Genomic DNA, 115,343 nt, shown 5'->3' on the forward strand with positions numbered 1-115,343 from the left:
GTAACCTGCACGTGGGCAAAGTCGTCGTGACCCTCGGCGCGAGGAGCCGCCTCGGCGTCAGAATTCTTCGAAACAATCGTAGTTGCGCTGTCTCACGATCTTTCCGTCCTCGAAGGAAAAGGCGATCGCGCTGTGGGCGACCATCTCATTGCCTGCTGCAAGCGTCCCGACCGGGACGGCCAGCGTGCCGCGCCAGTTCACTTCGACGATGAGATAACTCCCGCGCTCTGCATATTCGAGCACTTCGTAGGACTGATTTGAAAGGAGCGTCCTGCTCTTTTCCAGATCGGCCGCCATTTGTGCGACCCCGCGCCGATCACCTTTCGCCTTGAGACGATTGGGCAGTTCGATCTGGACCGCATGGGGCGCATAGCACCCGATAACCGCATCCGTGTTTCCCTGCTCGATGTGTTCCAGATAAGCTTTGGCTAGCGTGATGAGCGACTCGGCCATTGTTCCCTCCTGCTTGCTCCTTGACGACTGGAATTGTATTCTAGTTCTAAGTAGAACGTTGTTCTAGTGAGGTCAAATGAAAAACCGGCGAGAGCAGATCCTGGATGCGGCGCTGGAGGTTTTTCTCGAAAAGGGGTTTGACGGCGCCACCCTTGCGGCCATCCGGCAAAGGAGCGGCGCATCGACAGGCAGCATCTACCATTTCTTTTCAGGCAAGGCCGATATTGCCGCGGCCCTGCTCAGTCACGCCACAACCGGCTGGGCCGCACAATCGGGGTCCCAGGCCGATCCATCGGATGCGGAGGGTTCGATCACATCCTCCGTGCACGGCTTTCTGCATTGGGGCGCCGCCAACCCAAAACAATTTGCCTTTATGGACGAGTTGCTGACGCGCTCGGGCACCTCTCCCGATTTCGAAGCTGTGGGTGAAATGCTTGCCGCGGGCCGGGCACGCGCCGGCGAGCTTTATCAATCGTGGGTTCAGATGGGGTCGGTTCGTGATCTGAACTGGGACGTGGCTTACGCGCTTATCATGGGCCCTGCTTACGCTCTCCTGCGTTCAGCCACCAAGGGCAAGCAAGTGTCGGATCTGGAAATCGACGTCGTGGTGCGTGCTGCCTGGACCGCAGTTCGCGCGGCAAGCTGACATCGGCTGCAAGCTCTCCGCCGCCTTTGCCAATAACCACACAAGACTGGTTTGCCTAGAAACCGCCCTGGGTGGGTGACGGCTCCTCTACCGTTTCCAGGCCGGCGGCGCGCCATTGCGGCAGGCCGTCTTCCAGCCGGCGGGCATGAAATCCGGCCTCGCGGAGTGTGGCAACTGCCTCGAAGGCATAGACGCAATATGGGCCGCGGCAATAGGCAATGATCTCATGATCCTTGCCCAATTCATCGATCCGCTGCTCGAGCTCGGCCAGCGGAATATTGGCCGCTCCCGGAATATGTCCCGCCGCATATTCGTCGGCCGGGCGAACGTCCAGCACCGTTACCAGTCCTGACCGCGCGCGCTCGAGCAGATCCTTGCGCGACACCGGCTCCATTCCGTCGCGCTTGTCGAAATAGCCCCGAACGATACGATCCATTTCCGCAACGTGCTGTTCGGTCACCACTCTGAGGGCCGAGATCAGCGCGATCACGTCGTCCCCGGCCAGTGAATAGAGGATGAACTTACCGTCCCGCCTTGCGCTCACGAGCCCGGCGCGCTTGAGTGTCTGCAAATGCTGGGACGTGGTGGCGATGGTCAGTCCGGTGCGCTCGGCTACCGCCTCCACGCTGCGCTCGCCCTGGGCCAGCAATTCGATGATTTCGATCCGGGCCGGATGCCCAAGGGTCTTGGCTGTCCGGGCGAATTGTTCGAATACGGCGCGCTTGGGCGAGGTGCTTGACATGGTTGAGCATTTGTCATTAGTACATTCAACAGAACTATTGAATGAATGGCTTTGGCCGTTTTGTCAAGGAAAGGCTCACCGATGATCGTCCGTCAGTTCCTGCATACCGACCCGGTCGGTGCCTCCTATCTTCTGGGCTGCGGTGGAAAGGCGTCGGGCGCCGTCATTGACCCGATCGGGCCCATCGAGCCTTATCTCGAGGCTGCCGACCAGACCGGCATGAAGATCCTTTACGTCATCGACACCCATGTTCATGCCGACCATATTTCCACCGGGCGTGAACTGGCCGAGGCTTCGGGCGGCCAATATGTGCTGCATGAAAGCGCCGATGTGACGTTCGATTATCACGGTGTCGCCGAGGGCGATGTGCTTGAGCTTGGCAATGTCACGCTCACGGTGATGCACACGCCGGGTCACACGCCCGAGCACATTTCCCTGCTGGTCACCGATCGGACGCGCAGCAATGAGCCCTGGTTCGTGGTGACCGGCCATACGCTGATGGTGGGCGATCTTGGCCGGACCGAACTGGCGACCAGCGCCGAGGATGGCGCGCGCAATCTCTTTGCCAGCGCCCAGCGGCTCAAATCCCTTCCCGATCACCTCGAAGTCCTGCCCGGCGCGTTTTCCGGCTCGGTGTGCGGGCGCAAACTCTCGGGAAAACCGTCCTCGACCATCGGGTTCGAGCGTCGTTTCAACACGGCCTTCGCCATAGAGAACGAAGCCGAATTCATTGCCGCGATGGTCGCCGACATCCCGCCGCCTCCGCCCGGCGCGGCGCAAACCCGCGCGCTCAATGCCGGACGCCGCCAAGCTCAATGACAGCCATACCGCACCAGTTCGGCATTGCCGAAAACCGCAGCCAGTTTGTCCACCAACTCGTCCAGGTGCTCCTGGTCGGTTTCGCCATCGGGATGACGCGAACGGTCGTTCCGGCGCTGGCCGAAAGCGAGTTCGGGCTGGAGCGCGGCTCTTTCGTGCTTTTGTCGGCCTTCGTCATCGCCTTTGGAGTGGTCAAGGGCGTACTCAACTTCGTGGCGGGCCGGCTCTCGGAGCGCATCGGGCGCAAGAAGGTTCTGGTGCTTGGCTGGCTGATTGCGCTCCCCATCCCGGTGATGATCGCCCTGGCGCCCAATTGGAACTGGATCGTCGCGGCAACGGTGCTGCTCGGGGTCAATCAGGGGCTCTGCTGGTCCATGGCGCAAACCTCCAAGCTCGATCTCACCCGCCCCAACCAGCGAGGGGTCGTTATCGGACTCAATGAGTTTTCCGGCTATGTCGGTGTCGGGCTGGCCGGCATCATCACCGGCTATGCGGCAACCCTTATGGGGCCGCGTGAGGGCCTGCTGAGCTTTGGCTTGATCGTTATCGGGCTGGGGCTTGTCCTTTCTGCGTTCTTTGTGCGCGACACGCTCCCCTGGGCGCATGCCGAAGCCAAATCCGCTGCTGCGACCGCGCCGCTCTCCACCTGGGAGGTCTTTGCCCTGATGTCGTGGCGCGATCGCCGGCTGGCCGCGATTTCGCAGGCGGGGCTGGTCGAAAAATTCGTCGACGCGCTGGTCTGGGTCATTTACCCGGTCTTTTTGTTCGCGCGTGGCCTGAGCCTGCCGGAAATCGGCTGGGTGGTGGGCATGTACGGCATGGTCTGGGGCGGCTCGCAACTTTTGACCGGCCCTCTCTCGGACAAGATCGGCCGCCACTGGCCCAATGTTTCGGGCATGTGGATCTGCGGCGCTGGCGTGGCCATGATGGTCCTCGGAGAAGGAATTGCCTGGTGGTCGTTTTCAGCGGCGGTCTCGGGCCTGGGGATGGCGTTGCTCTACCCCAATCTTTCAGCAGCGGTGGCCGATATCGCCGCGCCCGCCTGGCGCGGGTCGGCCATTGGCATTTACCGTTTCTGGCGCGATCTCGGCTATGCCATCGGCGCGCTTGGTTTTGCCCTTGCCGCCAATCTTGCCGGGCAGATCGAGGCGGCCTTCTGGTTTGTGGCCATTGCCATGCTGATTTCGGGCCTTGTGCTGCTCGTCTGGGGTGAAGAAACCCGCCCGCATTGAAAGCTGCGTTCGCGTGGCCAAAGCTGCGCCGCTCGGGGGCGGTCTCTGGCGCTATTGCGCAGGATTTGTCTGTCGGTGGCATGGCAGTCTGGGTATGGTTTTGACCCAGACAGAGGACTGCTATGGCCAAGGACCAGACACAGGCGAGTTATCTCGATCGATTGAACCGGGTCGATGATTATGTGTTTGCCCATCTCGAGGACGAGATTTCATTTGATCGGCTGGCCGAGATCGCGTGCCTTTCGCCTTACCACTGGAGCCGGATCTATTCGGCGATGCGGGGGGAGACAATCGTTGCGACGGTGCGGCGACTCAGGCTGCAACGCGCCGCCGACCGGCTGGCCAATTCGGGCGCCGATATCGGCGAGATCGCCAGCCGCGCAGGTTATGGTTCGACCGAAACGTTCGGGCGGGCGTTCAAGGATGCGTTCGGGATGAGCCCGGCGGCCTATCGGCAAGCGGGATCGCATGCGGCGTTCGCGCGGGCCAATGAAGCGGCGAACGCCGAGGGATTTGCCGTGGAGCTGGTTGCGCTCGCCGAGCGACGCTGCGCCGGGATCGACCACAACGGCAGCTACATGGAAATCGACCACGCCATGGGGCGGCTGTTTTCCGAACTTGCCGGCAGCCAGGCGCTTCCCGCAAGCCCGCAGATGATCGGGGTGTTTTTCGACGATCCCGATCTGGGCCCGGAAAGCGAGCTGCGCTCGCGCGCCTGCCTGCCGATTGGTGAGATGGTGGCTATCGACGCGCCGATGGTGGAAACCACGTTGCGCGGCGGGCTTTACGCGCGGCTCAATTATACCGGCCCCTATGCCGACATGCGCGGGGCGTATCGCTGGCTGTTGGGCACCTGGTTGCCCAAATCGGGATATGAGCCCGATGACGCGCCGATCTTTGAAGCCTATCTCAACGATCCGCGCGCGGTGCCGCAAAACCAGTTGCGGACCGATATCCATCTGCCGCTTAAGGATATGGGGTGAGCGCGCCGCCCGTGCCGCCCGATGTGGCGCAGGCGCTGTCGCGGCATCCTGCGCGGGTTCAGGAACAATTGCGCGACATCCGCCAGATGATTTTTGCGACCGCATCGGCAATTGAGGGCGTTGGGCCGCTGACCGAAACGCTGAAATGGGGTGAGCCGGCCTATCTGACCGAAAAGACCCGCTCGGGCACCACGATCCGGCTGGGTGTATCGAAACTGGCGCCCGACAGGGGCGCGGTGTTTTTCAATTGCCGGACAAACCTTGTTGGAAATTTCAGGGCGAATTTCGCTGATAGCTTCAGCTTTGAAGGCAATCGGGCGCTTATTGTTCCGGCTTCGGGCCGACTGGAGGAGACGCCGCTTGCGTTGTGCCTGCGGGCGGCGCTGACATATCATCGGCGCGGCAACGCTTAAAACGAAGGGATCGATTGTGGAGATCATCAGGGCAGGCGCGACAGCGTCGGGGAAAGGGCCGGCGGACTGGTTCACCGGCACGGTGCGGATCGACCCGCTGTTCAACCGGTTCGATCCCGAGCGGGTTCAGGGGGCGGCGGTGACGTTCGAGCCCGGCGCGCGGACGGCATGGCATACCCATCCGCTCGGTCAGACGCTTATCGTGACCTCGGGCTTCGGGCGGGCGCAACGTTGGGACGGCCCGATCGAGGAGATCGGGCCCGGTGACGTCGTCTGGTTTGCACCCGGTGAAAAGCATTGGCACGGGGCCGAGCCGGAGACGGCGATGACGCACATCGCCGTGCAGGAGGTTCAGGACGGCAGGGCAGTCGACTGGTTGGAGAAGGTTTCCGACGAGGAGTATGGGGCGTAAGCGCGGCAAGGGTTCATCGCCCGTTTGCGTGGGCCCTGGTGAACCCGGTGCTCAAGAGAGAACCGCCGGGTCTGCCGGTTACTGGATCCCGGCTCAAGGCCGGGATGACATTGGTGGGATATGGGTGATTTTGTGAGGCTTTAGGCGCCGAGACGTTCTCTGAGCCACGCCGCCCCATCGTCGAGCGCCCGCGCGGCGAGGGATGAGACCGAGACCGCTTCGAGAAACGCGTGGACCGAGCCGGGGTAGAGGCCGCCCGAGACCGGGACATTGGCCGCCTCGAAGGCCGATTTGAGGGCCAGGTTTTCGTCTCGGAGGATGTCGAGGTCGGCGATGGTCATGAAGGTCGGGGGCAAGCCCTTCAGGTCCGCGAGGATGGGGCTGACGAAGGGGTCGGTGCGCTGGGCGGGCTCGCGGATATAGTTGGACCAGAGGGTTTCCATTTCCGCGGTGCCGAGAAGATAGTGGCCATCGGCGAAACGCCGGTGGCTTTCGCTTTCCATGCGCGCATCGAAGGCTCCGTAATTGAGCACAACGCCGGAAAGCGCATCGCCATAGTCGCTTTCGCGCAGGGTGAGCGCTGTGGCAAGGGCGAGATTGGCGCCCGCCGAATCCCCGCCGATGGCCAGACGGGCCGGGTCGATGCCCCATTCCTCGCCGCGATTGGCCAGAAGGCGCACCAGATCGGCCAGAAGGGTGAGCTGGTTGGGGAATTTGGTCTCCGGGGCAAGCGGGTATTCCACCCCGATCACCGTGATGCCGGCGCGGGAAGCGTATTCGCGCATCAGCCGGTCATGGGTATCAAGACTGAAAAAGGTCCAGCCGCCGCCATGCAGATAGATCAGTGCCGGAAGCGGGCCGGGGCGAGGGGTGTGGATGCGGGTGCGCAGTTGACCGATAACCCTGTTGACCGAGCGGTAAAGGGCTGGGCCACCCTTTGCCCAGGGCGCGCGCACCGCTTCGGCGAACTGGCGCCGGGTTTCGATATCGAGGGTTTGAAAGGCAGGAAATTGCCCATAGGCGGCGGTTACGCCATCGACAAAGGCGATCAGCTCAGGGTCGAGCCCTTCGGCAAGCCGGGGGTCGGAATTGGGACCGTTTTGCATTAAATCATACTATAATAAGGCTAAGAAAAGATCCTTCTATAGTGGCGGGACCTTAAATCGGAATTGTGGGAATCGTTTCAATTGTATGTGCATGTCGGGCCGGCTCGAGAGTTACCGCGGCTGACCGGCCTCGCGCAGGGATCGATCCGTCAGGACCATGAGGCGGAACGGGGTGTTTTCGGGCAGCAGGGCGTGGGTGGCCAGGAGCACGGTGCGCCCGGCCAGCGCGTTGGGGAAATCCGCAAGGAGGGCCAGTTCGGTTTCCCGGTCGAGCCCGGCTGTGGGCTCGTCCAGAAGAACGATCGGGGCCGGAGAGAGCAGGGTGCGGGCGAGGCACAGGCGTCTTGCCTGCCCGGCCGACAGGGTCGTGCCGGTTTCGCCCAATATCGTATCGAGGCCGTGGGGCAGGGCGCGGATTGTGGTTTCGAGCCGGGCATTTTTCAGCGCGGCGTAAAGTTCGGCATCGGTGGCGTCGGGTTTGGCAATCAGGAGGTTGTTGCGCACCGTATCGAGAAAAACGGGGCTCTCCTGGCTGAGCAGGGCGATATGGGCGTGCAGATCGGTCTGGGCGATGTCGCGGATATCGGTGCCATCGATGCGGATGGCGCCCGATTGGGGATCGTAAAGGCGCAGCAGGAGGTGGAGCAGGCTCGACTTTCCCGCGCCGCTGGGGCCGAAGATGGCGATGTGTTCGCCCGGAGCGAGTGTGAGCGAGACCTCGGATAGGACCGGCTCGGCGTTGGGGTAGGCGAACGCCACGGTTTCAAATGTGATGGCGCCGGTTGTCGGGCAGGGCACCGGGCGGGCCAGGTCGCGTATGGCGATCGGAGCGGTGGCGATCTGGTGCAGGCGCTCGGCGGAGGCCAGCGCAGCGCCGAGCTTGCCGATGGAGCGCACGATGACGGCGGTCGCTTCGAAACTGCCCAGCGCGGCAAAGACCAGACCGGCAAGGACGGGGCCTTCAAGGGCGCCCGATTGCACGGCACTCAATCCGACAAAGACAATGGCGAGCAGCGCGAGGCCGGTGACGGCCTGCACGGCCGCCGCGGCAATCGTTGTGGCCAGGCCCTGACGGTTGCGCAGGTGGGCGAGGGTTTTGCTGGCCGCGTCGAAACGGGCGGCGACAAAGCCGGTCTGGCCGAAAACGACGAGATCGTCATGGCCTGCGATGGCGTCGAGCACATGGGCGCGCAAGGTGGCGGCGGCTTGGACGGCATCGCGGCCCAGCGTCCTGGTCGTGCGGGCGAGAACGGCGGGAATGACGAGAATGCTCGTGGCGATGGCGCCCAGATAGATCCACGCGGCGTCGGGCAAAAGGACGAACAGCACCGCCGAGACCGCGCCGCCGAGCACCAGCGCGGCAAGGAACGGGCCGATGGCGAGCAGGAAGACGGTATCGAGTGCGTCGATATCGGCGGTCATGCGGGTGACGAGATCGCCGTGGCGCAAGGAGCGATCGGCCAGTGGCAGGCGCGGGAACAGCGCGCCAAACAGCCAGCGGCGCAGATCGGACAGCAGGGTAAGGGTGGCGTTGTGGCCGACCAGTTTTTCAAAATAGCGGGCCAGGATGCGGATAAAGGAAAAGCCGCGCACCATGGCCGAGGGGGCGAAAAGATTGAACGAGACGCCGAGCGCGGTCAGCGCGGTGGCGGTCAAAAACCATCCCGAAACGCCGAGCAGAGCGGTGCCGGCGGCCAGCGTTACGAGCGAAAGCAACAGCGCGAGGGCAAGCCTTCCGGCGTGCGGCCTGAACAGAGGCGCGAAAAACAAGAGCGACTTCATGCGCGGTCCTCCCGCCTGCTCGCGGACGGTTTGGCGCGATGCGGCGTCGCCAGCAGCTTGCCGCCGGCCATGCGCAGCACGGAATCGGCGCGGGCGGCGACGGTCGCGGAGTGGGTGAGAATAATCAGGGTGCGGCCTGCGGCGAAGGCGAAGACCTGATCGAGCACTTGGGCTTCGGTTTCGGGGTCGAGATGGGCGGTGGGCTCATCGAGGATGATGAGCGCCGGATCGGTCAGAAACAGCCGGGCCAGCCCGATGCGCTGGATCTGGCCGCCCGAGAGCCCGTATCCGCCTTCGCCAACCAGAGTGTCGAGGCCGTCGGGGAGCGCAGTCGCGAACGCGGTCACCAGCGCGCGGTCGGCAGCGGATGCGATGGCGGCGCGGTTGGCCAGGGGATCGGCAAAGCCGATGTTTTCGGCGATGGTGCCGGTGAAGATGCGGGGCTTTTGGGCGATGAAAGCGAGGGCGCCGCGCAGATCGGGTTCGGACCAGTCAGCGACCGGGCGGCCATCCAGACCGATCGCGCCATCGAACGGGATCAGTCTGGTTATGGCGCGGGCGAGGGTGGATTTGCCGATGCCGCTCGGGCCCATGATGGCGAGGGTCTTGCTCGGGGGCAGATCGAGGTCGAGGGCGTTAAGGATGGGGGTGCCCAAAGCGGTCTGGACGGTGAGGCCGTTGATGGTGAGACCGGCAGCGGGTTTGCCTGCCGCAGCGGGCGGCGCGAGGTCGGCGCTTTGCAGAGCATCGGGGGCGGCGACGAGGCTTCCGATTTCGGCCAGAGCCGAGCGGGCGGTGGCGCGGTCGTGATAGTGGGCGGCCAGTTGGCGCAGCGGGGCATAGACTTCCGGCGCCATGATGAGGGCGAGCAACCCCGCGCTGAGGGTCAGGCCGGGGTTGATGCCGAGGAACCCCAGATAGGTCAGGCCGACATAAAGCGCGACGCCGGCGACACCGAGGGCGGCGAAAAATTCGAGGATAGCCGAGGACAGAAAGGCGATGCGCAGCACGGCGTTGGTGCGGCGGCGCAAGGCTTCGCTGGCGGCGTGAACGTCGTTTATGGCGTCGGCCTCGCGTCCGAAGAGCTTGAGGGTCAGCAAGCCGCGCAGCCGGTCGGCGAAATGGGCCGAAAGGCGCGAGAGCGCATTGGCCTGCCGGTCGGTGGCCGCCTGGGCGCCCCAGCCGGCCAGCGCCATGAACACCGGGATCAGCGGCGCGGTGAACAGAAACAACAGCGCCACGACCCAATCGATGGGGAACAGAACGACCGCAAAGGCGACGGGCAGGATGGCTGCGGCGATCATGGCGGGAAGGTAGCGGGCAAAGAAATTTTCCAGCCCGTCGACCTGATCGATCAAGGCCGCGGCAACGGCGCCAGAGGCGGGCTTCAGACCCAGCGCGTGGCGTTGGGCGAGAAGGTGGGAGAACAGGCGATCGCGCAAGGACTTCTTGATGGCTTGGGCGCCGATGGTGCCGGCCTGCTCCCCGATCATGCCCAGAACGGCGCGGGCAAGGATGATGACGGCCATTGCACCGATGAGCCCCATCACGGCGGCAAGCGATTCGCCATCCTCGATGGTGCGGCCCAGCGTTTGCGCCAAAAGCCACGCATAGACCACAAGCAGCACACCCGAGACGAGCGGGGTAACGATGGCGAGGGTGAGCGCATGCCCGCCCAGCGTCCGCAAACCCATGAGGTTGCTCGCGCCTTTTGCCGGTGCAATCGTATCAGTTGGTGAGGCCATTTTGCGTACCATACGCGAAAGTAAGGGCGTGGGGATGCGTTATCCCGCCGCGCGGCGCCTTGATCCAGGTCAATGTGGCCAAACGGTGCTAAAGTGTAGGCGTTAGGCAGTCGCCATCCGCCAGTTCCGGCGCTCGATCTGCGGATGGCACGTAACGATTTAGGGGCATACCTATGATCGACGAAGTCGTCGTAAACCTGTCGCGATTGCAATTTGCTGCGACCGCTCTCTATCACTTCCTGTTCGTGCCGCTGACGCTGGGGCTTTCTTTCATGATGGCGATCATGGAGAGCACCTATGTGATGACGGGGCGCGAGATCTGGCGAAAGATGACCCTGTTCTGGGGCACGCTGTTCGGCATCAACTTCGCCATGGGCGTTGCGACCGGCATCGTCATGGAATTCCAGTTCGGGATGAACTGGTCCTATTACAGCCATTACGTGGGCGACGTGTTCGGCGCGCCTCTGGCCATTGAAGGGCTGATGGCGTTTTTCCTCGAAGCCACGTTTATCGGGCTGTTCTTTTTCGGCTGGGACCGGCTTTCCAAGGTCGGCCATCTGGTCGTCACCTGGCTCGTGGCGCTGGGAGCCAATTTCTCGGCCCTGTGGATCCTGATCGCCAATGGCTGGATGCAGTATCCGGTGGGCGCGACATTCAATCCCGACACCATGCGCATGGAAGTGACCGACTTCATGGCGGTGCTGTTCAACCCGGTGGCGCAGGCCAAATTCGTGCACACGGTTTCGGCCGGGTATGTAACGGGCGCGGTGTTCGTGTTCGGCATCAGCGCGCTGTTCCTGCTCAAGGGCAAGCATGTCGAACTGGCCAGGCGCTCGATGGTGGTGGCAGCCAGTTTCGGCCTGGCTTCGGCATTGTCGGTGGTCGTTCTGGGCGACGAGAGCGGGTATGTGGCGACCGAGCATCAGAAGATGAAGATCGCGGCGATGGAGGCGATGTATCACACAGAGCCCGCCCCCGCCGGGCTGAGCCTTGTGGCGTTTCCCATCGGCAATGGCGAGGTGTTCGAGATCAAGATCCCCTGGGTTCTAGGCCTGATCACGACGCGCAGCTTCGATACGGAACTTCCCGGCATCGACGAGCTTGTCGAGCACGCGGAAACGCGGATCGAAAACGGGCTTTTGGCCTATGAGGCCGTCGCGGCCCTTGAGGAGAACCGGCAGGATGAAGATGCCCGCGCGGTGATCTCGGAAACCTGGCCCGATCTGGGCTATGCGCTGCTCCTCAAGCGCTATCGGGTCGATATCGAGAACGCCACGCCCGAGGAAATCTCAATGGCGGCGGCCGATACGGTGCCGGCGGTGTGGCCCCTGTTCTGGACTTTCCGGCTGATGGTGGGCATCGGGTTCTTCTTTATCGCGTTCTTTGCCCTTTCCTTCTGGAAGGCGTCACGCGGCACGCTGGAGACCCATCGCTGGTTCTTGTGGGGCGCCGTGGCGGCCATGCCACTGCCCTGGCTTGCGGCGGAGGCGGGCTGGATCATCGCCGAGTTCGGGCGACAGCCCTGGGCCATCGAGGGGGTTCTGCCGACCTTTTATGCGGCCTCGGGGCTGACCGTGCTCGACCTTTCGCTCAGCCTGACCTTCTATGTCACGGTCTATACGATCCTGGCGATCATCATGGTGATCCTGATGGTCAAGGCGATCCAGGCCGGGCCCAAGGATTATGTGGCGCTCCTCAATGGCGAGCCTGACGCCATGGAAACGCCCGCGCCCAAATCGGACATTCCGCAATCGCCTGAAGGCTATGGCGATGACGAGCCAAGCGGCAAGCCCGCCCCGGCTGAATAAGGAGAGCGAAAAATGGATTTCATTCCAATTGATTATGAAACGCTGCGCCTTATCTGGTGGGCGCTGCTGGGCGTGCTTCTGATCGGCTTTGCCATCATGGGCGGCATGGATCTGGGCATGGGGGCGCTGTTGCCCTTTGTGGCCCGGACCGACGACGAGCGGCGCGTAATGCTCAACCTGCAGGGCCCGACCTGGGAGGGCAATCAGGTGTGGCTGGTGCTTGGCGGCGGCGCGATCTTTGCGGCCTTTCCGCCGCTTTATGCGGTGAGCTTTTCAGGCTTTTACCTGGCGATGATCGTGATCCTGTTTGCCCTGATCCTGCGGCCCGTGGGCTTCAAATATCGCGGCAAGGTCACCGATCCGCGCTGGCGCAGTGCCTGGGATTGTGCCTTGTTCATCGGCGGTTTCGTGCCGGCGCTGATCCTGGGCGTTGCCGTGGGCAATGCGCTGTTAGGCGCGCCCTTCGATCTCGATAACACTTTGCGGCCCTCCTATCTGGGCAATTTCTTCGGGCTTTTGACACCCTTCGCGCTGTTGTGCGGGCTGGTGAGCCTTTCCATGCTGGTGGTGATGGGCGCGAGCGTGCTCGCGGCACGCACCGAGGGGGCGCTTGCAGAGCGGGCCGCGCAATATGGCCAATGGGCGGCGCTGGCGGCCATGGGGCTGTTCGCTCTCGCCGGGCTGTGGATCGCCTTCGGGATCGAGGGTTATGTCATCACCAGCGCGGTGGTGACCGATCAGGCGTCGAACCCGCTGGCCAAGACCGTGGCGCGCGAAGTTGGCGGCTGGATGGCCAATTATGGACATTATCCCTGGATGATGGTTGCGCCGGCCCTGGGCTTTCTGGGCATGGCGGGGGCGGCTGCCGGCATCAAGACGTATCCGGGTGCCATGACAATCATATCGGCGGGGCTGGGCGTGTTCGGGATCGTGGCAACGGCGGGGCTTTCGATGTTCCCGTTCCTTCTGCCGTCCTCGCACAACCCGGTGGCGAGCCTGACTGTGTGGGACGCGACATCGAGCCATCTGACGCTGTTCATCATGCTGATCGCCACGCTGATCTTCATGCCGATCATCCTTGCCTACACAAGCTGGGTGTACAAGGTGATGAGCGGCCCGGTGACCAACACCAGCCTTGGCAAAAACCCCAACGCCTACTGAGAGGAACGATCTATGTGGTATTTTTCGTGGATTTTGGGTGTCGGGCTGGCCTGCGCCTTCGCCATTCTCAACGCCATGTGGTTCGAGATGCGCGAGGATCGGCGGGAAGTGCGGGACAAGTCCTGAGCGCCTCGGGGGTGTGGACGCGCTGACTGGACCCCGGGAATAAATCCTGGGGTGACAGTTGCGGTGGGACGATGAGCTGACAAAAAAACGCGCCAGTCGTGGCGCCCCTACCGCGCCATGGGAACCGGTGTCATCCGGTCTTTTGCGCCCAGAATGTGGGCGCGCATCATGGTTTCGGCTCTCGCGCCATCGGCGCGCAGCAGGGCGGTGACGATCGTTTCGTGTTCCTCATAGGATCGGGCCAGCTGGGCGGGATAGGCGAACAGGTCGGTTCTAAACGGGGCAAGGCGCGAGCGTGACAGGGCGGCCATTTCGCTCAGTTGCGGGTTACGGGCTGCCGTTTGCACGCGGGCGTGAAACAGGGTGTCGTAAGCCCCATAGGCATCGGTGCGGCCCAGGCGCACCATTTCGGCGGCGGCCAGATGCTCGGCTTCAAGGGCGTGGCGTTCGGGGCCCGACATGCGCTCGGCGGCCAGGCGGGCACACACCGCTTCGAGTTCGGCCATCACCTCGATGAGGTTGATCATATGTTCGGGGCTCAACTGTGCCACAACGGCGCCCTTGTTGGGGCGCCGGGACACCAGACCCATGGCGGCAAGCTGGCTCAGCGCCTCGCGCACCGGGGTCCGCGAGACGAAAAACCGGTTGGCGAGGGTCAATTCGTCGAGTTTTTCGCCGGGGCGGAACTGGCCGGCAACTATGGCATCGGCCAGTTGCCCGACAATGTCATCGACTGTATCGCCCTTGCGCGGCAGACCTTGTTGCACCAGTCCGGTCCCATCGAATTTATGGCGATGGGACTATGAATAGAAATGGCTGCCAAGTGAAGAGGCAATATTTCAGTCTGCATAATATCTAGGCAAATTTCTTGCGCGCCAGATGGGTCGAGGGCGGTGGCGGGACGTCGCCGGGAGTCTTGCCGTCGCCAACCGGGGCGGCCAGGGCGGTGACGATGGGGATCACGCCGGCCCAGATGGGCAGGTCGTGGTCTTCGGGGTCGTCGGCGGGCGGGGCCTGGCGGATCTTGGCCGAAGCTGCTTCGATCTCGAGCGCGATGACGCCGGTCGCCTTGCGCTCCTTGTCATGCATGGGGCGCACTTCGCCCCAGCGCAGGGGCAGGAGGTGCTCGGTGATGAGCTTGAGGGCCTGTTCGGCCTCCCCGGGATCTGTGACCAGCCGCGTGATGCCGTGGACGGTGGCTGCCCGGTAATTCATCGAGTGGTGAAAGCCTGAACGCGCCGCAACGATGCCTTCAAGCAGGGTGACGGTCATGGAAATCGGGTCGCCATCCTTGTGCATGGCGACGATGCGGGCTTTGGATGCGCCGTGCAGATAGATGGTCTGGCCCCAGCGGGCATAGGCCATGGGCACCACCATGGGGCGGCCATCGGCGATGAAGCCTACATGGCCGACGAGCCCGCAATCGAGAATATCGTTGATGGTGTCCTCATCATAGCGCGCGCGGCGGGGCTGGCGGGCGCGGGCGTAGGGCGGCAGGGCGTGCTCGTTCATGGTGGTGCCTTCGGAACTCAACGTTTCGGCTTTGCGGTGAGACCGGTTATCTGCGATAGACTGGTTCTGCGTAAGGTCCACTTTGGTTTGATTTGAGGGTTCCAGATGCTTGAGGGATTGATCGTGCTGGAGCGCTCGGGCGCGCCGCTGCCCGAACAGATCTACCGTGCCGTCGGCGAGGCGGCACGGTCGGGCCGGCTCAAGGCCGGATCGGTGTTGCCCAGTTCGCGGCAATTGGCGGCGGGCTTGGGGATTTCGCGCAATTCGGTCAATGCGGCCTATGAGTTGCTGCGGGCCGACGGAGTGATCGCGGTGCGGGCCGGTGCCGCGCCGCAGGTGGTGGCGCGGGCCGAGCTGGAGGCAGCAGAACTCGATGGGGCTGGGGCACATGTGAGGCTGTCGCAGCGCGGGGAGGCGCTGGCGCGCGATCTGCGCAATTGGCGGGGCGGGCGGCACGCGGGGCAACTCGAACCCGGCGCACCCGACGAGGCGCTGTTTCCCGCCGATCTGTGGGCGCGAACCCTGAGGCGGGTGGCGCGGCAGAAATTCGGGGAGGCGGCGATCTATGGCGATGTCGAGGGATTGCCCAGGCTCAAATCGGCGCTGGCCGAACATCTGGCGCGGCATCGGGGGGTGAGCGCCACGGCGAGCCAGGTCATCGTCGTGCCGTCGATCCAGGCGGGATTGTCGCTGGCGGCGCAGTGTCTTGCCGATCCAGGCGAGGTCGGAGTTGTGGAATCGCCGGGCTATTTCGGAGCGCGGACGGCGTTTGCCGGGGCGGGGCTGGTGACAAAGGCGCTGGAGGTGGATGAGCAGGGCGCCGATCCGGCGGCGCTGGCCGGCAGCGGGGCGCGGCTGGTCTATGTCACGCCCTCGCACCACTATCCCACCGGCGCGCGGATGAATTTGCAGCGGCGCATGGATCTGCTCGAAGCGGTGCGGCGCGAAGGGGCGGTGGTGCTGGAGGACGATTACGACAGTGAATTTTTATGGCAGGGGCGGGCGATTGCCGCCCTGCAGGGGATCAGCCGTGGCGGGGAGGTGATCTATTTGGGCACCACCGCCAAGAGCCTGCTGCCGGGGTTGCGGCTGGCCTATATGGTGGTGCCCGACACGTTGGCGGGGCCTCTGAGACAGGCGCAGCGCAATATGGGCCTGCGGGTCAATATCCACGCGCAGGCCGCTTATGCCGAATTGATCGAAAGCGGGGCGCTGGTCACGCATTTGAAACGGATCGCGCGGCTATATGAGGCGCGCGGGCGGCTGCTGGTCGAGACCTTGCGTAAAAGGCTCGGCGGGGCCATCGATATCGCCATGCCAATGGGCGGGCTGCAGACCGTTATGGGGTTTGCCGACCGGGTCGATGATACCAAAGTCGCCGTCCGGCTGGCCGAGGAAGGCTTTGAAACGCCAGCGCTTTCGAGTTATTGCGCTGGGAACACGCGCAAGGGCCTCGTGGTCGGGTTTGCCGATGCGACCGACAAACGGGTGGCCCGGTTTGCGGGACTTCTCGAAGGGCTCCTTGTTTGACATAAAGATATCTTTATGTCTTTGTATCACCTCGCAGGATCACCCTGCCAGAAACGGATTTTGTCATGTGCAACGCTCCCGGATGTACCCACGGCCACACCCATGCTCCCGCTGACGGGCGCATGGGCGGCATGGGCGAGGGCGGCGTAGCGGTTGAGGCGCTCAAGCCCGGTTCGGCGCCGGTGCGCACGGCCAAAGAGGGCGAGGAGATTCTTGCGGCGCTGACGGCGGCGGCGCGCGAGCGTATCCTCATTCTCGACGGTGCAATGGGCACGATGATCCAGCTCGAAAAGTTCTCGGAGGAAAATTTCCGGGGTGAGCGGTTCGCCGATTGGCCAAAGCCCTTGCAGGGCAATAACGATCTTCTGGTCATCACCGAACCGAAAATCATCGAGGATATTCACTTCGCCTATGCCATGGCGGGGGCGGATCTTTTAGAAACCAACACGTTTTCAGGCACCACCATCGCCCAGGCCGATTACGGCATGGAGGCGCTGGCCTATGAGATCAACGTGGCGGGGGCGCAGGCGGCAAAGCGCGCCGCGATCCGCGCCGAGGCCGAGGACGGCAAGCGCCGGTTCGTGGCTGGTGCCGTCGGGCCAACCAACCGCACGGCGTCGATTTCGCCCGACGTCAACAATCCGGGCTATCGCGCCACCAGTTTCGATCAGTTGCGCATCGCCTATGGCGAGCAGATCGAGGGACTGATCGATGGCGGGTCAGACCTGATCCTGATCGAGACGATCTTCGATACGCTCAACGCCAAGGCGGCGGTGTTTGCGGCCGAAGAGGTGTTCGAGCGCAAGGGCATTCGCCTGCCGGTGATGATTTCGGGCACGATCACCGACCTTTCCGGCCGCACGCTGTCGGGGCAGACCCCGACAGCGTTCTGGTATTCGCTACGCCACGCCAAGCCGTTCACCATCGGGCTCAACTGCGCGCTGGGCGCCAACGCCATGCGCGCCCATCTGGAGGAAATCTCCGATATCGCGGATACCTTGGTCTGCGCCTATCCCAATGCGGGCCTGCCCAATGAATTCGGCGAATATGACGAGAGCCCGCAATTCATGGCCGAGCAGATCGAAGGGTTTGCGCGGGATGGGTTTTTGAACATCGTGGGCGGGTGTTGCGGGTCGACGCCCGAACATATCGCGGCGATTGCGCAGGCGGTTTCGAAGTACCCGCCGCGCGCGGTCCCCCAGATCGAGCCGCGCCTGCGGCTGTCGGGGCTCGAACCGTTTACGCTTACCGATGACATTCCATTCGTCAATGTGGGCGAGCGCACCAACGTCACCGGCTCGGCGCGGTTCAAAAAACTCATCACCGCCGGCGATTACGCGACCGCGCTCGATGTCGCGCGCGACCAGGTGGAAAACGGCGCGCAGATCATCGACATCAACATGGACGAAGGGTTGATCGACAGTCAGCAGGTGATGGTCGAATACCTCAACCTCGTCGCGTCCGAGCCCGATATCGCGCGGGTGCCGGTGATGATCGATTCCTCGAAATGGGAGGTGATCGAGGCGGGGCTGAAATGCGTTCAGGGCAAAGCCATCGTCAATTCCATTTCCATGAAGGAAGGCGAGGACAAGTTTCGCGAACAGGCGCGGCTGTGCCGGCTGTATGGCGCCGCGGTGGTCGTCATGGCGTTCGACGAGGACGGGCAGGCCGATACCAAAGAGCGCAAGGTGGAAATCTGCACTCGCGCCTATCGCATCCTTGTCGACGAGGTTGGGTTTCCGCCCGAAGACATCATTTTCGATCCCAATATCTTCGCTGTCGCCACCGGCATCGAGGAGCACGACAATTACGGGGTCGACTTCATCGAGGCGACAAAGGAAATCACCGAAACGCTGCCCCATGTGCACATTTCGGGTGGTGTTTCGAACCTCTCGTTCTCGTTCCGCGGCAATGAGCCGGTGCGCGAGGCCATGCACGCTGTATTCCTCTACCGCGCCATCAAGGCGGGCATGGATATGGGCATCGTCAATGCCGGCCAGCTTGCTGTCTATGAATCGATCGATCCCGAATTGCGCGAGGCGTGCGAGGACGTGGTTCTCAACCGGCGGTCCGATTCCACCGAGCGCATGCTCGATCTTGCCGAACGCTACAAGGGGCAGGGCGGCAAGGAAGCGAAAGCCAAGGATCTAAGCTGGCGCGAAAAGCCGGTCGGGGAGCGGATTTCGCACGCGCTGGTCAACGGCATCACCGACTATATCGAGGCCGATACCGAGGAAGCGCGCCAGAGTTTCGCGCGCCCGCTGCATGTGATCGAAGGGCCGTTGATGGACGGCATGAACATTGTTGGCGAGCTGTTCGGTGCGGGCAAGATGTTCCTGCCGCAGGTGGTCAAATCGGCGCGCGTCATGAAACAGGCGGTGGCCTATCTCCTCCCGTTCATGGAAGCGGAAGCAGACGGCCAGCGCCAGAGCGCGGGCAAGATCCTGATGGCGACGGTCAAGGGCGACGTGCACGATATCGGCAAGAACATCGTGGGCGTGGTTCTGGCCTGCAACAATTACGAGATCATCGATCTTGGCGTCATGGTGCCGACCCAGAAGATCCTCGATACCGCTCGTGAGCAGAATGTGGACGTGATCGGGCTATCGGGCCTCATCACCCCCTCGCTCGACGAGATGGTGCATGTGGCGGCCGAAATGGAACGCGAAGGCTTTGACATTCCGCTGATGATCGGCGGGGCGACGACGTCGCGCGTGCATACGGCGGTCAAGATCAACCCGCGCTACAATCGCGGCTCGACCATCTATGTGAAGGACGCTTCGCTGGCGGTGAACGTGGTCTCCAAGCTGCTCTCGAAAGAGGCGGCCAATGATTACGTCAAGACAATCCGCCAGGAATACGAGACGGTTGCCGAAAAGCACCGCAAGGGCGAGGCGGACAAGAAGCGCATTTCGCTCGCTGCGGCGCGGGACAATTCGTTCAAGCCCGACTGGTCGAACTACACGCCAAAGGCGCCGTCGTTTCTGGGCACAAAGACCTTCCAGGATTGGGATCTGGGCGAACTGGCCAACTATATAGACTGGACGCCGTTCTTTCAGGCCTGGGAATTCAAGGGCGCTTACCCGAAAATTCTTGACGACCCGCGGCAGGGCGAAGCGGCGCAGCAGCTTTTTGCCGACGCGAAAGTCATGCTTGAGCGCATCATCGATGAAAACTGGTTCACGCCCAAAGCCGTTGTCGGATTCTGGCCGGCCAACCGGGTCGGGGACGATGTGCAGCTTTTCACCGATGAAAGCCGGTCGCGTGAGTTGGCGAAATTCTTCACCCTGCGCCAGCAGCTCGGCAAATCGGGCGACAAGGCCAATCTGGCACTGGCCGATTTCATGGCCGAGGCGGGGACGCCCGATTATGTCGGCGGGTTCTGCGTCACCGCCGGGTTCGAGGAAATCGCCATCGCCGATAAGTTCGACGAAGAGAACGACAATTATTCCTCGATCCTCGTCAAGGCGCTGGCCGACCGGTTCGCCGAAGCCTTTGCCGAGCGGCTGCACGAAATGGTGCGGACCGAGCTTTGGGGCTATGCCGATGAAAACTATGCGCCTGAAGAGCTGATCGGCGAGCCCTATCAGGGCATCCGTCCGGCGCCGGGCTATCCGGCCCAGCCCGACCACACCGAAAAGACCACGCTGTTTGAATTGCTTAACGTGGAAAACGAAATCGGGGTCAAGCTCACCGAAAGCTATGCCATGTGGCCGGGCTCGTCGGTGTCGGGGCTCTATTTCGCCCATCCCGAAAGCTATTATTTCGGCGTTGCCAAGGTCGAGCGCGATCAGGTCGAGGACTATGCGAAGCGCAAGGGCATGGCGATCGAGGATGTGGAACGCTGGCTGGGGCCGGTGCTCAATTATATTCCGGGAAGCGAGAAGGCGGCGGGGTAACCTGCCGTCTCGACATCGGGCCTCCAACGTCTTATGAACCCGGTTAAATCCTAGCCTTGGGGGCCCATCCGCTCATGCCCAATTTCATCCTCACTTTGTCCTGTGCCGACAAGCCCGGGATCGTCTCTGGCGTGACGAGCGAATTGTTCTCTTTGGGCGCAAATATCGCCGAGTCCAACCAGTTCTGGGACAGGGATACCGACAAGTTCTTCATGCGCATCGGATTTACAGCGCCCGGTGGCGTGGACAAGGATGCCGTGGAACGGGCGCTCAAACCGGTGATCGAGCGGTTCGAGATGAAGACCGCCGTGATCGATGAAGCGCGGGTGCCGCGAATCGTCATCCTGGTCTCCAAATTCGACCACGCCATGCTGCATCTGCTCTACCAGATCAAGGTGGGCGCGCTGCGGGCAGAGGTCGCTGCGATCATCTCCAACCATGAAGATGCGCGCTCGATCGCACAGGCTGAAGGCGTTCCGTTCTATCATCTGCCCGTCGCCAAAGGACAGAAGGCGGAGCAGGAGGCCGAGGTGCTCAAAATCATCAAGGCGGCGGATGCCGATCTTGTGGTTCTGGCGCGGTATATGCAGATCCTGTCCGACCAGCTTTCAACGCGGCTTTTCGGCAAGGTCATCAATATCCACCACTCGTTCCTGCCCTCGTTCAAGGGCGCCAAGCCCTATCATCAGGCCCATGAGCGCGGCGTGAAGATCATCGGCGCGACGGCCCATTACGTAACCCCGGATCTGGACGAAGGCCCGATCATCGAACAGGAAACAGCGCGGGTGACGCACGCGATGAGCCCTGAGGATCTGATCGCGGTGGGCCGCGATATCGAGAGCCGGGTTCTGGGCCGGGCGGTCAAGAGCCATCTTGAAAACCGCGTCATGCTCAACGGGCACAAGACAGTCGTTTTCGCTTAAAGGAGTTCGCCATGACCGCACGGATTATCGATGGCAAGGCGGTTGCCGCTTCGGCAATCGAGCGGGTCAAGGCAGGTGCGGCGGCGTTTACGGCGGCCAACGGGATGCCGCCGGGGCTGGCGGTCGTGCTGGTGGGCGAGGATGCGGCGAGCCAGGTCTATGTGGCGTCCAAGGGCCGGATGGCCAAGGAATGCGGGTTTTATTCGGTCCAGCATACGCTTGCGGCAGACACCACGCAGGATGATCTTCTGGCGCTGATCGGCACGCTCAATGCCGATCCGGCCATCCACGGCATTCTGGTGCAATTGCCGTTGCCCGGCCATCTGGACGAACGCACGACCATCGGCGCGCTCGACCCGGCCAAGGACGTGGATGGGCTCCACGATGTTTCCATCGGCCGGCTGGCATCGGGGCAGGTGGACAAGACGCTGGTGCCGTGTACGCCCAAAGGCTGCATGGAGCTGCTCGATACTGTCTATCCCGACGGGATTTCGGGGCTGACGGCCGTTGTCGTCGGCCGATCCAACCTTGTGGGACGTCCGGTGGCAGCGCTGCTCCAGCACGCCAATGCCACGGCCACCATCGCCCATTCGCGGACCCGCGATCTGCCCGGTCTGTGCCGGGGTGCCGATATCGTTGTGGCGGCGATCGGGAGGCCCCAATTCATCAAGGGCGACTGGATCAAACAGGGGGCCACGGTGATCGATGTGGGCATCAACCGCATCGCCGCTCCCGAAAAGGGCGAGGGCAAGACACGGCTGGTCGGCGACGTCGATTTTGCCGCCGCGTCCGAGCGCGCCGGGGCGATCACGCCGGTGCCGGGCGGGGTGGGGCCGATGACGATTGCCATGCTGATGGCCAATACGCTCAAGGCCGCCGAGCAGAGCGTTTCCTGACCTTCTGGCCGGTTGATCTGGATCAATTAAACCAAGCGAAAACAGGCGCATAACACTTCCATCACTCTTATTGATGGAGGCTGAAATGTCCTTTGAAACCGCCCTCGTTGTCGCTGCCGTCGTCGTCGCTTTCGGCGTGTTCGGGCTGGCGCTGGGCTATGTCAACTGGATTGCCGGCGCCCGCGCCATCACCAGTGAGGAAGAGCTTGCAGCGCGCGCAAAGTAGCGCGCTGCGGGGTCTCCCGATCCGCTGTACGTCGGGAGATCAGGGGCGGCGCATCAGGGGAAAAATGCAGCCGCCCATTTGCCCATGAAGGTGCGATCCGCTCGCCGCGCCGCAGCGCTTTTTCTGCAGCGCCGAAGCGGGCCCTTCATGGGTTTTTTCTTCAGCCCAGCCGCGCCTTCGGCATCAGCGTCTGGATGGCCATGAAGCGGGCGAAATCCTTGGCAGCGCGCGGGCTCCATGCGGTTTCGGCTATGGCCGAGAGGCGCGGATAGGTCAGATGATCGAACAGGGCCCGATTGGCGAGGTTCTCGCTCCACAGGCATGATTGGATGCCGATCAGCTTGTCCTGCACCTCGGCCGGCCAATCATGAGCCGGATCGAAGGCGTAGCAGGTTTCGACCGAGACCGTGCCCGCCCAGCTGGCGCCCGGCTCCCACCACTCGGTCGATTGGGCCATGTCGAAATAGGCGTGTTCGGCGGGAGCCAGCACCACGTCATAGCCGGCCAGCGCCAGATCGCGGCCGCTCTCCGATTTCTTCCAGGCGACCAGATAGGAGCGGTCGGGATCGACCCCGCCGCCCAATGCAGCTTCTTCCCAGGCGCCGGTATCCTTGCCGTATTTTTTCAGCAGGGATTGTATCTGCTTGAGGAAATGGGACTGAAGCTCGAAGGTGCCCTGCCAGCCATTGGGCCCCTGCAGGGATCTGGCCTGGGGCGATCCGGCCCAGGCTTCGTCGGCCACCTCGTCGCCGCCGATATGGATCCATTTGGCCGGAAACAATTCGACCAGCGTCTTTATGACCGCTTCGAGGAATTTATAGGTCTCGTCCAAAGCGGGGTTGAGCGCGTTGTTGGGGAAATACTGCACCGAGCGGTAGATGCCAGTCTCGTCGGGATCGACGAGTTGGGGCAGGGCCTTGAGCACGCAATAGCAGTGACCGGGGATATCGATTTCGGGGATGGTCTGGATACCCAGGCTCAGCCCGTGATCGACCATGGCCGTCACATCAGCGGCGCGATAGACCAGCCCGTGCCGTTCAAACGGCGAGCCGAGCAGGGGCGGCAGGATTTCGCCGGGGCCGCGCCATGCGGCCTTTTCGGCAAGTTCGGGATAGTCGGGCACATCGAGCCGCCAACCCTCATCGTCGTTGAGGTGGATATGGAAGCGGTTGAGCTTGTTCCAGGCCATGGTGTCGAGGAAAGCGATGATCTCTTCGGTTGTGTACACCTGACGCGCCACATCGAGATGGCTGCCGCGCCAGTCAAAGCGCGGGGCGTCCGATATGGTGCCCGATGTCGGGAAGGTGAAATCTTCGGGGTGTTTTTGCGCGCCGCGCAGCATCTGGGCCAGGGTTATGAAGCCGTGCTGGAAACCATCGGCATCGCCGGCTCTGAGAGTCACGGTTTCTCCGAAGACGATCTCGTAGGCGCCTTGGTCGAGCCGTGCTCCGGCCAGGCACCGGACCGGCAGTCCGTCGCCGAACAGGGTTTCGCCGGGAAACAGGCGGCGGGCCAGATCGGCTGTGACTTCGTATGAATTATAGGCGAGCTCGGGTCCCTCGCCGAAACCGATCATGGCTGGCACCGAATTGCCGGTGACCTCCACGGCGGCCGGGAAGGGGATGACGCTGATCGCCGTTTCGCCCTCAGGCAAGGGCCGGCGGGCCGGGTGGACGATGGTGGGTGAACCGGGCTCTCCCTTCAGCGTCATCGGGGCGATTTCGGGCAGCACCATGGTGCCATCGGCCAGCGTCACGGCGGCGGATTTGGGGCCGTAGGTGTAGTGGCGCAGGGTGTGGGAAATCTGTTTTGCCACGATCTCCCAGCGTCCGCCGGGTTCGAGAACGAAGCCGTCCTCGGGCGCGAGCAGGTGGTAATTGGACAACTGCTCGAGCAACCGCGCGCCGCCGATGGGACTGTCGGGCTTGATGCGGAACAGCGAGGTAACGCCGAGGGCAAAGCCTTCGACCTGCTCTTGTCCGGTGTTGACCAGGGTGATCTTGAGCTGGCCGGGGGTCGCGATTTCCGGGTTCCAGTCCGCTTCGAGGCGGAACGAGGGCGTGGGCATGGTGGCAGCCTTTGTAACAATTCTGAGGTTTTGGGGGCGGTCGGGTCAGGCGTTCTGGGTGCCTGCCGGTTCGGTTTCTCCCCGAGGCCTGGGGAGAATGTGCTCGCGCACCAGGTCGCGCAGGGTCTGGGCGAGAGTGCGCAGGTTTTCGTATTGGGCGGCGAGTTCGGCGTTCTGGCCGATCTGGGCTTCGACGTCGGTCAGGACGAACTCGGCGGTCTGGATCACGTCACGCCAGCGCGGGTTGGCGGGCAGGGTTTCGATCAGCAGATATTTGTCCAGGGTTCGCGCCTGCAGCGAGGAGCGATCGAGATTGACGCGCCAGACGCCGCTCTTTTCGGCGAAATCGATCTTGGAGCCGCCCTTGGCGCGGCGCCACAGGGCGATCGATTGGGTCATGACGGCCACTATGGTGTCGCGATAGACCTCCTTGCCCGGCAGTGGCGCGGTGTCGGGAGCAGCTGGGCTGGAGGGCGTTGCCTGCTGTTCGATCAGCACCGGCCCGACGGTATCGAGCACGCCCTGCACCGAGCGGACCAGATGGTCGGTCTGCTGGCGCGTTTCGGCCGTATCGGGGGTGATGACCAGCGCAAAGCCGCCGCCCGCATCGGCCTCTATCTCGAAGGCATTGAGCAGGACGGGATTTCCCGAGCGGCCCATGGGCACATCGTCGAGCGCCACGCGGCCCTCATCGGCAATGGTGCGGGTCATGGCGTCGACCATTGTGGGGGTCAAAAGATCGCTCAGCAGCGTCTTGCCGGGGTCGATGACACGGCCGGCAAGCACGGCGGCAGCCTGGTTGGCGTAGGTGATGCGGCCGGTTTCACTGACCCCGAGCAGACCCGCTTCGAGCGTATCGAGCAATCTCGCCATGCGCTGCTGGGAGAGCCGCAGGGCGTCCTCGACCTGCACGCGGCGCTCGATTTCCGATTTCAGTTCGATGTTTTCACGCGCCGTGCCGCGAGCCCGTCCAGCTTCGAGGAGCGTTGCGATGCGGGCGAGAAGCTCGTCCTTGACGAAGGGTTTGACCACGTAATCGTTGGCGCCGTGCTCGAACCCGGCGATCACGTCGCGGGTGCGCGAGCGGGCGGTGACCATAATGATGGGCAGATCGAGCAGGCCATAGCGGTCGCGCAGGCGTTTGGCGACCTCGAGCCCGCCCATCTGCGGCATCATCACGTCGAGCACAACGAGATCGGGCTTGTGGTTTTCTATCGAGGCCAGGGCGTCCATGCCGTTTTCGGCGGCGCGCACGATATAGCCTTGAGGAGCCAGAACGTTGCGCAGCACCTGAATGTTGATCGGCTCGTCATCGACAACGAGGATCACCGGTGCCTCATCGGAATTGGCGGCGTTCATTTCGGCGGTGTCGGCCAAAAGCATGCCCATGGTCTCCCGCAGGCCCTCGCTGCGCTCGCCATAGGTGAGGATTTCCGCTTCGGTGGCTTCGGTTTCCGCGACCGGGACTTCCAGGACGAAGCGCGAGCCCTTGCCCAGATCGGACTGTGCGGCCAGCTTGCCGTGCATGGCGCTGGCCAGTTGGCGGGCGATGGTTAGGCCCAATCCCGCGCCGCCGGGCTTGGCGATCATTTCGGGGCTTTCGCCGCGTTCGAGCGGCTGGAAGATGCGCTCGAGACTGTCGGGTGCGATGCCGACGCCGGTGTCGGTGACAGCCACGGCAACGGTGTCTCCGGCCCGCCATGCGGTGATCGAGATCGACCCCTGGTCGGTGTATTTGATGGCGTTGCCGAGGAGATTGTAGAGCACCTGCTCGAAGCGCACCGGGTCGGCCATCACATAGGGAATGGTTTCGGGGATATCGACGTCGAGCGTCACCGGTTCGCCGCGCAGCAGCGGTTCGGCAAGCTGCATGACGTTGCGGATCGAGGTCGCCACATGGACCGGGTGGATGTCGAGGCGCATGCGGCCCTGCCGGATGCGGTAGATGTCGATGAGATCATCGACCAGCCGCGAGAGGCGCCGGGCCGAAAAGCTGATGAGGTCGAGCTGGCTGCGCTGGGGCGGGGTCAATTCGCCCACGGCGCCGGCCGAGAGCGTTTCGGAAATGCCGATAATGCCGTTCAGTGGGGTGCGCAATTCGTGGCTCGTGTTGGCGACGAACGTGTCTTTGAGCCTGTCGGCCTCTTCGAGCGCGGCGTTTTTTTCCTCGATCAGTTTGACGTGGCGTTCGAGCTCGACGTTCTTTTGCCCGATAAGGGACAGCTGGGCGCGGATGGCATCGCGCATGCGCTTGAAGCTTTCGGCGAGCCGGCCCAATTCGGTCGGCCGTTCCACGCTGGGCATTGTCCGTTCCAGATCGCCCGCGGCGATCGATTCGGCCACTTCGGTCAGTTTTTGCAGGGGCGCGGTCATGGTGCGCGAGACCAGGTACGCCACCCAGAACAGGATAGGCAGGGCGATGGCGGCGATCATCAGGACAAAGCGCGTCAGCGCTTCGGAATTGGCAAAGGCCGTGCTGGTCGGCACTTCGGCAACCAGAGACCATCGGGCGTCGCCGAAATTGACCGGTCCCCATGCGGCCAGCGCGCGTCCGCCCGAAAGGCCCTCTCCGACCAGAGCGGTGGACAATGCGGGCAGGTCGGGTTCGGGCACGGGTACGATTTCCCCGATGGGCAGGTCATAACCGGCGGGTGCGGAAACCAGCCGCCCATTGCCGGCAATCATGTAGAAATTGCCGGTTTCCTCTTCCTGGGACTGAACGATGGACCCGACGCCGCTGGCGGGCAGGCGGAAGATCGCAACGCCGCGCGGGCGTTGATAGAACTCGACCCGCACGGCGACATAGGCGCCGAACGCTCCGGTTTCCGGGTCGAGGGCAAAATCTGAGATGCGGATGGGATCGGTTCCGGCAAGGGTGGCGGCGGCCAGTTGTCCCAGCGTGCTGTCGGCCAGTTCGCCATCGAGATCGCCGCCCAGATAGGCGTCCTTTTCGACCGAATAGACGACGCGCCCATCGGTGTTGACCAGATAGAGATTGTCGAATTCGGCCGAGCGGATGAAGCTCGAATATTCCTCGTGGAAGCGCTGGTGGGCGTTGGCGTATTCGAGGGCGTTGGAGACCATCGCGTCGGTGTCGGGTGAAAATTCGCCATCGCTCGCCGGAGCCTGGCCATTGATGCCGAAGATGGCCTGGAGCACATCACGGGCCGTTTGCGGATCGGGGTCGATCTGGCGGAAGGCGTAGGAAAAGCCGTAGAAATCGCCGATGGAATAGCGGACGGCGTTCGATTTGGTCAGCGAATCGGCCTGCCGGAAAGCGAAGGTCAGATACTGGTCGAGCTCGGAGCGTTTGGCGTCGCGCACGAAGGCGAGGCGGGCAAAGGTTTCATCCTCGACATTGGCGTTGAGGATGGAAAAGAACACGGTCGCCGTCAAAACCAGCGGAATGGTGGTGATGGCGATCAGAATCGCGAACAGGCGGCCGCGGAAGCCCTTCGGTGCCAGCCCAAACGCGCCCATCCTCGCTTCTCCCCTTCCCGGCCGAGCCCCTCGCTACGGCCTTTGACATCGTCTATTCATATGGGGATGGTACAATACATAAAGCCGGTCACACCCCTTAACGTCGATTTTGACGGTTTTGCCGGTTTTGGGTGCGCAATTGACGGAAAAGCACCCGTGACAGAACCCTGCCTTGCCAGCCCACAATGGTCCCCACGCTTTTCGGCGTATCCCGGCGCATGTGCCGTCGGGGAGGGAACATCTGTCAGCCGCGACGAAGGGGTCGCGGTGCAACTGGAGGGAGTTCAACACTCATGACTGCCAATTTCTTCAAGGGCGCGCTGCTGGCCAGCGTTCTGGTCCTGCCGGCCGGGTTGGCCCAGGCGCAGGACGACGACCGAGCCATTCTCACCATCGTACCCCAGCAGCTGACCGCCTGGGTCGAGAACTACAATCCGTTCAATACCACGACCGTTCTGCCCACCGTCATCGACTTCATGTATGAGCCGCTGGTGATCTTTAACGCCCTGCAGGGCGGCACGCCGGAATACCGGCTGGCGGAATCGTATGAATATTCCGACGATCTTCTGACCCTTACCTTCACCCTGCGCGAAGGGCTGACCTGGTCGGACGGCATGCCGCTCACGGCCAACGATGTGGCGTTCACATTCGATCTGATGGCCGAATATCCGGCGCTCGATGCCCGCGCGGTGTGGCCCAAGCTCGACAGCGTCACCGCCGTCGACGACCGCACCGTTGAAATCCGAATGAAAGAGGTCGATGCGGGGCTGATCTACCAGCTTGTGCAGGTCTATACGGTACCCGAACATATCTGGGCCGAGGTGGGCGATCCGGTGACCTATTCGAACAACACCACCGTGGGTTCGGGGCCGCTGACCGAAATCGAGCGTTTCACGCCGCAGGAATATATCCAGTGCGCCAACCCCAATTACTGGGACGCGGAAAGTCTGCATGTCGATTGTGTCCGCCTGCCCCAGCTGGCCAACAACGATCAGGTGCTGACGGCCGCGGCCAATGGGGAGCTCGACTGGTTCGGTTCGTTCCTGCCCGATATCGAGCGCACCTATGTGGGCACCGATCCGGACAATCACGGCTACTGGTTCCCGGCCGGCTCGCCGGTGTTTTTCTCGCTCAACATGGAAACGAGCGAGCCGGGGCTCGATGAAGCGTTCAACGACGTCGCGTTCCGCCGCGCCTTCTCGATGGCCATGGATCGTCAGGCGATGGTCGATATTGCCGGTTATGGCTATCCGACGGTCAATGATTATCCCTCGGGTCTTGGCCGGGCGTATCACTCCTGGAACAACCCCGAAGTCGAGGCCGAATATGGGCAATATACCCAGTTCGATATCGAAGGCGCCCGTGCGCTGCTCGATGAGGCCGGGTATTCAGACGTCGATGGCGACGGGTTCATCGACAGCCCGAGCGGCGAGCCGATCGCGTTCTCGATCATCGTGCCGAACGGTTGGACCGACTGGGTCAATACCGTGCAGTTGGCTGTCGAGGGCCTGAACGAGTTGGGCATCAACGCTTCGATGCAGACCCCGGAAAGCCCGGCCTGGACCGATCAATTGATCGCCGGCGACTATCAGGCGGCCATCAACTCGGTGACCACTGGTGTGACCCCGCACTACTTCATGGACCAGTCTCTGCATTCGCGGCACATCGGCCAGAGCCGCTTCCAGTCGTCGCGCTACACCAACCCCGAGCTCGATGCGGCGCTCGATGCGTTCAACGGAACGACGGATGAAGCCGAGCAGACCGAGATCATGAACGAGATCCAGATGCTGATCGCTGCGGATATGCCGCTCATCAACGTCTTCAACAACCCGCTCTGGTACGAGTACAACACCGCGCGGTTTACCGGGTTCTTCAACGCCGACAACCCCGTTGCGCGCCCGGTGGTCTATTCGGGTGTTCCCGAGCGCCTGTTGCATCTTCTGGCCCTGCGGCCGGTCGAAGACTGATCCTCCGACCTGGGTGCCTGTGGCATCCGCTGCACTGGACCCCGGGAATAAATCCCGGGGTGACAGGCTGGAGGGTGACCCCGGCCTTTTCCTCACAATCACCCTGTCATTCCGGGACTTGTTCCCGGAATCCAGCAGCGGCTTTTCCGCGAGCGCTGCTTCGGCAAGGAGCACTACCAATGGCTTTTATCCTGCGCCGTCTGGGCTTTTACATCGCTGCGTTTTTCGTCGCGGCGACGATCAATTTCATGCTGCCGCGACTGATGCCGGGCAACCCGATCGACATCATGTTCGCCCAGGCGCAACTGACAATTCCGCCCGAAGCGCGGGCTGCGCTGATCGAAACCTTCGGGTTTGCGACAGGCCCGCTGCACGAGCAGTATTTCTCCTATCTCAAATCGGTTTTTACCGGCGATCTTGGCTATTCGATCCGGTTTTTCCCCCAGACCGTCAATGAACGGCTCGGCTACGCGCTGCCCTGGACGTTGCTTCTGGCCGGGTGCGCGACGGTTCTCGCCTTTGCCTTTGGCACGCTGATGGGGATTTTTGCCGCCTGGAAGCGCGGCGGAGCGTTCGATGCCGTCATCACGCCCGCTTCGCTGGCGCTGCAGGCCATTCCGCCGGTGGTGATCGCCATTGTCGCGCTGTTTGTCTTCGGTGTGGCGCTGCGCTGGCTGCCGACCGGCTATGCCTTCGATCCAAGTCTCGATCCGGGCTTTACCTGGAGCTATATCAGCTCGGTCTTCGTCCACGCGCTCATGCCGGTCATCTCCCTGATGATCGTTTTTGTGGGCGGGTATCTGGTCACCATGCGCAACAACATGATCGGGCAACTGGGCGAGGACCATGTGATCATGGGACTGGCCAAGGGGCTTTCGGAACGCCGGGTGAAGTTCAATTACGCCGCCCGCAACGCGCTTCTGCCCTCGGTCACCTCGCTGGGGCTGACGCTGGGGGCGATCCTTGGCGGGTCGCTGGTTACCGAAGTGGTGTTCAATTATCCCGGGCTCGGCCAGACGCTCTATATCGGCATCGTCACCCGTGATTATCCGCTGATCCAGGGCCAGTTGCTCATCATGACGCTGGCGATCCTGACCGCAAACCTCATTGTCGATCTGGCCTATGTGCTGCTCGACCCGCGGCTTCGGAGGGCCTGAGACGATGGTTGAAACCCTCAAAGTCTTTCTGCGCAACCGCAAGGCGGCGTTCGGGCTGATTATCGTTCTGGCCTATGTGGCTGTCGCCGTTTTCGGGCCGATGATCCTTGGCGCCGACCCCATGGCGCGGGTGGGACGTCCGCACATGTCGCCCGATGGCGAGGCGTTGATGGGCACGACGCGGATGGGCCGCGATGTCTTTGCGCAACTGATCTACGGAACACGCACCTCGCTGGCCGTCGGGTTTTTCGCCGGGTTGTTGGTGGTGGTCATCGGCACCGTTTTGGGCATCGCCGCTGGCTATTTCGGCGGGCTGATCGACGAGATCATCAATTTCTGCACCAATGTGGTGCTGGTCATTCCCCAGCTTCCCCTGCTTCTGGTCATTGCTGCTTTCGTTGGCCAGACCTCGCCCTTCGTCATCGCCATCATCATTGGGGTCACCTCATGGGCGTGGGGGGCGCGGGTGACACGCGCGCAGACCATGACGTTGCGCCAGCGCGAATATATCCAGGCGTCCGAATTGATCGGCGAGCCCGCCCACCGGATGATCTTTGTGGAGTTGCTGCCCAACCTGCTCTCGATCATCGGGTTCAATTTCATCGGTTCGGTGACCTACACGATCATCACTCAGGCGACGCTCGAATTTTTAGGCCTGGGCAATCCCATGTCGGTTTCGTGGGGCACCATGCTCTATCACGCGCAGAATTCCTCGGCGATCACCGTGGGGGCGTGGTGGGAAGTGCTGGCGCCGGCTGTCGCCGTGGCCGGTATCGGCATCGGACTATCGCTCCTCAATTTCGGGGTCGATGAAATCTCCAACCCGCGCCTGCGCACGCTCGGCACCATAGCGGCGGCGGCAAAGGCGCAGGAAAAGCTCGACCGCCAGCGCGCGGCCGGCAAGCTGGAGGCAGCACAATGAGCGCCCTGGTTTCGGTTCGCGGATTGCAGGTCGATTATCTCACCGGCAAGGGTCTGTTCACTGCCGTAAAGGGTGTCGATTTCGACATCGGGCAGGGCGAGGTGATGGGGCTGGCCGGAGAGTCGGGGTGCGGGAAATCGACGATCGCGTTTTCGCTCATGCGCCTGCACCGCCCGCCCGCCATCATCTCCAGGGGCACCATCATGATCGATGGCACCGATGTGCTGGCCATGCCGGCGGCAAAACTGGAAAAATGGCGCTGGTCGTCGGTGTCCATGGTGTTTCAAAGCGCCATGAATTCGCTCAACCCGGTGCTGACCCTGTTCGAGCAATTCCGCGACATGCTGGCGCGGCACACCAGGCTTTCCAAGCCGGAGATCCGGGCGCGGGCCGAGGAGCTTGTGGCTCTCGTCGGCATCCCGGCCGCACGGCTCGACGATTATCCGCACCAGCTTTCAGGCGGCATGCGCCAACGGGTCGTTCTGGCCATGGCGCTGGCGCTCAATCCCAAGCTGATCGTGATGGACGAGCCCACCACGGCGCTCGATGTGGTGGTGCAGCGCGAAATCCTCCAGGAAATCATGGCGCTCAAGGCCAAGTTCGGGTTTTCGATCCTGTTCATCACCCATGATCTGGCGCTGATGAGCCAGTTTGCCGACCGGATCGCGGTGATGCTGGAGGGCGAGATCGTCGAACATGCTTCGACCGCCAGTATCGTTTCCGATCCGCAGCATCATTACACACGCAAACTCTGGGATGCGATGCCAAAGATCGCTGTGAGGGAGGCAAGCTGATGACTGACACACCGCTTCTCGAAATCGACAACGCCTCGAAGGTCTTTCATCTCAAGCCCATGTTCGGGGCCGGGAAAGAGGTGGTGGCGATGCGCAATGTTTCGCTGTCGATCCACAAGGGCAGGGCGCTGGCCGTAGTCGGGGAATCGGGCTCGGGAAAATCGACCATCGGGCGGGCCGTCACCCGGTTGTTTGAACTCTCGGAAGGCGAAGTGCGGTTCAAGGGCCGCAACATTGCCGACATCAAGGGACGTGCCGAAGAGCTTGCCTATTCCCAGGCCGTGCAGATGGTGTTTCAGGACCCGTTTGCGGCGCTTAATCCGGCCCATACCATTCGCCATCACCTCGAACGCCCGCTCAAACTGCACAAAAAACTCAGCGGCAGCGGGCTGGCCGATGCGGTGGGTGGCGTATTGGCCGATGTGGAACTCGATCCCTCCGTGACGCTGGAAAAATATCCGCACGAATTGTCTGGCGGCCAGCGCCAGCGGGTCAATCTGGCGCGGGCACTGGCGGTCGGGGCCGAACTGATCGTGGCGGACGAACCCACTTCGATGCTCGACGTGTCGATCCGCAAATCGGTGCTGGGCTTGATGCAGCGCATGAAGGCCGAGCGCGGCATCACGTTTCTTTATATCACCCACGATATCGCGACCGCCCATTATCTGGCCGAGGACACCGCCGTGATGTTCGGCGGTCAGGTGGTCGAATGGGGGCCGTCGGAAAGCGTTATTTCCAATCCCCAGCACGCCTATACCAAAGTGCTGCTTTCGGCGGTGCCCGATCCCAATGTCCGGTTCGTTGCCGATGCGGATGGGGGCAAGGCGTTTGCCGAGAACATAGAAAAGGTGCGGGCGCTGGCCCGCCGGGCGGCGGGCTTGCCCGTCGAGGTCGAGCCGGGGCATTTTGTCCGTCATCGCTTTGAGGATATGGACGCCGCCTGATGGATCTTCTCGTTCGCCTTTACGATCTTCCTCGCTACGACTATGCGCGCGTGGCGGGGCAGGGCACCACCCTGCGCCGGGCGCTCCCTCCCGAGCGCGGGCTGGTTGCCGATTGGGTCGAGGCCCATTTCTCCCGCCATTGGCGCAGCGAAGTGGAGGTGGGGTTTTCCCATCAGCCCATCGATGTGTGGGTGGCCACCGATACGACAGGGCTATTGGGCTTCGCCTGCGGCGATGTCACGGCGCGGGGTTTTTTCGGGCCGACCGGAGTGCTCGAATCCGCGCGCGGACGCGGCATTGGTGAGGCGCTGCTGTTCCGAACCCTCGAGGATCTGCGCGACAGGGGTTTCGCCTATGCGGTGATCGGGGATCCGGGGCCGGTGGCGTTTTACAAAAAGAAGCTCGACGCCATCGAAATCCCCCATTCCAAACCGGGTATCTACAAGGACATGCTGAAATAAATGGACCTTTACGCGCTTAACCCCTTTTCGGGTGACCCCGATCGCCGCGCCATCTGGGAAATGCTGGTGGCGCGCGACATCGAGGCGTTTCTGGCCTGCGACTGGTCGATGGTCGAACCTGATTTCGCGGCCGACCGCTTCATGGGAATCGACGGCAAGGCTTCAGCCAATCCCGACGACTGGCGGATCAGCTTTCCGACGCTGGAGGCCTATCGCGACTCATGGCTGGCCGGTGCCCGCGATTTCGCACCCCGCGCCGAGATCGCAACGGCACGGGCTGGGGTATTCGGCGCGACACAGCTCACCGACATCGAAATCACCGGAGACCGCGCGCTGGCGCACAAGAAGTTCAACGGCAGGGTCGAAATGAAGGACGGCTCATTCGATGTCCTTGATTGGCAGTCGGTCTATACGCTGGCGCGGATCGGGGGCATTTGGAAGCTGACGGGGTTCATCGGCTATCTGCCTTATCAGATGGGACAAACCGGCGACTGACTCACCGTTCAGGCGGCGTCCAATCGCTTTCCACCGACTTGCGCCGGCTCAGCCGCAGCGCCAGCCCCACGATCACGCCCACACCGATAGCCACTGTGAGATCGACCACCACCGTCAGAACGAGGGTGAGCACAAGCAGCGCCTTGTCGCTGGTTCGCCCTTTTCCATATTCGGCCCATTTGTGGGGCTCGCTCATGTTCCAGGCGGTAACGATCAGCAAGGCAGCAAGCGCGGGCATGACGAGGTAGCCGGCCAGTGGGGCGGCAATGAGCATCACCAGCAGGATCACCGCCGCATGAACGATCCCAGCGACCGGCGTCTTGCCGCCGGCCCTCACATTGGTCGCGGTGCGGGCGATGGCACCGGTGGCGGGCAGACCGCCGAACAGGGCTGAACCGATATTGGCCGCTCCTTGCGCCAGAAGCTCTGCGTTGGGCCGGTGATGGCCTTCGATCATGCGGTCGGCGACCATGGCCGAGAGCAGCGATTCCACTCCGGCGAGAAACGCGATGACAAGGGCCGAGGGAAACAGGTCCACCATGCGCGCGAGACTGAGGTCGGGCAGTTGCGGCCAGGGAAGATGGTTGGGCAAGGCGCCGAAACGCGATTGAAGCGTATCGACCGGCAATCCGGCAAGCACCACCAGAACCGACCCGATGCCAACGGCCACGATCAATCCGGGAAAGCGTGGCGCCACGCGGCGCAGCACGATGATCAGCACCAGAGTTACAACGGCGATGCCGAAGGCGGCGAGGTTGAAACTTCCCCGCGCTTCCCAAAGCACCGGAATTTTTTCGAGGAATTCAGCCGGCACATGGGCGACCGACAGCCCGAGAAAATCGGGAAGCTGGCTGGTGGCGATCACCACGGCAATGCCGATGGTGAACCCGTTTACCACCGCTTCGGGGATGTAGGCGATCAGCCGCCCGGCCCGGAAATATCCCGCCACCAGCAGGATCACCCCGGCCATCAGCGTGGCCAGCACCAGCCCGTCATAGCCGTGCTCAGCGATAACTCCGAAAACGACGATAATGAAGGCACCCGTCGGTCCCCCGATCTGCACGCGGCTGCCGCCGAGCAGGGAAATCAGAAATCCTGCAACAATGGCGGTAATCAACCCCTTGGCCGGATCGGCACCCGACGCTATGGCGATGGCAAGGCTCAAGGGAAGCGCCACCATCGCAACGGTGGCCCCGGCGATCAGATCGGCCAGAAACAGCAACGAGGTGTAAGAACGAAGGGTGGTCAGGATTTTCGGCGAGCGCATGGCAACCGACTAGCATAGCCGATGGGGGAATTCAGCAGATTTCGTCAGGCGCCAGCGTCCGCCCAGCGCAAGTTTGCACCAAGGTGTATCGCAAAGGGAACAAATTCCGTTCACGATTATTTCTTGTCGCAGGGGTGGTCATCCCGGTGTCAGCCTGTAGGCTATAGACTGGAAATCATGACCTGAGCCAGACCGGGAGAAAATCCGTGAAACTGCTTTCCATCATTGCTGGCGCGGCTGTCGCCGCCGCGCTGACCACGACTGCCTACGGACAGGTGGTTGTTTCGTCCAAGATCGACACCGAGGGCGGTGTGCTCGGCAACATCATCTTGCAGATGCTGCAGGCCAACGACATCGAGACCGAGAATCGCATTCAGCTGGGCGCGACGCCCATCGTGCGCGAGGCGATTGCCGCGGGACAGATCGACATCTACCCGGAATACACGGGCAATGGCGCGTTCTTTTTCGGGCTTACGGACGAGGACGTCTGGAACGATGCGCAGGCCGGCTTCGAGCGGGTTGCCGAGATGGACCTGCAAGAAAACGATGTGGTGTGGCTGACGCCTTCGCCGGCCAACAACACATGGGCCATTGCCGTGCGCTCGGATGTCGCCGAGGAAAACGGGCTGGCGACCATGTCCGACTTCGGCGCCTATATCGCTGATGGCGGTGAAATCGTGCTGGCCGCCTCGAGCGAGTTCGTGACCTCGCCGGCTGCCTTGCCGGCCTTTCAGGAGGCTTACGGGTTCGAGTTGAGTTCGGACCAGTTGATCCAGCTATCGGGTGGCGATACGGCAGCAACGATTTCGGCTGCGGCCAACCAGACCTCGGGTGCCAATGCGGCGATGGTCTACGGCACCGACGGCGGAATCGCACCCTCGGGGCTCGTTGTGATGGAGGACGATATGGGCGTGCAGCCGGTCTATGCGCCCGCGCCGATCATCCGCCAGGATGTGCTGGAAGAGTATCCGCAGATCGAGGACATCCTTGCACCGGTGTTTGAGGGTCTGACGCTCGAAGTGCTGCAGGATCTCAACGGCCGCGTGCAGGTGGGAGGCGAGCCCGCCGAAGCGGTCGCTGAATCCTACCTGACCGAAAACGGCTTCCTCTAGAAAAGGAAAGGGCCGCGCCTGACCTCGCGCGGCCCAAGCCATCTTGACGGCGCTCGCCCGGGCCGGGACCCATTCATTGCGTATCGACAAGCTCGGAGTGGTGGTTGCCGCTCTGGGGCTTTTTGCGCTCGTCTTTCAGTCTTTCCTGGTCTTTCGTGCCAACCGGATCGTTCCCGGCGAGGCTGTTCCTGCCTGGGATGCGCTGGGTGCGGGCGGCGTTGTGCTTTATGGCGGGCTCGGTGTTGCGCTGTTGATCCTCCTGCTCAAGACCTCGCTTGCCGTTCGGCTGGGGGTTTCCAGTCTTGCGCTTGTCGCTCTGGCCGTTGCGGTGGGCATCGGGTCCTCCGCGCTGATCCCCGAAGGTGACACCTATGCCCGCGTGTCACCCGGTTCGGGTGTGTGGATCATGGTGTTTGCCTTTGCGCTGGCCGCAACCGACGCGCTGGCGCGGCTGCGGCTGGGGCCGTTCACGCGGGTGGGGCTTCTGATTGCCGTGGCGGTGGTGCTGTGGGGCATTCTTGCTTCGGGGCTGTGGGACGATCTGGCGGTTATGCGGGAGTATCAGGGGCGGCAATCGGCGTTCTTTGCCCAATTGCAGGTGCATCTGTTTCTCGCCTTCGGAGCAGTGGCGGTGGCGGTGCTGGTCGGGGTGCCGGTGGGGATCTTGTGCTACCGTATCCCCAGGGTTAGGGCCGGCATTCTGGGCAGTCTCAATATCGTCCAGACCGTCCCCTCGATTGCGCTGTTCGGGCTTCTGATCGCGCCGATGGCGTGGGTGGGGGCCAATGTGCCGGGCGCGCGCGAGCTGGGGATCGGCGGGATCGGCTACGCGCCGGCCTTTCTGGCGCTGTTTGCCTATTCGCTGCTGCCCATTGTTTCCAACACCGTTGTCGGGCTCGATGGGGTGCCGCGCGATGCGAACGAAGCGGCGCGTGGCATGGGCATGACCAATGGCCAGCGCATGAGAGGCGTTCTGTTGCCGCTGGCTTTCCCGGTGATCCTCACCGGCATCCGCATCATTTTGGTCCAGAACATCGGTCTGGCGGTCATTGCCGGGCTGATCGGGGGCGGGGGGCTTGGCACCTTCGTGTTCCAGGGCATTTCGCAAACCGCCATGCCGCTCGTTTTGCTCGGGGCGATCCCCGCCGTCGCCATGGCGTTCGCGGCGGCCATCGTGCTCGACGCCGGGGTGGAATTGAGCCAGGGCCGCCAGAGGGCAAGACCATGATCGAAATCGACCATCTCACCAAGACCTATGACGGGCGCGCCGTGGTCGATGATGTGACGCTCACCGTGCCCAGCCGGGAGATCGTTGCCATCGTGGGCACGTCGGGCTCGGGCAAGACGACGCTGTTGCGCATGATCAACCGTCTGGTCGAACCGAGCGCCGGCACCATCCGCATCGACGGGCAGGATACTCACGATTTGCCTCCTTACGAATTGCGGCGCCAGATCGGCTACGCCATTCAGGGGCACGGGCTGTTTCCCCATCGCGACGTGGCGCACAATATCGGCACCGTCCCGCGCCTTCTGGGATGGGACAAGCACAAGATTTCCGCGCGGGTGGACGAACTTTTGGAGATGTTCCAGCTCGAGCCCGATCAATACCGCTCGCGCATGCCACACGAGCTTTCCGGTGGTCAGAAGCAGCGGGTCGGCGTGGCGCGGGCGCTGGCGGCGGGGCCGCTGGTTTTGCTCATGGACGAACCGTTCGGCGCGCTCGATCCGATCATCCGCGCCAAGGCGCAGGCCGATCTGGTGGAAATCCAGCAGCGGCTGGGGACAACCGTCGTTCTTGTCACCCATGACATGGACGAAGCGATAAGGCTGGGCGACCGCATTGCGGTGATGAGCGAGGGCAAGGTTTTGCAATACGCTTCGCCCGAGGAGATCATCGCCAATCCGGTGGACGATTTCGTCGAGGCGATGCTGGGATCGGGGGACAAGGCGTTCCGGCTTTTGACCCTCGATCACGTCTCCTCTGTGGTCGAACCGGGCGAGGCCGAGGGCCAGCCGGTCGACACAAACCTCTCTCTGCGCGACGCCTATTCGGAAATGCTGTGGTCGCAGCGCCCGGTGCTGCCGGTGACCAAAGATGGCGTTCCAGTCGGGATCGTCACCCGAGCGGCGCTGGAAAAACGGGCAGCGCGGCCGCAATGAGGATCGGGGTCGTCATTAGGCTGGTGGTTCTGGCGCTGCTCATCGCGTTTATCGTGACGCCGCAGAGCTTTGCGCCGCTGTTCGCGCCGCTGGTGCGCGAGGGAACGCCGCCGATCTACACCCAGACGACCATTCTTTCCCTCACGCTGAGCCATCTGGCCATCGTAGGGTTCGCCACGGTGCTGGCGACGCTTTTCGCCGTTGGCCTGGCCATTCTGGTCACCCGCCCGTTCGGGGAGGAATTCCTGCCCCTTTCGCGCGCCATCGCCAATATTGGACAGACATTTCCGCCGGTCGCGGTGCTGGCGCTGGCGGTGCCCATGTTGGGGTTCGGCACAGGGCCGACGCTGGTGGCCCTGTTTCTGTACGGGCTGCTGCCGATTTTCGAGAACGCGCTGACCGGGCTGACCTCGCTGGCCCCTTCGGTGCGCGAGGCGGCGCGCGGCACCGGCATGACCGGCTGGCAGAGGCTCTCGGGGGTAGAATTGCCGCTGGCTCTCCCGGTGATCCTTGCGGGCATCAGGCTTTCGGCGGTCATTTCACTCTCGACCGCCACCATCGGCTCGACCGTTGCGGCGCGCACCCTGGGCGAAGTCATCATCGCCGGTCTGGTCTCTGGCAACACGGCGTTTGTGTTGCAGGGCGGGCTGATCGTTGGGGCTTTGGCAGTCTTGATCTATGACGGGTTTGTGGGGCTGGAAAAGTTCATGGCCCGGCGCATGGGGAATGTTTAGGCCACTTCCAAAACGTCGACGGCCTGGGTCGTTTCCTGCCCGCCCGCCGAGCGCAGCATGCCCACGATTGGGGTGACGTCGGAATAATCGCGCCCATAGCCGATGACGATGTGGTCCTGGCCGGCAAAGATCGCGTTGGTGGGATCGAACTCCACCCAGCCGGTTTCCCGTCCGCACCAGACCTTCACCCAGGCGTGCATGGCGTCGGCGCCTTCGAGCCGCTCTTCGCCCTCGGGCGGGATGGTGCGCAGGAACCCCGAGACATAGCCGGCCGGAACGCCCAGCCCGCGCAGGCCGGCAATCATGATGTGCGCGAAATCCTGGCAGACCCCGCGCCTGAGCTCAAAAGCCTCATCGACGGGGGTATCGACCAGCGTCGCTTCGCCGTCATAGGCGAAATCGGCATGGATGCGCAGGCAGAGATCATGGGCCATCTCGCGCACCGAAATCCCTTGCCTGACGCTCGATTTCGCATAGGCGGTGATCGCCGGATCGATGGCGATACGCGGGCTGGGGCTCAGGAAATGATGGGGAGAGAGCGGGCTCATGTCCCAATTGCCGGTGATTTCCTTTTGCAACGCGTCCAGCGTTGGAGTGAAGTCGATGCCGGGATCGCCGCGCAGCACCTCGACACGGGCGGCAATGGCGATTTCGAGGGTGTCATGGGCGCTGCGATAGGCGAGCGACCCAACACGCGTGCCGAAGAAATCGGTGAACTCGGAGCGCTCGGCCGGTTGAGGATCGACGGTCAGGCTTGCTGCCACCACCCGCTGGATGCCCGGCAGATTGGCCGGAAACACCCGCACAAGATGCCGCCCGCCCGAAACCGGGGCGTCATAGGCATAATCGAGCTTGAGCCGGATGTCGTAAAGCATGGTCAGGGCGCCATCGGGGGCAAGTCGGAGCGCGTGGATCGCACCCTCCACTCTCTCACCCCGGCCTTGAGGCGGGATCCGGTTCGCTCGGGCCCCGCAAACGATCCGCGGGCGCTGCCGTTTACTGGATCCCGGCTCAAGGCCAGGATGACGGCTGGGGAGGAGGGTGCGCCAATGCGAAACATCAGAAATACATCTCCGAGATCAGGTTGGAGATGTTGGCCAGCCCGTTGCCGACTCCGATCAGCATGTCGGGGTTCACGTCGGCGGCGTCGATGACGGCCAGTTCGGTCTGGAGTTTGAGCGCGGCCTTGGCGGCGGCGGAAAGCTGGCCGTCGACATGGCCGCCGGGCAGCTCCTTGAGCTGTTCGAGCAGTTCGGTCAATTGGAACATCACCGAACGCGGATTGAGCGGATCGGAGATCAGCAGTTCGACGGCGCCCAGATTGCCGTAGCCATAGCCGTAGCGGCGGCGGTGGGTCATTACGCTGTCGCCGATTTCGAGCAGCATTTCAGTGGCCCCGTCCGGCGCGTCGGGGGCGCACAGCCACGTGGCGATCTCGGCGATCTGGATGCCGCGTTCGAGCCGGCGGCCGATTTCAAGAAAGCGCCAGCCGGCAAAGCGGTACATGTTTTCATGCACGAGGCCGGAAAAGCCGGCCAGCTTGCGCAGCAGCACGGTCATGGCGCGGGTGGCGTCGTCGCCGGGTTTTATGGTGCGCCCGAACCGCTTGGCGGTTTTTTGCAGGTCGGTCAGCGCCAGCCAGCCATCGGGCGAAAAGCGGTCGCGGATCTGGCTGGCCGAGCGCACCGCGCCATCAATGATGGCCAGAAGCCCGACTGGAACCGCTTCGGTCGCGTCGATGCCGAGCGGTTCGAGATAATCGCGGGTTGCGAGCAGGAGCGGGTTATCTTCGCGGCCCAGTTCGGCAAGGCGCAGATGGTAGGCGCGCAGGATGCGCACGCTCGCCTCGCAACGCTCGGCATAGCGCCCCAGCCAGATCAGATTGTCCCCGGCCCGCGAGGGCAGATTGCCCGAGGGATTTCGTTCGATCGGGGTGTTGGATTTGGCAAGCAGGGTCACCTGCTCGACTTCGCTTTCGCTCACCACCCACACATCGGCGGCCTGTCCGCCGCGCTGCATGGCGATGGCTGCCGTGTCGAGCGCATAGCCGACGCGGGCAAAGCCGCCAGGCATGATCGACCAGCCCTCTGCCGTGCGGGCCGCATAGACGCGCAGCGTTATGGGACGCGGCTCGAGCGCGCCGCCGACATAGACGGGAGCCGTGGAGAGCTTGACCGCCTCCTGCGCCGCAAAGGCTTTGGGGTCGGCCTCGATCTTTGCCAGAAGCTCTTTGCGCGCATCGGGGTCGAGGTCGGCAATGGCCGCGGTGCCGCCGTCATCGTCGATGGACAGCAGAGTGGAGAGCGCCGGGCCGACCAGAAGGGAATCGAAATTGTCGCGCACATAGGCGCGGGCTGCCTCGCCGCCACACCACCATGTGGCGATGTTGGGCAGGGCAAGATCGGAGCCGAGGCGCGATCTGGCGATGGCCGGCAGGAAGGCGCCGAGCGCACGGGTTTCCAGAATGCCGGCCCCAAGGGAATTGACAAAGCCCACCGAGCCGCGCCGCACCGCTTCGGCAAGGCCGGGCGTTCCGATCTGGCTGTCCTGGCGCAATTCGAGCGGGTCGGTGAAATCGCCATCGAGCCGCCGCCAGAGAACGGAAATCGGTTTGAGCCCGGAGACGGTGCGCACCATGACCTGGCCATCGACGACCACAAGGTCTTCGCCCTGCACCAGCAGGAACCCCAGATAGCGCGCGATATAGGCGTGCTCGAAATAGGTTTCGTTGAGAGGGCCGGGGGTGAGGATCGCCACGCGGCCCGCGCCCTCGCCGCCCATGTCGGTCAGCGAATTGCGGAAATCGCGGAAAAAGCCGGCCAGCCGGTGGACGTTGAGATCGGCATAGATGTCAGCCAGCGCGCGGGTAGTTGCCACGCGGTTTTCCAGTGCGAACCCCGCCCCCGAAGGCGCTTGCGTTCGATCGCCCAGCACCCACCAGCGCCCATCGGGGCCGCGGCCCAACTCGAAGGCGCAGAAATGGAGGTGATGGCCGCTCGTGGGCGCGATGCCGACTATGGGGCGCAAGAATTCGGGGTTGCCGGCGATCAGTTCGGGCGGCAACAGGCCCTCGCGGACCAGGGTGTTGTTGCCATAGATGTCGGCAATCACCGTTTCGAGCAGGTCGGCGCGCTGGGCGAGCCCGGCTTCGATGCCGCGCCATTCGTCCTCGGCGATCAGCAGCGGGATATGGGCCAGCGGCCAGTCGCGCTCGCCCTGTTCGAGCCCGTCATACATGCGGTAGAAGACGCCCGCGTCGCGCAGATACTGGTCGGCGTGCTGGAAGCGGCTGGTCAGTTCCTCGGCGCCCAGCGCGTCCAGCGCCGACATGAATTTGAGCCAGCCGGGTTTGACCGTGCCGTCGGGCGCGACCATTTCGTCGGGCACGCCCGAGATCGGGCGGTAGGCGCCGATCAGTTCAGGCATCTTTTGTGCCCTGGCGCGCTTGGGAGAAAGGTCCATCTAAAGCCACTGGTGAGGTCGCCTCAGGTCCAGCGTCAGAGGAAACTCGGGCGTGGGCGCTTCGGCCGGCAAATCGTAAGAACCGGCACTATGTCCATTGGGTATGAATCGCGCAAGCCGTCTTGCTTCGGCCTCGTTGGCATTCACAGGAAAGGTCTCATAGTTCCGACCCGCCGGATGGGCCACGTGGTAGATGCACCCGCCCACGGCGCGACCGGTCCAAGTATCATAGATGTCGAACACCAGGGGCGTGTTGACCGGGAGTTCGGGATGGAGGCCCGAGGCGGGTTGCCAGGCCTTGTAGCGCACCCCCGCCACCGAAACGCCTGACAGATCGGTCTTTGTCAACGGAACCGGCCGGCGGTTGCAGGCCACCGTGTAGCGTTCGGGCTCGGGACCGGTCAGCTTGACCTGCAGCCGCTCGAGCGAGGAATCCACATAGCGTACAGTGCCGCCGATGGCGCCGGTTTCGCCCATCACGTGCCAGGGTTCGAGCGCCTGGCGGATTTCGAGCGTGTGGCCCGCAGCCATCACTTCGCCGCAGAAGGGGAAGCGGAATTCGAGCTGGGCTTCAAACCATTCGGGTTTGAAATCATAGCCGTGCTGGCGCAGGTCATCGAGCACGTCGAGAAAATCGGCCCAGACGTAATGGGGCAGCATGAATCGGTCGTGCAGCCGCGTGCCCCAGCGGACCAGCTTGCCCTTGATGGGGTCTTTCCAGAACCGCACGATCAGCGCGCGGACCAGTAATTGCTGGGCAAGGCTCATCCTAGCATTGGGTGGCATCTCGAAGCCGCGGAATTCGACAAGGCCCAGCCGTCCGGTCGGCCCGTCGGGGGAATAGAGCTTGTCGATGCAGATTTCCGAGCGGTGCGTGTTGCCGGTCACATCGACCAGAAGATTGCGGAACAGCCGGTCCACCAGCCAGGGCCGGGGCGCATCGCCCTCGCCGGGGGCGGGCACTTGGGCCATGGCGATTTCGAGTTCGTAAAGGCTGTCGTGCCGTGCCTCATCAAAGCGCGGAGCCTGGGAGGTGGGGCCGATGAAAAGGCCGGAAAACAGATAGGACAGGGAAGGGTGGCGCTGCCAGTGCAGGATCAGCGATTTGAGCAGGTCGGGGCGGCGCAGGAAGGGGCTGTCATTGGGCGTCGCGCCGCCGACAACCACGTGATTGCCGCCGCCGGTGCCCGTGTGCTTGCCGTCGATCATGAACTTGTCGGCGCCCAGCCGGGCGAGCCGCGCTTCTTCATAGACCGCCTCGGTGATCGAGACGCATTCGTCCCAATTGGCGGCCGGGTGGACATTGACCTCGATGACGCCGGGATCGGGTGCCACGCGGATCACATTGAGGCGCGGGTCATGCGGCGGCGCGTAGCCCTCGATGTGGACCGCAAGCCCGAGTTTTTCCGCGGCCGTTTCGGCGGCGGCGATCAGTTCGAGATAGTCCTCGAGCTTTTCGGTGGGCGGCATGAAGACGGTCAGGCGGCCATCGCGCGGTTCGACCGAGAGCGCGGTGCGTACCTTGCCTTCGATATGGGTGATTTCCTGTTCGACCCGGGTCTGGGCAATGGTGTCGTCAGCGACCAGGCTCGCAACCGGCAGTTCGTCGCGCGGCGGCAGATCCTTGCGCGGGATCGTGGGGTCTTCGGGAACGATATGAGGGTAATCGCTCTCGGGAATATGGGGCAGCGTGCCGAGCGGCAGGCGATAGCCGACGGGTGAATCCCCGGCCACCAGAAACAGCTTGCCGCGCCGCGTCTTCCACACTTCGGTCAGCCAGCGCGAGGGCTGGGCCGGCGCGTTCCATTTCTGGACCGGCAGCACGAAGCCGGTCGGTTCGGTCAGTCCGCGCTCGAAGACCCGGGTCATGCGCATGCGCTCTTCGGGGTCTTTGAGTTTGGGATTTGTCGGATCGACGTTCTCGGGAAGATTGCCTTCCTTTAAGATCCAGTCGGCGGGGTCTTCAAAAGCTGGCTGGATGGTCGAGCCGTCAAGGCCCAGTGCGATGGCAAATTCGATGAGATAGGCTTTGGCCTGATCGGGGCTCGGGGTCTTGTCCGATGTCTCGTGGGCGATCAGATCGGGATTTTTCCAGACCGGCTCGCCGTCCTTGCGCCAATAGAGCGAGAAGGTCCAGCGCGGCAAGGTCTCGCCCGGATACCATTTGCCCTGACCGTAATGGAGGAACCCGCCGGGCGCGAAGCGCTGCTGGAGGCGGCGGATCAGGATGTCGGCTTTTTCGCGCTTTGTGGGCCCCACGGCGTCGGCGTTCCACTCGCCGGATTCGAAGTCGTCGATGGAAACGAAGGTCGGTTCGCCCCCCATCGTCAAGCGAACGTCATTGCTTGCCAGATCCTGATCGATCTTGCGGCCCAGGGAGCTCAGATCCATCCAGGACTGGTCCGAAAATGGCTTGGTGATGCGCGGATGCTCGGCCACACGGGTGACCTTCATGTCGAAGTCGAATTCGACATTGGCAAAGCTTGCCATCCCCGAAATCGGGGCGGCATTGGCATAATGGGGGGTTGCGGCGAGCGGGATATGGCTCTCCCCGGTCAGCAAGCCCGAGGTCGGATCGAGCCCCACCCAGCCGGCGCCGGGCAGATACACCTCGCACCAGGCATGGAGGTCGGTGAAGTCGTTTTCGGTGCCGGAGGGACCGTCGAGGGCCTTCAAATCAGGCTTTAGCTGAATGAGGTAGCCAGAAACAAACCGCGCCGCAAAGCCCAGATGTCTCAAGGTGTTGACCAGCAGCCAGCCGGTGTCACGGCAGCTCCCCTTCGCCTTTTCCAGCGTTTCTTCGGGCGTCTGCACGCCCGGTTCGAGCCGAACGATATAGCCGATTTCACGCTGCAGCCGGGCGTTGAGTTCGACCACGAAATCGACCGTGTTCTTGGGCGTCGGGTCGATTGACGCCAGCAGATCCTTGAACAGCGGGCCAAAGCTTGGGTCGGGCTTTCTGTAGATCTCAAGATCGGGCGCTATCGCTTCGGGATAGGTAAACGGCCAGGTATCGGCCTCGGGCTCCACGAAAAAGTCGAACGGGTTGTAAACCGTCATGTCGGCGATCAGATCGACTTCGATCTTGAGCTCGGTCACCGGCTCGGGAAAGACATAGCGCGCCTGGAAGTTGCCGTAGGGGTCCTGCTGGATATTCACGAAATGGTTGGACGGGCCGACCTTGAGCGAATGGCTGAGCACCTTGGTGCGCGAATGGGGGGCGGGCTGGAGCCGGATGATCTGCGGGCCGAGGGTGACGGGTCGGTCGTATTTGTAATGCGTGAGGTGATAGATCGCGGCCTTGATCGCCATAGGCAGACTCCTGATTGTTCCCACGCTCGCGCAGCAACGATAGCGGTAAAGCGGACGCTTCCGCAATCGCGCTTTACCGGCAATGCGTTAGTCGTCATGGTCGGGGGAGACGCACAAGGAGGGCTCCATGCTGCTGCACACGGTTTTCGTCATTGCGCTGGCCGCTGAATCGATGTCCGCCGCATTGGCGGCGGGGCGGCGCAACATGGACTGGTTCGGGGTGTGCGTTCTGGGGTGCGTGACGGCGCTGGGCGGGGGCACGGCGCGGGATCTGCTGCTTGGCCACTACCCTCTGTTGTGGGTCGATCAGCCCGCCTATCTGATGGTCACCACGGCGGCGGCGCTGTTCACCATCGCGGTGGCGCGGATCATGGAACGGCTCAAGCTGATCTTTTTGCTGCTCGACGCCGTGGGGCTCGTGGTGTTCACTATTTCGGGCTGCATGGTGGCCATGGAAATGGGCCAGCCGGTGCTGATCGTCATCGTGGCGGGGATGATTACCGGGTGCGTGGGCGGTGTGCTGCGCGACGTGTTGTGCAACGACGTGCCGCTGCTGTTTTCCGGTGAACTCTACGCGACGGTGTCCGCCATTACCGCCTGCGTGTTCTTTTTCGGCATACAGGCCGGATTGCCCGTTGAGGTGACGACGATAACGGCCATGGCGGTGGGCTTTGCCCTGCGGACCCTGGCCATCGTTTTCAAGATCGAAATGCCGCGCTTCGTTTACGTGCCGGTACGCGATCAGTCCTCCAAGAGGTAGCCCTGTCGGCTGGCCAGTGGCTCGGTGCCGACGATCTTGGCGATCGAATTGCCCGGCACGACGAATTTGGCGACGTTGCGCGATATGACCCGGCCCGAGGTGCCGGCAAGGACCGGTGTGCGCTCGGTGAAGGCGCCGGGGCCGTCAAGGGCGATGAGATCGGCGATGGGCTGGCCTTTTTCGACGTGATCGCCCAATTCCACGCGGTAGGCGAGAAGCCCGGCCTTATCGACACGCAGCATTTCGGTGGCGGTCAAGGGCGTCGGCGCGGGGGCCGGTTCGATCTCGGGCGGTGTGCCGGACGCAAAGCCCTTGGCCTGAAAAAAGGCGTAGAGCCGGGCAGCGTCATCCTTGCCGATGTGGTCGAACACATCGGGCTGGCCGCGATATTCGAGCGTTGCGGCACGAGCGGAAAAGGGAATGGGCTTATCAGGGTACGCCTGGCGCAGCCGCGTCCAGAGCGAGGGCCAGACTTCATCGAACGAGCCGCCACCCGAATCTTCGGCGGTCAGTTGAGCAACCGAGCCCATATGGTCGGCCAATGCGCCCAGTTCGGCCATGGAATCGGGGGTGACAAACAGATGGACCAGCGCCTCGTTGTCGCAATGGAGATCGAGGACATAATCGGCGTCATAGGCTTCGGTCATCACCAGATGCCGCAGCTTCTGCATGGCCGTGGTCGGGCGCTGGGCATCGAGCCAGTCGCGCACGGCCTGGCGGATTATCGCGACATTGGCAGCGGCGTCATTGGTGAGTTTCGATGCGATTTCGGTATCCACGGCGGCAAAGAGGTCGGGCCAGCGGCGGTTGAAATTGGTGCCCGAGCGGAAATCATAACGGCCCACATGATCTTCGAACACACGCTGGCCCATGCCGAACGGGTTGACCATGGGGAAGATGGTGAAGCGGGCGCTGAGTTCACCCTTTTCGTCGGCGGATTTGAGCAGCGGCAGCAGGTGGTGCAGCGCCATGATGCCGGGCTGTTCGTCGGCATGGAGTGCGGCCTGCATGTAGATTTTGGTCGCCGCGTCGGCGGGACCGACCTTGAACAGCGTCAATTGGGTCGTCGTGCCGGGAGCATCGGCGTCGATGGTGTGGGTGATGCGGTCAAAGGCCATAAGGAACTACCGGATATATTTGGGGCCGAAACGCAGGCGCGGGCGGGATGTCGTGCGCTCTTTGGGCATGTGGCGCATCATGCGTTCATAAACGCGCCCGAAGACAAAGAAAATCACCATGGTGATGGCAAGAAACCACAGCGCTGCGATGGAAAAGTGAAGGAAGGCGTTGAAGTCGCGCTCGAACAGGTTCTGCGCGGTGTTGAGGATGTCGCGCTGGGCGTTGATGACTGGCAGGGTGAAATAGACCAGCGCCGTAGAGTGGAACAGGAACACCACTTCATTGGTATAGGCGGGCCAGGCAACGCGAATTGTGTTGGGCCAGGTGACGGTTCGGAACACCTGAAAGGGTGTCATTCCGAAGGCGCGGGCTGCCTCCAGCTCTCCTTTCGGGACTGTGCGCAGGGCGCCGTAGAGGATCTCGGCACTGTAGGCGGCGGTGTTCATCACCAGGGCCAGCGGGCCGATGAACAACGGATTCATCATCAGCCAGGCGATGCCCCAAGGGCGCCACCAGACGGGGTTGAGCGCCAGCATGATGGAATAGAACATGAAGAACTGGATAAACAGCGGCGAGCCGCGGAAGGCATAGATATAGGCCGAGCACAAGCGCCGGATGATGGCATTTTTCGAGTTCTTGCCGAGCGCGAGCAGTACGGCAAAGACAAAGCCTATCGGTAGCGAGGCGGCCGCGAAATAGATGTTGAACAGCGCCGGCTGGGCGTAAAGCGGGATCTCGGCGAAGATCTTGTGGATCAATTCCATCGCCTAGCCCTCCACCGGCATGCCGCGCCGCGCCCAGATGGTGAGCCTGGAAAAGCCCTTTTCCGAAAGCAGCGTGACGAGGATGTAGAAGACAAACAGCGCAATGAAATAGGCCCAGCGCCAGTCGCCATGCACAAGACCGGCCTGGGGCAGGAAGTTGGGTGAACCCAATTGGCCCGCCCACCAGACGATATCGGCGATCTGGAGCAGGGAGAGCAGCGACGTGGCCTTGATGAGCAGCAGCCAGACATTGGAAAGGCCGGGCAGGGCATAGACCCACATCTGGCGGATATGGATGCGCGTTAACACCTGAAAATCGCTCATGCCGTAGGCGCGGGCGGCTTCGAGCTGGCCCTGCGGAACGGCGCGCATGGCGCCGTGGATGACGTTGGCGGTGAACGCGCCGAAAATGATGCCCAGCGATACGCAGGCAAGGATCAGATATTCATAGGTCGAGAGCAGCCAGTTGGCCTCGCGGCAGGGCGGCCAGTTCGCCTGGTTGGCTGCGATGGAATCGGGCGTGCAGACCTGCATCGACCACACCCACTCGACCCCTTGCTCGAAGGCCAGCGGGAAGAACAGAAAGAACAGTACATCGGGAACACCGCGCACCATGCTGACATAGACGGTGCCTATGGCCCTGAGCGGCGCAAAGCGTGAGGCCTTTGCGGCGGCGCCCAGCAGGCCGAACACAAGCGCAAGGCAGCCGCCGAAGATGGCTGCCATGATGGTGAAGCGGAAACTGGCGTACCAGTTGAGATGCTTGCCGTTTGTCAGATAGCTGAGCCAGAAGGCGATATCTTCGCCCACCAGATCGAAAAGCCAGAAGGCGTCAGCGTCCACGCGCGTGCCCCTTGCGTGAGATGCCCGGCGAATGTCCCAGTCGGACGCCCGCCGGGCACAGGTTTGCGATTATTCCGTGTAGAACGGACCCGCGCCGTCGAACCATTCGGCGATCAGCGCATCGACGGTGCCATCGGCCTTGAGCGCCGTGAGGGCTTCGTCAAGCGTTGCGAGCAGCTCGGTATCTTCCTTGCGCACACCACCGCCGACGCCGCCGCCGATCATGACATCGGGGCCGAACATTTCCAGCGCGCCGCCGGAATTGGCGACGACCGGATCGAGCGAGGAGCCGTCAGCGAGGACCACATCGACATTGCCGGCGGCCAGATCGGCGATCGACTGATCGAAGGTGGCAAACGAGACGATGGTGTTATCGGCGGCAAAGTTTTCCTCGGCATAGGCTGCCTGGATGGTGTTGCCCTGAACGCCGATGCGCAGACCCGAGGGGCTTTCGATATCGATGCCCGCACCGGTTGCGGCGATGTAGTTGGAGGGATCGGGCGGGAAATAGTCCTGGGTGAAATTGATGGTCTCAAGCCGCTCGTCGGTAATCGACATGCCGGCCATGATGACATCATAGTTGCCCGCGACGAGGTTGGGGATGATGGGGTCCCATTCGCTCTGCACGAATTCGCAGGTCATGCCCGTGTGTTCGCAGATGGCGTTGCCCAGGTCGATTTCAAATCCGGCCAGCTCGCCGGCGTCGTTGACGAAATTCCAGGGCGCGTATGCACCCTCGGTGCCAATCCGCAGGGTTTCCTGGGCGTTGGCGGCTGTTGAAAGTGCTGCCAGAGCGGCAGCCGCGAGTATCACCTTTTTCATATGTCGAGTTCCCTTTGTTGGTTGGTGAGGCGACCGGGTCCCTTTTTGCATGATGGTTGCCGCCCCGGTCAGGCGTGACCCGCGGCGCTCAGGAACTGGCGCAGCCGGTCGGATTTGGTGGCGCCGAAGACTTCATCGACTGTGCCCTGTTCCTCGATCTTGCCCAGATGGAGGAAGACGACCTTGTCGGAGACTTCGCGCGCAAATTTCATGTCGTGGGTGACAAGGATCATGGTGCGGCCTTCATCGGCCAGCATCTTTATGACGCCCAGCACCTCGACTTCGAGTTCCGGATCGAGCGCCGAAGTGGGCTCGTCGAACAACATGAGTGTGGGATTGATGCAGAGCGCGCGCGCAATGGCGGCACGCTGCTGCTGGCCGCCCGACAGCTGGGCGGGAAAGGCTTCGGCCTTGGCCGCGATGCCCACCTTGTCGAGCAGGGCAAGCGCCTGTTCGCGCACTTCTTCCCTGTTACGCTTTTGAACGAGGAGCGGTGCTTCCATGACGTTTTCGAGGATCGTCATGTGCGACCAGAGATTGAATGACTGGAACACCATGCCGAGCTTGGAGCGGATACGGCGCAATTGAGATGCGTCGGTGGGGTGACGGTCGGGACCTTCGGCCGAAAGCGACACGTGCTCGCCATCGATGGTCACGTCTCCCCGGTTGGGGATTTCGAGCATGTTGATGCAGCGCAAAAGGGTGGACTTTCCCGAACCTGACGACCCGATGAGCGAGACCACGTCGCCGCCCATGGCACCAAGCGAAACGCCCTTGAGAACTTCAAGACTGCCAAAGGACTTGTGGAGGTCCGTGATCTCCAGAATTTGCGTCATTCGGTACGGGTTTACCCCTTGTTGGTTTTGCCGAGCCCGCTGCAGTTCCCCATTACCCCGATGGGGGCCGCCCACACAAACAGGAAACCAGAAAGCGCCGCGATACAAAAGCGAAAACGACAATCTCGTGTCGCTTTTTCGACCAAACGGTAAAAACTACGCGCGGGGCGATAACCGTTTGAATACCAGTCCGCCAAGTTGATTTCCGCTGTCAACTTGGCCGGTGCTAAGGTCCGGCGGGACGCAAACGAGATTCGCCGGCACCATGGGTTTCGACTACAATTCGCTTCTGATGGCCTCAGGCGCAGCGGGGATTGCGCTTTGTTTCACGCTGATGAGTTCGTGGCTGCGCGAGCGTGGGTCGACATTCCTTCTCACCTGGGCGCTGTGTATCGCCATCATCATCGCAGCGATCGTCGCCTTTTCGGTTTTCCACAGCACCGTCAACGTGCTGCATTCCATGCTTGCCGGCGTGTTGCTCACCACAGCCTTTGCGATCAGTTACGGTGGATTTACCCAGTTCAGCACCGGACGGTTTGCAAGTGGACCGGTTGTTGTTCTGGCCGTCGTCAGCGCCGCACCGATCATTGTGAGCGGCGCTTTTGGATTTGACGGGCTGAGCTTTGTTTTCATCAACGCGATGAGCGCGTTGCTCCTGGGGTTCTGCGGCTATCAGTACTGGACGGCACGGGCGGAATCTCCCGGTCCGATCACGGCTATTGCCGCATTGCACTGGATGCTGACACTTTCCTATGTGTTTTGCGTGATCGTCGTCGCCGCGGAAACGCCGCTCTATCTCGATGGCCGAGTGCCCGACAACTGGGCCGAAGCCCTTAATCTGATGGTTTCAGTGATCGCGCTTACCGGGATCGGCGGGCTGTTCGTCACGGTGCATCAGGAGCGCATCAGCCGCAGGCATCGCGATGCATCATTGATCGATCCCCTGACCGGGTTGAACAACCGACGGGCGCTTTTCGAGAGATTTCCCGATGGTCTTGTGCCGCAGGGGGCCGGACTGATCGTTTTCGACCTCGACGATTTCAAGGGGCTCAACGACCGGCATGGCCATGCGTTCGGCGATACAGTGTTGCGCAGTTTCGCGCGCATGGTGGAGGAAAACTGCCGCGCGGAGGATATGGCCGTGCGGCTGGGCGGCGAGGAATTCGTTCTGGTGCTGCCGCAAAGCTCGGCCACCCATGCACTGGCACTGGCCGAACGCATCCGCAGCATAATGGGCCGGATGATCCATACCATGGACAACCAGCCGGTGATCTGTACGGTCAGCGCCGGCGTTGCGATGGCCGAAAAGCCCGGGCTGAGCCTCGATACGCTGATCCGCAAGGCGGACAATGCGCTCTATCTCTCAAAGCGCTCGGGGCGCAACCGCGTGTCGCAAACGGCTTCTTCAGCGGCTTGATGACCCTATCGCGCCGGGCCTGTTTCGACCGGCGCATCGTCGCGTCCGCCCCATTCGGTCCATGAGCCGTCATACAGCGCGACCTTTTCGGCGCCGATGGTGTCGAGCGCCAGGGCCAGAACCGCGGCGGTCACGCCCGATCCGCATGAGGTGATGACCGGCCTTGCCGGATCGATACCGGCGGCGCGGATGGCTTTTTCCAGTTCAGCGTCCGGCTTGAGCGCGCCATCGGCAATGAGCGCGTCAAAGGGCAGGTTACGGCTCTGCGGGATATGGCCCGATCTGAGCCCGGCGCGCGGCTCGGGCGTGTCGCCTGTAAAGCGGGCCGCGCCGCGGGCGTCGAGAATCTGGTGGCCCGCCTGGCTGGCGGCCAGAACCTCATCGAAGCCGGCGACGGCACCGCTGTCGAATTTCGCATCGAATGCTGCCGGCGGCGCGACCGAATCGCCGGTTTCGAGCGGGCGATTTTCGGCTCGCCATCTCGGCCCGCCGCCCGCGAGAATTTTGACCTCGCGCGCGCCCATGACCGTGAAGGTCCACCAGGCGCGCGGGGCCGAAAAAAGCCCCGCTTCGTCGTAAACGACAAGGACTTTGTCCGAAGCGATGCCCAGCGCGCCGGCCATTGCGGAAAAGGTCTCGGCATCCGGCAGCATGTGGGGCAGGCCCGATGAGAGGTCGGCGTTTTTGTCGAGATCGAAAAAGACTGCGCCGGGGATGTGACCGGCGAGATATTCAGCGTGCGCGTTACGCCCGGAATTGGGCATGTGCCAGGAGGCATCGATCACCTGGACATCGGGATCATCGAGATGGTCGGCCAACCATTGTGTGGTGACGAAACGGGACATGGATTTCTCCTTAGGGCAGGCGCGCGATGCGGTCTGTCAGAAGCGCGTAGAACGCATCGGAATCGCCTGAACGGATGAACGTCGCGTTGCGCGGGCGGTCGGTGACGTGCCAGTAATCGGCGACCGTCATGCCGCGTGTCAAAGGGCTGGCGCATTCGATTTCGACATTGCACAGCCGGCCCTTGAAAATCTCGGGTGCGATCATGTAGGCGGTGACGCAGGGATCGTGGAGTGGGGCGCCGGGCCAGCCGTATTTTTCAAGATCGAAGCGCTCGGAAAAGCCCAGCATTGCAGCAACCGCCTCGCCCGAGCGGTTGCTGATGGCCCGGAACGCTTCGACGCGCTCGGGGGTGCCGATCATCTGATGGGTGACATCGAGCGGCATCATGGTGATTGGTGCGCCGCATTTGAGCACGGTCTGGGCGGCTTCGGGATCGACATAGATATTGAATTCAGCGGCCGGGGTGATGTTGCCGACCTCGAAATAGGCACCACCCATCAGGACGATTTCCTGGATGCGGGCGGCGATGTCGGGGGCTTTGACCAACGCCATGGCGAGATTGGTCAGCGGGCCGAGCGCACAAAGCGTGACCGTTTTTTCCGGCTCGCGCCGAATCGTGTCGATGATGAAATCGACGCCGTGCTTGGCCTCGAGGCGCAGTTTGGGCTCGGGCAGGTCGGGGCCGTCCAGCCCGGTCTGACCGTGGACGTGCTCGGCGGTAACCAACTCGCGCATGAGGGGGCGGGCGCATCCGGCATAGACCGGAACATCGCGGCGTCCGGAGAGTTCAACCACCTTGAGGGCGTTCTTGGCGTTCTGGGCAAGACCCACATTGCCGGCCACGGCCACGATGCCGAGCGTTTCGATCTCCTCGGGGCTGGCCAATGCCAAAAGGATGGCGACGGCGTCGTCCTGGCCGGGGTCGGTGTCGATGATGATCTTGCGTGCCAAGGTGAGCCTCCAGGTCGTGTCGTTTGCGGCGCGATCCTAGTCATGGCGCGGGAAAAGGGAAGGGGCGTGGTGCGGCGTTAAAACATGAAATGTACAGTCAGCTTTTCTTGACATAGTTTAGAATTGTTATAATCTTTGACGGCAGCGCATGAAGCGATATTGTGCGTTCTGTTCTAGATTCTCCGGCGCTTTGGCGCTTTCAATGACAGGGCATGCCCCATGAGACTGACCCGCCAGACAAGCTATGCCGTTCGGACGCTGATGTATTGCGCCATCAACGCGCCCGATCTTTCGCGCGTGGCCGATATCGCCAAGGCTTACGGGATTTCGGAGTTGTTCCTGTTCAAGCTGATCAAGCCGCTTGTGGAAAACGACATTCTGGAGACGGTGCGGGGCCGTCATGGCGGCGTCCGCCTTGCGCGTCCCGCAGCGGAAATCACCCTGCTCGACGTCATTTCGCTGACCGAAGAAAATTTTGCGCTGGCGGAATGTTTCGAAGGCGGAGAAACCAGTTGTCCGCTGGTCGGCGGATGCGAGCTCAATGTCGCCCTGCACGAAGCGCTCGAGGCGTTCTTTGCGGTTTTGCGCTCCTACACGATCGCCGATCTCACCGACAAGCGCCGTGCCATGCGCTCGCGTCTGGGTATCGAGATGCTGGGCCTGGAGCTGAACTAGCCTTCCCCAACGGATTCTGATTCTCGGCGAAAAATTTCGCAGGGCTTAAAATATGATCTTTACAGTCATGTTTTGATGGGATAGACACGGTCCTGCAGGAGTGAGGCCTGCCCCTTGACCCTGTATACGGAGCGCCAAAGCCGTGTACAGGGTCTTTTTCGTCTCAGCGCGGGCGTGGTTGCCGATCGCGGCTCAGCGTTTGTTCTGCGGCGTCAGGCCGTGCAGGAACAACTGGTCGAGGAAACGCGCGGCATCCTCGAATCGCCCCTCGCCGCCGCGTTCACGGCCGAGGACGGCCTTCACCTGAATGTCGAAATCGGCGTAATGCTGGGTGGTGGCCCAGATCGAGAAGATCAGGTGATAAGGGTCCGCCTTGGCGATCTTGCCCTCGGCCATCCAGCCCTTGATGATCTTGACCTTTTCGTCGACCAGGTCTTTGAGATCGGTGTGCAGGATCTCGTAAAAACCCGGCGCGCCGCGCAGCATTTCATTGGCGAACAGACGGCTTTCACGGGGAAAATCGCGGCTCATCTCCAGCTTGCGGCGGATATAGGACTGGATCTCGGGCAGAGGGTCGCCGTCGGGGTCCATTTCCCGCAAGGGCTCGAGCCAGGTATCGAGAATACGCGCCAGAAGCGGGGCATGGATATCTTCCTTGGATTTGAAATAATAGAGCAGATTGGGCTTGCTCATCCCTGCCGCTTCGGCGATCTGGTCGATGGTCGAGCCGCGGAAACCGAACTGGGAAAAGACGTCGAGCGCGGCTTCCAGGATGACTTCCTGCTTTTCGCGCTGGATCCGGGTTGCCGGTCTCGGCGTCTCTGCTTCGGTGGTCATTTTCGGCTGCTGCCTCCCATAAAGAATCCCGGAGCCGGAATCCTGAACCGGTTCGGGGCCGTTTCCGTGACCCGGAGCGGGCATGAGAATTATACCCCTTGAACCTTGCATTGAGAGTGCTAGAATTTTTCCAATCGGTCAAAAAAATTCTGACCGAAATCAACAACCGGCCGCCCGAAACAATCGGGAAACGCCGGAGAGGGAATATTCATGTCGCAGGGCGCTCCGTCCATCCCCAATGATCTCAATGCTTTCTGGATGCCATTCACGGCCAACCGGCAGTTCAAGAAGAGCCCACGCATGTTCGTGGGCGCCAAGGACATGCACTATAGAACCGCTGATGGGCGGGACGTGCTCGATGGCACCGCGGGTCTGTGGTGCGTCAATGCCGGTCACTGTCGACCGCTGATCACCGAAGCTATCGCCAATCAGGCAGCCGAACTCGATTACGCTCCGGCCTTCCAGATGGGCCATCCCAAGGCGTTCGAGCTTGCCAACAGGCTGGTCGATCTGGCGCCCGACGGGCTCGACCACGTGCTGTTCACCAATTCGGGGTCCGAATCGGTGGAAACGGCGCTCAAGGTGGCGCTGGCTTACCAGAAGACCATCGGTCAGGGCTCACGCACCCGGCTGATCGGGCGGGAGCGCGGCTATCACGGGGTCAATTTCGGCGGCATTTCGGTGGGCGGGATCGTCGCCAACCGCAAGATGTTCGGAACGCTTCTGACCGGCGTCGATCATCTGCCGCACACCCATTTACCGGCAAAGAACGCCTTTTCGCGCGGTGAGCCGCAGCATGGGGTGGAACTGGCCGAGGAACTGGAGCGCATCGTCACGCTCCACGATGCTTCGACGATCGCCGCGGTGATCGTTGAGCCGGTGGCGGGGTCTACGGGGGTTCTGATCCCGCCACCGGGTTATCTCAAGCGCCTGCGCGAAATCTGCGACAAGCACGGCATATTGCTGATCTTCGATGAGGTCATCACCGGATATGGCCGGCTCGGAACGCCATTCGGCGCCGATTACTTCGGGGTGACGCCCGACATCATGGTCACCGCCAAGGGGCTGACCAATGGCGTTATTCCCATGGGCGCGGTGTTCACGTCGTCGAAAATCCACGACGCATTCATGACCGGGCCCGAACACCTGATCGAATTTTTCCACGGCTATACCTATTCGGGCAATCCGATCGCCTCGGCGGCGGGGCTGGCGACGCTGGAGACCTACAAGCAGGAAGGCTTGCTGACCAGGGGCGCCGAACTTGGACCCTATTTCGAGGATGCGCTCCATTCGCTCAAGGGCGCGCCGCATGTGATCGACGTGCGCAATATCGGGCTGGTGGGGGCAATCGAACTCGAGCCCATTGCCGGCGAGCCGACAAAACGCGCGTTCTCAGCTTTCGTGAAGGCCTTCGAAAAAGGCGTTCTGATCCGCACGACGGGCGATATCATCGCGCTTTCGCCCCCGCTGATCGTGGAAAAACAACAGATCGACCAAATCGTCGACACCATTCGCACGGTCCTCGGGGAGGTGGATTGAGTCATGCAGATCATCGAAAACGCCATAGGCGGCAAGCTGGTCGTTTCGGCATCGAGCCGCAAATCGGCAGTCTATAACCCGGCGACCGGCGAGCAGATTGCGCAGTTGCCGCTTTCGACAAATGCCGAGATCGACGCCGCTGTGGCCTCGGCAAAGGCCGCGCAGCCGGCCTGGGGCGCCACGCCGCCGCTCAAGCGGGCGCGGGTGATGTTTCGGTTCAAGGAACTGCTCGACAAACACGCCGCCGATCTGGCCCGGGAAATCTCGCGCGAACACGGCAAGACCCATGACGACGCTTTGGGCGAAGTGCAGCGCGGCATTGAGTGCGTGGAATATGCCTGTGGCATCCCCGAGCTCTTGAAAGGCACGTTCACCCGCAATGTCGGCCCGGCCATCGATGCCTATGCTGATCGCCAGCCGCTGGGCGTTGTGGCGGGAATCACCCCGTTCAACTTTCCGGCCATGGTGCCGATGTGGATGTATCCTTCGGCCATCGCGTGCGGCAACACCTTCATACTCAAGCCCTCCGAGCGCGATCCGTCGGCGCCGATGCTGGCCTGGAATTTGTTCATGGAGGCCGGGCTGCCCGAGGGCGTGCTCAATATCGTCCATGGCGACAAGGAAGCCGTCGATCACATTTTGGACCATCCCGATATCAAGGCGGTGAGCTTTGTCGGCTCCACGCCAATCGCCGAATATGTCTATCAACGTGGCACCAAAGCCGGGAAGCGCGTGCAGGCGCTGGGCGGCGCGAAAAACCACATGGTGATCCTCCCCGACGCGGATCTGGACCAGGCAGCCGATGCTCTGATGGGTGCCGGGTACGGATCCGCTGGGGAGCGCTGCATGGCGATTTCGGTGGCCGTGCCGGTGGGCGAAAAAACAGCCGATGCGCTGATCGAAAGGCTCAAGCCGCGCGTTGAAAGCCTCAAGATCGGCCCGGCGACCGACAAGGACGCCGAGATGGGTCCGCTGGTGACCGCGATGCATCGCGACAAGGTGGTGGGCTATATCGACAAGGGGGTCGCCGAAGGCGCCGAGCTTGTGGTCGATGGACGCGGGTTCAAGCTGCAGGGCTATGAGGATGGATATTATGTCGGCGGTACGCTGTTTGATCGCGTGAAGCCGGAAATGACCATCTACAAGGAGGAGATTTTCGGTCCCGTCCTTTCGGTGGTCCGCGCGCCCGATTATGCTGACGCAGTCAAGATGATCAACGAGCACGAATACGGAAACGGCGTTGCGATCTTCACCCGCGACGGCGATGCGGCGCGCGACTTTGCCGACCGGATCGAGGTTGGTATGGTGGGGGTCAACGTCCCCATTCCGGTGCCTGTGGCCTATCATTCGTTCGGGGGCTGGAAGCGGTCCCTGTTCGGGGATCATTCGATCTACGGGCCGGAGGGCGTGCATTTTTATACGCGGCTCAAAACCGTTACCACGCGCTGGCCTGCCGGCATCAAGTCGGGCGCACAATTTACATTTCCAACCCTCTGATCATTTCAAAAGAAGGGAGCAAAGAGCATGGCGACACTCGGAGACAATCTAAAGGTCAACGGCGACAGGCTCTGGGATTCCCTTATGGAGATGGCCAAGATCGGGCCGGGCGTGGCTGGTGGCAACAACCGCCAGACGCTGACCGATGCCGACAAGGAGGGGCGCGAACTGTTCAAGCGCTGGTGCGATGAGGCCGGGCTTGAAATGGGCGTCGACAAGATGGGCACCATGTTTGCGCGCCGCGAGGGCACCGACCCCGACGCGTTGCCGGTTTATGTGGGGTCTCACCTCGATACCCAGCCGACCGGCGGGAAATATGACGGCGTGCTCGGCGTGCTGGGCGGGCTGGAATTGATCCGAACGCTCAACGATCTCGACATCAAGACAAAGCATCCTATCGTCGTGACCAACTGGACCAATGAGGAGGGCACCCGCTTTGCGCCCGCCATGCTGGCCTCGGGCGTTTTCGCAGGGGTGCATGAGCTCGATTGGGCCTATGACCGGGTCGATGCCAAGGGGCTCAAATTCGGCGATGAACTCAAGCGCATTGGCTGGGTCGGTGACGAAGAGGTCGGTACGCGAAAGATGAAGGCGTTTTTCGAGCTTCATATCGAGCAGGGCCCGATCCTTGAAGCCGAAGGCAAGGATATCGGCGTTGTCACCCACGTGCAGGGCTTGTGGTGGCTGCAGGTGACACTGACCGGCAAGGACGCGCACACCGGCTCGACCCCGATGCCGATGCGCAGGAACGCCGGACTCGGTATGGCGCGGATGACCGAGCTGGTCCACCAGATCGCCATGAGCCATCAGCCCGAAGCGGTGGGCGCCATCGGTCATTGCGATGTCTATCCCAATTCGCGCAACGTCATTCCCGGCAAGGTGGTGTTCACCATCGATTTCCGCTCGCCGCGCCAGGACGTGCTGGATGCGATGAAGGCGCGGTTCGAGACCGAGGCGCCGAAAATCGCCGAGGAGTTGGGGCTGGGCATGGAAATCGAGGTGGCGGGCCATTTCGATCCCGTAACGTTCGATGAAGGCTGCGTCACAGCAGTCCGCAACGCTGCCGAACGGCTCGGCTATTCGCACCGCGACATCGTCTCGGGCGCCGGCCACGATGCGTGCTGGATCAACAAGATCTATCCGACCGCCATGGTCATGTGCCCGTGCGTGGATGGCCTGAGCCACAACGAAGCCGAGGACATTTCAAAGGAATGGGCGACGGCCGGCGCCGACGTGCTGCTGCATGCGGTGGTTGAGACGGCGGAGATTGTCGGCTAGCTCAAAAAGAACAGGGTCCAGCACGCGCACGGCAAATGCGCGCCAGTGGGCGATCAGACAAGGGGAAACATCATGAGCACAGTCATCAAGAACGGCACCATCGTCACCGCCGATCTGACCTACAAGGCCGATATCAGGATCGAGGGCGAGACCATCGTCGAGATCGGGCCGGACCTTTCCGGTGATAGTGTGCTCGATGCCTCGGGATGCTATGTGATGCCGGGCGGAATCGATCCGCATGTGCATCTGGAAATGCCCTTCATGGGCACCTATTCCTCCGACGATTTCGAATCCGGCACCCGCGCCGCGCTGGCGGGCGGGACGACAATGGTTGTCGATTTCTGCCTGCCGAGCCCCGGCCAGAGCCTGCTCGAAGCGCTTTCGATGTGGGACAACAAATCGGGCCGCGCCCATTGCGATTATTCCTATCACATGGCGATCACCTGGTGGAGCGAGCAGGTGTTTGATGAAATGGAGACGGTGGTCAAAGAGAAGGGCATCAACACCTTCAAGCACTTCATGGCGTACAAGGGTGCGCTGATGGTGCAGGATGATGAGATGTATGCCTCGTTCCAGCGCTGTGCCGAGCTTGGGGCGATGCCGCTGGTGCATGCCGAAAACGGCGATGTGGTTGCCGATTTGTCGGCAAAGCTCCTGGCAGCAGGCAATAACGGGCCCGAAGGCCATGCCTATTCACGCCCGCCCCAGGTCGAGGGCGAAGCCACCAATCGGGCGATCATGATTGCCGATATGGCCGGGGTGCCGCTCTATGTGGTCCATACGAGCTGCGAGGAAAGCCACGAGGCGATCCGCAGGGCACGTCAGCAGGGCAAGCGGGTTTATGGCGAGCCGCTGATCCAGCATCTGACCCTCGATGAGTCAGAATATTTCGACAAGGACTGGGACCATGCCGCCCGGCGCGTCATGAGCCCGCCTTTCCGCAACAAGACGCACCAGGATTCGCTGTGGGCCGGGCTGCAGTCGGGCTCGCTGCAGGTGGTCGCGACCGATCATTGCGCCTTTACCACCGAGCAGAAGCGCACGGGTGTCGGTGATTTCACCAAGATCCCCAACGGCACGGGCGGGCTTGAAGACCGCATGCCGATGCTGTGGACCTATGGTGTGTCGACGGGACGACTGACCATGAACGAATTCGTCGCCGTTACCTCGACCAATATCGCCAAGATCCTCAACGTCTATCCCAAAAAGGGCGCCATTCTTGTCGGTGCGGATGCCGATATCGTTGTCTGGGACCCCGAAAAGGAAAAGACCATTTCCGCCAAATCCCAGCAATCGTCCATCGACTACAACGTATTCGAGGGCAAGCACGTCAAGGGCCTGCCGCGCTATACGCTGACGCGAGGCCGGGTGGCTGTCGAGGACGGGGCGATACAGCCGAAAGAGGGGCACGGCCAGTTTGTGCCGCGCGATCCCTTCCAGGCTGTGAACAAAGCGCTTTCGAAGTGGAAAGAGCTCACCGCACCGCGCAAGGTGGAGCGGAGCGGCATACCGGCATCTGGTGTCTGATACCAAACGGCAAATTTGGAATCGGGTGCAAATTCAAGGGGAATAGAGGGTTTGGCGAACGGGGCAAGCGTGGTCGAAGCCAAAGGGCTCGGGCTGACATTTGAAACTGCGGACGGGCCGGTACACGCGCTTTCGGACGTTAATCTGGCGATTTCCAAAGGCGAATTCGTTTCGTTCATCGGTCCATCGGGGTGCGGGAAAACCACGTTTCTGCGGGTGATCGCCGATCTCGAACAGCCGACATCGGGCACGATCACCGTCAACGGGCACAGCCCCGAACAGGCGCGCAAGGATCGGTCGTACGGATATGTGTTCCAGGCCGCCGCGCTTTATCCGTGGCGGACCATCGAGCGCAATGTGGGCCTGCCACTCGAGATCATGGGCTATTCGAAGGCCGAGCGGCAAAAGCGCATCGCGCGGACGCTGGAGATGGTCAATCTTTCAGGGTTCGAGCAGAAATTTCCCTGGCAGCTTTCGGGCGGCATGCAGCAGCGCGCCTCGATTGCCCGCGCGCTGGCCTTCGATGCTGATCTGCTCTTGATGGACGAACCGTTCGGGGCGCTCGACGAGATCGTGCGCGATCATCTCAATGAGCAGCTGCTCGAACTTTGGGCCAAGACCGACAAGACGATCTGTTTTGTCACCCACTCGATCCCCGAAGCGGTTTATCTTTCGACCAAGATCGTGGTGATGAGCCCGCGTCCAGGCCGGGTGACCGACATTATCGAAAGCACACTCCCCAAAGAGCGTCCGCTCGATATCCGCGAGACGCCGGAATTCCTCGAAATTGCCGCCCGGGTCCGTGAGGGACTGCGGGCCGGGCATTCCTATGAGGAATAGTAAATGAAGCGGCTGGCTGAGGGGAGTTTCGTTCCGGTCCTGGTGGTGGTGCTCGCCATCATCGCCATCTGGTATGGCGGCACGATTGTTCTCAACACGCCCTGGCAGCAGAGCGTTTATGCGCGGGCCGATCTTGTCGATGTGCCGCTCACCCAGTTTCTGGCTGACGTTTTCGCCCAGCAGCGCCCTGTGTTGCCGGCGCCCCATCAGGTGGCCGTCGAATTTTACAATTCGGTGTTCAACGCCAATCCTTCCACCCCGCGCAGCCTGATCTTTCACGCCTGGATCACCCTTTCGGCAACGGGGCTGGGGTTCATCTTCGGCACGTTGCTGGGGATCGGGCTGGCGGTGCTGATCGTTCACAACCGGGCGATGGACCGCTCGCTGATGCCGTGGATCATTGCCAGCCAGACCATCCCCATTCTGGCGATTGCGCCGATGGTGGTGGTGGTGCTCAATTCGGTGGGGCTGACCGGGCTGATCCCCAAGGCGCTGATTTCAACCTATCTTTCGTTCTTTCCGGTGGTGGTGGGCATGGTCAAGGGTTTCCGCAGCCCCGAGGCCATCCATCTCGATCTGATGCGCACCTATAATGCCTCGGGCAATCAGGTGTTCTGGAAGCTGCGCTGGCCGGCGGCCATTCCCTATCTCTTCACATCGATGAAGGTGGGTGTTGCCGCTTCGCTGGTCGGGGCCATCGTCGGCGAATTGCCGACAGGGGCTGCGGGCGGGCTCGGTTCGCGCCTGCTGGCCGGGTCGTATTACGGGCAGACGACGCAGATCTGGGCGGCGCTTTTGATGGCTGCGGCGCTTTCGGCGGCGCTGATCTTTGCGATTGGCGCCATCCAGTCGCTCACCTCGAAAATGATGGGAGCGCCCGCATGAACGGCTGGATTGTAACGGCGCTGGCGGTCTGGCTGGCCGGGTGGGGGATCAACGAATTTCTGGTGCGGATCGGAACGCGCGACCGCGTTGCGGCGAGCGCCATCAACATTGCCGTTCCGGTGATCTTCGGCGTCGTCCTGCTCGTGGTCTGGGAGGGGCTGGTGCGGGGCTTGAACGTTCCCGCCGTGCTGCTGCCGCCACCATCGGTGATCTGGGAGCGGCTTTTGGCCTCGATCCCCAACCCCATCTGGCCGGACTTTCAGCAGACATTCTTGAAATCGGTCCTTGTCGGCTATGCCATAGGCTGCGGATCGGCGTTTATCGTGGCCGTCGCCATCGACCGCTCGCCCTTTCTCAAGCGGGGTCTGCTGCCGGTGGGAAATTTCGTTTCCGCGCTGCCGCTGGTGGCCATCGCGCCGATCATGGTGATGTGGTTCGGGTTCGACTGGCAGTCGAAAGCCGCCGTCGTGGTCGTGATGACGTTCTTTCCAATGCTGGTAAACACCGTGGCGGGGCTGAACGCCACCGGGCAGATCGAAAAAGACCTCATGCGGACCTATGCGGCCAGCTATTGGCAGACACTCGCAAAATTGCGCTTGCCCATGGCATGGCCCTTCATCTTCAATGCGTTAAAGATCAATTCGACGCTGGCGCTCATCGGGGCCATCGTCGCCGAGTTTTTCGGCACTCCTGTCGTGGGAATGGGGTTCCGGATATCCGCGGCCATCGGACGGCTTCAAGTCGATATGGTCTGGGCCGAGATCGCGGTTGCCGCGCTCGCCGGCTCGCTGTTCTACGGGGTGATCGCGCTCATCGAGCGCGCCGTCACCTTCTGGCACCCGTCCATGCGTGGGGGACGCGGAGGCTAGGGACGAAACCATTCCGTTCGCCGCGCGGCAAACGCGGGGGGCGGGGAAACAACGGGTGGTTTGTGTCCGGCATGGCGCCGGGTAGCCATCGAAAAGCAAGGGGAACATCATGAAAGCTCTTAAAATCGCGACCCTGGCCGGCATGCTTATGGCTTCGGCCAGCCCGGTCTTCGCCCAGGATCTCTATCCACTGACCTTCCAGCTCAAATGGGTCAATCAGGGCCAGTTCGCCGGCTACCTGGTGGCCAAGGAACTTGGCTACTATGAAGAAGCCGGTCTCGACGTCACCATCAATCCCGGTGGCCCCGACATCGCCCCCGAGCAGGTGATCGCCGGCGGCGGCGCCGATGTCATCACCACATGGATGGCGGCGGGCCTTGCGGCGCGCGAACGCGGCGTGCCGCTGGTCAATATCGCCCAGCCCTTCGCCACCACGGCTCTGGAAATGGTCTGCTCGGAAGAAAGCGGCGTGGAAACCACTGCCGATTTCCCCGGCAAGACGCTGGGTGTCTGGTTCTTCGGCAATGAATACCCGTTCTATGCGTGGATGGCTCAGTTGGGGCTGTCCACCGATGGCGGCGAGGACGGGGTCGAAGTCTTGCGGCAGGCCTTCTCGGCCGACCCGCTGCTTCAGGGGCAGGCCGATTGCATCTCGGTCATGCGCTACAATGAATACAAGCAGGTGCTCGACGCGGGCATTCCCGAAGACAGCCTGACCCTGTTCAACTTCGCCGATGAAGGCGTGGGCATGCTCGAAGACGGTCTTTACGTCATGGAAGACCGGCTCGAAGACCCAGAGTTCGTCGAGGCGATGGCGGCGTTTGTCGAAGCCTCGATGGCCGGCTGGGCCTATGCCGAGGAGAATCCCGAGGAAGCTGCCGAGATTGTTCTCAACAATGACATGTCCGGCGCGTTGACGCTTGAAAGCCAGATCTATCAGGTCAACGAAGCTGCCGCGTTGGTGGGCGATAGCCCGGCGCTCGATATCGAAGCGTATGAGCAGACCGTCGCGACGCTGCTTTCGGCAGTGTCCCCGGACAATCCCGCGATTACCGCGGAGCCGGAAGGCGCCTATACGACGGTGGTCACCGACCTCATCGAATAGGGCCGGTTACAAGCCCGACTGAAAGAGGCGGAACCTTCCGCCTCTTTTTTTATTCGCCTGTTGCATTTTGCCTCTCCAAATTCGCTCGCAAACACGATAGAGCGGAAAAGGAATTTCGCCGCGCCGGGGAAGTGGGGGTGCGGCAATCATGAAGACACGTTGCGCAGGAAGCGCCTGAAATGGCGGCGTTTCGGCGCATATGCAAATCCAAAACGTTTTGGCTCGCGGCAGGGCCGCGACAGGAGTGACGGACAATGACGATCAAGGCGCTCGTCTGGGGCGAGAACGTTCACGAGCAGAAAAGCGAAGTGGTGGCCGACCTCTATCCGGAGGGAATGCACGCTCAAATAGCCAAATTGCTGGCTGAAGACGCCGGTATCTCAGTCGATACCGTGGTGCTGCAGGACCCAGAGCATGGCCTGACCGACGCCGTTCTGGCCGATACCGATGTGCTGTTGTGGTGGGGGCACGCGGCGCATGGCGATGTCGATGACGTCATCGTCGAGCGCGTGGCAAAACGCGTCTGGGAGGGCATGGGGCTTATCCTTTTGCACTCGGCGCATTTCTCCAAGATCTTCAAGCGACTCATGGGCACACCCTGTGCGCTCAAATGGCGCGAGGCGGGCGAGCGTGAACGGTTGTGGGTCGTCAATCCGCGCCATCCCATCGCCGAAGGGCTTGGCGAATTTTTCGAGCTCGAGAATGAGGAAATGTATGGAGAGCCGTTCTCGGTGCCCGAACCGCTCGAAACCGTGTTCATTTCCTGGTTCCAGGGCGGGGAAGTTTTCCGCTCGGGGCTGACCTATCGGCGCGGGGCGGGCAACATCTTTTATTTCCGGCCCGGACACGAAACCTATCCCACCTATTACGACGCGACGGTGGGCAAGGTTTTGCGCAACGCGGTCAAATGGGCGCACAACCCGCAAGGGCGGTATGAGGGCGTTCACGACGCACCCAACGTGCCGGTGGACAAGGCTCTCGAAAAGATCGAAGAGCGCGGCGGCAAGCTGCACAAGGCGGGCGAGGAAGGCTTCCGCTAGGGGCCTGAATCTCAATCAATCAAATTCTTTTGCGGGAGCGCAGCATGCGTCTTGTGATCCTTGGCACGGGCAATATGGCGTCCAGCCATGCGGCGCATTTTGGTGCCATCGACGGCGTTGAAATCGTGGGGGCTGTCGATCTCGATGCCGAGCGTGCCCAGCGCTTTGCCCAGAGCTACGATATTCCCCGCACCTTCACCTCGCTTGACGAGGCGCTCGATTGGGGCCAGTTCGACTCGATCGCCAACGTCACGCCCGACCGGTTCCATTTCGAAACCTCGATGAAAGCGATCGCGGCGGGCAAGAACGTATTCTGCGAAAAGCCTTTGGCGACCCATTACGGGCATGCCGAGGGTATGGCCGATGCTGCCGAAGCGGCGGGGCTGATCAACATGGTCAACCTCACCTACCGCAACGTTGCCGAGTTGCAGAAATTCCGGCAATTGGTCGATGAAGGCGTTATCGGTGACATCAAGCACGTGGAGGCGAGCTATCTGCAAAGCTGGCTGGTCTCGAAAGCCTGGGGCGACTGGCGGACCGATCCGACATGGCTCTGGCGGCTGTCGACCGCGCACGGCTCGAACGGAACGCTGGGCGATATTGGCATCCACATTCTCGATTTCGCGTCGTTCGGCATCAATGCGCCGATTGCATCGATGTTCTGCCGGCTCAAGGCCTTCGACAAGGATCCGGACGGGCGGATCGGGGATTATGTGCTCGATGCCAATGACAGCTTCACAATGAGCCTTGAATTCGGCTCGGGTGCCCTGGGCGTGGTGCATGCGACGCGCTGGGCATCGGGCTATCTCAATACGCTTCGCCTGCGGGCCTATGGCGACAAGGGCGGACTGGAAGTCCAGCACGGTATGAACGGGTCCTCGCTGCAGATGTGCGCGGGAGAGGACGCCGAAGTCGCCCACTGGCAGGACGTGCCGGTCGAGCCCGTGCCGACCAATTATCACCGTTTTGTCGAGGCGGTGCATTCGGGCGTTAATGGCGATCCCAGCTTCCGCTACGCTGCGGACATGCAAAAGGTGCTCGATCTGGGTTTTGTATCCGAGACCAAGCGGCAGGAAATCACCGTAGGATAAATCTCCCCCTCTGGTCGCTTCCCCTGCGAAAGCCGGGGCCCAGCAGCATGAACCGAGCCACTGACGCCGCCCCCATCGGCCCCGGCTTTCGCCGGGGAAGCGCGGGACGTTGGGTAGAATCTTCATAACGTTAAGCGGTGCCGGAAAAGAAAAGGGCGCGTCTGGTGACGCGCCCTTCGTGCATGATGGATAAGCTGTTTGCTTATTCGATAATCGTGATGCGACCGTCGGTGTAGGGGGTGTATTCACCGCCCTGCGCTGCGATGTAATCGGCCAGAACCTGCTCGAGCGGCGGGCCGAAATCGTAGGGGTTGTCGCCTTCGGCAAATGTGCCGTAGCCGTCGCCGCCGCCACGCATATAGTTGTTGGTGACGATGATGTAGGTGGCTTCCTCGTCGATCGGCACCCATTCCCCGCCCTCATTGACAAGCACGTCACTGATGCGCTCACCGACCGGATTGGCCAGGGTGTAGGAATATTTCAGCCCCGCGACCTGCGGGAAGCGACCGGCGCCGTTCTCGATGTCGGACACGCCGTTTTCCAGAGCGTCAATCACATCGGCGCCGGAAATCTCGACAGTAGCCATGGTGTTGGAGAAGGGCAGGACGGTCAGCACTTCGCCCATGGTGATTTCGCCTTCGTCGATGGACGAGCGCAGGCCGCCGCCGTTCTGGATGGCGATGGTCGCACCCTGTGCGGAGGCGCGGTCGAGGATCGCATCGGCAACCAGGTTACCCATGGAACATTCCTCGACACGGCAGACTTCACGGCTGCCTTCGATGACCGCAGTGGTGGTTCCGATCACCTCTGACATCAGTTCCTGAAGCGGTTCTTCGAGTTCGGCGAGACGAGCGACATATTCCTCGTTCGGGGTCACCGAGGCATCGATAAGGATCGGAGCGCCTTCAGCGGATACGACATTGCCTTCAGCGTCCCAGGTCACGGCGATCTCGCCGAGATATTTGCCATAGGCGTAGGCTGTGACGACGGGCACCTCATTGCCATCGACGCCGTCGATGAGTGTCGGATAGCCGCCCACCGCGCTTTCGTCGGTGTTGGAGAGCAGCGAGTGCGAATGGCCGCCAACCACGACGTCCACGCCGGGAACGTTGGAGGCGATCTCAAGGTCACGGCTGTAGCCGACATGGGTCAGCGCGATGATCTTGTCGATGCCTTGGGCGGTGAGGGCTTCGGCCTGTGCGGTGAGGCTGTCGATCACGTCCTCGAACTCGACATTGTCGCCGGGCGAAGAGGTTTCGTCGGTGTCTTCGGCCAGGGCCGAGATGATGCCGATCTGTTCGCCGCCGATTTCCAGAACATGGGTCCCCGGGATGCGGCCTTCGAGCAAGGGCTCGTTTTCGACATTGGTGTTGCCCGAGATCAGCGGGTATTCGATGGCGTCGAGCAGCGCGGCCAGTTCTTCCGGTCCGTCGTCAAACTCGTGATTGCCAACGGCCATCACGTCGATGCCGAGATCGTTGGAGAACTCGGCGACGATTTCGCTGCGGTACTGGGTGTAGAACAGCGAGCCCTGGAACCAGTCACCGGCGTCGAGCAGGACGACGTTTTCGCCGTCGAGTTCAGCCCGCTTGTCGTCGATCGCTGTCTTGACGCGCGCAATGCCGCCGAAACACTCACCGGCGGCGTCGGCTTCCGCATCGCAATTGGCGTCGAAGGCGTTAATGGGGCCGAAACGCGAATGGAAATCGTTAAGGTGGAGGATATTGAGCGTGAATTCGCCTTCCTGCGCGCTGATGGGGCCGGTCAGCCCCACGGTCAGCGCCAGCGCGGAGGCGCCGAGCAACAGATGTTTCATGATCCCTTGTTCCCTTTATCTTCGAGACGCTTGCCACGTCTCTATTCCATGCCTTTGCGACGGTCGTGTTACAGCGCCGCCGTTGTGCACATGGGAGCAAAGTCAAACACGTTTGTCTGGAGAGGGGAAGCGAAAATTTGACCGGCTGGTCAATTTATGACGTCCTTGTCACAAATGCCCTACCAGCGCAGGAGTTTCCGGCCCAGCAGCGCACCGGAGAGGGCGACCAGCCCGACCCCCACAGAATACCAAAGAGCCAGGAAAAGCATCCCGTATTCCCCACAATGGAACGCATAGACCGAAGCGCCTGCACCACCCGACGCGAGGCCCGCGGCCAGGCCGGCCAGAGTTGGATTGGCCGGGGCAAGGCGCCGCATGACCGCCAGCATGATGGCCAGCACGGGGGCGGAGAATGCGACAATGAAGAACGGGCAGACCAGCGCCGTGCTGCCAAAGATCAGAACGGGCCTGACTGCCTCGGGCGCGTTGCCCCACTGCCAGAGCCCACCGGCCAGCGTGAGGGCGAACACTCCGCCAACCGCCCACAGACCCGGCCAGCTGTCTTTCTCCGGGCGTGACAGCGCCATGGCAGCCGCCAGGCCAAGCAGGGCGAGCACGCTCGTATAGCCAAGCTTGATCCAGAACATGGCGGTGCCCGGTGCCGTGAGGATGTCGGTGCGCAGGCCGATCCAGAACACCATCATGATCGCGGCAATGATGGCACCAGCGGTTACCGCGCAAGCCAGCATCCATTGCGGCGTGCCGCGCCGGGTGGGGCGCAAATCGTCGACGAGGCGATCGATCAGATCGGGATTGTTCATCGTCTGTCTCCCGCAAAGCGCGCCATGAGCGCTTTCAAGCCCCGGTGGATGGCGATTTTTGCCGCGCCCTCGGTCATGCCATGGGCCGATGCGGCTTCAGAAACCGAAGAGCCTTCGACCTTGACCTTGCGGATCAGGGTCGAAGTGCGCTCGGGCAGGGTTGCGAGCACCCGGTCGAGATCGTGGGCAGCCATAGTGCTGCCCGGCTGCGAGCCATCGGCGAAGTCATCGTCCAGCGGCACTGTGGCACGGATGGAGTGGCGGCGCAGATGATCGACGAGCTTGTAATGGGCAATGGCGTGCAGCCAGGCGGTAAACGGCCGGTCCGGATCGTAGGTCAGACGTCTTGTGTGCACGGCCAACAGCGTCTCCTGAATCAAGTCCTCGACATGGGCGGCATGGGTTGGAGCGAGCCGCCGGGAAAAATAGATGCGCAGATAATGGGTCAACTCGCCGAGAAGCTGACGATAGGCCGGCTTGTCGCCGTCGAGCGACGACAGCACCAGCGCACGGAGCTGCGTTTCGAGAGAATCCATATGCATCAGGCCTCTATTCGTCCCACGCCGCCGAAACGTTACAGCGGGGCCGCGAAATAATCGAGTTGGGTACACGATTTCGTGAGGGTGTAACCTGGGCTGAACCGAAAACGAATGTTGAGCCGTACCGTATCAATGAGCTGCGGTCGCAACCTCAAGGGAGACTAAATGATGTTCACCAAAACGATTTTTGCCGCCGCCGTTCTTGCGCTGACCCTTCCGGCCGCCGTCCAGGCTCAGGATGCAATGGCCAGCGACAGCATGGCCAGTGACTCGATGGCGAGCGATTCCATGGCCATGGATTCCATGGCGCCGATGATGTCGGAGGAGGATCTCGCGCTCTGCATCGAGCAGGCCCAGGCGATCACCTTTGCTGACGTGGCCGCAGCGGCGGAAGAAGCATGCCATACGGTTCACAATGGCGAGGCCATGGGTTCCGACGCCATGGCGGGTGATGCTATGGCGAGCGAGACAATGGAAGGCGACGCTATGGCGCCGCAGCAGTAAGCCTGCTCTAATGCCGCTTCGCCCCGATTGGCGGATGCCATGGGGCGAAGCATTCCGACAGGGAGAACGAGATGTCCGGAGCTTCCAGCCAGGACCCCACCGCCAGGCAGGTCATCAAGCGTCAGTCGATCTGGACGCGGCTCACCCATTGGGTGTGGGTGATTTGCCTGTTCTTTCTGTTGTTTACCGGACTGCAGATTTTCAACGCCCATCCGAGCCTCTATATCGGGCAGCAATCGGGGTTCGAATTTTCCAATTCGATCCTGTCGATGGGCGCCGTCCGCAATCCCGACGGATCGATCTCGGGGATCACGACAATCTTCGGGCATCGCTTCGATACCACCGGTATCTTCGGCTATTCGGGGCCGGAAGGTCAGGAACGGGTGCGCGGCTTTCCCGCGTGGGCGACCATTCCCTCCTATCAGGATCTGGGCACCGGTCGTGTCGTTCACCTGTTCTTCGGCTGGCTTCTGGTCGGCACCATGTTCGTCTGGTTCGTTGCCAGTCTCATCAACGGACATTTGCGGCGCGACATCATTCCGACCGGCACGGACATCAAGTCGCTGCCTTCCGATGTTGCCGCCCATGCGCGGCTGAAATTCCGTCACACGCGGCATTACAACGTGCTGCAAAAGCTCAGCTACGGCGTCGTGCTGCTGATCCTGTTTCCGCTGATCGTTCTGACCGGGCTCTCCATGTCACCGGGCATGAACGCGGCCTGGCCGTGGCTGATTGAAATCTTCGGTGGGCGGCAGACGGCGCGCACCATCCATTTCATCACCATGGCGCTGCTGGTGGGGTTCTTTATCGTCCATATCGTCATGGTGCTGCTGGCAGGACCGCTCAACACGATGCGCTCGATGGTTACCGGCAAATACAGGATCGACCCCGAAACGGAGGGAGAGAAATGAAGCGCTTTTCAATGCAGCGGCGAAAGTTCCTCACCGCGTCGGCGGCCGGCGTGGCCGGGGTGACGCTGGCGGGGTGCGATCAGTTCGATTCCCTGTTGCGGCCCGGCCATCCGGTGCGCGACACGCTCGCTTCGGCGAACGATCTGACCCTTGCCGCCCAAAGACTGTTTTTGGGCGATGAGGCACTGGCCAAGGAATTTGCCGAAAGCGAAATCCGCCAGGGCATGCGTCCTAACGGGACAACCGACCCGCAGAAGGCCGACTACGTCGCGCTGCGGAATAATGATTTTGCCGACTATCAACTGGTGGTCGACGGACTTGTGGAAACCCCGCAATCCTACTCTCTCAACCAGTTGCGCAATATGCCGTCGCGGACCCAGATCACCCGCCACGACTGCGTCGAGGGTTGGAGCTGTATTGCCAAATGGACCGGCGTGCCGCTTACGCTCATCCTCGACGAGGTTCGCCCCACGGCCAATGCGCGCTATTGCGTTTTCCATTGCTACGACAATTACGGGGGCGGGCTTTCGGCCTCACCTTATTACGAAAGTGTCGATCTGATCGATGCGCGCCATCCTCAGACGATTCTGGCCTATGGCATGAACGATGCCGCTTTGCCGGTGCGCAACGGCGCGCCTGTGCGGGTGCGGATCGAGCGCCAGCTTGGCTACAAGATGGCCAAATATCTGCGTCGCATCGAACTTGTCGACGATTTCAGCCAGTTGCACCGCGGCAAGGGCAGCTATTGGGCCGATCACGGGTATGATTGGTACGCAGGGATATAGGCCGTCCGATTACGTTTGGTCGAGCTTAACGCTAAAGGGCACCTCAAAGACGTGCTCTTGGAGATTGTCGCCATCGCCGCCGCGATCGACGACAAGGAAGTCGCCTTCCTCTTCAAGCGTCGTCAAGACGCCGTGCCAGACATTGCGCCCGATATTGATCCCAACGCCGGGTTCGGTCAGGAAAGCCAGTGGCGTACCGGGGACGCCATCGCGATCCGGTGCGACGATCACCAGGAAGGGGCGCCGATGGAGCGGCATGAAGGCCTGCGAGCCCAGCGGATGGCGTTCGACCAGCGTCAGGGACAAGGGCAACTGATAGGGCTTGCCGCGAAAGATCGAGATCAGCGTGCGCCCGTTCTCACCACCGATTTCGACATTGGCGAGATCGTGGAAGCGCTCGGTCATCCCGTTGTTGATGGGATAGTGATGCGCGCCCTCGGTGGTCAGCACCTGCCCGAACGGGGCGAAGGCCTCTTTGGTCAGCGGCGCGGCCAGAATTGTTTTCGTCATGGGCGGCCCAGCTTCATGTGTCGGTTGACGTCCTTGTAAAGCAGGTAGCGGAACGGGCCGGGACCGCCTGCGTAACAGGCCTGCGGGCAAAAGGCGCGCAGCCACATGTAATCGCCGGCTTCCACTTCCACCCAGTCCTGATTGAGCCGATAGACCGCCTTGCCCTCGAGCACGTAAAGCCCGTGCTCCATGACATGGGTTTCGGCAAAGGGGATGACCGCGCCGGGCTGCAGGGTGACGATATTGACGTGCATGTCGTGGCGCAGATCGGTGGGCTCGACAAAGCGCGTCGTTGCCCATTGGCCCTCGGTTCCGGGCATGGAGGTGGGGTCGATTTCCTGATCGGAGGAGACGAAGGCGGGCGGGGTGTCGAGCCCTTCGACCTTTTCGTATGCCTTGCGGATCCAGTGAAAACGGGCAGGTTCAGCGCCGGTGCTGCGCAGGGTCCATTCGGTTGCGGGCGGGATATAGGCATAACCGCCCGGCGCCAATGTGTAGGTGGTTCCGACCAGCGAGAGCGAAATTTCACCGGCGGTAACAAACAACACGGCCTGGGCCTGCGGGTCGGGCTCGGGCCTGTCGCTGCCGCCACCCGGCGCGACTTCCATGATGTATTGGGAAAACGTCTCGGCAAAGCCCGAAAGCGGGCGCGAGATCACCCATAGCCGCGTCTTGTCCCAGTGGGGAAGATAACTCGTCACGATATCGCGCATCACGCCCTTGGGGATCACCGCATAGGCATCGGTAAACACCGCGCGGTCGCTGAGAATCTGGGTCTGGGGCGGGTGCCCGCCAGGGGCGGAAGCATAGGGGTGATCGGTCATCAAAAACGCTTGTCGGTCAATCGGAATGATCAGACTGACAGCGCCGAGCCCGATTTGGCAATATGGGCGAGGAGAGAAACTTGCGCGGCGCTTCGTTGCCAGCGCTTGGAGGAGCCTCCCACTCGTAATCGGCAGGGCTGGTGCTCCTTCACGATCGCTTACCTCACCCCCCTGCGCGCCATCCTCGGGCTCGCTCCGCTCTCTACCCATCACCATCACCCGCCCCACCCCGTCGTCATCCCCGGGTCAAGCCCGAGGATGACGCGGGGAGGAGTGTGGGATTCTGGAGAACATGCCACCCCTCCCTTGTCATTCCGGGGCTTGTTCCCGGAAACCATCATGATGAGCGTCCACGCCCCAGCCGCAAAGAAACTTATCCCCGCTTCCGTGACCTCCCCCATACTCCCTCTCACGAACCCGCGCATATGGACGCAAGCGCAACGAACGTTTGGGTGGGTTTGGTCCGGGTTCCTTGCGGGTCGCCGCAGGGAAGGCCCAAACGTCACAAGCGCCGGACGGCGTGAACCGGCCGCCTGATCTCGATTTCGAGACTGGCGCGATTTTGCTAACGCCGTCGTACTCTCGAAAGGGAGAAGGGATTGACCCTAGCCTTCTGAAGGGCGACTAAGCCAAAAACCCCGGGCGCGTGGGGCGATGATCGCTTCATATACTAAAATACAGTGCGGAGCGTTCATCGCCCCATGCCGTTCTTCGATCCGTCCTTCGGCCAATCGTGCCGGTGGCGCGATTGGAGGTGAGAAGGCCATGAGAGCTAAGCTCGAATGGCGATCATAGCCCGAGGCCATTGGCCGTCGGAGGTTTTGTCATGCCTTCAGTTCGGTCTCCAGCCGCGACATCAGCCCGACAGCGTTTCGGGCATAGTCGCCGATCCAGCGGTCGTGGATGGATTTTATGGGCAGGGCGTTGAGATGGTTCCAGCGCTCGCGACCTTCCTTACGCGCCACGATTAGTCCGGCGGTTTCGAGCACCTTCATGTGCTGCATCACCGTGCAGCGGTCGATCTGGGGAAACAGTGCAACCAACTGGCCGGTGGTTTTCGGTTCGTCCTTTAAGGCATCGAGGATCGCCCGGCGCTTCCGGTCGGCAAGGGCTTTGAAAATAGTGTCCGAATCATCGTCGCTTGACATGTTATAAATTTATAACATAATGGCCGAAACGCAAGCGGGAGATCGCGAGATGGAGTTCAAATTCACGGTATCGGGCCGGATTTCAAAGCCGGTCCATGAGGTATTCGAGGCGGTGGCCGATCCGAAAAAGCTCTCTGGCTATTTCACCACCGGCGGAGCCCAGGGACGTCTCGAAACCGGCGCCACGGTCACCTGGGATTTCCACGATTTCCCCGGCGCGTTTCCGGTCAATGTTGTGGAGGTGGTGCCCGACGAAAAGATCGTTCTCACCTGGGAAGCGGCGCCCGAAGGCGACGGGAGTGGCAATTACGACACCACCGTGACCATGGTTTTCGAGCCGCTGGACGACAACACACGCACGCTCGTCTCGATCACCGAGCAGGGATGGAAGCAGACCGAGACGGGGCTGAAATCGTCGTATAACAATTGCGAAGGCTGGACCGGCATGCTCGCGGCCATGAAGGCCTATGTCGAGCATGGCATCAATCTGCGCGATGGCTTTTACAAATAGGAGGCGGCATGCCCAATGTTATCGCGAAAACCGAGCATCACTTTCCCAGTCTTTCAGCTGGCGAAGTCTATGCGGCATGGCTCGATCCGGCCGCAGTGCGGGCCTGGATGCAGCGCAACCTCGAGCGCACGGGACGTTCGGCGCGCATCACTGAAATCACGATCGATCCCAGGGTCGGTGGCAAATACCGGTTCTCCGACATCGACGATGAGGGGCAGGAGAACCCCGCCTGGGGTTATTATCGCGAGCTGATGCCAGGTCGCCGAATTGTCTTTACCTGGTTTGTCGAACCTGCCGAAGAGGCTGAAGACAATTCAACGGTGACCCTGGAACTCCGCCCGGACGGGGAGGGATGCGTGGCGATCATGGCCCATGAAATGGACGCGCAATGGGCCGACTATATCGAACCGACCGCCAAGGCTTGGAAGGGCATGCTTGAATCGATCGAGGAGAGCACCTAGTCCGCAAACAGCGCCTCGATCCGCAATTGCGCGATGCGTTCGACCTGGGCGCAGGCGGTGGCGAATTCGGTGTCGCGGTCGTTTTCGAGACGATTCTTGAACGCTTCGAGGATCGACGCCTTGGTGTTGTCGCGCACTGCGATAATGAAGGGGAAGCCGAATTTTTCGACATAGCGCGTGTTGAGGTCGGTAAAGGTTGCCCGCTCCCCGTCAGTCAGCGCATCGAGACCGGCCGAGGCTTGTTCGGAGGTCGAATCTGCGGTGAGCCGCCTGGCGGCCGCCAGTTTTCCGGCGAGGTCCGGATGGGCATTGAGCACGCCGAGCCGCTCGTCGTCGGACGCCATGCGGAACTGGTTGCGCAGGGCAAAGTGGATGCCGAGCGGGCTGTCGTTCGCCGGCCCCAGCTCGGCCTCCCAGGCCCGCTGTGCGATAAAGGGGGAATGCTCAAACACGCCGCCGAATGTCGCCATGAAGCTCTCGGCGTCCATTTGCGAGGGCGCGAGGCGGGGCGGCTGATAGGGGTGGTGATCGGCCCAGTGCCGGGCGATATCGACCCGCCTCGCGACCCAGACCTTGTCGAAACCCCCGATATAGTCGACGAAGCGCCTCAGCCCTTCAAATCGTCCCGGTTGTCCGACGAGACGGCAATGCAGGCCGATCGACATCATCTTGGGGCTGCCCTCCTCGCCTTCGCGATAGAGGCAATCGAAGCTGTCCTTGAGCGCCTGGAAAAACTCTTCGCCATTGGCAAAGCCCGAGGCGGTAACGAACCGCATATCGTTATTCGCCAGCGTGTAGGGAATGATAAGCTGCGGCTTTGCGTTGTGAACCCGCCAGTATGGAAGGTCATCGTCATAGGTGTCGGAGATGTAGGCAAAGCCGCCCTGTTCTGACACCAGATCCACGGTGTTGACCGAACAGCGCCCCGTGTACCAGCCAAGCGGTCGCGAGCCCGTGGCGACGGTATGAAGGCGCACCGCTTGGGCGATCTGGTCGGCCTCGTCCTGCCGCTCCATGTCCTTGTGCTCGACCCATTTATAGCCATGGGAGGCAATTTCCCAATCGGCGTCGAGCATGGCCTGCACCTGCTGTGGCGCGCGCATCAGCGCGGTGGCGACGCCATAGACGGTTAGGGGCAGTTCCGCTTGCGTGAAAAGCTTGTGCAGCCGCCAGAACCCGGCGCGGGCGCCGTATTCATACATGGATTCGATGTTCCAGTGCCGGGCACCGGGCCAGGGCGCCGCGCCCACCACATCGGCCAGAAAGGCTTCGGACGCGTCGTCGCCATGCAGGATGTTGTTTTCCCCGCCCTCCTCGTAATTGAGGACGAACTGGACTGCGACATTGGCCCCGCCGGGCCAATTGGCATGGGGCGGGTTGGGGCCGTGACCGGCCAGATCGCGGGGATAACGCATGGCGCACTCCATGACGGACATACAAAACAGGAGCTTACCTTAGACACAAATTTTTCGATCATGTGGTAAAAAATTCTGCCCCCGCCCCCTTTCGCGGGGCAATTTTTGGGTTGATAGTCGGGGGAAATCCAATGGCGCTTGGAGCAGGCATGACCACAACCGGACGGCTGACGACCCACGTTCTCGATACCGCGAACGGGACCCCTGCCAAGGGAATGACCATCGATCTTTACAGGGTCGATGGGGATGCGGCGGTGTTCGAGCGGTCGGTGGTCACCAATGCTGACGGGCGGTGCGACGGGCCATTGCTGGAAGGGGAGGCATTTGCGGAAGGGGCATACCGGCTGAACTTCCATGTCGGCGAGTATTTCAGCAAAATCAACGGCAAAGCGGTGGATTTCCTGGACGTGGTGGCGGTGGATTTCCGGGTGAGCGACGGTGGGGCGCACTATCACGTGCCGCTGCTGGTTTCGCCCTTCGGCTATTCGACCTATCGCGGGAGCTGATCTTGGAAACGCGCACCACTGTCCGCTTCTATCTTAACGGCGATCTGGTCGAGCTGGATGCGCTCGAGCCGGATCGGACGCTGCTCGATTTCCTGCGCCTGGACCGTGTCTTGCGTGGGACCAAGGAGGGCTGCGCAGAGGGGGATTGCGGGGCCTGTACGGTCATTGTCGGTCGCATGGATGGTGGCGTTGTGCGCTATTTGCCCGCAAATGCGTGCATAATGCTGGTGTCGATGCTGGACGGCGCGCATGTGGTGACCGTTGAGCATCTCAAGGGCGCCGATGGCGGTTTGCATCCGGTGCAACAGGCCATGGTCGATTACCATGGCAGCCAGTGCGGGTTCTGCACGCCGGGGTTCGTGATGAGCCTTTACGGGTTGTGGCTGGCCAATCCCAGTCCATCCGTTCCCGAGATCGAAAAGGCGCTGCAGGGCAATCTGTGCCGTTGTACGGGGTATGCGCCGATCGTCCGGGCGGCACAGGCCGTCTCCAATTACGGGTCGGTGCTCGAAGACGTGCTCAACAGGGAGCGCGATGCGATCATTGCAAACCTGACCGCGCTCAGGGACGGGCGGCGGGTGGTTGTCGAGGGGACGCGGGGCAAGACGATCATTCCGGCCAATGTCGATGATCTTGCGGCGGTGCTCGAAGGGTTGCCGGAAGCAACGCTTGTCGCGGGGGCGACCGATGTGGGGCTGTGGGTCACCAAATTCATGCGCGAGATCGCCCCAGTGGTGATCGTGGGGCATCTGATGGGGGAGGTGTCCGTCGAGGATGGACGCATCGTTTTCGGGGCGGGGGTGAGCTACGCCAGGGTGTTTGAGACCATCGCCACTCACATTCCGCAGATGGTCGAGTTGTTCGATCGGATCGGCGGCGTGCAGGTGCGGGCCATGGGAACCATCGGCGGCAATATCGCCAATGGCTCACCAATCGGCGACACGCCGCCGCCGCTGATCGCGCTGGGGGCCGAGGTTACATTGCGCAAGGGTGATCGCCGTCGCGTGGTGAGGCTCGAGGAGTTCTTCATCGCCTATGGCAAGCAGGACCGGGAGAAGGGAGAGTTTGTCGAAAGCGTCTCGGTGCCCCTGCCGGGGGCCGATGAGTTGTTCGGGGTCCACAAGGTTACCAAGCGGCGGGAGGAGGATATCACTGCAACGCTGGGGGCGTTTCGCATCAAGGTTGCCGACGGCGTGGTGGCCGGAGCGGTCATCGCCTTTGGGGGCATGGCCGCGACCCCAAAGCGGGCAAGGGCGGTCGAGGCGGCGCTGATCGGCAAGCCCTGGACGCTTGAGACGGTCGAAGCCGCGCTGGACAAATTCGAGGAGGATTTCCAGCCTCTGACCGATTGGCGGGCCAGCGCTGACTACCGGATGCTGGCTGCGAAAAACCTTCTGAAGCGGGTCTATTTCGAGACTATCGAAGGGCCGAGCCATATCGTTCGGCATGAGGTGGCATAATGACCGCGCTCGATAACAAGCCCGCCATTCGTGGCGGCGTGCATGTGCCGCAAAAGCACGATTCCGGGCACAAGCATGTGTCGGGAACGGCGGAATACATCGATGATATGGTTGAGCCGGCGGGCACGCTGCATGCGTATCTTGGGCTTTCCACCAGCGCGCACGGGGAAATCGTGTCGCTCGACCTCGAGCCCGTGCGGCGGGCGCCGGGCGTGCTCGGGGTGCTGACGGCGGACGATGTGCCTGGGCACAACGATATTTCGCAGCCCGGCAAGCATGACGAGCCGATCTTTGCCGAAACGCGCGTCGAATTTTTCGGGCAGCCGCTTTTCGCGGTGGTCGCAACCACGCGCGAAGCGGCGCGGCGCGCGGCGAAACTGGCGCAGGTCAGTTATACCGAACTGCCCTTTGCGCTCGATGTCGGCGCGGCGCGGGCGGCAGGTGGAGCATTGGTGACGCCGGGCATGAAGCTCGAACGCGGCGACGTTACTGCGGGCATGGCGGCTGCCAGAAACCGGGTTAAAGGCTCGATGGAGATGGGCGGACAGGACCATTTCTATCTCGAAGGCCATATCGCTTTGGCGATCCCCGGCGAGGATGATGAGGTAACCGTTCACTCCTCCACCCAGCACCCGAGCGAGGTCCAGCATATGGTGGGGCACGCGTTGGGTGTGCCCTCCAACGCGGTCAATGTCGTAGTGCGCCGCATGGGCGGGGGGTTCGGGGGCAAGGAAACCCAGAGCAATCTGTTTGCCGCGGTGGCGGCCATCGCGGCGAAAAAATTCGGCCGCGCCGTCAAGATCAGGCCCGACCGGGACGACGACATGATCGCCACGGGCAAGCGGCACGATTTCGTCGTCGACTACGAAGTCGGTTATGACGATGAGGGGCGGATTGAAGCGGTGGACGCGGTTTTCGCCGCGCGCTGCGGGTTTTCCGCGGACCTTTCCGGGCCGGTGACCGACCGGGCGCTGTTTCATGCGGACAACGCATATTATTATCCCAATGTGCGGCTCAAATCCGAGCCGCTCAAGACCAATACGGTTTCCAACACCGCGTTTCGCGGGTTCGGCGGGCCGCAGGGCATGGTGGGCTGCGAGCGCTGGATCGAGGACATCGCCTATGCGCTTGGCAAGGATCCGCTCGATATTCGCAAGGCCAATTTCTATGGCGATACCGACCGCAACCTCACGCCCTACCATCAGACGGTCACCGACAACATCATCGGGCGGGTGGTCGATGAGCTTGAGGCAAGCTCGGACTATCGCAGGCGGCGCGAAGATATCATCGCCTTCAACAGGACGTCCAGGGTCCTCAAGCGCGGCATCGCGCTGACGCCGGTCAAGTTCGGGATCAGCTTTACCATGACGGCCTTCAACCAGGCCGGGGCGCTTGTTCATGTTTATCGCGACGGGTCGATCCATCTCAACCATGGCGGCACCGAGATGGGGCAGGGGCTTTACGTCAAGGTGGCGCAGGTTCTGGCCGATTGCTTCCAGATTGATCTCGACAAGGTCAAGATCACAGCTACGACCACAGGCAAGGTGCCCAACACCTCGGCAACTGCAGCCTCGTCGGGCTCGGACCTCAATGGCATGGCTGCGGCCAATGCCGCCGAGCAGATCAAGGACCGGTTGGTCCGGTTTGCTATGAACAAATTCAGTGTGCCCGAGGACGCTGTTTCGTTCGAGCCCAATTGCGTGATGGTGGGCAATCAGCGCCATGACTGGGCCGATTTCATCGATCAGGCCTATCTGGCCCGCGTGCAGCTTTCGGCCGCGGGATTTTACAAGACGCCGGACATTCACTGGGACCGTGCAGCGGGCAAGGGGCAGCCCTTTTATTACTTTGCTTATGGCGCTGCGTGTTCGGAGGTGGTGGTGGACAGCCTGACCGGAGAATACATGGTCGAGCGGGTCGATGTGCTGCACGATGTGGGCAAATCGCTCAACCCGGCCATCGATATCGGGCAGATCGAGGGTGGGTTCATCCAGGGCATGGGGTGGCTCACAACCGAGGAATTGTGGTGGGACGACAAGGGGCAGTTGCGCACGCACGCGCCCTCCACATACAAGATCCCGGTCGTTTCCGACGTCCCCAAGATTTTTGACGTGAAGCTGGCCGAATGGTCGGCCAACACCGCCCCAACCATCCGCCGTTCCAAGGCGGTGGGCGAGCCCCCGTTCATGCTGGCGCTTTCGGTACTCGAAGCGCTCTCGATGGCTGCGGCCAGCGTTGCCGACTATAAGATCGCGCCGCGTATGGATGCTCCGGCCACGCCCGAACGGGTGCTGATGACCATCGAACGGCTCAGGCGCGAGGCGGCCGGGCGGTGAGCGTTACCCCGCAACAGCTGCGCGACTTTCTCAACCGCCACAGGCAAGCCGTGCTGGTCGAGGTGACGGAAGCGAAGGGATCGACACCGCGCGAGGCCGGAGCGTGGATGGTGGTCTCGTCCGAGGACGAAATCGGTACCATTGGCGGTGGGCAGCTCGAGTTTCTGGCAATCGCAAGGGCGCGGGAGGCGTTGGCTTCGGGGGAAGCTGCGGCGGCGCTCGATATCCCGCTTGGGCCCGAAATCGGACAATGCTGCGGCGGACGGGTGGCAATCGGCATGCGGGCGGTCGATGCGGATGTGGCCCAAGATGTGCGGGTGCGTGCCGAACGGGCCTATATGGCGCGGCCACACGTTTATGTGTTCGGGGCCGGGCATGTAGGCAATGCGCTGGGTCAGGCGCTGTCGCTTTTGCCGCTGCGCACGCTGGTCGTGGACAATCGCGCGGCCGAAATCGCCAGGGTTCCGCGCGGGGTGGAAGCGCGGCACGCTCCGGTGGCTGAAGCGCTGGTTCGGGAGGCGCCGAAGGGATCGTGTTTTGTTGTTCTCACCCACGATCACGGGCTCGATTTCCTTATCGCGTCCGAAGCGCTGATGCGGGACGATTCCGCCTATGTGGGGATGATCGGATCGAAAACCAAAAAAGCCACCTTCAAAAGCTGGCTTTCCGATATGGGGCTGGATACGGGGATGGTCGAAAAACTCGCCATGCCGATTGGCGGAGCCGATGTGCACGACAAGCGGCCCGAGGTGATCGCGGCGCTCACGGCGGCAGAGATTTTGCGGGCTCTGGCCGATCAGGATTTAGGATTAGGGCAAACCATAAATGACTGATTTCACGCTGTTTTGGGAATGGATGGCGTTTGCCGTGCGTTGGAGCCATGTGATCGTGGGGATCGCGTGGATCGGATCGTCCTTCTATTTCATCGCGCTCGATCTCGGGCTGCGCAAGCATGCCGATCTGCCAGCCGGGGTGCAGGGCGAGGAGTGGCAGGTGCATGGGGGCGGATTCTACCACGTCAACAAATACATGGTCGCGCCGCCCAACCTGCCCGAGCACCTGGTCTGGTTCAAATGGGAGAGCTATTCGACCTGGCTGACCGGGTTTGCGATGCTCATCATCGTCTATTACGCCGGCGCCGACCTGTTCCTGATCGACCGCACCGTGTTGGATGTCGATGCGCCGGTTGCCATCGGCATATCGCTGGCCTCGCTGGCGCTCGGATGGGTGCTCTACGATCTGCTCTGCAAGTCACCGCTGGGCAAAAGCCAGAACGGGCTGATGATCGTCCTGTTTGCGATCCTTCTGGCCATGTCGTGGGGCTATATGCAGGTGTTCACCGGCCGCGCCGCCTTTCTGCATATGGGCGCATTCACGGCGACAATCATGTCGGCGAACGTCTTTTTCATCATCATTCCCAACCAGAAGAAGATCGTCGTTTCGATGAAGGCCGGCGAGGCGCCCGATCCGGCGCTTGGGGCGCAGAGCAAGCAGCGCAGCGTGCACAACAATTACCTGACGCTGCCGGTGCTGTTCTTCATGCTCTCGAACCATTACCCGCTGGCGTTCGCGACCGAATACAGCTGGGCGATCGCCGGACTGATCTTTCTCATTGGGGTTGTGATCCGGCATTTCTTCAACACCATGCATTCAACAGGGCGGCGCGAATACTGGACGTTTGCGCTGGCACTGGTGCTGTTTATCGGGATCATCTGGCTTTCGAGCTATCCGAAAGCGCGGGCCGAAACCGGAGACGTCGCGCTCAGCTCGACTGCGCAGAGTTTTCTCGAAGATGCCCATTTTCAGCAGGCGTCCCAGATTGTGCTGGGTCGATGTTCGATGTGCCATGCCGCCGAGCCTGCCTATGACGGCGTGCATATGGCGCCAAAGGATGTGCGGCTCGACACGCCCGAGCTGATCGCCGAACATGCACGGGAAATCTACATCCAGTCGGCGCGCAGCCATGCCATGCCACCGGGCAATGTGTCGTTCATGACCGATGAGGAGCGGCAGATGCTGACCGTCTGGTATCAGTCGGTAACCGGGGAGCGGAGCCTGTGACCGCAAAGATTTTGCGCGGCCGCGTTCTGACCTTCATCGCCGAACCCTCCGGGGCCGACGATCACGAAAGCTATCGCTATATCGAGGATGGGGCGGTGGTTGTCGATCAGGGAAGGATCGTTTCGGTCGGGGAGTGGAACGAGGGGGTCAGGCTCGTCGCGCCCAAGGCTGAGATCATCGATCACCGGCCCAATCTGATTATGCCGGGGTTTATCGATACCCATATCCACTATCCACAGATGCAGGTGATCGGCTCGTATGCCAAGGACCTCCTGGAGTGGCTCAATACCTACACGTTCGTAGAAGAACAACGCTTCGCCGATGCAGAGCATGCGGCGCGCATCGCCTCACTGTTCTGTGACGAACTGGTGCGGTACGGGACGACTACGGCGGCGGTTTATTGCTCGGTGCATCCGCAATCGGTGGACGCGTTTTTCGCCGAGGCGAAAAAGCGCGACATGCGCATGATTGCCGGCAAGGTGATGATGGATCGCAACGCGCCCCAAGGGCTGCTCGATACGCCGCGACGGGGGTATGACGAAAGCAAGGCGTTGCTGGAAAAATGGGACGGCGTCGGGCGGCTGCACTACGCGATTACCCCGCGTTTTGCGCTGACCTCTACCCACGCACAAATGGAAATGGCGCAGGATCTGGTCCGCGAATTTCCCGATGTCTATGTCCAGACGCATGTGAACGAGAGCCTGGGCGAAATCGAGTTTGTCAGGGAACTGTTTCCCAACTTGCCTGACTATGTCGGCGTCTATGAGCATTACGGGCTGCTGGGCCCGCGGACATTGCTCGGCCATTGCATCCACATGACCGACCGGGAAATCGCGGCACTTTCGGAAACGGGATCGGTGGCGGTGTTCTGCCCGACATCGAACCTGTTCATCGGCTCGGGGCTGTTCGACCGCGAACGGCTGATGGCGTCCAATGTGCGGATCGGGGTAGCGACCGATGTGGGCGGAGGCACTTCCTATTCGATGTTGCGCACGCTCGATGAGGGCTACAAGGTGCTGCAGTTGCGCGGCCAGCGCCTCTCACCGCTCGAAAGCTTTTTCATGATGACGCTGGGCAATGCGCGGGCGCTTTTGCTCGAGCACACCATCGGCACGCTGGAGCCTGGCGCCGATGCCGATATCGTGGTGCTCGATGCCCGGGCCCTGCCGCATATGGCGCTCAAGATGGAGCAGGTGGAACATCTGTCCGAGGAGTTGTTTCTGCTCCAGACATGCGGTGACGACCGGGTGATTGCGCAAACCTATGTGGCGGGCGAGGCGGCCAAGACTCCGCCAAGCTGATTTCCACATCGTGGAAGGGTTTTCCACGACCGCTTGGCGGAAATAGGCTGGCGCGTTAGCTGGGCAGGAAACGAGCAGGAGAGAGACGATGAGTAGCTATGTCACGCGGGCCGGTTTGCAGGTCGATGAACAGCTTGCCGCGTTTGTCGAACAGGAGGCGCTCAACGGGCTCGATATAGCGTCGGACAGCTTCTGGGCGGGGTTTGCCGAGATGGTCGCAGCCTATATGCCGGGCAATCGCGAACTCCTGGAAATCCGCGACAGGATGCAGAACCAGATCGATGATTGGCATCGTGACAATGGCCCGGCTACCAAGGACCCCGAGGCCTATCAGGCGTTTTTGCGCGAGATCAAATATCTCGAGGACGAGCCAGAGGATTTCCGGATTGAGACGGAAGATCTCGATTCCGAGATTGCCTCGATCTGCGGCCCGCAACTGGTGGTGCCGGTCTCAAATGCCCGCTATGCGCTCAATGCCGCCAATGCCCGCTGGGGCAGTCTATACGATGCGCTTTATGGCACCGATGTGATTGCCCGCGAGGGCGATCTGGCGCCTGGGCGCGCCTACAATCCCAGGCGCGGCGCCGAGGTGTTCGCGCGGGCCGGCCATTTTCTTGATGAGACGTTTCCGCTGCTCGGCGTCAAGCATTGGGCGGTGACACGCTATGGCGTCGATACATCGGGAGATATTGCCAGATTGGTGATCGAAAGTCAGGATGGCCCAGCGAAACTGGCTTATCCCGAGGCGTTCGCGGGCTATTCGCGCCATGGCGACGTGCTGCGCATTCTGCTCAAACACCACGGATTGCATGTTGAACTGGTGATCGACGCAAACCATCCGGTGGGCAAGGACCATCCGGCCAATCTGGCAGATGTGGTGATCGAAAGCGCGCTGACCACAATTCAGGATTGCGAGGATTCGGTCGCGGCGGTGGATGCCGAGGACAAGGTCGGGGTCTATCGCAACTGGCTCGGGCTGATGAAGGGCGATCTGGCCGATACGTTCGAAAAGGGCGGCAAGAGCGTTACACGGACGCTTAATGCCGACCGGGCCTACACTGCACCGGATGGAAGCGAGTTGACCCTCAAGGGTCGCGCGCTGCTGCTGGTGCGCAATGTCGGGCATCTGATGACGACCGATGCCATCCTCGATGCGGACGGGCAGCCGATCGGCGAGGGAATGATGGATGCGGCGATCACCACGCTTTGCGCCCTGCACGACCTCAAGCGTAGGGCCAATTCGACAACCGGCTCGATCTACATAGTCAAACCCAAGATGCACGGGCCGACCGAGGTGCTGTTTGCGTGCAATGTGTTCGGGGAGGTCGAAAAGATCCTCGGATTACCGCTCAACACAATCAAGATCGGCATCATGGACGAGGAGCGGCGGACATCGGCCAACCTCAAGGCCTGTATCCACGCGGCGCGTGAACGGGTGTTTTTCATCAACACCGGCTTCCTAGACCGCACGGGTGACGAGATCCACACCTCTATGGAAGCCGGGCCGGTGTTGCTCAAGGATCAGATCAAGGCCGAGCGCTGGATCCAGGCTTACGAGGATCGCAACGTCACGATAGGGATCGCGTGCGGGCTGACCGGCCGCGCCCAGATCGGCAAGGGCATGTGGGCCCGGCCCGACGATATGGCGGCGATGATGGAGCAGAAGGTCGGACATCCAAAATCGGGCGCCAATTGCGCCTGGGTGCCTTCGCCGACGGCGGCAACGCTGCATGCGCTGCACTATCATGAGGTCGACGTGTTCGAGGCGCAAAAGCGCAGGCACAACGAGCCCATTCCCGGTCTGGACGCCTTGTTCTCCATGCCTGTGCTCGATCCGTCGACTTTGTCGGCTGAGCAGATCCAGCGCGAACTTGATAACAATGCGCAGGGCATTCTGGGCTATGTGGTGCGCTGGGTCGACGCGGGGGTGGGGTGCTCGAAAGTGCCCGACATCAATGATGTGGGCTTGATGGAGGACCGGGCAACCTGTCGCATCTCATCGCAGGCGATTGCCAACTGGCTCTGGCATGGTGTGGTAACACAGGACGAGGTGGTGGCGACGTTCACACGGATGGCCCGGGTGGTCGATCAGCAGAATGCCGGCGATCCAGCCTATGACCCCATGAGCGACGATCCCGAACACTCGGTCGCTTTTCAGGCTGCATTGGCGCTGGCGCTGGAAGGGGTAGAACAGCCCTCAGGCTATACCGAGCCCCTGCTGCACGCCAAGCGGGCGGAAAAGAAGGCTCAGCGATAATCGTTGCGATTGTCGGAAAGGCGCGGTGCCGGCTGCGCCTTTTGCTTGTCATCCGAGGCGTTCTGCGCCGATTTCCGGTCGCGGCGGCTGCGGTGCCAAAGGTGCCACTGGCGTTCTCCGCGCAGGATAATCCCGTTCATTGGGCGCTGGAGGAAGGGCAGGTCAATGGCCAGCAACAACAGGCCGAGCGGTAGCATCCAGACGCCGAGGATCGGAAGAAAGGACGCAATCCCCCCGAGGCACAACAGGATGCCCAGCGGGATACGAATGAGCATGGCCCAAGGCTGGCGCAGCACATAGATGATCATCGCAAAGCGCGGAAAGCGCGCTTCGAGGCGTAGGAACAGGCGTTCGAGGCGGGTCCGCTCTTTGGTCATGCTCTAAGAGATAAGAGGGAAAGTGGCTTAATCAAGCCGTGCACGGTCATGAGACGAAATCGAACTTGTCGACGTCAAACAGACCGTTGTCGGTCATTTTCAGGTGCGGAATGACCGGCAGGGCAAGAAAAGCGACCTGAAGGAAGGGTTCAGGCAGGGTGCAATCGAGCGCCCTTGCCGCCTCGCGCAAATGTTCGAGGTGTTCGGTGACGATCTCGAAGGGTTCCGGACTCATCAGTCCAGCAATGGGCAGAGCGAGGTCGGCGAGGATTTCGCCCTCGCAAGCAACGGAAAAGCCGCCACCGATTTCGATGAGGCGATTGACGGCCAGCGCCATATCCTCATCGGTCACACCGACCACGGTGATATTATGGCTGTCATGGCCGACTGAAGAGGCGATGGCGCCGCGCTTGAGCCCGAAGCCCTTGACGAAGGACCGGCCGATATTGCCGTTGATGCCATGGCGCTCGATGACCGCCACCTTGATGACATCGGCACTGGTGTCCGGTTTCAGCCCGTCTTCGTCGCTAGCCAGGGCCGCGCTCTCGCGGAAGGTTAGAATGAGGCCGGGTTTGACGCCGATTACCGGCACTTCGTTCTTGTCGGGATCGGGCGCTGTAATGAAAGCCGATGGCTCGACCGGCTTTGCCTTCATGGAGTCAAGACCAACCGGGGCGACCTGTTCGCGGGTTGCCCAGAGTGCTTCGGTGACAAGGCGACCGGCCGAAACGACATCGGAAACGCGGCAATCCTCCAGGCTATCGAGCAGCGCGATGTCCGCGCGCCAGCCCGACGCGACGTGCCCGCGGTCCTTGAGGCCGAAAATGCGAGCAGCAGAATGGGAGGCGGCGCGATAGACGTGATGGAGCGGGCAACCATGGGCGATCAGGCGGCGGATCGAAGAATCCAGATGGCCCTCTTCGGCAATGTCGAGCGGGTTACGGTCGTCCGTGCAGAGCGCAACGAAGGCCGAGGTGTTTGCGTCGAGGATCTCAGCCAGTGCGTCGAGGTCTTTTGACACCGAGCCCTCGCGAATGAGGATCGCCATGCCCTTGGAGAGCTTTTCGCGAGCCTCGGTCGCGCTCGTCGCTTCATGGTCTGTGCGGATGCCAGCAGCCAGATAGGCGTTAAGATCGAACCCGGAGAGCAGCGGTGCGTGGCCATCCATGTGCCGGTGTTGGAAGGCTTCGAGCTTGGCCAGAATTCCCGGATCGCAATTGATTACGCCGGGAAAGTTCATCATTTCGGCAAGGCCGATGACCTTGGGGTGATCGACAAAGGGTAACAAATCTTCGATCTCGAGGCGCGCGCCGGCCGTCTCGAATGGGGTGGCGGGGACGCAGGAAGAAAGGTTGATGCGGATATCCATGATCGATTGCTCGGCGCAATCGAGGAAGTAACTGATCCCCCTGGCACCGAGCACGTTAGCAATTTCGTGGGGATCGCAGATGACGGTTGTGACGCCGTGGGGCAGCACGCAACGGTCGAATTCGAGCGGGGTGACGAGCGAGGATTCGATGTGAAGATGGGTATCGATGAAGCCGGGCACGGCAAAGCGGCCGGCGCCATCGATTTCGCTGTGGCCCGCATAAGTGCCATGGGTGCCGACGATGCGATCTGCGACGATGGCGATGTCGGTCTGGGTGACTTCACCGGTAACAATATCGAGCCGCCGGACGTTCCTGATGACCAGATCGGCAGGATCAAGCCCGCGTCCGGCGCGGATCATGCGGGCGAGAGTGGCAGCGTCAGTCATCAGCTATTGTCCTTGGTCTTGTACCAGAAGGGTGTCGCGGCGCGGGTGTTCGGTCAAGAAACAAAAGCGGCGGCATTGCTGCCGCCGCTTTCGATTGACAGAACCTTGGAGCTTACTGCGGAAGCTGGTCGTCCACGCCTTCGACATAGAAGTTCAGACCCAGCAGAGTGCCGTCATCGGCCTGTTCGCCTTCGGCGAGCCATTGGGTGCCGTCCTGCTTGTTGATCGGGCCGGTAAAGACAAAGAGTTCGCCGGATTTGATGGCTTCCTCGGTTTCTTCGGCTAGCGCTGCGACCTCTTCGGGCATGTTGGTGTAAGGTGCCATTGTCAGAATGCCGTCGACCAGCCCGTCCCAGCTGTCCGAGGTTTCCCAGGTGCCATCGATCACCGCGCCGACGCGTTCGATGTAATAGGGCGCCCAGGTGTCCACGATGGCCGTCAGCTGGGTTTCAGGACCAGCTTCGATCATGTCGGAAGCCTGACCGAACGCCTTGATGCCGCGGGCGGCGGCTTCCTGCATGGGGGCGGTGGAGTCGGTGTGCTGGGTGATGATATCGACGCCCTGGTCCATCAGAACCTTGGCGGCATCGGCTTCCGCGCCGGGATCATACCAGGAGTTGGCCCAGACCACCTTGACGGCGAAATCGGGGTCGATCGACTGCGCACCAAGCATGAAGGCATTGATGCCCTGCACAACTTCAGGGATCGGGAACGAGCCAATGTAGCCGGCAACCCCTGCTTCCGACATCGAGGCGGCGATCACGCCCTGAATGTAGCGGCCTTCATAAAAGCGCGAATTGTAGACCGAGACGTTGGGCGCGGTCTTGTAGCCGGTAGCGTGCTCGAACTTGACGTCCGGAAAGCGTTCGGCAACGGCGATGGTGGGGTCCATGAAGCCGAAGGAGGTGGTGAAGATGATGTCACAGCCGGAACGCGCCATGCGCTCGATGGCACCCTCGGAGGTGGCTTCGGCGACGTTTTCGATGAAGCGGGTTTCGACGGCATCGCCATATTCCTCTTCCACCGCGAGGCGCGCGATGTCGTGAGCCTGGCTCCAGCCGCCATCGGTGTGCGAACCGACATAGACAAAGCAGGCTTCGACGGGCTCGTCCTGCGCCATGGCTGCAGGAACCACAGTCAGCGACAGTGCCGTGGCTGCCGCAAGAGTTGAGAGGAGCGTTTTCATGAGTGTCCCTTCCTTGAACTTTGGTTTTAGCGATCCGGCACGAAGCTCTTGCCGAGCGAGGCCGGGGTGTTAATCAGCGTCAGCCGCCGGTTCTGGGAAATCAAGACCAGAACCAGGACGGTGGCGAGATAGGGGAGTGCCGAAAGGAACTGGGACGGAATGCCGATCCCCAGAGCCTGGGCGTGCAACTGGCCAATCGAGACCGCGCCGAACAGATAGGCGCCCGCCAGCACCCGGGCCGGTCGCCAGGAGGCGAAAACCACGAGCGCCAACGCAATCCAGCCTCGGCCCGCCGACATGTTTTCGGTCCATTGGGGAGTGTAAACGAGTGAGAGATGGGCGCCAGCCAGGCCCGCACAAGCCCCACCGAACAGGACGGCCAGATAGCGATAGCGGATGACCTTGATGCCGAGTGCGTGGGCCGATTGCGGATTGTCACCGATCGAGCGCAGAGTGAGGCCCTTTTTTGTTCTGAACAGGAACCAGGCCACGCCGATGACAAGCGCGATGGATATATAGAAGATGACGTCCTGGCCGAACAGCAGGCGGCCGATGATCGGAATATCGGACAGTACGGGGATATCGAGAACCGGCATGCGGACAGCCGAACGGCCGACATAGGGCTCGCCGATCAATCCGGATAGGCCAAGGCCCAGAATGGTGAGGGCAAGGCCGGTTGCATATTGGTTTGTTGCCAGCGTGAGCGCCAGAAAGGCAAAGAGCAGCGAGAGGACGGTGCCGAACAGCACGCCGACCAGCGCGCCGATGAAGGGATTGCCGGTGACGATCATGCCGACAAAACCGCCGACGGCACCCATGACCATCATGCCCTCGACGCCGAGATTGAGGGTGCCGGAGCGTTCGACGACCAACTCGCCGAGGGCGGCCAACAAAAGCGGCGTTGCGGCCGTGATGATGGTGAGAAGGATCGATTCAAGCATCGGCGACACTCCCCGATGCCTTTGGCGCGCGGGCAAAGCGGATGCGGTAATGGATCAGCGTATCGCAGGCCAGGATATAGAGCAGCAACGCGCCCTGAAAGACTCGGGCGACCTTGTCGGAAAGTCCAAGCGAAATCTGGGCGGCCTCTCCGCCGAGATAGGTAAGCGCCAGCACCAATCCCGCGACGATCACGCCGAGCGGATTGAGACGGCCCAGGAAAGCCACGATGATGGCAGTGAACCCGTAGCCCGGCGAGATGATGGGGCGCAACTGCGCCGAGGCACCAGCCACTTCGATGATGCCAGCCAGCCCGGCACAGGCGCCGGCCAGAAGGAAGGAGAAAAAGATCATCTTCTTTGCGTCGAAACCGGCGAATTTGCCGGCACGGGGGCTGGTGCCGAGCACCTTGATCTCGAAGCCCTTCAGCGTGCGCGAGAGCATGACCCAGATGGCGATGGCGACGACAATCGCGATCACGATGCCCCAATTGGCACGGCCATCGGCTGGCATCAGTTCGGGGATGCGGGCGAAAGAATGGAAGCGCACCGATTCGGGGAAATTCATGCCACCCGGATTGCGCCACGGGCCACGCACGAGATAGTCGAGAATCAGTTCCGCTACATAGACCAGCATCAGGCTGACGAGGATTTCGTTGGTGTTGAATTTGGCCTTGAGCAGCGCGGGAATGCCGGCCCAGAGTGCGCCGCCAACGATGGCGAACACCATCATCAGCGGCAGAACAAACGGGGTTTGGAGGTCGGTGAACAGGACCGGGAAGATCGACCCGGCCAAAGCGCCCATGATGAACTGACCTTCGGCGCCGATGTTCCAGTTGTTGGAAAGATAGCAGACCGAAAGACCGGCCCCCATGAGAATCAGCGGTGCGGCTTTGATGAGCAGTTCGTGGACGGACCACAGCTCGGTCAGCGGCTCGACGAAATAGACATAGAGCGCCGCCAGCGGGTCTTTGCCCAGAATGGCGAACATGATCGCGCCAGTGACTACCGCCAGCGCAAGGCCGATCAGCGGGGAGAGAAATTGCAGCGCGCGCGAGGGGTTGCCGCGTTTTATGAGTTCGAGCCTCATGCGGTCTGCCCCTCGAAAATGCCCGACATCTTGAGCCCGATGGCATTGCGGTCGGTCTGGGCCACGGGAGCGAAATCGGAGAGGCGGCCTTCGGCGATCGCGGCGAGGCGGTCGGTGAATTCAAAAAGCTCGTCAAGGTCCTGGCTGATGACCAGAACCGCGGCGCCGCCCTCGGCGAGGTCGACCAGGGTCTGACGGATGCGCGCCGCCGATCCGGCATCAACGCCCCAGGTGGGTTGGTTGACGATGATCACCTTGGGATCTTCGAGTACTTCGCGCCCGATGATGAACTTCTGGAGGTTGCCCCCCGAAAGCGATTGGGCCGCCGGATCGGGCGCACTTTTGCGAACGTCGAGGGCATCAACGATGGTGCCGAGCAGGCTTTTGGCCTTGCCTCGGTTGAGGAACATGCCCGATTTGAGCCCCGGATTGACCCTGTAGCGGGTGAGGATAACGTTTTCGCTCAACGAAAGGGATGGCACGGTGGCATGACCCAGACGCTCCTCGGAGATAAAGACAGCGCCCTTGGCGCGCCGGGCGGTGATGTCGTCGTGGCCTACGGGTTTTCCGAAAAGCGTGACCTGTTCGGGACGGCCGGCAAGGCGTTCGCCGGAGAGCACATCGAAGAGCTCCGACTGCCCGTTTCCGGCAATTCCTGCGATACCCACAATCTCGCCGGGGAACAGATCGAGCGAGATATCCTTTAACGGTGTGCCGAAAACGTCGCGGGAGTCCATCGAAAGATTCGAGATGGAGAGCAGCGGTTCGGCGCCTTGCGGGCGCGCCTTGGCCGGCCGGATCTGGTGAATATCGGCGCCGACCATCATGCGCGCGATGGAGGCGGCGGTTTCATCGCGCGGAATACAGGTGCCTACGACCTTGCCGTGCCTGAGGATGGTTGCGCGTTCGCACAGCGCCCGAACTTCTTCGAGCTTGTGCGAAATATAGAGGATGGCCTTTCCCTCGTCGCGCAGCTTGCGCAATACAGCAAAAAGGTCGTCGACCTCCTGGGGCGTGAGCACCGAGGTCGGCTCGTCCATGATGACGAGATCGGGATGGCCCAGAAGGCAGCGCACGATTTCGATGCGTTGACGCTCACCCACCGAGAGATCGTGCACATAGGCACCGGCCTTGAGCGGCAGGCCATATTCCCTTGATACGGTTTCGACGTCGGCGGCCACCTTTTTGATCGGAGTGTCACCGGGCAGGGCGACAGCAACATTTTCGGCAACCGTAAGGGCTTCAAAGAGCGAAAAGTGCTGGAACACCATGCCCACGCCGAGCTGACGCGCAAAGGCGGGGCTGGGAATGGAAACGGGCTTTCCCCGCCAGACCATTTCGCCGGCATCGGGCTGGAGTGCGCCATAGAGCATTTTGACGAAGGTCGATTTTCCGGCGCCATTCTCACCGAGCAGAGCATGAATTTCGCCCGGGATAATCTGGAGATCTACGGAATCGTTGGCCTTGAAACTCCCGAAGGATTTGGTGAGACCTTTAAGGGTCAGCAATGCTTCGGGGCCGCTTGCGGTCATCACGCGCCAAAATTAGACCAAATGGACAAAAACACTATGTCGTCACATGCGGCGGGGCGCAAGGCCGATTGCACGCGCGATGGTGACTTGTTGAACGATATTTTCCATTTGCCCAATTTTGCGTCACCAGCGTCGTGGAACGGGATCTCCGACCATGCGTTCTACCCTTGCCGTGCACTTTGCCCGGTCCGTTGGGTTCCGGTCGAGCCCACATGTCGAGGGACGCACAATGAGCGATGAAAAGCCTGATCTCACCAAGACTGAAGCGCGGCAGGGAAACAGCCGTCTAATGAACTCGCGTGCGCTGATCTATGGGCTGGTTGCGATCGTCGTTCTGTTCGCGGCTGTCTATTGGTTCAGCACGGCGACATACGATGAAACAGCAACCACAACCGATGGTGGCGCTACGCTTGAAGATGTGCCCGCTGCCGACGATGAAGTGGCCACTGATCTGGACGCCTTGCCAACACCAGCTCCCACCGACGAGGCCGTGACCGAGCCAGAGGGCTCTGACGCACCGGCGATCGATACGCCCATCGAAACCACACCGGTTGATCCGGTGGGACCGGCGACCGAATCGTTGGAAACCGAGCCAGCGCCGGCCGAATAGGCTTCAGGCTGGTCGACGCAGAGCGACCGAATTGCGCAGAATAAGTTCGGAGCGCAGAAGGATTTCGCGTCTTGCTGGTCTTTCACCTTCCAGCATTTCAAGCAGCAGGTCCATGCTGGCCTCGCCGATTCTGAGGCGGGGCTGTTTCATGGTCGTTAGCGAGGGTGTTACGAAACTGGCAAAGGAAATGTCGTCAAAGCCCATAACCGAGAATTCGCGAGGCAGATCGTAGCCGCGCGCGGTGAGCGCGATCAATACGCCCAATGCGGTGGCGTCGTTGACGCAGAAAAAGGCGGTCGGAAGCTTGTCGCGCACGAACATGCGTTCGGCCGCCGCGCGTCCGCTTTCGGTGGTTCCATCGGCTTCGAGCACGAAGCTAGATTGGACAGATATGCCGGCCGCTGCGAGGGCTGTGCGAAAGCCTTGCTCGCGCAATTGGGCGACGGTCCGGCCAGAAGATTGGCCGATGAACGCGATTTCGCGATGGCCCTGGCTGATCAGGTGGTCGGTGGCAACGCGGGCGCCTTCCACGTTGTCGACACCGACAAAGGGAATGTCGGAATTGGGGATCGGCTCGTTGATCGCCACCATGGGCGGAAGCCGCACGCCGGGCTGATTGTCGACGAGGCCGAAGGGCAGATGCCCGGTCAGCAAGATGATGCCATCGGCCTGGTTGGAAGAGATGAAGCGCAGATAATCGGTTTCCCGAACGGGATCGTTCTGTGTGTTGCCGATCAGGACACCATAGCCGCGCTTGGACGCTTCGGTTTCAAGACCCACCAGGATGTTGGAAAAGTTGGGATCGCCAACGTCCGGCGCCAAAATGAGGATCATATGCGAACGCCGGGTGCGCAGATTGCGTGCCATGGCATTGGTCGTATAGCCGGTTTGCGCAACGGCTTCGATAACCCGGCGGCGCGTGGAATCGGCGACTTTGCCCGGTTCGTTGAGTGCGCGTGATACCGTGGCGATCGATACGCCAGCGATCAGTGCAACATCCTCGATCGTTGCTGGTTTGACCGCGCTCAAGGCTCTCCCCCTGCCGATGCTTTCCCTGTAAAGCACGGCCATTCAAGGCATGCCGGAAACGCTCCAGCCACCTCAATCCCGACGCTATGGTTTATACACATCTACGTCTGTGTAAACCTTTACATGCCAAATGAAAAGGTTTACACAACTCGACAATTGGAGATGCTGGCCGCTCGGCCGGTAGGGAGATCGGGGGAGGACTGGTGAATGGCCGAAAGCGCCAGTGCGCCACATATTCTAGCAGCCAGCAGAGTTTCCAAGAGTTTTGGAGAAGTGCCGGTTCTGTTCAGTATCGATTTCGACGTTCGTGAAGGCGAAGTTCACGCGCTGATCGGGGAGAACGGTGCGGGCAAGTCCACGCTCATCAAGATACTTTCGGGCATCGAGCAGCCGACCTCGGGCACTATCGTGCTCGATGGAGAGCCGATTCGCCTTCCCTCCAATGGCGAAAGCGCGTCCCTGGGCATCGTCGTTATTCATCAGGAGCTCAATCTTGCCGAGCACCTGACCGTGGCCGAGAGCATTTTTCTGGGCCGGGAATGGGTGCGGTTCGGTTTCTTGCGCCGCAAGGACATGCTGGCCGAGGCGCAACGGATTCTCGACGGTCTTCATGTCGCCATCGACCCAAATGCCCGTATCAATACCCTTTCGGTCGCCGACAAACAGATGGTTGAAATCGCCAAGGCGATAAGCCGTGATGCGCGGGTGCTCATCATGGACGAGCCGACGGCCGTTTTGACATCGGCTGAAACCGACATTTTTTTCGAGCAGGTGCGGCGTCTGAAATCCAAGGGCGTGGCCATCGTCTTTATCTCCCACAAGCTCGACGAGGTTATGGCGCTGTCGGACCGCATTACCGTACTGCGCGACGGGCAGTTGATCGCGACGGTCGAGACCGGTGACCTTACACCGGACGCGATTGCCGAGATGATGGTGGGGCGCGAATTGTCCAACCTTTATCCGCCCAAGCACGAGCCCGATGTCGACGCTCCGGTGATTCTCGACGTCGAGGGTTTGACGGCGCCGGGGGTGCGCGGCGTCAGCTTTGCGCTGCGGCGCGGCGAGATTTTGGGTTTTGCCGGGCTGATCGGGTCGGGCCGCACTGCGGTCATGGAAGCTATCGTTGGTCTGACGGAAAAAACCGGCGGAACGGTGAGGCTCAGGGGCGAGCCCGTGGCATTTTCCTCGATCGGCCAGGCCATCGACGCAGGGCTGGTCTATATGACCAAGGACCGCAAGGGAAAGGGATTGCTGCTCAATGTCGGGCTGCAATCGAACCTGACGCTTCTAACGCTCAAGCGTCACCTCAAGAATGGCTTTCTCGATGAAGCCAGTGAAGTCGAGGCCATGGAGCGGGCGACGCGCCGCTTCGATATCAGGGCGCGTGACGCTTCGGTTCGCGTTGGCCAGCTTTCGGGCGGCAATCAGCAGAAACTGATGCTGGGCAAGGCCATGGAAAGCGAGCCGGAAATCGTCATTATCGACGAGCCGACGCGGGGGATCGATGTCGGCACCAAGCAACAAATCTATCACATCATCGCCGCGCTCGCCAAAGAGGGCAAATCGATCATCGTGGTCTCATCCGAGATGCAGGAAGTGATCGGGCTTTCGCACCGGGTTGTGGTGATGCGCGAAGGGCGCCGCATGGGCACGCTCGAAGGCGCGGAAATCAAAGAGGGAGAAATCATGCGCTATGCCGCTGGGCTAAAGGGAGAATCGGACGATGACCGCGCAAGCGCATGAAGGGGTGAAGCCGGCCAAAAAGCGGTTCAGGATCGATTATCACACCTTCGGGCCGCTCGTGGCGCTGATTGCGCTGTGCATATTGGGTTTCGCGCTCAATTCGGCGTTCGCCTCGGAGGGCAATATCTCCAACCTCCTGACCCGGTCGGCCTTTATCGGGATTATTGCCGTCGGGGCGACCTTCGTCATCACCGCGGGCGGGATCGATCTTTCGGTCGGGTCCATGGCGGCGGTGATTTCGGGCGTGATGATCATCGTCATGAACGCAGCGATAGAGACGCTCGGAACTGGCATACCGACTGTTCTGCTCGGTTGTGCTGCCTCGGTGCTGCTCGGGCTGGCTGCTGGCTTTCTCAATGGCTTCATGACCACCAAGGGCAAGATCGAGGCCTTCATCGTCACGCTGGGCACGATGGGGATATTTCGCTCACTGGTGACCTACTTTGCTGATGGCGGAACGTTGTCGCTGGCCTTTGATATCCGCGACGCGTACCGCCCCGTCTATTACGGCAGCCTGCTGGGCATTCCCGTTCCGGTGGTGGTCTTTGCCGTGGTCGCCGTTCTGGGCTGGGTGCTACTCAACCGCACGGCGTTTGGACGCTATTGCATGGCGATTGGATCCAACGAGACTGTGGCCCGCTATTCGGCGATCAATGTCGACCGTGTGAAGACACTGACCTATGTCATCCAGGGGCTTTGCGTCTCGATTGCCACGATCATCTATGTTCCGCGCCTGGGCTCGGCGTCGTCATCGACGGGCGTATTATGGGAGCTTGAAGCGATTGCTGCGGTCATTATCGGCGGCACCATGCTCAAGGGTGGTTACGGCCGGATCGGGGGCACGGTGATCGGCGCGATCATGCTCACGACCATCGGCAATATTTTGAACCTCACCGATATCATCTCGAATTATCTCAACGGTGCAGTGCAGGGCGTCATCATTATCGCCGCTGTCTGGCTGCAGCGCGGCAATCTCGGTCATCTCAATATTTTCCGGAAGACCAGGGGATAAAATTCCAACCGGCGCCAAAACAAATGCCGGCGGGGGCAGTGCCTTGAGGAGAGGCGCGCAACACAACCAAGGAGGACTATCATGCGAACACTCAAACTCATCGCCGGCGCTGCCCTGTGCAGCGTTGCGCTGGGCGTGACCGCCATAGCGGCACAGGAAATCAAGATTGGCGTTTCCATTCCGGCGGCTACCCATGGCTGGGCGGGCGGGCTTAACTGGCACGCCGAACAGGCTATGAACCGGATCGAGGAAGCCAATCCCGATATCGACATCATCCTGATTGCCGCAGACGGTCCGGCACAGCAGGCCAACGATCTCGAGGATCTGATTTCGATCCACCAGATCGACGCGCTGGTCGTGCTGCCGTTCGAATCCGAGCCGCTCACTGATCCGGTGCGCATGGTCAAGGAATCGGGCGTCTTTGTAACGGTCGTCGACCGCGGGTTGTCCCAGGAAGGCATCGAGGACGTTTACGTCGCGGGCAACAACACCGCGCTGGGAACGGTTTCGGGCGAATACTTCCTTTCGCGGCTCGGCGAGGGCGACAACATCGTCATCCTGCGCGGCATTCCGACGGTTATCGATGACGAACGCTTCAACGCTTTCATGGAAACCATCGAAGGCTCGGGCATCAATGTTCTGGACAATCAGTACGCAAACTGGAACCGCGATGACGGGTTCGAGGTGATGCAGGACTTCCTGTCGCGCTTCCCGGACATCGATGGGGTCTGGGCCCAGGACGACGATATCGCGCTCGGCGTTATCGAGGCTGTGCGCCAGGCGGGCCGCGAGGACGAATTGTTCATCGTCGGCGGTGCCGGCATGAAGGAAATCATCCAGATGGTGATGGAGGGCTCGGAACTGGTTCCGGTCGACGTTCTCTATCCGCCCGCGATGATCGCGACGGCCATGGATGTGACCGTCAACCACTTCACCTCGAACGGTCCGGTTTCGGGCGAATATATTCTGGGCGCGCCGCTGATTACGCCTGAGAACGCCGAGGACTACTATTTCCCGGATTCGACGTTCTGATCTGCACTTCCTCCCGTCGTGCAAAAAGAGAGGGCGGCTTTCGAGCCGCCCTTTTTGTGTTTATGTGCCGGAAAAGACCGAGCGCAGCCACGGTAACAGTGACAGGCGTGGTGCGCGTTGCTCGAGAGACATTGTCGCGGGGCGGCCAAGCGTGCCCGAGCGGGGGAGCAGGTCGGTTTTACCGTTCCGGTCGCCGTCGGGGTCCTGGTCGTCAACGACGGCCGATTGCGTATCGCCGGTCAAGGCGGCGAGGTAGTTGTTGGCCCAGTTATCGATGTCATAGGTCTGCGCCACCTTCATCAGGCTTTCCCAGCGCTCCTTGCGCTCTTCGAGCGGCATGGCGATCGCGAGGCGCATGGCCTCTGCGGTTTCGTCGGTATCGAAGGGATTGATGATGAGCGCGTCGTGAAAGATTTCCGCCGCTCCCGCAAAGCGGGAAAGGACGAGAACGCCGGGATTTTCCGGGTTCTGGGAGGCCACATATTCGTGTGCCACCAGGTTCATGCCATCGCGCAGTGGTGTCACCAGCCCCACACGCGCAAGCCGATAGAGCCCGGCCAGCGAAGCCTGGGAGTAGGCGCGCTTGACATAGGTAATGGGCAACCAGTCAGGTTCGGCAAAGCGCCCGGTCAATCGTCCGACGGCGGAATCCAGCTCGTCAGAGATCACCTGATATTCCTTGATCGTGTCGCGCGAGGGTGGGGCGATCTGGATCATGTGCACGGCACGCCGAAGGTTGGCGTTGTTTTCCAGCAGCTTTTCATAGGCCTGGACACGCTGGGGCAGGCCCTTGGAATAATCGAGCCGGTCGACACCCAGGATCATGGCGCGGCCATTCATGGAGCGCTCGACGCGTTTGTACATTTTCTGAGCGTTGGGGCTGGCCGCCAGTTTGGCAAAAGCTTCGGGGTCCGACCCAATGGGGAACGCATCAAGGGTGGTGTTTCCCATCTCGATTTCGAAGGGTGTGCCACCAGCCTGACGGTACATTTCCTCATGGGCAATGAATTCGTTGAAGGCGGCGACGTCGCGCTGTGCCTGGAACCCGACGAGATCGTAGGCCAAGAGGTCGGTCAACAATTCCTCGTGGTGGGGAATGGCGTTGAGCGCATCAGGCGTGGGGAACGGGATGTGGAGATAGAACCCGATCTTGTTGCGGATATTGCGCCGGCGCAGCTCGGTGGCCAGCGGGATCAGATGATAATCGTGCACCCAGATGATGTCGTCGGGCTGGATGTGCTTTGCGATGGCCTCGGCAAACTGAACATTGACCCGGCGATAGCCTTCGTACCAGTGCGAGTGGATATCGGTGAGGTCAAGCCGCAGATGGAAGGCCGGCCAGAGGATCGAATTGGAAAACCCGGCGTAATAGCTCTGGTGATCGGATTTTGTCAGATCGATCGAGCCGATCTGCAGCCCGTCGATGGTCTCGAACTTGGCGTCCCGGCTGGGGGTTTCGGCGAACGCTCCGGACCATCCAAACCAGAAACCATCTCTCGCCGAGAGTGTTTTTTTCAGCGCGACGGCAAGACCGCCCGCTGCTGGGGCTTTTCCGGGAATTCGATTTGAAACAACAATGAGGCGGCTCATCTGATCCTGCTTTCCTGGAGTCTTTGATCCGCAAAATCGGATGCGGCGGCGTTTGGTTCCCTCTCGATCAGGGCATCGAAATAGCTCAGGAGCGAAGCGATGTCGGGCAGGACGAACCGGGCGCGGGTCTCGGCCGGCTCGCCGATCCTGACACCGAACCCGCCAAGGCGCTCGGCGGCCGCGAAACCGTCCTCGTCGGTGACGTCGTCACCGATGAAAACCGGCGTCCGGCCTGCAAAGGGCTTAACCTGCATCAAGTGTTCAAGCGCAGCTCCCTTGTTGGCCGACAGGGGGCGCGCTTCAACGACCATTTTTCCGGCTATCGCGTGGAAATCGGGATGGCCTTGAAGGGCGCGGGCGAGCGCCGCGCTGGCCATGGCGCCTTTTTCCGGGGCCGAGCGATAGTGGACGGCAACGCCGGTGGGCTTGGGTTCAATGAGGATGCCTTCCTGCCCGTCCAATGTATCGGAAACGCGGCTGGTGAGGATATGCGCAGCGGAAACGAGGTTGGGTGGGGGACCGTGCAGTTTTCCTTCATGGCGGTATTCGGCGCCATGGCTGCCGGAAACCGAGAACTCCTGGGCAGGAAGGAAACCGTCGATCGTTTTGATGGTCCGGCCTGTAACAACGGCAAGAGCACCGTCGAGCGCGGAATACAGGGAACGGAGCCGGGCAGGCAGGTCATCGGGAACGATGATTGCGTCCGGGTGTGAGGCGATCTCAACGAGGGTGCCGTCGAAATCGGTGAATATCGCTACCGGGCCCGAATTGGCGGACAGGATAGCGGAAACCGGGTTTTGCATAATCTCCGGGGCTTGGTTGTTACGGTTCGCTCCATCAATTCAATGCCTCAGCGGGCATAGGGTTCCGGGTCACTGGGAATTTGTATCGAAGCATCGATCCCGTGATCGGACGGATACAAGCCTTGCCGAGGTTGTGCGTCGACGCAACAGCCAGCAACGCATACCGGCTAGTCGCGAGCGCAACATGTCACAAGTGAAGCTGGGTGCCTGGCCAGGGATGCCCCGGCCAGGGCGTAATCTTGTCAGCGATGGACAACGGCCTGAACGAGTGATCCCGATACCGGGCAATCGGACGAAACACCTGTTTCGATGCAGGCAGCATTTGTAACGTCCATCCCGGGCGTTGCCGTCAATCCATTGGCTTGAGTAATCGTCAAGATGACGATGAACAGGCTGGCCGCAAGCGCGGTCAGACTGACGAGGCGTGGCGTGGTCATCATGGTGGCCTCCCCGCACATGTCCGGAAAAGGCGCGGACCAATCCGCAGAACTTTCCGGAAAGTTAACGCCGCATACAAGAGGGGAGAATGCTTGAGACGAAACCGTCTGGCAAGTCTTTGTTAACAGATTGAAACAAAACAGGCAGAGCTGTGCCGGTTCGAGCGTTGCCAATCCCTTCTAAAACAACCGGTTAGCCCTGCAAAAAAGGCTATTGGGGGTGCGAGAGGGTGGTGGAAAAGGTGGGGAGAGGTGCGGCAAGTGCCGGCCGGCAGACTTAAGCATGCCCCTCTCCCCGTGAAGGCCGGCGAAACGAGGACGCAGGTCCGCCGGTCTTCTCAATCGCGGCGAGGGAGGGACAAGCCGCGATGAACGCTTTTGGCCAGAGGCCGGAAAAGGCGGGAGGAATGAATGCAAACACGTTCCTTGGGGGACGCATTAAGGAGTACATTCCTCCCTATCGAACGTAGCCGGGGACGCGGTGGCTACGCCCGAATGGGCCAGGTCACGGTTTCCCGCACCCAGAAATCTATTATTTTCACCATCTCCGCCCGATAGGCGGTCAGATCGTGATGGCGGGCGAACACAGCGTCGGCACCGCTTTTGAGGAGCACCTGGCGACTTTCGTCGGCTCCAGTGCCTGTAATGGCTGCGACCGGAACGTTCGCGGAAGCAGCGAGGTTCCCGATCCGGGAAATGAACGCCGCCGATGCGCCACTGTGCGACTTGAGGTCCACGATCACCATGTTGGGCCGCTGCGCCGCAGGACCGCGCAGAAGGCGGGTCAGCGTACGCTCGGCCCGGCCGGCATTGCCAATCCAGACGACGCGCGCAGGTGAAGCATTCATCTGCATTGCCCTGCGCATCAGGCGCGCGGAATGGATATGATCATCAACGAGCACGAAAAACGGCTCGAGCGCTGCATTGCTCGTCATTGGCCTCAACCAGAAAATCAAAGCGAAACGGCCAGTCGCAAATGCGTTCTGGCCGGCTTCAAAATAATACGTCGATCGAAAAAACCGGCGTCTCTCCGCCAAGAAACGTCGTCCAATCGCGCTGCCAAGCGTTCAAAAAGCGACACATGGTGGCTGCGATGAGGGGCATATGCTCAATTCTTCGCGCGACCGAAAGGTTATCGCCCGTAACAGACGGTAAAAGGATTGCCGATTTACATGTAAAACGCGCAAGTCTAGTGTTGCCCAAAGGAGGAGCGCATGCCTGAGGGGAGGGTATACGCAGAAGACGAGCAGGCAGCCATTCGCCAAGCGCTCGACGAGCTTCTGGCATGGCCGCCCATGGCGCGCTCTCCAAGGCTCTCTGCGTTCCTCACCTATATCGTGGACGCCGCCCTCGCGGGGCAATCAGATTCGGTAAAAGCCTATTCCATTGCCGTGGATGTCTTCGGGCGAGATGAAAATTTCGATCCACAATCGGACCCAATCGTGCGGGTCCAGGCACGCCGGTTGCGCGGCCTGATCGAAGAATTCGACAGTTCCGGACTGGGCACGGCACCCACACGGATCGTCCTGCCGGTTGGCCGTTATGTTCCCCAATTCGTTCCGCGCGAGGGCGCCGCGGTCATCGGTAGCGACGGGGGGGAGCAATCCGATATCGCCAGGGATGGAGCTGTTTCCCGACCGCCGCAAGCGCCATCGCGATCAATATGGGTGGCGGGCGCCGCCGCGGCTCTTTTGCTCCTTGCCTCTCTCTATTTCTGGCCCGAGCTCGGTCAGCGCACCTCGTCGCGGCCCGGCGTTGTTCAGCCGACCATGCCACTGGTCTTCGTCGAGGATTTCGAAAACCTGACCGATGACCAGCGCAGTACGCCGCTCGTTGCCGGGCTGGCGCTTGAACTTGTCACTGACATAAACCAGTTCTCCGATCTTTCGGCGCGCTATGGCGGGCCCCAAGCTGACCCCGGCGAGGTGGAGCGGGGAAATGGCGGGGTCTACGTGCTTTCGGGCGTGGCCCGTCGATCGCCAGGCGGCATTCTCTATTCAATTCTGTTGCAGAACGTCCCGTCGCGCTCGGTTGTTGCCACTTTTGAAGTGGAGGTGCCCCTGGACGATGGGGCTCCCGATATGAATTTGCAGGATGTTTCGGAAGAGTTTTCGCTCAGGCTTGGCAGCCCGCGCGGCCCGCTGCACAAATCGGCGCGAAGCTGGATTGCGGCCCGCATGGCGGAAGACGATCTGGTGCTGGAACCCTATCCGTGCCTTGTCGCCTACTCGATGTTTCGCGAGCAGCGAACCGGTTTCAATGTTTCAGCACTTGAGCGGTGCGCCCGTCGGGCAATGACCGAAGGCATATCGGAGGGCGCGGCCATTCTGGCGTTGCTGACGGCGGACCGCGGGTGGCGGACGGGTACCGATACTGCCGAGGGCTCCGCGCTTGTGCAGCGGGCGCGCGAACTTGCTCAACAGGCAATCGACATGGACTCGACAAATGGGTTCATCTGGGCGCTTCGGGCCTATGTCGCCTATCTTGCGGGCGACGTAGAGGGAGCGCGTAACGACTACAACACGGCGATGCAGCTCAACCCCGCCATGGTCGATGTGCTGGCGGACTATGCCTATGTTGAAAGTCTAAACGGCAATTGGCAGGCGGCGCGTGCCCTGTCGCAGCGAGCTCTGTCCGTTGAGGTCAACCCACCCGATTTCTACTCGATCGTCCCCACACTATGGGCCATGCGTGGGGGCGACTACGCCTACGCAGCGGCTGTTGGCGAGCGCATGGTTTCGGCGGTTCCCGATTTGGGAACGGCCGTCATGGTTGCGGCGGGGGGACAGTTGCGGGACGCGGACATCATCAACGCTTACTTGCCCAGGCTTCTGGCCAGTCAGCGCTTCCGGCGGCTGGGCATTATGCCGGCGCTCCGGCAGCATGTGCTCGACCCGGACCTGTTGCGCACGATTTCGAGCGGGATCATCAGCGCAGGTGTACCACTCGACCGGCTGGCCCATCCCTTCTGATCACGCGCGGCCCCGATTGCGACTGGACGCGCCCGGCAAATCACTGTGAGATAATGCCGGGAGGTGGCGCCATGAGTTTTAGAGCACTGGTGACCGAGAAGGGAGAGGACGGCAAGATCGCATCGCGGATTGCCGAGTTGGACGAGGCAAGGCTGCCTCAGGGCAATGTTCTGGTGGGCATCGACTGGGCGGGATTCAATTACAAGGACGGCATGGCGCTTTCGGGAATCGGCGGTCTCGTTCGCGAATACCCCCATATCGGGGGCGTCGATTTTGCCGGACGGGTGATCGAGAGCACCGATGAGCGCTATCACCCTGGGCAGGCAGTGGTCTTGACCGGATGGCGTGTCGGGGAATGGCACTGGGGTGGATTTGCGACCCGCGCGCGGGTGAATGCCGATTGGCTGGTGCCCTTGCCCAAGGAAATTTCAACGCGCGATGCAATGGTGCTGGGCACGGCCGGGCTAACGGCGATGCTGGCGGTCAACAGGCTCAAATCAGAAGGAATAAAGCCCGGCGATGGCGACATTCTGGTGACTGGAGCCGGCGGCGGCGTGGGGTCGATGGCGGTGCTGCTGCTGGCGCGACTTGGCTACAAAGTTCACGCCATGACCGGACGGAAAGACCTGACCGACGATCTGCGGGCCCTTGGGGCTACCGAAGTGGTCGGTCGCGACGTTCTTGCGCCGAGTTCCAAAAAGCTGCTCGCGACACGCTGGATCGGCGCGGTCGACAGTGTGGGCGGAGCGCCACTGGGCGAGATGCTCAAGCAAATTCACACGGGCGGCTGCGTTGCAGCGGTCGGGCTGGCGGCAGGCGATGCGTGGGATGGGAGCGTCATTCCGTTCATTCTGCGTGGTGTGACGCTGGCCGGGATCGACAGTGTCATGCAGCGCTTCGAAGCGCGCATGGCGGCATGGGACAGGCTTTCGACGCTGTTCGGTTTCGGCGTTTACGAACGGATGGTGCGCGAAGTGGGCCTTGAGGACCTGCCCGCGGCTTCCAAAGACATTCTGGCCGGCAAGGTTAGAGGGCGGGTGATCGTGTCGCCCAAGGGGTAAATTGCCTTAAGTGTTGGCAAGATAAAACTTTGCGGGTTGCGAAATGGGCCGCGAAAGTTTCTCGAAATTTTGCCAAATCGCTATAGGGTATCGGGGTATTTGCCGGAGGACTTGATGCAGGATGTTATCGATGCGCTCGAGGAAAAGCGTGAACATGCGCGGCAGGGCGGGGGTGCCCGGCGCATTGAGGCTCAGCATTCCAAGGGCAAGCTGACGGCCCGCGAGCGGCTCGACGTGCTGCTCGATCCGGGCAGCTTTGAAGAATACGACATGTTCGTCACCCACCGCACCCGCGATTTCGGGATGGCCGAGCAGATCATCCCCGGTGACGGCGTTGTGACGGGCTGGGGCACGATCAACGGACGGCTGACCTACGTGTTTTCCCAGGATTTTACGGTGTTTGGCGGTTCGCTATCGGAAACCCATGCCCAGAAGATCTGCAAGATCATGGATCTCGCCGTTCAGAATGGTGCGCCGGTGATCGGGCTCAACGATTCCGGCGGCGCGCGCATCCAGGAGGGCGTGGCTTCGCTCGGTGGTTATGCGGAAGTCTTCTGGCGCAATGTGCAGGCTTCGGGCGCAGTGCCTCAGATATCGGTCATTATGGGGCCGTGCGCAGGCGGGGCGGTCTATTCTCCCGCCATGACCGATTTCATCTACATGGTAAAAGACACGAGCTACATGTTCGTGACCGGACCGGACGTGGTCAAGACGGTGACCAATGAAAGCGTGACCCATGAGGAACTGGGCGGAGCGTCGACCCACACCAAGATTTCTTCGGTGGCCGATGCGGCGTTCGAAAACGATATCGAAACGCTGCTCGAAGTGCGGCGACTGTTCGATTTTCTGCCGCTCTCGGCGCGCGAAAAAGCGCCACGGGTTGCGACGAACGACCAGATCGACCGGCGCGAGGACAGCCTTGATACCCTGATCCCGGCCAACGCCAATATGCCCTATGATATGCGCGAAGTGATCGAGAAGGTGGCGGACGAAGGCGAGTTCCTCGAACTCCAGAAGGATCATGCTGGCAATATCCTGATCGGCTTCATTCGGCTCAACGGACAGAGCGTCGGGGTGGTCGCCAATCAGCCCATGGTGCTTGCGGGGTGCCTCGACATCAATGCATCGAAAAAGGCCGCCCGGTTCATCCGTTTCTGCGACAGCTTCGATATTCCCATCCTGACCTTCGTGGACGTGCCGGGCTTTCTGCCCGGCGTTGCGCAGGAATATGGCGGCATCATCAAGCACGGTGCCAAGCTGTTGTTCGCCTATGCCGAGGCGACGGTGCCCAAGGTGACTGTCATTACGCGAAAAGCCTATGGCGGGGCCTATGACGTGATGAGCTCAAAACACATCCGCGCCGATGTGAATTACGCCTGGCCGAGCGCGGAAATCGCTGTGATGGGCGCCAAGGGCGCAACCGAAATTCTCTATCGCTCGGAACTGGACGATGCCGACAAGATCGCGGCGCGGACCAGGGAATATGAGGATCGGTTCGCCAACCCCTTCGTCGCCGCCGAGCGCGGCTTCATCGACGACGTCATCATGCCCCACAACACGCGCCGCCGCGTGGCGCGGGCGTTCGAGAGCCTAAAACACAAGCAGGCGCATGTGCCGATCAAGAAGCATGGGAATATTCCGCTGTGAGGTCTGTCTAGATGTTCTCCAAAATCCTCATAGCCAATCGCGGGGAGATCGCCTGCCGGGTGATCGATACGGCGAAAAAGATGGGTATCGCGACAGTCGCGGTTTATTCGGACGCCGATAGGGATGCGTTGCATGTGCGGATGGCCGATGAGGCCGTCCATATCGGTCCGGCTCCCGCATCGCAAAGCTATCTCGCTATCGAAAAAATCGTCGCCGCATGCCAGCAGACCGGCGCCGTGGCAGTGCATCCGGGGTACGGGTTCCTGTCTGAAAACCCGGCCTTTGCCGAACGCCTGCGGCAGGAGGGAATCTATTTCATCGGGCCGCCGGTCAAGGCCATCGAGGCGATGGGGGACAAGATCACCTCCAAAAAGATCGCCGCGGAAGCGGGGGTTTCGACGGTTCCGGGCCATATGGGGCTGATCGCGGATGCCGCCGAAGCGGCGAAAATCGCCAAGTCCATCGGCTATCCGGTGATGATAAAGGCTTCGGCCGGGGGCGGCGGCAAGGGGATGCGGATTGCACGCTCGGATGCGGATGTGAAGGAAGCCTTCGAGCGCTCGAAATCGGAGGCGGCGGCGTCGTTTGGCGACGATCGGATTTTCATTGAGAAATATATCGAGGAGCCGCGCCACATCGAGATTCAGGTGCTGGCCGATGGGCTGGGCAATTGCATTCATCTGGGCGAGCGCGAATGTTCCATTCAGCGCCGCAACCAGAAGGTGATCGAGGAGGCTCCTTCGCCGTTTCTCGATTCCCGGACGCGCGAAAAAATGGGTGCACAGGCCGTCGCTTTGGCCAGGGCCGTCAACTACGTGAGCGCCGGGACCGTCGAGTTCATCGTCGATAAGGACCGAAATTTCTATTTTCTCGAAATGAACACGCGCCTGCAGGTCGAACACCCGGTGACTGAACTGGTGACCGGCCTCGATCTGGTCGAGGAAATGATACGCATTGCGGACGGTGAAGCGTTGCGCTGGGCTCAGGAAGATGTGCGGCTGGAAGGCTGGGCCGTGGAGGCGCGAATTTACGCCGAAGATCCCTATCGCAATTTTCTGCCCTCGACGGGGCGTCTCAAGCGCTATCGCCCGCCTGCTGCCGAGGCGTCGGCCCATCTTGTCGTGCGCAATGATACCGGCGTCGAGGAGGGCGGCGAAATCAGCCCTTACTACGACCCGATGGTGGCAAAGCTTGTGACCTGGGCACCGGATCGTGTTGCCGCGATAGACGGGCTGGCGGTGGCGCTGGATCAGTTCGAAATCGACGGGATCGGCAACAACATCCCGTTTCTCTCGGCGGTAACCCAGCAACAGCGCTTCCGCGAAGGATTGCTTTCAACCAATTACATCGACGATGAATTTCCTGACGGGTTTACCGGCGTCGTGCTCGATGACGATACGTTGCTGACGCTGGCGGCGCTTGCCTGCCGCGCCAGTTTTCAGCTCGAAACGCGCGGTTTCATCGAACCCGAGCCCATCAGCAGCGGGCATGTGATCGCGGAGCGCAGCGTCCTGATCGGTGACATGCGTTGGGATTTCTCCATTCCGAAGTCCGATGAATCCTTTGTCCTGATGACCGACGACGGCCAACCCCTTCTGATCGAGGATGGTTGGCAGCCGGGTGCGAGCCTGACGGCTACGGAAATCGATGGCCGCACGCTGCATGTCAAAATGGACCGGGTGACCTCGGGCTTCCGCATGCGCTATCGCGGGGCCGATATTGTCGCCAAGGTGGTGATGCCGCATGTGGCCGATCTGATGCGGCACATGGTAAAAAAGACGCCCCCTGACATGAGCCAGTTCCTCTTGTGTCCGATGCCGGGACAAATCGTGCGTCTGGATGTGGCGGAGGGCGATGTCGTCGAGGAGGGCCAGCCCCTGGCCATCGTCGAAGCTATGAAGATGGAAAATGTCCTGCGTGCCGAGCGCAGGGCCCGGGTCGCCAGCCTCAAGGCCGTGGCAGGAGACGTGCTGGCCGTCGATGCGGTCATCATGGAATTTGAGGCCGTGTGATGGGCAAATCTCCGCGCGACATCTGGTTCCATATCGCCAGTGCGGAACTGCGCGATGCCCCGCTCGACAGCCTTCGCCGCGACTATGGCGGGCTCGCGGTCGAGCCGGTCTATCTGGGCGAGGATGGTTCCATCCCCGGCGTCGAGCCGTTCACGCGCGGTGTGCGGGCGACGATGTATGCCAACCGGCCCTGGACCATCCGGCAGTATGCGGGGTTTTCGACCGCCGAGGAGAGCAATCGGTTCTATCGACGGGCGCTGGAGCGTGGGCAGAAGGGGCTATCGGTCGCTTTCGATCTCGCAACGCATCGGGGGTACGATTCCGATCATCCGCGCGTTGTCGGCGACGTGGGCAAGGCAGGCGTGGCTATTGACTCCGTCGAGGACATGAAGCTGCTGTTCGACGGCATTCCGCTCGACGAGATGAGTGTATCGATGACCATGAACGGGGCGGTGATCCCGGTTCTGGCCATGTTTATCGTTGCGGCTGAAGAGCAGGGCGTGCCGCCCGAAAAACTGTCAGGGACCATTCAGAACGACATTTTAAAGGAATTCATGGTCCGCAACACCTATATCTACCCACCAGAGCCCTCCATGCGGATCGTGGGCGATATCATCGCTTATGCGGCCGAGCATATGCCGAAATTCAACTCGATCTCGATTTCGGGCTATCACATGCACGAAGCTGGGGCGACGGCGATTCAGGAGCTTGCCTATACGCTGGCCGATGGCATGGATTATGTGCGAGCGGCGCAGGCGCGCGGGCTCGATATCGACAAATTTGCCGGGCGGCTGTCGTTCTTTTTCGGCATCGGAATGAATTTCTTTGTCGAGGTGGCAAAGCTTAGGGCGGCGCGCACGCTCTGGTCCAAGATCATGACCGATCTGGGCGCCACCGATCCACGCTCGAAGATGCTGCGCACCCATTGCCAGACCTCGGGCGTCTCGCTCACCGAGCAGGATCCCTACAACAATGTCGTGCGCACGGCTTATGAGGCGCTGGCGGCGGTGTTGGGAGGGACGCAGAGCCTGCACACCAATTCGTTCGATGAAGCCATTGCGCTGCCGTCGGAAACCTCCTCGCGCATAGCGCGAAACACCCAGCTTATCCTGCAGCATGAAACAAAGATCACCGATGTGGTCGATCCGCTGGGCGGGTCCTATTATGTCGAGGAACTTACGCGTCAGCTTGTCGAAAAAGCGCAGGCTCTTATCGACGAGGTCGAAACGCAGGGCGGTATGACCAAGGCGGTGCAATCGGGCGACCCCAAGCTGGCCATCGAAAAGGCAGCGGCCATCCGCCAGGCAGCGATCGATCGCGGCGAGGAGGTCATCGTTGGTGTCAATCGATACAGGCTTGACACAGAGGACGCCATAGAGACGTTGGAAGTCGACAACGCCAAAGTGCGAGCCGGGCAGATCGCCCGGCTTGAAGCCATTCGCCGCACGCGCGATGAAGCCCGCTGCCAATCGGCACTGGACGCGTTGCGCGAATATGCGGCGATGGACGAGGGCAATCTGCTCGACGCCGCCGTGGCCGCGGCGCGGGCCCGCGCCACGCTGGGCGAAATCTCCCAAGCCATGGAGGATGTGTTCGGCCGCTACGACGCGACCACGCGGGTGCTGTCGGGGGTTTATTCGCAAAGTTATGCCGGTGATCCGCAATATGAGGAGGCTGTGCGGCGCATTAAAGGGTTCAAGACCTCCCATGGCCGCGCGCCGTCAGTCTTTATCGCCAAGATGGGCCAGGACGGCCATGATCGCGGCGCCAAGGTGATCGCGACCGCCTTCGCCGATTTGGGCTTCGTCGTGCATATGGGCTCGCTTTTTGAAACGCCGCACGAAGTGGCGGCCCATGCCGAAGAACTCGGGGTTGACGCAGTGGGCGTTTCGTCACTGGCGGCGGGGCATAAGACGCTGGTTCCTGAACTGATCGCCGCGCTGAGGGAACGGGGTCTGAAGGATGTGGCCGTTGTGGTCGGCGGCGTCATTCCCAGCACCGATTATGAATTTTTGCGCGAGGCTGGCGTGCTCGACATTTTCGGGCCGGGCACCAATGTGCTCGATGCGGCCTATTCGGTACTCAATGCGATTGAGGGCAGGTTGAGCAACCGATGATCGGGCGGGTCAACCATATCGCCATCGCGGTGCCCGATCTCGAGGCGGCAGCACGCCGGTATCGCGAGATGCTGGGCGCCAGCGTTTCGGGCGTTCAGGAACTGCCCGAACATGGCGTGCGGGTGGTGTTCGTGGAGACTGGTAACACCAAGGTTGAACTGCTCGAACCGCTTGGGGACGCCTCGCCCATCGCCGCTTTCCTAGAGCGCAATCCCGACGGCGGCATGCACCACATCTGCTATGAAGTTGCCGATGTGAGCGCGGCGGTGCGGCGGCTGATCGAAGGCGGGGCACGGGTGCTCGGCGATGGAGAGCCCAAAATCGGTGCGCATGGATTGCCGGTGGTTTTTCTCCACCCCAAGGATTTCGACGGAACGCTGATCGAGCTGGAGGAGGTCAAGCCCGAGTTCGGGCCCGCCTAACAGAATCTTAAGCACGTCGGTGCATGATCGGGGCATGAGCACCGTCACCGGTTTCAAAAAGATGAACTGGCTCCCCAAGCAATCGGCCTGGGATGAGATGGAAGCCGCGCGCCTCAAGCGCCGCGAGATGATGGAGCAGTTCCAAGCGAGCTCAGCAGCCCTTGTGTCCGGCTTTCAGGCCGCGCAGACCATGCAGATTCAGGGCGTGGGCGAGCTTGCCGCGCAGGGTGTACAGGCCCGCATGGATGCCAAGGTCAAGGAAATGCAGGCACAGCTCGAAGAACGCTATGCCAGCTTCTCGAAGCTGGCCTGACGCCACTTTCAGTGTCCCGCCCGTGAGAATGTATTGATTACCACGACACCGGCGATAATCAGCGCCATGCCGATTACGGCGGGCAGATCCAGCGCCTGTTTGTAAACGACCCAGCCGACAAGCGAAATCAGCACAATCCCCAATCCCGACCAGATTGCGTAGGCGATGCCGACCGGCAGGGTGCGCAGCGTGAGCGACAAGAAATAGAACGCTGCAGCGTAGCCCACCGCCACGATGACCGACGGTATCAGGTTGGTAAATCCGTTGGCGGCCTTGAGCGCGGACGTGGCGATGACTTCTGCGACGATGGCGCAGAGCAAAAAAACATAGGTCACAGGTATTCCTAGCTGAAATGCTGGCGGGCAAGGGCTTTGAACCGGTCGCCGCGTTCTTCGAAATTCTTGAACTGGTTGTAGCTCGGCGCGCCCGGCGAGAGGATGACGGTATCGAAGACGTGGCCGGCATTGGCGAGCGCCTGCATGGCCTCATCGAGCGTCGAGCATTCGGCAATGGGGATCGGAGTGTTCTCGCGAACGGCCTGGGCAAGCCGCTGGCCGGTGACCGGCAGTGAGCAGAGCATCACGACACTGGTCAGTCCCATCAGGTTGGCCAGATCGGCATAATCCTGCTGGCGCTCGTGCCCGCCCGCAATCAGGGCGATTTTTCTGCCCTTGTAGGCGGCGAGCGCCACCTTGGTGGCTTCGGGGGTGGTTGAAATGGAGTCATCGACGAAAAGAATGTCGCCGACCATTAATTCCTCGAGCCGGTGGGGCAGGGGAATGAAGGCTTCGATGCCCTTGAAAATTCCCTCCCTTGTGGCCCCGGCAGCCAGCGCAATGGCCGCGGCCAGACGAGCATTGTCGTGGTTGTGCGCACCCTTGAGGCGCGAATTCATCGCGGCCATCAGAATTTCGTCGCCAAGATCGATGTCGAGCGGCGGAATGCGTTTGGTCGTGGCGGGAATGGTGCTGATGACGCGCTCCACGGTGGCAGCCTGCGGGCCGATCGCCACAAATTTGGGACCTTTGGCGATCAAATTGAGCTTGTCGCGGTAATAGGCATCGAGCCCCCCGTGCCAATCCACATGCTCGGGATAGAGGTTGGAGATCGCGGCGATGTCGGGAGCAAAGTCGATATCGGCCGTCTGGTAGGACGAGAGTTCGAGCACCACCGTCTGGGCGCTGTCGGCGGCGTCGAGCGGGGGGATG

102 protein-coding genes (1 of these 102 running past the window's edge) are annotated in these 115,343 nt (G+C 61.6%); 61 read left to right on the plus strand and 41 right to left on the minus strand.

Annotated elements, in window-relative coordinates; all coding sequences use genetic code 11:
• Nucleotides 1-57 precede the first annotated feature (57 nt).
• A complete protein-coding gene (locus OF122_RS05345) occupies nt 58-453 on the minus strand; it encodes a nuclear transport factor 2 family protein (protein ID WP_264226777.1) in 396 nt (131 codons plus the stop codon).
• Nucleotides 454-529: 76 nt separating this feature from the next.
• Between OF122_RS05345 and OF122_RS05350 the strand changes: the two genes are divergently transcribed.
• Entirely contained in the window at nt 530-1,099 is a 570-nt protein-coding gene (locus tag OF122_RS05350; RefSeq protein ID WP_264226778.1) for a TetR/AcrR family transcriptional regulator, read from the plus strand.
• Between the two features lie 55 nt (nt 1,100-1,154).
• Here the strand turns inward: OF122_RS05350 and OF122_RS05355 are convergent, their stop codons facing one another.
• Complete coding sequence (locus OF122_RS05355; protein WP_264226779.1) at nt 1,155-1,841, minus strand: ArsR/SmtB family transcription factor; 687 nt, start codon at nt 1,839-1,841, stop codon at nt 1,155-1,157.
• An 81-nt stretch (nt 1,842-1,922) separates the two neighbouring features.
• Between OF122_RS05355 and OF122_RS05360 the strand changes: the two genes are divergently transcribed.
• From OF122_RS05360 to OF122_RS05380, 5 genes are all read left to right on the plus strand, one after another.
• On the plus strand, nt 1,923-2,660 hold the full coding sequence (locus OF122_RS05360) for an MBL fold metallo-hydrolase (RefSeq protein ID WP_264226780.1): 738 nt from the start codon (nt 1,923-1,925) through the stop codon (nt 2,658-2,660).
• Entirely contained in the window at nt 2,657-3,892 is a 1,236-nt protein-coding gene (locus OF122_RS05365) for an MFS transporter (protein ID WP_264226781.1), read from the plus strand. The genes OF122_RS05360 and OF122_RS05365 overlap by 4 nt, the downstream gene beginning before the upstream one ends.
• Before the next feature lie 122 nt (nt 3,893-4,014).
• Complete coding sequence (locus OF122_RS05370) at nt 4,015-4,875, plus strand: AraC family transcriptional regulator (protein ID WP_264226782.1); 861 nt, start codon at nt 4,015-4,017, stop codon at nt 4,873-4,875.
• On the plus strand, nt 4,872-5,288 hold the full coding sequence (locus tag OF122_RS05375; RefSeq protein WP_264226783.1) for a DUF1801 domain-containing protein: 417 nt from the start codon (nt 4,872-4,874) through the stop codon (nt 5,286-5,288). Before OF122_RS05370 ends, OF122_RS05375 begins: the two co-directional genes overlap by 4 nt.
• A 16-nt stretch (nt 5,289-5,304) precedes the next feature.
• Complete coding sequence (locus OF122_RS05380) at nt 5,305-5,700, plus strand: (R)-mandelonitrile lyase (RefSeq protein WP_264226784.1); 396 nt, start codon at nt 5,305-5,307, stop codon at nt 5,698-5,700.
• A 140-nt stretch (nt 5,701-5,840) separates the two neighbouring features.
• On the opposite strand, the gene OF122_RS05385 is transcribed toward OF122_RS05380, so the two are convergent.
• From OF122_RS05385 to cydD, 3 genes are all read right to left on the minus strand, one after another.
• A complete protein-coding gene (locus tag OF122_RS05385) occupies nt 5,841-6,806 on the minus strand; it encodes an alpha/beta hydrolase fold domain-containing protein (RefSeq protein WP_264226785.1) in 966 nt (321 codons plus the stop codon).
• Nucleotides 6,807-6,917: 111 nt separating this feature from the next.
• The gene (gene cydC, locus OF122_RS05390) at nt 6,918-8,588 is read right to left on the minus strand and encodes a thiol reductant ABC exporter subunit CydC (protein ID WP_264226786.1); all 1,671 of its coding nucleotides are present in this window, start codon (nt 8,586-8,588) and stop codon (nt 6,918-6,920) included.
• Nucleotides 8,585-10,333, minus strand: coding sequence for a thiol reductant ABC exporter subunit CydD (cydD, locus tag OF122_RS05395; RefSeq protein ID WP_264226787.1), 1,749 nt, complete (start codon nt 10,331-10,333; stop codon nt 8,585-8,587). The genes cydC and cydD overlap by 4 nt, the downstream gene beginning before the upstream one ends.
• A 176-nt stretch (nt 10,334-10,509) precedes the next feature.
• Here cydD and OF122_RS05400 point away from each other — a divergent pair, with 176 nt between their 5' ends.
• From OF122_RS05400 to cydX, 3 genes are read left to right on the plus strand one after another with little or no spacing between them, the layout of a single operon-like run.
• A complete protein-coding gene (locus tag OF122_RS05400; RefSeq protein WP_264227613.1) occupies nt 10,510-12,141 on the plus strand; it encodes a cytochrome ubiquinol oxidase subunit I in 1,632 nt (543 codons plus the stop codon).
• Between the two features lie 12 nt (nt 12,142-12,153).
• Nucleotides 12,154-13,302: a cytochrome d ubiquinol oxidase subunit II gene (cydB, locus tag OF122_RS05405; protein WP_264226788.1), complete on the plus strand. Its 1,149-nt coding sequence runs from the start codon at nt 12,154-12,156 to the stop codon at nt 13,300-13,302.
• Between the two features lie 12 nt (nt 13,303-13,314).
• A complete protein-coding gene (cydX, locus tag OF122_RS05410; protein WP_264226789.1) occupies nt 13,315-13,428 on the plus strand; it encodes a cytochrome bd-I oxidase subunit CydX in 114 nt (37 codons plus the stop codon).
• A 107-nt stretch (nt 13,429-13,535) separates the two neighbouring features.
• Here cydX and OF122_RS05415 read toward each other — a convergent pair whose 3' ends face one another.
• On the minus strand, nt 13,536-14,195 hold the full coding sequence (locus OF122_RS05415; RefSeq protein WP_264226790.1) for a GntR family transcriptional regulator: 660 nt from the start codon (nt 14,193-14,195) through the stop codon (nt 13,536-13,538).
• 88 nt (nt 14,196-14,283) lie between these two features.
• Complete coding sequence (locus OF122_RS05420; protein WP_264226791.1) at nt 14,284-14,940, minus strand: pyridoxamine 5'-phosphate oxidase family protein; 657 nt, start codon at nt 14,938-14,940, stop codon at nt 14,284-14,286.
• A gap of 105 nt (nt 14,941-15,045) precedes the next feature.
• Here OF122_RS05420 and pdxR point away from each other — a divergent pair, with 105 nt between their 5' ends.
• The 5 genes from pdxR to OF122_RS05445 all read left to right on the plus strand — a co-directional run bounded on the left by pdxR (nt 15,046) and on the right by OF122_RS05445 (nt 22,414).
• Complete coding sequence (gene pdxR / locus OF122_RS05425) at nt 15,046-16,470, plus strand: MocR-like pyridoxine biosynthesis transcription factor PdxR (RefSeq protein ID WP_264226792.1); 1,425 nt, start codon at nt 15,046-15,048, stop codon at nt 16,468-16,470.
• A 122-nt stretch (nt 16,471-16,592) separates the two neighbouring features.
• Nucleotides 16,593-20,369, plus strand: coding sequence for a methionine synthase (metH, locus tag OF122_RS05430; protein ID WP_408636328.1), 3,777 nt, complete (start codon nt 16,593-16,595; stop codon nt 20,367-20,369).
• Between the two features lie 74 nt (nt 20,370-20,443).
• Nucleotides 20,444-21,292 (plus strand): formyltetrahydrofolate deformylase, encoded by an 849-nt coding sequence (gene purU, locus OF122_RS05435; RefSeq protein WP_264226794.1) that lies wholly within the window; start codon nt 20,444-20,446, stop codon nt 21,290-21,292.
• Nucleotides 21,293-21,303: 11 nt separating this feature from the next.
• A complete protein-coding gene (gene folD / locus OF122_RS05440; RefSeq protein ID WP_264226795.1) occupies nt 21,304-22,188 on the plus strand; it encodes a bifunctional methylenetetrahydrofolate dehydrogenase/methenyltetrahydrofolate cyclohydrolase FolD in 885 nt (294 codons plus the stop codon).
• Between the two features lie 85 nt (nt 22,189-22,273).
• The gene (locus tag OF122_RS05445; RefSeq protein ID WP_264226796.1) at nt 22,274-22,414 is read left to right on the plus strand and encodes a hypothetical protein; all 141 of its coding nucleotides are present in this window, start codon (nt 22,274-22,276) and stop codon (nt 22,412-22,414) included.
• Nucleotides 22,415-22,574: 160 nt separating this feature from the next.
• On the opposite strand, the gene OF122_RS05450 is transcribed toward OF122_RS05445, so the two are convergent.
• A complete protein-coding gene (locus OF122_RS05450) occupies nt 22,575-24,482 on the minus strand; it encodes a beta-N-acetylhexosaminidase (protein ID WP_264226797.1) in 1,908 nt (635 codons plus the stop codon).
• Between the two features lie 45 nt (nt 24,483-24,527).
• Nucleotides 24,528-27,962, minus strand: a complete 3,435-nt coding sequence (locus OF122_RS05455; protein ID WP_264226798.1) for a hybrid sensor histidine kinase/response regulator — start codon at nt 27,960-27,962, stop codon at nt 24,528-24,530.
• A 293-nt stretch (nt 27,963-28,255) separates the two neighbouring features.
• Here OF122_RS05455 and OF122_RS05460 point away from each other — a divergent pair, with 293 nt between their 5' ends.
• The 7 genes from OF122_RS05460 to OF122_RS05490 all read left to right on the plus strand — a co-directional run bounded on the left by OF122_RS05460 (nt 28,256) and on the right by OF122_RS05490 (nt 34,702).
• Complete coding sequence (locus OF122_RS05460; RefSeq protein ID WP_264226799.1) at nt 28,256-29,929, plus strand: ABC transporter substrate-binding protein; 1,674 nt, start codon at nt 28,256-28,258, stop codon at nt 29,927-29,929.
• A gap of 179 nt (nt 29,930-30,108) precedes the next feature.
• Nucleotides 30,109-31,086, plus strand: coding sequence for an ABC transporter permease (locus OF122_RS05465; RefSeq protein WP_264226800.1), 978 nt, complete (start codon nt 30,109-30,111; stop codon nt 31,084-31,086).
• 4 nt (nt 31,087-31,090) lie between these two features.
• Nucleotides 31,091-32,008 (plus strand): ABC transporter permease, encoded by a 918-nt coding sequence (locus tag OF122_RS05470; protein ID WP_264226801.1) that lies wholly within the window; start codon nt 31,091-31,093, stop codon nt 32,006-32,008.
• Nucleotides 32,005-32,802, plus strand: coding sequence for an ABC transporter ATP-binding protein (locus OF122_RS05475; protein ID WP_264226802.1), 798 nt, complete (start codon nt 32,005-32,007; stop codon nt 32,800-32,802). The genes OF122_RS05470 and OF122_RS05475 overlap by 4 nt, the downstream gene beginning before the upstream one ends.
• The gene (locus tag OF122_RS05480; RefSeq protein ID WP_264226803.1) at nt 32,802-33,746 is read left to right on the plus strand and encodes an ABC transporter ATP-binding protein; all 945 of its coding nucleotides are present in this window, start codon (nt 32,802-32,804) and stop codon (nt 33,744-33,746) included. Before OF122_RS05475 ends, OF122_RS05480 begins: the two co-directional genes overlap by 1 nt.
• Nucleotides 33,746-34,207, plus strand: coding sequence for a GNAT family N-acetyltransferase (locus OF122_RS05485; RefSeq protein WP_264226804.1), 462 nt, complete (start codon nt 33,746-33,748; stop codon nt 34,205-34,207). Before OF122_RS05480 ends, OF122_RS05485 begins: the two co-directional genes overlap by 1 nt.
• Entirely contained in the window at nt 34,208-34,702 is a 495-nt protein-coding gene (locus tag OF122_RS05490; protein WP_264226805.1) for a hypothetical protein, read from the plus strand.
• Between the two features lies 1 nt (nt 34,703).
• Here the strand turns inward: OF122_RS05490 and OF122_RS05495 are convergent, their stop codons facing one another.
• Entirely contained in the window at nt 34,704-35,969 is a 1,266-nt protein-coding gene (locus tag OF122_RS05495) for a SulP family inorganic anion transporter (RefSeq protein ID WP_264226806.1), read from the minus strand.
• Nucleotides 35,970-36,151: 182 nt separating this feature from the next.
• Here OF122_RS05495 and osmF point away from each other — a divergent pair, with 182 nt between their 5' ends.
• The 4 genes from osmF (at nt 36,152) to OF122_RS05515 (ending at nt 39,975) form a co-directional block, all read left to right on the plus strand.
• Nucleotides 36,152-37,081 (plus strand): glycine betaine ABC transporter substrate-binding protein OsmF, encoded by a 930-nt coding sequence (gene osmF / locus OF122_RS05500; RefSeq protein ID WP_408636329.1) that lies wholly within the window; start codon nt 36,152-36,154, stop codon nt 37,079-37,081.
• Nucleotides 37,082-37,157: 76 nt separating this feature from the next.
• Nucleotides 37,158-38,309 (plus strand): ABC transporter permease, encoded by a 1,152-nt coding sequence (locus tag OF122_RS05505; RefSeq protein ID WP_264226807.1) that lies wholly within the window; start codon nt 37,158-37,160, stop codon nt 38,307-38,309.
• Entirely contained in the window at nt 38,306-39,241 is a 936-nt protein-coding gene (locus OF122_RS05510) for an ABC transporter ATP-binding protein (RefSeq protein ID WP_264226808.1), read from the plus strand. Before OF122_RS05505 ends, OF122_RS05510 begins: the two co-directional genes overlap by 4 nt.
• The gene (locus OF122_RS05515) at nt 39,238-39,975 is read left to right on the plus strand and encodes an ABC transporter permease (RefSeq protein ID WP_264226809.1); all 738 of its coding nucleotides are present in this window, start codon (nt 39,238-39,240) and stop codon (nt 39,973-39,975) included. The genes OF122_RS05510 and OF122_RS05515 overlap by 4 nt, the downstream gene beginning before the upstream one ends.
• Here the strand turns inward: OF122_RS05515 and OF122_RS05520 are convergent.
• The 3 genes from OF122_RS05520 to OF122_RS05530 form a co-directional block, all read right to left on the minus strand.
• Complete coding sequence (locus OF122_RS05520; RefSeq protein ID WP_264227615.1) at nt 39,972-40,850, minus strand: transglutaminase family protein; 879 nt, start codon at nt 40,848-40,850, stop codon at nt 39,972-39,974. The genes OF122_RS05515 and OF122_RS05520 overlap by 4 nt on opposite strands.
• Nucleotides 40,851-41,034: 184 nt before the next feature.
• Entirely contained in the window at nt 41,035-43,437 is a 2,403-nt protein-coding gene (locus tag OF122_RS05525; RefSeq protein WP_264226810.1) for a circularly permuted type 2 ATP-grasp protein, read from the minus strand.
• Entirely contained in the window at nt 43,438-46,749 is a 3,312-nt protein-coding gene (locus tag OF122_RS05530) for a transglutaminase family protein (RefSeq protein WP_264226811.1), read from the minus strand.
• 127 nt (nt 46,750-46,876) lie between these two features.
• Here OF122_RS05530 and OF122_RS05535 point away from each other — a divergent pair, with 127 nt between their 5' ends.
• The gene (locus tag OF122_RS05535) at nt 46,877-47,509 is read left to right on the plus strand and encodes a trimeric intracellular cation channel family protein (RefSeq protein ID WP_264226812.1); all 633 of its coding nucleotides are present in this window, start codon (nt 46,877-46,879) and stop codon (nt 47,507-47,509) included.
• Here the strand turns inward: OF122_RS05535 and OF122_RS05540 are convergent.
• The 5 genes from OF122_RS05540 to OF122_RS05560 all read right to left on the minus strand — a co-directional run bounded on the left by OF122_RS05540 (nt 47,491) and on the right by OF122_RS05560 (nt 51,893).
• Nucleotides 47,491-48,627 (minus strand): M14 family zinc carboxypeptidase, encoded by a 1,137-nt coding sequence (locus OF122_RS05540; RefSeq protein ID WP_264226813.1) that lies wholly within the window; start codon nt 48,625-48,627, stop codon nt 47,491-47,493. The genes OF122_RS05535 and OF122_RS05540 overlap by 19 nt on opposite strands.
• A 6-nt stretch (nt 48,628-48,633) precedes the next feature.
• The gene (locus tag OF122_RS05545) at nt 48,634-49,392 is read right to left on the minus strand and encodes an ABC transporter permease (RefSeq protein WP_264226814.1); all 759 of its coding nucleotides are present in this window, start codon (nt 49,390-49,392) and stop codon (nt 48,634-48,636) included.
• Nucleotides 49,393-49,395: 3 nt separating this feature from the next.
• The gene (locus OF122_RS05550) at nt 49,396-50,235 is read right to left on the minus strand and encodes an ABC transporter permease (protein WP_264226815.1); all 840 of its coding nucleotides are present in this window, start codon (nt 50,233-50,235) and stop codon (nt 49,396-49,398) included.
• A gap of 69 nt (nt 50,236-50,304) precedes the next feature.
• The gene (locus OF122_RS05555; protein WP_264226816.1) at nt 50,305-51,057 is read right to left on the minus strand and encodes a transporter substrate-binding domain-containing protein; all 753 of its coding nucleotides are present in this window, start codon (nt 51,055-51,057) and stop codon (nt 50,305-50,307) included.
• A gap of 68 nt (nt 51,058-51,125) precedes the next feature.
• Nucleotides 51,126-51,893, minus strand: a complete 768-nt coding sequence (locus tag OF122_RS05560) for an ABC transporter ATP-binding protein (RefSeq protein WP_264226817.1) — start codon at nt 51,891-51,893, stop codon at nt 51,126-51,128.
• A gap of 265 nt (nt 51,894-52,158) precedes the next feature.
• On the opposite strand from OF122_RS05560, the gene OF122_RS05565 reads away from it, so the two are divergent.
• Nucleotides 52,159-53,310, plus strand: coding sequence for a GGDEF domain-containing protein (locus OF122_RS05565; protein ID WP_264226818.1), 1,152 nt, complete (start codon nt 52,159-52,161; stop codon nt 53,308-53,310).
• Between the two features lie 5 nt (nt 53,311-53,315).
• Here OF122_RS05565 and sseA read toward each other — a convergent pair whose 3' ends face one another.
• Together sseA and OF122_RS05575 are read right to left on the minus strand one after the other, a co-directional pair.
• Nucleotides 53,316-54,155, minus strand: a complete 840-nt coding sequence (gene sseA / locus OF122_RS05570) for a 3-mercaptopyruvate sulfurtransferase (RefSeq protein ID WP_264226819.1) — start codon at nt 54,153-54,155, stop codon at nt 53,316-53,318.
• Between the two features lie 10 nt (nt 54,156-54,165).
• Nucleotides 54,166-55,107, minus strand: coding sequence for a nucleoside hydrolase (locus tag OF122_RS05575; RefSeq protein ID WP_264226820.1), 942 nt, complete (start codon nt 55,105-55,107; stop codon nt 54,166-54,168).
• 219 nt (nt 55,108-55,326) lie between these two features.
• Between OF122_RS05575 and rirA the strand changes: the two genes are divergently transcribed.
• Nucleotides 55,327-55,782 (plus strand): iron-responsive transcriptional regulator RirA, encoded by a 456-nt coding sequence (gene rirA, locus OF122_RS05580; RefSeq protein ID WP_264226821.1) that lies wholly within the window; start codon nt 55,327-55,329, stop codon nt 55,780-55,782.
• 192 nt (nt 55,783-55,974) lie between these two features.
• On the opposite strand, the gene OF122_RS05585 is transcribed toward rirA, so the two are convergent.
• Nucleotides 55,975-56,619 carry a TetR family transcriptional regulator C-terminal domain-containing protein gene (locus OF122_RS05585; protein ID WP_264226822.1) on the minus strand — a complete coding sequence of 215 codons (645 nt, stop codon included), beginning with the start codon at nt 56,617-56,619 and terminating at the stop codon, nt 55,975-55,977.
• A 210-nt stretch (nt 56,620-56,829) separates the two neighbouring features.
• Here OF122_RS05585 and OF122_RS05590 point away from each other — a divergent pair, with 210 nt between their 5' ends.
• From OF122_RS05590 to OF122_RS05635, 10 genes are all read left to right on the plus strand, one after another.
• Complete coding sequence (locus tag OF122_RS05590) at nt 56,830-58,158, plus strand: aspartate aminotransferase family protein (protein WP_264226823.1); 1,329 nt, start codon at nt 56,830-56,832, stop codon at nt 58,156-58,158.
• A 3-nt stretch (nt 58,159-58,161) separates the two neighbouring features.
• The gene (locus OF122_RS05595; protein WP_264226824.1) at nt 58,162-59,655 is read left to right on the plus strand and encodes a CoA-acylating methylmalonate-semialdehyde dehydrogenase; all 1,494 of its coding nucleotides are present in this window, start codon (nt 58,162-58,164) and stop codon (nt 59,653-59,655) included.
• Nucleotides 59,656-59,682: 27 nt separating this feature from the next.
• Nucleotides 59,683-60,933, plus strand: coding sequence for a Zn-dependent hydrolase (locus tag OF122_RS05600; RefSeq protein WP_264226825.1), 1,251 nt, complete (start codon nt 59,683-59,685; stop codon nt 60,931-60,933).
• 72 nt (nt 60,934-61,005) lie between these two features.
• Entirely contained in the window at nt 61,006-62,460 is a 1,455-nt protein-coding gene (gene hydA, locus OF122_RS05605; RefSeq protein ID WP_264226826.1) for a dihydropyrimidinase, read from the plus strand.
• A gap of 51 nt (nt 62,461-62,511) precedes the next feature.
• Nucleotides 62,512-63,300: an ABC transporter ATP-binding protein gene (locus tag OF122_RS05610; RefSeq protein ID WP_264226827.1), complete on the plus strand. Its 789-nt coding sequence runs from the start codon at nt 62,512-62,514 to the stop codon at nt 63,298-63,300.
• 3 nt (nt 63,301-63,303) lie between these two features.
• Nucleotides 63,304-64,185 carry an ABC transporter permease gene (locus OF122_RS05615; RefSeq protein WP_264226828.1) on the plus strand — a complete coding sequence of 294 codons (882 nt, stop codon included), beginning with the start codon at nt 63,304-63,306 and terminating at the stop codon, nt 64,183-64,185.
• Nucleotides 64,182-65,054, plus strand: a complete 873-nt coding sequence (locus OF122_RS05620; RefSeq protein ID WP_264226829.1) for an ABC transporter permease — start codon at nt 64,182-64,184, stop codon at nt 65,052-65,054. The genes OF122_RS05615 and OF122_RS05620 overlap by 4 nt, the downstream gene beginning before the upstream one ends.
• A gap of 109 nt (nt 65,055-65,163) precedes the next feature.
• Entirely contained in the window at nt 65,164-66,159 is a 996-nt protein-coding gene (locus OF122_RS05625; RefSeq protein WP_264226830.1) for an ABC transporter substrate-binding protein, read from the plus strand.
• A 254-nt stretch (nt 66,160-66,413) separates the two neighbouring features.
• A complete protein-coding gene (locus OF122_RS05630; RefSeq protein WP_264226831.1) occupies nt 66,414-67,199 on the plus strand; it encodes a ThuA domain-containing protein in 786 nt (261 codons plus the stop codon).
• A 44-nt stretch (nt 67,200-67,243) separates the two neighbouring features.
• Nucleotides 67,244-68,290 carry a Gfo/Idh/MocA family protein gene (locus OF122_RS05635; RefSeq protein ID WP_264226832.1) on the plus strand — a complete coding sequence of 349 codons (1,047 nt, stop codon included), beginning with the start codon at nt 67,244-67,246 and terminating at the stop codon, nt 68,288-68,290.
• 202 nt (nt 68,291-68,492) lie between these two features.
• Here OF122_RS05635 and OF122_RS05640 read toward each other — a convergent pair whose 3' ends face one another.
• From OF122_RS05640 to OF122_RS05650, 3 genes are all read right to left on the minus strand, one after another.
• Entirely contained in the window at nt 68,493-70,106 is a 1,614-nt protein-coding gene (locus OF122_RS05640; RefSeq protein ID WP_264226833.1) for a bifunctional metallophosphatase/5'-nucleotidase, read from the minus strand.
• A 179-nt stretch (nt 70,107-70,285) separates the two neighbouring features.
• Nucleotides 70,286-70,927, minus strand: a complete 642-nt coding sequence (locus tag OF122_RS05645) for a DUF1109 domain-containing protein (RefSeq protein ID WP_264226834.1) — start codon at nt 70,925-70,927, stop codon at nt 70,286-70,288.
• The gene (locus tag OF122_RS05650; RefSeq protein WP_264227616.1) at nt 70,924-71,463 is read right to left on the minus strand and encodes a sigma-70 family RNA polymerase sigma factor; all 540 of its coding nucleotides are present in this window, start codon (nt 71,461-71,463) and stop codon (nt 70,924-70,926) included. Before OF122_RS05650 ends, OF122_RS05645 begins: the two co-directional genes overlap by 4 nt.
• Before the next feature lie 168 nt (nt 71,464-71,631).
• Between OF122_RS05650 and OF122_RS05655 the strand changes: the two genes are divergently transcribed.
• The 3 genes from OF122_RS05655 to OF122_RS05665 all read left to right on the plus strand — a co-directional run bounded on the left by OF122_RS05655 (nt 71,632) and on the right by OF122_RS05665 (nt 73,666).
• Nucleotides 71,632-71,970 (plus strand): hypothetical protein, encoded by a 339-nt coding sequence (locus OF122_RS05655; RefSeq protein ID WP_264226835.1) that lies wholly within the window; start codon nt 71,632-71,634, stop codon nt 71,968-71,970.
• A 71-nt stretch (nt 71,971-72,041) separates the two neighbouring features.
• Nucleotides 72,042-72,881: a cytochrome b/b6 domain-containing protein gene (locus OF122_RS05660; protein ID WP_264226836.1), complete on the plus strand. Its 840-nt coding sequence runs from the start codon at nt 72,042-72,044 to the stop codon at nt 72,879-72,881.
• Nucleotides 72,878-73,666, plus strand: a complete 789-nt coding sequence (locus OF122_RS05665) for a molybdopterin-dependent oxidoreductase (protein WP_264226837.1) — start codon at nt 72,878-72,880, stop codon at nt 73,664-73,666. Before OF122_RS05660 ends, OF122_RS05665 begins: the two co-directional genes overlap by 4 nt.
• 9 nt (nt 73,667-73,675) lie before the next feature.
• Here OF122_RS05665 and OF122_RS05670 read toward each other — a convergent pair whose 3' ends face one another.
• The 3 genes from OF122_RS05670 to OF122_RS05680 form a co-directional block, all read right to left on the minus strand.
• On the minus strand, nt 73,676-74,176 hold the full coding sequence (locus tag OF122_RS05670) for an ureidoglycolate lyase (RefSeq protein ID WP_264226838.1): 501 nt from the start codon (nt 74,174-74,176) through the stop codon (nt 73,676-73,678).
• Complete coding sequence (locus OF122_RS05675; protein ID WP_264226839.1) at nt 74,173-75,000, minus strand: bifunctional allantoicase/(S)-ureidoglycine aminohydrolase; 828 nt, start codon at nt 74,998-75,000, stop codon at nt 74,173-74,175. The genes OF122_RS05670 and OF122_RS05675 overlap by 4 nt, the downstream gene beginning before the upstream one ends.
• An 824-nt stretch (nt 75,001-75,824) precedes the next feature.
• Nucleotides 75,825-76,148 (minus strand): ArsR/SmtB family transcription factor, encoded by a 324-nt coding sequence (locus OF122_RS05680; RefSeq protein WP_264226840.1) that lies wholly within the window; start codon nt 76,146-76,148, stop codon nt 75,825-75,827.
• Between the two features lie 49 nt (nt 76,149-76,197).
• On the opposite strand from OF122_RS05680, the gene OF122_RS05685 reads away from it, so the two are divergent.
• Together OF122_RS05685 and OF122_RS05690 are read left to right on the plus strand one after the other, a co-directional pair.
• Nucleotides 76,198-76,659 (plus strand): SRPBCC family protein, encoded by a 462-nt coding sequence (locus OF122_RS05685; protein ID WP_264226841.1) that lies wholly within the window; start codon nt 76,198-76,200, stop codon nt 76,657-76,659.
• 8 nt (nt 76,660-76,667) lie between these two features.
• Entirely contained in the window at nt 76,668-77,120 is a 453-nt protein-coding gene (locus tag OF122_RS05690) for an SRPBCC family protein (RefSeq protein WP_264226842.1), read from the plus strand.
• Here the strand turns inward: OF122_RS05690 and puuE are convergent.
• Nucleotides 77,117-78,535, minus strand: coding sequence for an allantoinase PuuE (gene puuE, locus OF122_RS05695; protein ID WP_264226843.1), 1,419 nt, complete (start codon nt 78,533-78,535; stop codon nt 77,117-77,119). The genes OF122_RS05690 and puuE overlap by 4 nt on opposite strands.
• Nucleotides 78,536-78,684: 149 nt before the next feature.
• On the opposite strand from puuE, the gene uraH reads away from it, so the two are divergent.
• From uraH to OF122_RS05730, 7 genes are all read left to right on the plus strand, one after another.
• On the plus strand, nt 78,685-79,041 hold the full coding sequence (uraH, locus tag OF122_RS05700) for a hydroxyisourate hydrolase (protein WP_408636308.1): 357 nt from the start codon (nt 78,685-78,687) through the stop codon (nt 79,039-79,041).
• A 2-nt stretch (nt 79,042-79,043) separates the two neighbouring features.
• The gene (gene xdhA / locus OF122_RS05705; protein WP_408636309.1) at nt 79,044-80,501 is read left to right on the plus strand and encodes a xanthine dehydrogenase small subunit; all 1,458 of its coding nucleotides are present in this window, start codon (nt 79,044-79,046) and stop codon (nt 80,499-80,501) included.
• Nucleotides 80,501-82,837 carry a xanthine dehydrogenase molybdopterin binding subunit gene (gene xdhB / locus OF122_RS05710; protein WP_264226845.1) on the plus strand — a complete coding sequence of 779 codons (2,337 nt, stop codon included), beginning with the start codon at nt 80,501-80,503 and terminating at the stop codon, nt 82,835-82,837. The genes xdhA and xdhB overlap by 1 nt, the downstream gene beginning before the upstream one ends.
• The gene (gene xdhC / locus OF122_RS05715) at nt 82,834-83,670 is read left to right on the plus strand and encodes a xanthine dehydrogenase accessory protein XdhC (RefSeq protein WP_264226846.1); all 837 of its coding nucleotides are present in this window, start codon (nt 82,834-82,836) and stop codon (nt 83,668-83,670) included. Before xdhB ends, xdhC begins: the two co-directional genes overlap by 4 nt.
• Nucleotides 83,663-84,898, plus strand: coding sequence for a urate hydroxylase PuuD (locus tag OF122_RS05720; RefSeq protein WP_264226847.1), 1,236 nt, complete (start codon nt 83,663-83,665; stop codon nt 84,896-84,898). The genes xdhC and OF122_RS05720 overlap by 8 nt, the downstream gene beginning before the upstream one ends.
• Complete coding sequence (guaD, locus tag OF122_RS05725; RefSeq protein ID WP_264226848.1) at nt 84,895-86,199, plus strand: guanine deaminase; 1,305 nt, start codon at nt 84,895-84,897, stop codon at nt 86,197-86,199. The genes OF122_RS05720 and guaD overlap by 4 nt, the downstream gene beginning before the upstream one ends.
• An 88-nt stretch (nt 86,200-86,287) precedes the next feature.
• Nucleotides 86,288-88,456, plus strand: a complete 2,169-nt coding sequence (locus OF122_RS05730) for a malate synthase G (RefSeq protein WP_264226849.1) — start codon at nt 86,288-86,290, stop codon at nt 88,454-88,456.
• Here OF122_RS05730 and OF122_RS05735 read toward each other — a convergent pair.
• The 6 genes from OF122_RS05735 to OF122_RS05760 form a co-directional block, all read right to left on the minus strand.
• Nucleotides 88,447-88,833 (minus strand): hypothetical protein, encoded by a 387-nt coding sequence (locus OF122_RS05735; protein ID WP_264226850.1) that lies wholly within the window; start codon nt 88,831-88,833, stop codon nt 88,447-88,449. The genes OF122_RS05730 and OF122_RS05735 overlap by 10 nt on opposite strands.
• 46 nt (nt 88,834-88,879) lie before the next feature.
• Nucleotides 88,880-90,589 carry an adenine deaminase gene (gene ade, locus OF122_RS05740; protein ID WP_264226851.1) on the minus strand — a complete coding sequence of 570 codons (1,710 nt, stop codon included), beginning with the start codon at nt 90,587-90,589 and terminating at the stop codon, nt 88,880-88,882.
• Nucleotides 90,590-90,701: 112 nt separating this feature from the next.
• On the minus strand, nt 90,702-91,775 hold the full coding sequence (locus tag OF122_RS05745) for a BMP family ABC transporter substrate-binding protein (protein ID WP_264226852.1): 1,074 nt from the start codon (nt 91,773-91,775) through the stop codon (nt 90,702-90,704).
• A gap of 26 nt (nt 91,776-91,801) precedes the next feature.
• Nucleotides 91,802-92,716 (minus strand): ABC transporter permease, encoded by a 915-nt coding sequence (locus tag OF122_RS05750; RefSeq protein WP_264226853.1) that lies wholly within the window; start codon nt 92,714-92,716, stop codon nt 91,802-91,804.
• Nucleotides 92,709-93,803, minus strand: coding sequence for an ABC transporter permease (locus tag OF122_RS05755; protein WP_264226854.1), 1,095 nt, complete (start codon nt 93,801-93,803; stop codon nt 92,709-92,711). Before OF122_RS05755 ends, OF122_RS05750 begins: the two co-directional genes overlap by 8 nt.
• The gene (locus OF122_RS05760; RefSeq protein WP_264226855.1) at nt 93,800-95,335 is read right to left on the minus strand and encodes an ABC transporter ATP-binding protein; all 1,536 of its coding nucleotides are present in this window, start codon (nt 95,333-95,335) and stop codon (nt 93,800-93,802) included. Before OF122_RS05760 ends, OF122_RS05755 begins: the two co-directional genes overlap by 4 nt.
• Before the next feature lie 229 nt (nt 95,336-95,564).
• On the opposite strand from OF122_RS05760, the gene OF122_RS05765 reads away from it, so the two are divergent.
• Nucleotides 95,565-95,945, plus strand: coding sequence for a hypothetical protein (locus OF122_RS05765; RefSeq protein WP_264226856.1), 381 nt, complete (start codon nt 95,565-95,567; stop codon nt 95,943-95,945).
• Nucleotides 95,946-95,948: 3 nt separating this feature from the next.
• Here the strand turns inward: OF122_RS05765 and OF122_RS05770 are convergent, their stop codons facing one another.
• Entirely contained in the window at nt 95,949-96,974 is a 1,026-nt protein-coding gene (locus OF122_RS05770) for a LacI family DNA-binding transcriptional regulator (RefSeq protein ID WP_264226857.1), read from the minus strand.
• A 207-nt stretch (nt 96,975-97,181) separates the two neighbouring features.
• On the opposite strand from OF122_RS05770, the gene OF122_RS05775 reads away from it, so the two are divergent.
• The 3 genes from OF122_RS05775 to OF122_RS05785 all read left to right on the plus strand — a co-directional run bounded on the left by OF122_RS05775 (nt 97,182) and on the right by OF122_RS05785 (nt 100,761).
• Nucleotides 97,182-98,717, plus strand: a complete 1,536-nt coding sequence (locus OF122_RS05775; protein WP_264226858.1) for a sugar ABC transporter ATP-binding protein — start codon at nt 97,182-97,184, stop codon at nt 98,715-98,717.
• Complete coding sequence (locus OF122_RS05780) at nt 98,698-99,729, plus strand: ABC transporter permease (protein WP_264226859.1); 1,032 nt, start codon at nt 98,698-98,700, stop codon at nt 99,727-99,729. Before OF122_RS05775 ends, OF122_RS05780 begins: the two co-directional genes overlap by 20 nt.
• 81 nt (nt 99,730-99,810) lie before the next feature.
• On the plus strand, nt 99,811-100,761 hold the full coding sequence (locus tag OF122_RS05785; protein WP_264226860.1) for a substrate-binding domain-containing protein: 951 nt from the start codon (nt 99,811-99,813) through the stop codon (nt 100,759-100,761).
• Between the two features lie 60 nt (nt 100,762-100,821).
• On the opposite strand, the gene OF122_RS05790 is transcribed toward OF122_RS05785, so the two are convergent.
• The 4 genes from OF122_RS05790 to OF122_RS05805 all read right to left on the minus strand — a co-directional run bounded on the left by OF122_RS05790 (nt 100,822) and on the right by OF122_RS05805 (nt 104,526).
• Nucleotides 100,822-102,351: an alpha,alpha-trehalose-phosphate synthase (UDP-forming) gene (locus tag OF122_RS05790; RefSeq protein ID WP_264226861.1), complete on the minus strand. Its 1,530-nt coding sequence runs from the start codon at nt 102,349-102,351 to the stop codon at nt 100,822-100,824.
• Complete coding sequence (gene otsB / locus OF122_RS05795; RefSeq protein WP_264226862.1) at nt 102,348-103,154, minus strand: trehalose-phosphatase; 807 nt, start codon at nt 103,152-103,154, stop codon at nt 102,348-102,350. Before otsB ends, OF122_RS05790 begins: the two co-directional genes overlap by 4 nt.
• 242 nt (nt 103,155-103,396) lie before the next feature.
• The gene (locus OF122_RS05800; RefSeq protein ID WP_264226863.1) at nt 103,397-103,594 is read right to left on the minus strand and encodes a hypothetical protein; all 198 of its coding nucleotides are present in this window, start codon (nt 103,592-103,594) and stop codon (nt 103,397-103,399) included.
• 482 nt (nt 103,595-104,076) lie between these two features.
• On the minus strand, nt 104,077-104,526 hold the full coding sequence (locus tag OF122_RS05805; protein WP_264226864.1) for a response regulator: 450 nt from the start codon (nt 104,524-104,526) through the stop codon (nt 104,077-104,079).
• A 279-nt stretch (nt 104,527-104,805) separates the two neighbouring features.
• Here OF122_RS05805 and OF122_RS05810 point away from each other — a divergent pair, with 279 nt between their 5' ends.
• The 7 genes from OF122_RS05810 (at nt 104,806) to OF122_RS05840 (ending at nt 114,135) form a co-directional block, all read left to right on the plus strand.
• Nucleotides 104,806-106,563 carry a hypothetical protein gene (locus OF122_RS05810; RefSeq protein WP_264226865.1) on the plus strand — a complete coding sequence of 586 codons (1,758 nt, stop codon included), beginning with the start codon at nt 104,806-104,808 and terminating at the stop codon, nt 106,561-106,563.
• Nucleotides 106,564-106,634: 71 nt separating this feature from the next.
• Nucleotides 106,635-107,624, plus strand: a complete 990-nt coding sequence (locus OF122_RS05815; protein ID WP_264226866.1) for an MDR family oxidoreductase — start codon at nt 106,635-106,637, stop codon at nt 107,622-107,624.
• A 114-nt stretch (nt 107,625-107,738) separates the two neighbouring features.
• A complete protein-coding gene (locus OF122_RS05820) occupies nt 107,739-109,271 on the plus strand; it encodes an acyl-CoA carboxylase subunit beta (protein WP_264226867.1) in 1,533 nt (510 codons plus the stop codon).
• Nucleotides 109,272-109,282: 11 nt separating this feature from the next.
• Complete coding sequence (locus OF122_RS05825) at nt 109,283-111,283, plus strand: acetyl-CoA carboxylase biotin carboxylase subunit (protein WP_264226868.1); 2,001 nt, start codon at nt 109,283-109,285, stop codon at nt 111,281-111,283.
• Nucleotides 111,283-113,400, plus strand: coding sequence for a methylmalonyl-CoA mutase (gene scpA, locus OF122_RS05830; RefSeq protein ID WP_264226869.1), 2,118 nt, complete (start codon nt 111,283-111,285; stop codon nt 113,398-113,400). Before OF122_RS05825 ends, scpA begins: the two co-directional genes overlap by 1 nt.
• Nucleotides 113,397-113,822: a methylmalonyl-CoA epimerase gene (gene mce, locus OF122_RS05835; protein WP_264226870.1), complete on the plus strand. Its 426-nt coding sequence runs from the start codon at nt 113,397-113,399 to the stop codon at nt 113,820-113,822. The genes scpA and mce overlap by 4 nt, the downstream gene beginning before the upstream one ends.
• 34 nt (nt 113,823-113,856) lie before the next feature.
• Nucleotides 113,857-114,135: a hypothetical protein gene (locus tag OF122_RS05840; protein WP_264226871.1), complete on the plus strand. Its 279-nt coding sequence runs from the start codon at nt 113,857-113,859 to the stop codon at nt 114,133-114,135.
• 8 nt (nt 114,136-114,143) lie between these two features.
• Here the strand turns inward: OF122_RS05840 and OF122_RS05845 are convergent, their stop codons facing one another.
• Both OF122_RS05845 and murD read right to left on the minus strand, forming a co-directional pair.
• A complete protein-coding gene (locus OF122_RS05845; RefSeq protein ID WP_408636330.1) occupies nt 114,144-114,476 on the minus strand; it encodes a DMT family transporter in 333 nt (110 codons plus the stop codon).
• Nucleotides 114,477-114,478: 2 nt separating this feature from the next.
• Nucleotides 114,479-115,343: the 3' portion of a UDP-N-acetylmuramoyl-L-alanine--D-glutamate ligase gene (gene murD, locus OF122_RS05850; protein ID WP_264226873.1), read on the minus strand. 410 nt of this gene lie beyond the right edge of the window; 865 of the gene's 1,275 nt are visible here — the last part of the coding sequence; its start codon lies off the right edge, out of view — the gene reads right to left on this strand; the stop codon is at nt 114,479-114,481.

It is taken from the genome of Pelagibacterium flavum (assembly GCF_025854335.1).
In the GTDB taxonomy this organism is placed as follows: Bacteria; Pseudomonadota; Alphaproteobacteria; order Rhizobiales; family Devosiaceae; genus Pelagibacterium; species Pelagibacterium flavum.

Bases quoted from the DNA above. Each gene is read 5' to 3' on its own strand.
- OF122_RS05460 (WP_264226799.1), top strand. From the start codon at position 28,256: ATGACTGCCAATTTCTTCAAGGGCGCGCTGCTGGCCAGCGTTCTGGTC.
- OF122_RS05465 (WP_264226800.1), top strand. From the start codon at position 30,109: ATGGCTTTTATCCTGCGCCGTCTGGGCTTTTACATCGCTGCGTTTTTC.
- OF122_RS05655 (WP_264226835.1), top strand. From the start codon at position 71,632: ATGATGTTCACCAAAACGATTTTTGCCGCCGCCGTTCTTGCGCTGACC.
- OF122_RS05670 (WP_264226838.1), bottom strand. From the start codon at position 74,176: ATGACGAAAACAATTCTGGCCGCGCCGCTGACCAAAGAGGCCTTCGCC.
- OF122_RS05735 (WP_264226850.1), bottom strand. From the start codon at position 88,833: ATGACCAAAGAGCGGACCCGCCTCGAACGCCTGTTCCTACGCCTCGAA.
- OF122_RS05530 (WP_264226811.1), bottom strand. From the start codon at position 46,749: ATGGCGATCAAGGCCGCGATCTATCACCTCACGCATTACAAATACGAC.
- OF122_RS05490 (WP_264226805.1), top strand. From the start codon at position 34,208: ATGGACCTTTACGCGCTTAACCCCTTTTCGGGTGACCCCGATCGCCGC.
- hydA (WP_264226826.1), top strand. From the start codon at position 61,006: ATGAGCACAGTCATCAAGAACGGCACCATCGTCACCGCCGATCTGACC.
- OF122_RS05385 (WP_264226785.1), bottom strand. From the start codon at position 6,806: ATGCAAAACGGTCCCAATTCCGACCCCCGGCTTGCCGAAGGGCTCGAC.
- OF122_RS05825 (WP_264226868.1), top strand. From the start codon at position 109,283: ATGTTCTCCAAAATCCTCATAGCCAATCGCGGGGAGATCGCCTGCCGG.
- OF122_RS05665 (WP_264226837.1), top strand. From the start codon at position 72,878: ATGAAGCGCTTTTCAATGCAGCGGCGAAAGTTCCTCACCGCGTCGGCG.
- OF122_RS05750 (WP_264226853.1), bottom strand. From the start codon at position 92,716: ATGCTTGAATCGATCCTTCTCACCATCATCACGGCCGCAACGCCGCTT.
- OF122_RS05545 (WP_264226814.1), bottom strand. From the start codon at position 49,392: ATGGAATTGATCCACAAGATCTTCGCCGAGATCCCGCTTTACGCCCAG.
- OF122_RS05645 (WP_264226834.1), bottom strand. From the start codon at position 70,927: ATGAACAATCCCGATCTGATCGATCGCCTCGTCGACGATTTGCGCCCC.
- OF122_RS05690 (WP_264226842.1), top strand. From the start codon at position 76,668: ATGCCCAATGTTATCGCGAAAACCGAGCATCACTTTCCCAGTCTTTCA.
- OF122_RS05455 (WP_264226798.1), bottom strand. From the start codon at position 27,962: ATGGGCGCGTTTGGGCTGGCACCGAAGGGCTTCCGCGGCCGCCTGTTC.
- OF122_RS05535 (WP_264226812.1), top strand. From the start codon at position 46,877: ATGCTGCTGCACACGGTTTTCGTCATTGCGCTGGCCGCTGAATCGATG.
- OF122_RS05615 (WP_264226828.1), top strand. From the start codon at position 63,304: ATGAAGCGGCTGGCTGAGGGGAGTTTCGTTCCGGTCCTGGTGGTGGTG.
- mce (WP_264226870.1), top strand. From the start codon at position 113,397: ATGATCGGGCGGGTCAACCATATCGCCATCGCGGTGCCCGATCTCGAG.
- OF122_RS05650 (WP_264227616.1), bottom strand. From the start codon at position 71,463: ATGGATTCTCTCGAAACGCAGCTCCGTGCGCTGGTGCTGTCGTCGCTC.
- xdhB (WP_264226845.1), top strand. From the start codon at position 80,501: ATGACCGCGCTCGATAACAAGCCCGCCATTCGTGGCGGCGTGCATGTG.
- OF122_RS05815 (WP_264226866.1), top strand. From the start codon at position 106,635: ATGAGTTTTAGAGCACTGGTGACCGAGAAGGGAGAGGACGGCAAGATC.
- OF122_RS05745 (WP_264226852.1), bottom strand. From the start codon at position 91,775: ATGAAAACGCTCCTCTCAACTCTTGCGGCAGCCACGGCACTGTCGCTG.
- OF122_RS05805 (WP_264226864.1), bottom strand. From the start codon at position 104,526: ATGACGAGCAATGCAGCGCTCGAGCCGTTTTTCGTGCTCGTTGATGAT.
- OF122_RS05630 (WP_264226831.1), top strand. From the start codon at position 66,414: ATGACGATCAAGGCGCTCGTCTGGGGCGAGAACGTTCACGAGCAGAAA.
- metH (WP_408636328.1), top strand. From the start codon at position 16,593: ATGGGCGGCATGGGCGAGGGCGGCGTAGCGGTTGAGGCGCTCAAGCCC.
- OF122_RS05565 (WP_264226818.1), top strand. From the start codon at position 52,159: ATGGGTTTCGACTACAATTCGCTTCTGATGGCCTCAGGCGCAGCGGGG.
- OF122_RS05345 (WP_264226777.1), bottom strand. From the start codon at position 453: ATGGCCGAGTCGCTCATCACGCTAGCCAAAGCTTATCTGGAACACATC.
- cydB (WP_264226788.1), top strand. From the start codon at position 12,154: ATGGATTTCATTCCAATTGATTATGAAACGCTGCGCCTTATCTGGTGG.
- OF122_RS05360 (WP_264226780.1), top strand. From the start codon at position 1,923: ATGATCGTCCGTCAGTTCCTGCATACCGACCCGGTCGGTGCCTCCTAT.
- OF122_RS05560 (WP_264226817.1), bottom strand. From the start codon at position 51,893: ATGACGCAAATTCTGGAGATCACGGACCTCCACAAGTCCTTTGGCAGT.
- OF122_RS05475 (WP_264226802.1), top strand. From the start codon at position 32,005: ATGAGCGCCCTGGTTTCGGTTCGCGGATTGCAGGTCGATTATCTCACC.
- cydD (WP_264226787.1), bottom strand. From the start codon at position 10,333: ATGGCCTCACCAACTGATACGATTGCACCGGCAAAAGGCGCGAGCAAC.
- cydC (WP_264226786.1), bottom strand. From the start codon at position 8,588: ATGAAGTCGCTCTTGTTTTTCGCGCCTCTGTTCAGGCCGCACGCCGGA.
- OF122_RS05720 (WP_264226847.1), top strand. From the start codon at position 83,663: ATGACTGATTTCACGCTGTTTTGGGAATGGATGGCGTTTGCCGTGCGT.
- OF122_RS05765 (WP_264226856.1), top strand. From the start codon at position 95,565: ATGAGCGATGAAAAGCCTGATCTCACCAAGACTGAAGCGCGGCAGGGA.
- OF122_RS05370 (WP_264226782.1), top strand. From the start codon at position 4,015: ATGGCCAAGGACCAGACACAGGCGAGTTATCTCGATCGATTGAACCGG.
- OF122_RS05510 (WP_264226808.1), top strand. From the start codon at position 38,306: ATGATCGAAATCGACCATCTCACCAAGACCTATGACGGGCGCGCCGTG.
- OF122_RS05540 (WP_264226813.1), bottom strand. From the start codon at position 48,627: ATGGCCTTTGACCGCATCACCCACACCATCGACGCCGATGCTCCCGGC.
- OF122_RS05675 (WP_264226839.1), bottom strand. From the start codon at position 75,000: ATGACCGATCACCCCTATGCTTCCGCCCCTGGCGGGCACCCGCCCCAG.
- uraH (WP_408636308.1), top strand. From the start codon at position 78,685: ATGACCACAACCGGACGGCTGACGACCCACGTTCTCGATACCGCGAAC.
- OF122_RS05810 (WP_264226865.1), top strand. From the start codon at position 104,806: ATGCCTGAGGGGAGGGTATACGCAGAAGACGAGCAGGCAGCCATTCGC.
- OF122_RS05520 (WP_264227615.1), bottom strand. From the start codon at position 40,850: ATGCTTTACGACATCCGGCTCAAGCTCGATTATGCCTATGACGCCCCG.
- OF122_RS05660 (WP_264226836.1), top strand. From the start codon at position 72,042: ATGTCCGGAGCTTCCAGCCAGGACCCCACCGCCAGGCAGGTCATCAAG.
- OF122_RS05790 (WP_264226861.1), bottom strand. From the start codon at position 102,351: ATGAGCCGCCTCATTGTTGTTTCAAATCGAATTCCCGGAAAAGCCCCA.
- OF122_RS05685 (WP_264226841.1), top strand. From the start codon at position 76,198: ATGGAGTTCAAATTCACGGTATCGGGCCGGATTTCAAAGCCGGTCCAT.
- puuE (WP_264226843.1), bottom strand. From the start codon at position 78,535: ATGCGTTATCCCCGCGATCTGGCCGGTCACGGCCCCAACCCGCCCCAT.
- folD (WP_264226795.1), top strand. From the start codon at position 21,304: ATGACCGCACGGATTATCGATGGCAAGGCGGTTGCCGCTTCGGCAATC.
- OF122_RS05595 (WP_264226824.1), top strand. From the start codon at position 58,162: ATGCAGATCATCGAAAACGCCATAGGCGGCAAGCTGGTCGTTTCGGCA.
- OF122_RS05585 (WP_264226822.1), bottom strand. From the start codon at position 56,619: ATGACCACCGAAGCAGAGACGCCGAGACCGGCAACCCGGATCCAGCGC.
- purU (WP_264226794.1), top strand. From the start codon at position 20,444: ATGCCCAATTTCATCCTCACTTTGTCCTGTGCCGACAAGCCCGGGATC.
- rirA (WP_264226821.1), top strand. From the start codon at position 55,327: ATGAGACTGACCCGCCAGACAAGCTATGCCGTTCGGACGCTGATGTAT.
- OF122_RS05480 (WP_264226803.1), top strand. From the start codon at position 32,802: ATGACTGACACACCGCTTCTCGAAATCGACAACGCCTCGAAGGTCTTT.
- OF122_RS05515 (WP_264226809.1), top strand. From the start codon at position 39,238: ATGAGGATCGGGGTCGTCATTAGGCTGGTGGTTCTGGCGCTGCTCATC.
- OF122_RS05800 (WP_264226863.1), bottom strand. From the start codon at position 103,594: ATGATGACCACGCCACGCCTCGTCAGTCTGACCGCGCTTGCGGCCAGC.
- OF122_RS05450 (WP_264226797.1), bottom strand. From the start codon at position 24,482: ATGCCCACGCCCTCGTTCCGCCTCGAAGCGGACTGGAACCCGGAAATC.
- OF122_RS05620 (WP_264226829.1), top strand. From the start codon at position 64,182: ATGAACGGCTGGATTGTAACGGCGCTGGCGGTCTGGCTGGCCGGGTGG.
- scpA (WP_264226869.1), top strand. From the start codon at position 111,283: ATGGGCAAATCTCCGCGCGACATCTGGTTCCATATCGCCAGTGCGGAA.
- OF122_RS05760 (WP_264226855.1), bottom strand. From the start codon at position 95,335: ATGACCGCAAGCGGCCCCGAAGCATTGCTGACCCTTAAAGGTCTCACC.
- OF122_RS05445 (WP_264226796.1), top strand. From the start codon at position 22,274: ATGTCCTTTGAAACCGCCCTCGTTGTCGCTGCCGTCGTCGTCGCTTTC.
- OF122_RS05625 (WP_264226830.1), top strand. From the start codon at position 65,164: ATGAAAGCTCTTAAAATCGCGACCCTGGCCGGCATGCTTATGGCTTCG.
- OF122_RS05600 (WP_264226825.1), top strand. From the start codon at position 59,683: ATGGCGACACTCGGAGACAATCTAAAGGTCAACGGCGACAGGCTCTGG.
- OF122_RS05590 (WP_264226823.1), top strand. From the start codon at position 56,830: ATGTCGCAGGGCGCTCCGTCCATCCCCAATGATCTCAATGCTTTCTGG.
- OF122_RS05785 (WP_264226860.1), top strand. From the start codon at position 99,811: ATGCGAACACTCAAACTCATCGCCGGCGCTGCCCTGTGCAGCGTTGCG.
- OF122_RS05555 (WP_264226816.1), bottom strand. From the start codon at position 51,057: ATGAAAAAGGTGATACTCGCGGCTGCCGCTCTGGCAGCACTTTCAACA.
- OF122_RS05780 (WP_264226859.1), top strand. From the start codon at position 98,698: ATGACCGCGCAAGCGCATGAAGGGGTGAAGCCGGCCAAAAAGCGGTTC.
- OF122_RS05755 (WP_264226854.1), bottom strand. From the start codon at position 93,803: ATGAGGCTCGAACTCATAAAACGCGGCAACCCCTCGCGCGCGCTGCAA.
- OF122_RS05485 (WP_264226804.1), top strand. From the start codon at position 33,746: ATGGATCTTCTCGTTCGCCTTTACGATCTTCCTCGCTACGACTATGCG.
- cydX (WP_264226789.1), top strand. From the start codon at position 13,315: ATGTGGTATTTTTCGTGGATTTTGGGTGTCGGGCTGGCCTGCGCCTTC.
- OF122_RS05820 (WP_264226867.1), top strand. From the start codon at position 107,739: ATGCAGGATGTTATCGATGCGCTCGAGGAAAAGCGTGAACATGCGCGG.
- OF122_RS05730 (WP_264226849.1), top strand. From the start codon at position 86,288: ATGAGTAGCTATGTCACGCGGGCCGGTTTGCAGGTCGATGAACAGCTT.
- ade (WP_264226851.1), bottom strand. From the start codon at position 90,589: ATGACTGACGCTGCCACTCTCGCCCGCATGATCCGCGCCGGACGCGGG.
- otsB (WP_264226862.1), bottom strand. From the start codon at position 103,154: ATGCAAAACCCGGTTTCCGCTATCCTGTCCGCCAATTCGGGCCCGGTA.
- OF122_RS05495 (WP_264226806.1), bottom strand. From the start codon at position 35,969: ATGCGCTCGCCGAAAATCCTGACCACCCTTCGTTCTTACACCTCGTTG.
- OF122_RS05350 (WP_264226778.1), top strand. From the start codon at position 530: ATGAAAAACCGGCGAGAGCAGATCCTGGATGCGGCGCTGGAGGTTTTT.
- OF122_RS05775 (WP_264226858.1), top strand. From the start codon at position 97,182: ATGGCCGAAAGCGCCAGTGCGCCACATATTCTAGCAGCCAGCAGAGTT.
- sseA (WP_264226819.1), bottom strand. From the start codon at position 54,155: ATGTCCCGTTTCGTCACCACACAATGGTTGGCCGACCATCTCGATGAT.
- OF122_RS05355 (WP_264226779.1), bottom strand. From the start codon at position 1,841: ATGTCAAGCACCTCGCCCAAGCGCGCCGTATTCGAACAATTCGCCCGG.
- OF122_RS05640 (WP_264226833.1), bottom strand. From the start codon at position 70,106: ATGAAACATCTGTTGCTCGGCGCCTCCGCGCTGGCGCTGACCGTGGGG.
- OF122_RS05635 (WP_264226832.1), top strand. From the start codon at position 67,244: ATGCGTCTTGTGATCCTTGGCACGGGCAATATGGCGTCCAGCCATGCG.
- OF122_RS05365 (WP_264226781.1), top strand. From the start codon at position 2,657: ATGACAGCCATACCGCACCAGTTCGGCATTGCCGAAAACCGCAGCCAG.
- pdxR (WP_264226792.1), top strand. From the start codon at position 15,046: ATGCTTGAGGGATTGATCGTGCTGGAGCGCTCGGGCGCGCCGCTGCCC.
- OF122_RS05470 (WP_264226801.1), top strand. From the start codon at position 31,091: ATGGTTGAAACCCTCAAAGTCTTTCTGCGCAACCGCAAGGCGGCGTTC.
- OF122_RS05680 (WP_264226840.1), bottom strand. From the start codon at position 76,148: ATGTCAAGCGACGATGATTCGGACACTATTTTCAAAGCCCTTGCCGAC.
- OF122_RS05420 (WP_264226791.1), bottom strand. From the start codon at position 14,940: ATGAACGAGCACGCCCTGCCGCCCTACGCCCGCGCCCGCCAGCCCCGC.
- OF122_RS05525 (WP_264226810.1), bottom strand. From the start codon at position 43,437: ATGGACCTTTCTCCCAAGCGCGCCAGGGCACAAAAGATGCCTGAACTG.
- OF122_RS05840 (WP_264226871.1), top strand. From the start codon at position 113,857: ATGAGCACCGTCACCGGTTTCAAAAAGATGAACTGGCTCCCCAAGCAA.